The sequence below is a fragment of the Bradyrhizobium sp. Leaf396 genome, assembly GCF_001424605.1.
Lineage (GTDB): Bacteria > Pseudomonadota > Alphaproteobacteria > Rhizobiales > Xanthobacteraceae > Bradyrhizobium > Bradyrhizobium japonicum_C.
Map to the genome: position 1 here is coordinate 1 of NZ_LMQJ01000045.1, position 112,338 is coordinate 112,338.

The following is a 112,338-nucleotide window of genomic DNA, read 5'->3' on the forward strand; positions in this document are numbered from 1 at the left end:
CGACGACGACGGTGGAATGGCCGAGGGCGAAATAGAGGCCGACGCTGCGCGGCGTCTCACCCGCCTGCATCAGCTTGCGCACGACGTTGTCGATGGCGGCGATGTGATCGGCATCGACGGCGTGGCGAAGGCCGAACACCCAGGCCAGCAGCGCGGTCGCCATGATGGTCGGCCGGTCGCCGAACGCCGCGAGGGCCCAGGCCCATGCAGCGACGTTGGCGGCGATAAGCCCGCCAAGCAGCATCACCGGTCCGGGCTCAATCGCCCCCGAAGTCCGTCCCGTCGCTCGATCCATCCGCCCCGCTCCGCAGTATGACGTTTATCAAGAGGTCTCATACTGGCGAGAGCAAGAGATGGACCACTTTCGAGCTCACGGCTGAAGAGCCGACAGAACGAAAGTCAAATGGCTGCTTCACATGAAGAATCTGTGCTCAGCCGGTCGCGACGCTGGGGCGGAATGCGGCGCTTCCGTTGACAAGCGACTATCCACCTCGACGACCAAGTTGACGGTCGGCACTAGATTGCCAGCCGGAACGGCCGTTTCAATGGAACCCAGCGAACACACTTTCCGAGCAGGAGCTGCAGGACGGCTCCGTCCTGTTTGCAAAAGAGCCAGCTCGGTAGGTCGGAGCACCCGCGTTGCTGCTCCGACCTATTCGGCCGCCGCGGTTGCGGGTTGCGGCTGTCCGTCGTTCGGTCCGGTTCGCGCCTTCTGCTCGTCCAGCCAGAGGCTATGGTGCTCGCGAGCCCAGTTGACGTCGACCTCGCCCGAGCCCATGGCTTCAAAAGCACCTTCCATCCCGATGGTGCCGATATAGATATGCGCGATCATCGCGGCGACGAACAGGACCGCCACGATGGAGTGGACGATCTGGGCCATCTGCATGCCCTCGATCCCGGTGCCGTAGAACGGAAACATGAGCGCGTAGCCGCTTGCCGCGACGAGACCGCCGCCGATCACGACGATCCAGTAGATCATCTTCTGTCCGGCGTTGAAGCGGTAGGCCGGCGGATGGTCGTGCCCGATCAGGCCGCCGCCGCGCTTGGCCCACTCGACATCCACCTTGCTTGGGATATTACCGCCGATCCACATCAGGAAGATCAGGACGACGCCGAGGGTGAAGGGGAAGCTCAGATAATTGTGAGCGAACTTCGCCCATTGCGACCATTCCGAAAAGGCCTCGAAGCCGATCAGCGGTAGCAGCAACGGCCGGCCGAACGTGATGTTCAGCCCGGAAATGGCCAGCACGATGAAGCAGCTTGCCGTCAGCCAGTGCACGAACCGCTCAAACGCGTTGAAGCGCACGATGGTGCGACCTGACCGTCCGGCTTCGAGACGCACCATCCCGACGGTCAGATAGAAGATCACGATGGCGGCGATCATGCCGAGGATGGCAATGCCGCCGATCCATCGCAGCGTCACATCGCGGAATTCCCGCCATTCGCGTCCCTGCGGCTGCTCGAGAACACCGGAGCGCTGATCGGGAATGCTGACGCGTCCCTGGATCCGGTTAAGCTCCTGCAGAAGCTGCTGCTCCTTGACCGCGCTTGCGGTCGGGTTGACTTGCTGCGCACCCGCGGGCGCCGCCGTCACCAAGAGAAGCAGCGCCCAGGCTCCCACCGCCAGACGAATGAACCTTCCAAACGACGCCATCACGTCCTCCCCGGTATTGCGCGCCCGTCGGTTGCCACGTCAGGACTCGATCGTCTCGCGGTAGGCGGTCTTCCAGCCCCAAGCGCCCGAGCCGTAGCCGCGCTTCATGACGCGCTCCTTGTAGATCTGGGCGATGATCTCGCCGTCGCCCGCAAGCAAGGATTTGGTCGAACACATTTCAGCACACAGCGGCAGCTTGCCCTCGGCGAGCCGGTTCGCGCCGTATTTCTCGTATTCGGCCTTGCTGCCGTCGGCCTCCGGACCGCCAGCGCAATAGGTGCATTTGTCCATCTTGCCGCGCGATCCGAAGTTCCCAACCTTCGGATATTGCGGAGCACCGAACGGACAGGCATAGAAGCAATAGCCGCAGCCGATGCAAAGATCCTTTGAGTGCAGCACCACGGCATCCGCGGTGGTGTAGAAGCAGTTGACAGGGCACACCGCGGCGCAAGGCGCATCGGTGCAATGCATGCAGGCCATCGAGATCGAGCGCTCGCCCGGCTTGCCGTCGTTGATGGTGACGACGCGGCGCCGGTTGATGCCCCAGGGGACCTCATGCTCGTTCTTGCAGGCGGTGACGCAGGCGTTGCACTCGATGCAGCGATCAGCGTCGCAGAGAAATTTCATCCGAGCCATGTGCGTGCTCCTCTCAGGCTGCGACGATCTGACAAAGCGTGACCTTCGGCTCCTGCATGCCCGTCGCAGGATCGTAGCCGTAGCTCGTGATCGTGTTGGCGCTCTCGCCCAGCACGATCGGATCGGTGCCGGCGGGATAGTTCTTGCGCAGGTCGTTGCCGCCGAACCAGCCGCCGAAATGGAACGGCATCCAGGCGACGCCTTTGCCGACGCGTTCTGTCACCAGCGCCTTCATCCTGGCACGGGAACTGTTCTCGGCGCCGCTCACCCAGACCCAGCCGCCATCCTTGATGCCGCGATCGGCGGCATCGGCCGGGCTGATCTCGATGAACATGTCCTGCTGCAACTCGGCGAGCCACGGGTTCGTGCGCGTCTCCTCGCCGCCCCCCTCATACTCCACCAGGCGTCCCGAGGAGAGGATGAGCGGAAACTGCTTGGCGATGCCCTTCTCGATCGCCGCCTTCTGGACGGAGAAGCCGATGTTGGGCAGGCGGAACTGCTTGGCATCGGGCAGAGTCGGATACTTTTCCACCAGATCGACGCGCGGCGTATAGATCGGTTCGCGGTGCACCGGAATCGGATCGGGCAGACCGAACGCATTCATGCGGGCCTTGCCATTGCCGAAGGGCACGCAGCCGTGCTTCAGCGCAACCCGCTGGATCCCGCCTGAGAGATCGATCGCCCAGGACACCGCATCGGGATTGGCAGGATTGACCCTCTGGATGGTCGCCATCTCAGCCTCGGTGAGGTCCTTGTCCCAGCCGAGCTTCTTCAGGCTCGCTAGCGTGAACTCGGGGTAACCGTCTTCGATTTCCGAGCCCTTGGAAAACGACTTGTCGGCAAGCAGGCTGACTTTCCGCGTCGTGCCGTCCGGCAGCTTCTCCTCGCGTTCGATGCCGAACCGGGGACGGAACGCGCCGCCGCCATCCATCACATGCAGGTTGTTATTGTAGAGCAGCGGCGATCCCGGATGCTTCACCTCGGGCGAACCCCAACACGGCCACGGCAGGCCGTAATAGTCGCCGCCGACTTCCGGATCGTCCTTGGGCGCGCGCATGGTCACCAGATCGAACTTGTGCTGGTTCTTCATGTGCGCCTTGATGCGTTCCGGCGACTGGCCGCAATAGCCGGTCGACCAGCTTCCGCGGTTGATCTCGCGCAGCACGTCCTCGGCAACCGGAAGATTGTTCTCGACCTCGATGTTCTTGAACATCTTGTCGGCGAAGCCGAACTTCTTTGCCATGAGATAGATGATCTCGAGGTCGTCCTTCGATTCGAAGATCGGCTTGACGATCTGCTCGCCCCACTGCATCGAGCGATTGGAAGCGACGCGCGATCCCGTGCATTCGAACTGCGTGGCCACAGGCAGGATATACACGCCGTCCTTGCGTCCCGCCTCGACCGCCAGAGACGCCCAGGTGGTCGGGTGCGGATCGGCGATCACCAACAGCTCCAGCGCCTTCAGGCCCTTCAGCGACTCCGGAATGCGGGTGATGCTGTTGCTGGCGTGGCCCTGCACGAATACGGCCTTGACGTTGTCCTTCTGTGCGACATCTGCCTTCGGCAACAGCGCGGCATCGAACCACCGCGTCAGCGGGATGCCTGGCGTCTCCATCAGCTTCTTCTCGTCGAAGCGGGAGACGAGATAGTCGTAATCGACCTCCCAGACTCGAGACCAGTGCTTCCAGGCGCCTTCCGCAAGGCCGTAATAGAACGGCAACGTCACGATATCGAGGCCGACATCGGTTGCGCCCTGCACGTTGTCATGGCCGCGCAGGATGTTTGCGCCGGCGCCCGCCTTGCCGATGTTCCCCGTCATCAGCAGCGAGATGCAGCTTGCCCGCACGTTGGCGGTGCCCACCGTGTGCTGGGTCTGTCCCATGCACCAGATGATGGTCGCCGGCTTTTGCGTGGCGAACATCTTGGCGACGCGTTCGAGCTGGGCTGCGGGCACGCCGGTGACGCGTTCCACCTCCTGGGGATTCCACTTCTCGACTTCCTTGCGCAGATCGTCGAAGCCGTAGACGCGCTGGGCGATGAACTCCTTGTCCTCCCAGCCGTTCTTCAGGATGTGCCACATCATGCCGTAGAGCACCGGAATGTCCGTGCCGGGGCGAATACGGACATACTCGGTGGCGTGCGCCGCGGTGCGGGTCAGGCGCGGATCGAAGACGATGAAGTTCGCCTTGTTGAGCTCTTTGGATTCGAGCAGGTGCTGCATACTGACGGGATGCGCTTCCGCCGCGTTGCTGCCGATGAACAGCATCGTCTTGGAGTTGCGCATATCGTTGATGCTGTTCGTCATGGCACCGTAGCCCCACGTGTTGGCGACGCCGGTGACGGTGGTGGAGTGGCAGATTCGCGCCTGATGATCCGTGTTGTTGGTGCCCCAGAACGCACCGAGCTTGCGGAACAGATAGGCGCCCTCGTTGGTCATCTTGGCGGAGCCGAGCCAATAGACGGAATCGCTGCCCGACTTCTCTCGGACCTGGAGCAGCTTGTCGCCGATCTCGTTCACCGCCATGTCCCAGGACACGCGCGTCCACTGCCCGTTCACGAGCTTCATCGGATAGCGCAGGCGGCGATCGCTGTGCACGAGCTCGCGCACCGATGCGCCTTTGGCGCAGTGCGAGCCGCGGTTGATCGGCGAATCCCAGCTTGGCTCCTGCCCGATCCAGACCCCGTTGAGCACTTCCGCCGTGACGGTGCAGCCTACCGCACAGTGCGTGCAGATGCTCTTCTTGACGACAGCGCCAGCGGCAAGCGGGCCGGCAGCAGCCGCTTCAGCCTTCCGCACGCTGCCGACCGGCATGGCACCCAGCGCGGCGAGAGCACCGCCAGCCAGACCGGACCTGCGCAGGAATGTGCGGCGATCCAGTCCGCCGGCCTGGCCTGCGAGGGACTCGGCAACGGAGCCTCGGCGATCGGAACGCTGGTTTGTTCGCTTGATAAGCACGGCAGCCTCCCTCTCACGCCGGGTAACGATTGACGCGGTAGAACGTCTTCACGTGATCGGATTCCTTGTAGCGCGCCTTGCGCTTCTCATCGTTGTTCTCGCTATCCGCCTGGGCGGTCCCGACCAACGGGGTCGCAAGCGTCGCGCCGGCGCCGACCGTGCCGATCCCGACCTGGCGCAGGAAGTCGCGACGTCCGACCTTTGCTTTCGTCTCGTCACTCATGGCATCTCTCCCGGACCGACGCGCGTCGATCAATTGGCGAATGTGAATGCTTCCGTCTCGATCTCGATGAAGGTGCGACCGAGCGCGCCGACCGCACCGTAGAAGCGCGCATTCCCGGCGCTCTCCATGTCTGCGAATAGCCGTCCCATCCAGGGCGATACGTGTTTGTCGAAGAAGGCACGCTGCGCCTCGGGCGAAGCACCGAAGCGGCCGTCAGCAAGGCCCGACATGATCTCGCACAGGATCGCGACGTGATCCTCGGGCTCGGAATTGTTGGCAATCCGCTCGATGCCGAGCCTCGTCAGGTCTCCGCGCAGGCGGGATAATGGCCGTTCGTTCAGAAAGCCGGTGAGATAGTAGGAGGCATAGGGCAGCAATTCGCCGCGGCCGAGACCGACGAACAGGTCGAAATATTCCCGCTCCACCTTCGCGGCAACGGCGCTCGAGGCGGCGTCGGCCAGCGCTGCATGCGCACGGCCGAGCGGCGTCGCATCGCTGGTCAATGCCGCAAGCTGCTCCAGCAATCGCTTCGACGGCGGCGCTGAGAGCAACGTTGCCAGAAGCGAGTATTCCTGCGCGCGCGCAGCATCGACCGGATCGACGGGCTGCGCTGCGCCGGCTTGTTCGTTGTAGAGATCCGGCCGAAGATCGTTCCGGGAAACACCAGTGGCGGTTTCGACCGCAATCACCCGCTGTGCGGGCACGCGGGTCCAATTCGAGACAGAGGGCTGGCTGATGCCGATTTTGCGTGCAAGCTGAGCAATGCCGCCTGCGGCATCGATCGCGCGATCAAGCCCCTCATCCCGCACGTGGACCTCCCATCCGAGTCCCGTCTGCTTGATTATTGCCTTTTCTTATAAGGCACTCATGAAAGCGTAGTCCTGGCTCCGCGGACCGTCAACCGTCTGCCATAGCTTGAGCCTATAGCCTTTGGTCGCGCTGCTTAGCGCGGCAGTGCACCACCGTGCGTGCGGAGTCTGATGGGCTCGGCCGTCTCGTCCGAATGACCAACCGCCGGCGGTTGCACCGCAATAGAGATCTGCGGTTGCTCCGGCGGGGCCGAGGGCTCAACGCTATTGGAAATCATTGTCACATCGGCGCCATGCAAATCCGCTGAAACCGGCATTTCGATGGACGCATCGGGAAGAGATTGGACCGCTTCGCGCACTCCACCAACAATGCGATCGACCAGCGCGGCCAGCTCCTCCGACGAGCAATCCAGCGGGCCAAAGCCCGGCATCGCAGTGGGGTCGTTGAAGTCCCATGCATTCTCCGCAAGGCCGACGAAGTCGCGAATGGCAGGATCGGTCGCCCACGCGCGGCGAAGGGCCGCACGACTCAACTCCTGTGGAACCCTCTTGGCCAGAAACGCCGTGACGTCGGTCGCAGCATTGATGTCGTCGATCGAAGGCAGCGTCGAGAGATCGAACTCGGTCTCGCCGTCCTCGGCCTCGGACGGCGGCATGGATTGCGCTGCAGCAGGCTTCGTCGGCTCCGCCCGCGATTCGCGTTTGCGGCGGGACCAACGTGCAAGGAAGTCCTCCTCACTCATTCCTGTCGCCTTCTTGATCGCGCCGTGCCAACGCCTCCGGGTCGGCGCGGCGCCGCTTGCGCTTGACGAATTCCCGCTCCACATGGCGCTCGGCGACGAATCTTTCAATTGCTTCGCGCAGCGCCTCGGGCATCGGCACCGCCTCGACGAGATTGTCGGCGGCTTCGGTGAACCCCTCGCCCTCTGCGGGGTCGGCGGTCACCGCCGTCACGGCATAGGGCCAGGCGCCTTCCGCAGGCGACAGTACAGTCCAGATGCTCGGACTGCCGGAGACGAGATTGTCGCGATAGCGTGCCGTCTCGGACGGATAGAGATCGACGGTCGCACTGCCGGCATAAAACAGGGTCGAACCGTCCTGCTCGCGGAGCACGGTCCAGGGTTCTGTCGCCGGCTCGTCCGGAAGGACCGCGATGCCGCGCCAGACGAAATCGACCCAGGGCGAGGTAGATCTGCGCCGCTCGACCACGACACCGACGGCAATCGAGAGAGACGGCGACGCCGCGGAGCTCATGTCGCCATCTCCAGACGCTTCACCGGCAATCCTATCAACAGATTCTGCGGTTTCATCCGAAGCTTCTGATCGGGCGTCATCGACAGGATCAGGTAGACCGGTTCACCCCGGAGGTCGTCAAGCGCGCAGCTCGAATCGAGGAAGGTCAGCCGGAACAGCGCGAGCACACGATCAGTGTCGCGCTCGCCTGGTTCTTCGCCGTGCCACAGACGATCGCCAAGCCTGGTGGCATCCGCATCGAGCCCGACATACCAGGTGAACTTTGCCTCATGCAGCGCGCGCAGCGGCTCGATCACGACCTCGATGCCGAGCAGATGGGAGACCCAGCGCGTCATCGCCTGCGCCAGCGCCGCCGGTCCGCGGCCGCCGGCCGTCAGGTCGAGGGCCAGATCGAACTGGTCGCTGCGCTGCCAATAGGCCTCGGCATTCTCCTCGCTGAGCACGTCGACCACAACATCGGTGGTGGCGCCCAGCATCGACATCAGGGAGAGCACCGGGGTCGGGCTCCGGCCACCGACGATCTCCTCGTCGCCGAGCAACAAGGCGTGCTCGTGCGGCAGGATTCGCTGGGTCCGGAAGAACAATTCGGCCGCACGCAGCACGAACGGGTCATCGCAGCCATCGAGAGCGTTCCGCAGGATGACATGCGAGAGCTGGTTGACGAACAGCGGCGGCAGATCGTTCGTCCCTGATCGCACCGAGGCAAGATACGCGGCCTCGAGCGTCGGATGCCGCAGCAAAAGATCGCGAAACGCGAGTACGAACTGCCAGTTCTCCCGGGCATCCGCATCGACAATCCCGGCGATCTCGTCCTTACCGACCGCTTGTCGCGGGTGGGCGAGCAATTCGCGGTGCAGCCGGCGTTCGACCGGGCACGCGTCGTCCGGCGGCATCAGCTCGGGACGCGCAAAATAGGCCTTGAGGAATTCGTCGGTGACACGGAGCCCACCGCCCTCGTCGCGGTCGAGCAGATGATGGCCGCAGGCAATCCAGAAATCGTTCATCTGAGGATCGGCCCCCGCCCCAGTTCCGCGAGTTTGAGCTCGTGGTCAGGCTGGACATCGTCGTCCAACTCCATGAACGAGAACGCCTTGCTATGCCCCTGCCCTTCGCGCAGCTGCAGGCGACGGAATGACTCGCGGACCTCGCCGTCGCTCGATGTGCGGTGCACTGCAACAAGAGAGCTGATCGGATGGCTACACAGCGATTGTGCGAAAGCGACCTCCTCTTCGGCGGCCGTCTTCGCCGCCGACATGTCAGGCGCACCGAAGCGCTCGACCAGTTGCCGCGCAAGGAGATCGACCAGGCTGCGGTAGTCGTCTTCGGTCGCCGGAACGATCTGCGCCAGCGTCGACCAGCCCCAGGACTGCACCCCGAGGAAGCCGCCGCGAAACGCCGCGCGCGCCTTGCCTTCCAGCTTCGACCCGTCACAATCCCAAAAGCGGAAAGCACCGGAGACGGCCCATTCGCCCGGTTCTGCCGCCACTTCGAATACGAAGGTGTCGGAGGGATCGAGTGCGATCGTACGCAGGAGCTTCATGAGCGCGGTCCTCCGAGCGCCGCATCGAGCCAGGATGGCATCGCAAGCGCCTGCACGAGATCGCTCCGCTCGGTCTCGTCCGTACCGAGGCGGCGCGTGAGCAGATCGCCGCAATCATCAATGCGCTGAACTGTCTGCCTTTCACGCGGCATCCGAGCGAGATAGTCGCGCGCGACGCTGTCAAAGCCATCGACGCGCCAGCCGTCGAGCGCTAGCATCAAGTGGCGGGCAAAGCTCTCCGTGATCTGCGCCGCGCCAGCCTCGCCAAAGCCTTCCTGATCGAGTGCCGAGGCCAGCGGGTGAACGCCGGGTTCATCTTCGTTCATCGCAACAGTCCGGATCATGGCTGCGAATACCAGCCAGCGCGGCGGCGCATCCTCGTCAGCGGCAAAAGGCCACCCCATCCGTCCGCCGCCGACCAGTCCCCCGTCGATCCTGACCGCATCCGGCCAGTCGATCGTGATCGGCTTGCTCGGCGGCGCATAGGCGCGAAGCGCATCGGTCAGTGCGACCATGCCGGCGTAGAACGCGCGCCGCGCGCTGCGCAACGGCTCGAATGGCTCCAGCACCACGGCGAACTCTGCGAGGTCGAAACGACCTACATAGACGAGTGTTCCGGCGCCGCTCTCCGGCGCAATGCGGCATGCATGGGCGAAAGCGTCGCCACTCTCGCGCAGCCGCACCAATGTGAACGGCGGCGGCAGATGGACCGGTTCCGCCAGGGAAACATGACTCACTGGGGTCGACGGCAGGCCGTCCTCCGCTTTCCTTTTCTTCCCGATGGATAATGTCTATACGAGACGAAGGGTCGGCGCGAGTCCGTCGTCGGCATCCGAATGGCGGAGGGATTAACCTGGAGCAACCAGCGAAGACCGTCCTGATCTGCTCGTGCGAAGACACGATGCGTCTCGACGTGGCCGCAATGCGGCGCGGATGCCCCGGCAGCGAGGTCAAGAGCTTTCGCCATCTCTGTGGTGCCGAACTCGATCATTTCCGCAAGATTGCCGCGACAGACGGCGCGTTGACCGTCGCCTGCACGCAGCAGGCGGCGCAGTTTTCGGAAGAGGCCGGCGAACGGGCCGATGCGATCAGCTTCGTCAACATCCGCGAAACGGCCGGATGGTCGAAAGACGGCGCACGAGCAGGTGCGAAGATGGCCGCCCTGCTCGCATCCGCCTCCATCCCGTCCCCGGACTATCCGCTCGTCACCCTGTCGAGCGAGGGCGTGATCCTGATCTACGGGCGCGATGAGACCGCGATCGAGGCCGGCCGCCTGCTTGCCGACCATCTCGACGTCACGGTGATGCTGAAGCAGTTCGACGACACCGTGCGGCCGACTGCAACGGCCTTCCCCGTCGTCAAGGGCAGGATCCGCTCCGCGAAGGGACATTTCGGCGCCTTCGAGCTTGCGATCGACGACTATGCGCGTCCCCGGCCCTCCTCGCGCGAGCGCTTCGTGCTGGATCCGCCGCGAAGCGGAGTCACTTCGCGCTGCGACATCGTGCTCGACCTGTCCGGGGATATGCCGCTGTTTCCCGCTCACGACCTGCGCGACGGCTATCTGCGCGCCGACCCGGGGGATCCCGCCGCGATGCTGCGCGCCGTGCTGACCGCGCGCGATCTCGTCGGCAGCTTCGACAAGCCGAAATATGTTGACGTTGCACCGACGCTCTGCGCCCATTCGCGCTCGAAACGCACCGGCTGCCATCGCTGCCTCGATCTCTGCCCGACCGGGGCGATCACGCCCGTCGGCGATCATGTCGCAATCGATCCGAATATCTGCGCGGGCTGCGGCCAATGCGCGGCGGCCTGCCCGACCGGCGCGCTGTCCTACGCGCTGCCACCCGCCGATACGCAGCTTCAGAGACTTCGCGCCATGCTGCTCGCCTACCGCGAGGCCGGTGGCGCGGATGCAGTGCTGCTGTTTCACGACGGCCCGCACGGCACGCCTCTGATCGATGCCCTCGCACGGCATGGCGACGGCCTCCCGGCCAACGTGCTTCCCTTTGCCGTCAACGAGCTTACGCAGGTGGGACTGGAAGCGATTGTCGGTGCCTTCGCCTATGGCGTATCCGCTGTGCGCTTCCTGCTCCGTGCCAAGCCGCGCCACGACATCACCGGACTGTCACAGACGGTCGCAACGGCCGATGCGATCCTCGGCGGCCTCGGCTTTGAGGGCCGGCGCCTCGCCACCATCGAAACGGATGATCCCGATGTGCTCGGCGAGCATTTGGCTGATATCGAGATGCTCGCCGCCGTCGCGCTGCCGGCGGTTTTCAAGACTGTCGGCAAGCGGCGTGACCTCTTGCGATTTGGCCTGAGCGAACTGCATCGGCTGGCGCCGAAGCCGGTGGACGTGATTCCCCTTCCCCGGGGGGCGCCGGTCGGCGCAGTCACCATCGATGCCAACGGTTGCACACTGTGCCTGTCCTGCGTCTCCGCCTGCCCGACCGGCGCGCTACGCGAGGATCCCGAGCGGCCCGTGCTGAAGTTCATCGAGGATGCGTGCGTGCAATGCGGCCTGTGCCAGAGCACCTGTCCGGAGAAAGTCGTTGCCCTCAAGCCGCAGATTGACTTCCGCGCGTCCCGCGCGCCCGCCGTGATCCTTAAGGAGGAAGAACCGGCGCTCTGCGTCCGCTGCGGCACGCCATTCGGAGTGAAGAGCACAATCGAGCGGATCGCGGCCAAGCTCGAAGGCCGGCACTGGATGTATCCGGCTGGCGACAAGCGGCTCGAGGCGCTCAGGATGTGCGCCGACTGCCGCGTCATCGTCATGAGCGAACAGCAATTCGATCCGTTCAAGGGAGTTCCGGAACGAACGCCGCCGCGCACGACGGATGACTATCTACGTCAACGCAACGGCAAGGACTAGACAAGACGAACAGACATCGTCGCCGGGAGGCATCACCATGTCTCGTGTCAGCACAGCTCTGTCGAAGTCCGTGGTCTTCAGCGCTGTCGCCGGCTGAGTGGCCGAAGCTGCCGCTCCACCGCTGACAAAGGCACAGAAGTTGGCGGGTAACGGCGATCGTCGCTCGCAGAGCCGAGGCCACGGGCAAGAAGATGGCACGGCTGTCGACCTCTGCGTTGCCGAAGCCGCTCACCCAACCATCGATGTCATCCAAATCTTGAAGCAGCATCCGGAGATGCGGAGTCTTCATATAAAGAATTTGAACTCATATGAGGGCCGCTATCGCGACGTCGCGCGGCCCAGGAAGTCTGTGAGGGCGCGTCGGTCCTCGGGCGAGCCGATACGCTGTTCCGGCATCTTGGTGCCCGGCGTATAGGCGTTCGGTCCGATTTCGAACAGCCTTGCGACTGTCTCCGGCGTCCAGACGATGTCCATGGTCTTCAGCGCGTCGGAGAAGCGATAGCCTGGGAGTGAACCGATCCTGCGGCCATACAGTCCCGAAAGGGTCGGACCCGCCCGCTGCACCTCCTTGTCCGACAGCGTGTGACAGGCAACACACGCCCGAAAAACATCCGCACCGTGGTCGCCCGCGTAAGCGGCAAGCGGATCGGATCCCACCGGAGTCGAACCGACGGGAGTACCGGTCCGCGCATCCCAACGCCTGATCCTGCCGTCCGCACCTCCCGTGAGCAGCGTCTCGCTATCCGGGAGAAACGCAACGGACCACACCGGCAACCCGGGCCCAACCGGCGTGCGGAGCAGGTTGCGCGACTTGCGATCGACGATCGCCACCGTGCCATTGACACCGGCCGCTGCGATCAGCATGCCGTCCGCCGACACCGTCAAGGCCACCACCGGCGCGGGACCGGCCGCGACCTCGCCGCCGACCTTGCCATCCTTCGTCAGCATGCGCAGCTTGCCGTCGACCGCACCTGTGACGATCTCACCATCCGGCGCCACGGCAACGGCGTTCAGCGGCGCCGACAGCGTCACGGTGTCGGGCTGGCCGTCCGGCAAACGCCAGATGCGCAGAGCAAGATCGTAGCCGACGCTGACCAGTCTGCCGTCCGGCAGGAAAGCGACGCCGTTCACGTTCTGCGTATGCCCTTCGAGCACGCGCGACGTGCCGTCCGCCAGCGACCAGAGCCGCACCGTTCGGTCCCATGACCCCGATGCGAGAAGCGCCCCATCGGGCGACACGGCAAGCGCCATAATCGGAGCGAGATGTCCCTCCAGCACCCGGTCCGGCTCCGGCCGGCCCGGAGTCCATACCGCAATTCGCGCATCGGCCCCGGCCGTGATCATGCGACCGTCCTTCAGAAAGGCGACCGCGTTGATGCCGTCCGCATGGTACCGCAGCACTTGCCGTGCGGTCTCCGTCTCGAGCGACCAGCGAATGGCCGCCGTGTCGAAACTGCCGGAGAGAAGGCTGTTGCCATCCGGAGAAACGGCTAGAGCGCGTATGGGGCCGCCATGCCCGACCAGGTCGGCTTGCACGGATGATGCAGCAAAGATGATCAACAGCGCTACGGCCACCCTTGTACACAACGGTGATCTGTTCATTTCACACCCGGCCATGCCTGACGATCGCATCATCAAGATTGCCAGAACAGACGGCAGAACTGAATATACGAGGCCGCGTCTACTTGGCCGGTGCCGTCGTCGTTTTGGACGACCCCTGAGGAGCTGCCTGCATTCCGGGCGGACTCTGGCCCTGGGGACTTCCGGCCGGCGCACCACCCGCGCCGGTATTGATAGGCCCGGTCCAGCCTTGCGGCTGTGCCTGGCCCTTCTCTTCAGGAGGGGGTTGCGTCGCCGACGAGTTGGTTTGAGCCGGCTGGGCCGAGGCGCTTTCAATCGAGAAGGCGCTTTCAATCGAACAGAGTGCTGCGAAGCACAAGATCGCTTTCGGAAATTTCACGCAGGGTCCTCCGATGCGCTCACTAGGCCTGCAAGAAACTTTCAGACCGTCCTTCCGTTCCGAACCGTGCAGCGCAACAGCCCGATGGGTCCCGATGCCCGCGAGCGATCGACGAGCTTGCTCGCGACAAGCTGTGTCGTATACATGGCTTGATGGTCCAATCGAGGGAGGCTGAGGATGAAGGCTTTCGTACTTGGCTGCGTTGCTGCCCTGGTGATCGCCGTTGCAGGAATGGTGATCCTGAACCGCGTTCAGGAGCCGGTCGCCCAAGCGTTCACGACGAGCGCGGTACGGCTCTGACAAGAGCCCACCCGCGGCTCGGTCCGCTCGCCTTGACGACTGGAGCCAGGCGAGCGAGCTCATCCTCGACGAGACGCTGAAGCTTTTCAGCGCCCGAACCGTCCGACTTAGCTTTTCCAGCGCTAGCGCCTCAGAATTGCATACCGCGCGTCAGGGCACCGTGGACAATGAGATTCGTTCCGATGATGAAGCTGCGGCGCGACTTGCGACAAGTACCACGCGTTCGCCATCTCCTGCGGAGCGATGCCATGCGTCTCCGGGATTTAGGAGTTTGGTAACGATACGAGCATGGTTGAACGCATTAATGCAAATCGCACGCTTCCGGTGCCTGACCCGTAACAACCTTGCTATATGCCAGCTGCGGCTTATCGCCGCTCGCGAATGACCCGGATTTCCCTGATTGCTCATGAACAAGCCTGGCAACACGTTCGACATCGTCATCGAGCAGTCTTTCGACTTTCTATCTCCGGAATATGCAGAGCTGTTTGATCGCTCGGCTGCTACGGCCTTCCAGCACCCGATCTGGCTGCATTGCCTCTACACCAGGCTCGCGCCGGAAGCGGGTGCAACGCCTCTGGTCGTCGTGGTCCGCCACCGCGCGACGGGGGCCCTTGCGATGGTGCTGCCCCTGCTCAGAATCCGGCGCGGTCCAATACGAACGGTCGAGTTCGCCGACCTCCGCGTTTCCGACTATCTGGTACCGGTCTGCAGCCCGGACGTGTTTTCACAACTGCTCGACGATGCAACCGCAAGCTCGCAAATCCGGCGGCTTGTGCGCCCCTTCGATCTGCTCCGACTGACCAAGTTGCCTGACGGACGGCTTCCGATCGAAAAACTCCTCGCTGCGTCCCGCCGTGTGTCGATGGACACGAATTCCTACGCGACGATTCTCATGGCACCGTTCGAGCAATGGCGGGCCAGTGCGATGGACCGCTCCTACCAGAAGGAGCTCGCAAAGAAGTATCGTCAGCTCCAGAAGAAGGGCTCGCTGAGCTTCTCATGCTGCGGCGACAGCGCCTCCGTCCTCGAGGCACTGGACGTGATGCGCAAGTTTCGCGGCCCGCGCTTTCACGCACAGGGCGACGGGGACCTGCTCCAGCGCCCTGAATACTACGGCTTCTATTCCGACGTAGCGCTTCGCGGCCTTGGCTCCTTCGTCCGCCTCTACGCCATGAAGATGGACGGCGAAGTGATTGCCGCCGTGCTCGGGCTGTGTCATCGGGGCAGCTTCCTCATCATCATGAGCGCATTCGACATTGCTGGGTACAAGAGCCAGTCTCTCGGCGCGCTGATGTTCGAGCAGGTGGCGCGTGATTGTATCGAGCGCGGAGATCGGATGCTCGATTTCACCATCGGCGACGAGCCATACAAGAAATTGTTCGGCGGGCAGCCTTCGCCGGTGTGGGCTGTCACGAAAGCCGGCAGTCCCGTGGGCGCGGTCGCCCTCTTCGCCCTGAAGCAGGCTCCCTGGCTCAAGTTGGCGGTCAAGCGGCTTTCGGACCTGAGGCTCCAGCCCGCTCGTACCCCAGCTCCTACGCGTTGATCGACGGCACACGACCAAGTGCAAAGCTCAGGCGCGCAATGCGCCGCGGATACGCCCAATCCAACCGGGGTGCATTTGATCGACGCGGTGTGTCAGACTTCGCCGCAGGAAGTGCAACCGTCGCCGCACGTCCCAGCCGACACCATTGCGGGATGTCAGGGCTTGACGGAAGCGCGCCATCTTCAGCGACTGCTGGTCCGCTGCAATCTTCTCGCGATCGGAATAGAACTGCGAGATCTTCTCACGGCCCATGCCCGCGCTCATGAGCCATTGCGGCGCGTATTCGGTGCAGAGCCGGTCGACATCCACCAGCAGGCGGGCGACGCCCGTGCCGGCGGCGGGACAGTTGGTCTGGAACGCATCGCCGATGAGCACGACGCCGGGCAGCAGATGCCCTTCTACGACGGTCAGGTCCATCACCCAATTCTGGACCCTGTCGGTCACGCGGAAATCGCCGAGGTAGGAGCGCAATCCCGGCAGCAGGCGCAAGATTGTCGCTTCCGGTTCCCGGCGCAGTTCGCGCATGATTGGGTGGGTCGGATCGCGGAACATGAAGAGATTGGCCCGCATGCCGTCACGGACGGGAAACAAGCTCAGATAGTCGATGCCGTCCGCCGTACGTTCGCCATAGCAGGTGAGCGCTTCGAAATCGAACGGGATGCCGTCCCGGCGAGCGATCGTGAAGCCGAACGACACCGAGTGGCGCTCGGCCAGCACACGGCGCCTGATGCCGAGCTTGTAACCCAGGACTCCCGCCATGCCGGTGGCCAGAACGACGAGGCGCGCAGTCAAGCGCCGGCCGGAGGCCAGTTCGACATGCTGAACATCGTCGCCGTTGCTGATCGCTATGACCTCGTCGACGATCAGATTGGAGCAATCGGGGATCTGGCTACGCGCCGTGGCCACGAGGCTGGCATAGGAAAATCCATACGCCTGACCGACACTGACATCGACCACCTTGCCTTCGCGGATATTCAGCACCCGGTCATATCGGCAAGCGACATGCTCGAGCGCATCGATAAAGCCGAGCTTGCGAATCAAATCCAGTTGATGGCCGCCGATCTTCTCGACCCGGAACTCGTCCGGATAGACCGCGCGCTTGTCGACGAGAGCGACGCGATGCCCTGCCCGCGCCAACACGGCCGCCGCAAGCGATCCCGCAAGGCCGCCGCCGACGATCACGATCTCCGCGTTCTCGCCGCCATCGGCTGGCTCGGTTACGGGTCTATCCGTCGTCATGGCTGAGGCTCCCAAGGTTAACGGCCATTCCAGTGCAATTCTCTCGCCCGATGCCGCATCGCAGGGCCAAGTCCGGTCAATTCCGGAGATCGAGGTTAATGACTGGAAGTGCCAAATCTCGCGGCCGCCGTGCCGGCACGCGCCTTGCTCGGAATGCCCTGCAAGTCTCGCCTTCTGACAGCTTGGCGACATCCCAGCGGCCAACCCGTCCTTGACCGGCTGATCTCGCCTTGTTCGCTCGCGGATGGCGACGCCAAGCCGTCAATCGATTGAGCTGGACCTTGCACGATCTGGGACAATGAGGACGGCGATGTTCCAGACTGAAGCAGCCGGCGCCACCGCGACATCGTCGCCGCGGGCGAGTTCCTGCAAGTCGTCCATTAACACTCGCGGTTCTTCGACATGCTAGATTGTCGGCACTATCGGAACATGTCTCTCCGAGGGAGCGCTGCCCCTTAACCTTCCATGATCGAATCCATCCTCCAGTTCATGCGGCGCGACGTCACGCGCGGTGTTGTCGGAACCATCCTCCTCAAGGTTGGCAGCGGCGTGCTCGCGTTTGCATTATTCTCGCTCGCGGCACGAACGATGTCGCCCGATGGGTTCGGTATCTTCGCGACCTGGCTTTCGGTCGCCCAGATCGCAGCCGTCATGGGACTGGTCGGCCAGGAATCGCTGCTGGTCAGATTCCTGAACGAGTATCAGGTCGGCGGCCGGCCAGATCTTACCAAAGGCGTCCTGCTGTCGAGCTTCAAGATCACTTCAGCCGCAATGCTGATCGTGATCACCGGGATCGCCGTCGTCGCGGGCGCGCGAGGCGATGGGTGGCTGCTGATCATTGCAGTGTCGGCCTACACGGCCGTCAATGCCGGCGTAATGCTCGGGAGCCAGATCGCACGCTCGCTCGTCAGCATCCTCATGGGGGAAGGCAATCGCGAGTTCTTCTGGCGAGCCATCGTGGTGCTGTTTCTACTGGTCATGCTGCTCGGCCATCGGCAACTCGATCCCACTGAATTGTTCGCGGTGATGACAGTGGCCATGTCGGTAGGCCTGCTTGCGCAGATCGTTTCGATCGCGCGAGTGTTGCCGGACTTGCGCAACACGCCGGCGCGATCCGAAACGCCCCGCTGGCGATCGAGCGCCCTTCACTTCTGGCTGGCATCGATCCTCGAAGCGGCGAACCAGTATTTCGACGTCATTCTGGTCTACTGGATGCTGGATCCGGCGACGGCCGGTGTCTACTTTGCGGCCTCGCGACTGGCCAACATCTTCGCCATGCTGTCCGCAGCGCTTTACACGTTCGGCGCGCGTCGACTTCCTTCACTGTATTTCAGCAAGAACCATCGGGAGTTCGAGCGAACCTTGCGATTGATGGCGGAAGTGACAGCGCTTTGCGTTGTCGCCGGCCTCGCCATCATCTGGATTGGCGGCCCCTATCTCCTCAACCTGTTCGGACCGCACTTCACCGCACAGCATGCGGTCTTGATCGTGCTCGCGATCGGAACCGCCATCCAGGCAGCAGGCGGCCCCGCCGCTGCGATCCTGCAACTGACCGGCCATGAACGAATCTATGTTCCGGTCGTCGCCGTCAACGTCGCGTTGCGGCTCGCAGGATTCCTCGTCCTCATCCCCTGGCTCGGCGTGCTTGGCGCAGCGATTTCGGCGACCGTGTCGCTCTCGCTTGCAACCATTGCCCTGAACGTCCTCTGCCGCCGCCGGTCCGGAGTGGATCCTTCAATTCTCGTGCTCCTGCGCTTCTCTGGATGGAGGCGCGGCAACTATGCTGTCCGCGGCGCGGAGACGCGTGATTAGCTGCCATTGCGCGGCCGCTCGGTCCCCAATCACGCTTCGGCAGCGCGCAAGACAGGTTGGTTAACGTGCTCGCCGCATATGGGCCTGCAACCAGCGGAGTTGCGGCGCGAACGATGTTGTGACCACAGCCTGGCATTAACTCCGTTTGCCGCTAGTCGGTGTCCATGCGGCGCCTGCATGGTAGGTACGGAGTTAAGAAGGTGAAGATTTCGTTTCTTTGGCGGGTCAGGATCCGTGCTCCACTATCAACCGAAAAGGGAACCGGGCGAAGCGAGCGCAACGGCACTCGCCCGGAATGACGGAGACGGGCCGAAGTTGCACGTGCTTCTCGCGCAGACCCAGGCAGAGAACGCCGGTGCGCAGGAGATATCCCGGCTTCTCGGCGCCGGCCTGACCGCTCGCGGCTATCGGGTCACCAATCTGTTCTTCTTTCGCAAATCAGATTCGTTCGATGAGCCGCCCGATACACTGTATTGCGCGCCGCGCCGGCCGGGCAATCCGGTGGCATTGCTGCGGATGCTGTGGACGCTCAGGCACCATCTCAGGACCACCCGGCCCGACGCCGTCCTGACGTTCCAGCATTTCGGCAACGTCATCGGCGGCAGTGTGACGCGCCTCGTCAGCCGCGCGCCTGTCGTCGCAAATCAGGTCTCGTCCGCGCTGTCGATGAGCTGGCCCGTCCGTACCGCCGATATCGTGATGGGCAGCCTCGGCTTCTTTGACCGCATCACGCTCAATTCGAAGGACATGGAACGCGAGTACTCGCGCTATCCCGCGGCCTACCGGTCACGCATGGTGCATGTGCCGCATGGCTTCGACGACAAGGCCCTCACGCTGTCGAAGGAGGTTGCTCGACAAGAGTTCAACCTGCCGCAGGATTGCATCTTGCTGGGCTGCGCAGCACGGCTGCATCCGCACAAGCGGCTCGATATGGCGATACGTCTGCTGCCTGAGCAACCGTCCTGGCACCTTGCGCTCGCCGGCCAGGGCGCCGACGAGGCGCGGCTGAGGCAGCTTGCGCGTGACATGAAAGTATCAGACCGACTGCATCTGCTCGGGGAAATCCCTCCCGGCCGGATGGCGGACTTCCTCGCCTGTCTGGACGTCTTCGTATTTCCGACGCAGGCAGAAACCTTCGGTCTGGCCGCGGTCGAGGCTGCGAATGCCGGTGTTCCCTCCGTCGTGACTGATCTCCCCGTCCTGCGCGAAGTGTTGTGTTACGAAGGACGACCGACTGCGCTCTTCGTCGATGCCTCCGACCATGCACAGCTCTCCGCGGCCGTCTCCAGGCTGCTGACGGACAAGCAACTGAGCGTCGAGCTGCGACAAAACGCCAAAGGCCTGCGATTGCGCTATTCGGTAGATGCTATGGTGGAGGAATACGTTCGCATTCTCGAGCAGGTCACTTGACCTGAATAGGGTTGTAAGAGATTGGCTCGACATGATCATCGAGTTTCGCTGTGAGCGCGAGTACGCGCGGCAATGGATGGACCGCGAGATGCTGTCCGTCGATGGCCGAGACGTTCCGGTTCAGATCGTATGGATGCCAACGGCGGAGGCGCGGCCCGCAGGTCTCGATGCCCTGTTCGAGCTCGAACGCATGGTGTTGCGCAAGGGCAAGCGCAGCGGCGCCGACAGACTGAAGGTCATTCCGGAACGGGCATCGGCTGACGGCGACGCGGCGGACGTGATCGTCGATTTTACGAGCGCCGCGCGGGATCCCAACTGCTCTGCCCGACTGTATCTTCGTCCGCTCTTCAATGAAGCCGCAGGCGAAAACGCCGCGCTGGCCGCCATTCTCGCCGGCGACCTGCCCGTGATCGACATCATCAACGAGATCGACGGTTCAGTTCTCGACCGCGGCCATCCATCGGCGGAGATTGCCGCGGGCCTCAGCGGCGCGCTTGAAACGGTCATGGCGCGAACCCTGACCATGGTGGCGGCGATCCTGTCGGGAAGGCCGCGCATTGTCCCGCAGTTGGCCCGGCCGGCCGGAAATGGCCCACGCCGCGGACCCGCCGGCTTTGTTGCTCGCGGCCTTGCCGTATCGATCGCAAAAGAGATTTATCGTCTCTGCTGCTATGCTCCGCATTGGCATATCGGCTGGCGCTTCAATGATGGCGCGGGCGTCTGGCAGACCGGAGATCTGTCGGGCCCAAGCTGGACGGTTCTGGGAGATCCTGGAAACCACTTCTACGCAGATCCCTTTCCCATCACGTGGCAGGGACGAACTTTCGTCTTCTTTGAGGATCTCGATCACCGCGTCGGAAAGGGCATCATTTCGGCGATCGAGTTCAACGACGCGGGCCCGGTGGGAGAAGTCGTGCCTGTGCTGGAGGAGCCCTGGCACCTCTCCTATCCCTTTCTGATCGAGAGCGACGGCGCCCTGTGGATGATCCCGGAGAGCTCGCTTAACGGCGACGTCACGCTCTACAAGTGCGTTCGTTTTCCGGACAAGTGGGAGCGGCACGCGACGCTGCTGTCCGGACTTGAACTGGCGGACGCGACCATCACGCAGCATGACGGCCTGCATTATCTGTTTGGCGCTTGGCGCGACGGAACCGGCGGTTATTCGGATTCGCTCGCGATCTATTGCGCCGATCGTCTCTTGGGACCCTGGTCGCCCCACGCCAGCAATCCGGTCCTCATCGACCGCGCAAGCACGCGGCCGGCGGGGAATTTCGTCACCCTCAATGGCAAATTGTGGCGACCGGTCCAGGACTGTTCCGATGGCTACGGCGCAGCCCTTGCGCTAGCGGAGGTCGTCGAACTGTCGCCGACGACATTCAGGCAGATCGTCCGCCACTCGCTGAGGCCAGGACCGCTTTGGCCGGGCAGGAAGCTGCACACGCTGAACCGCTGCGGCCGGCTCGAGGTGATCGACGGATCGCGCGTTCAACCCAAAACTCGCGCATTCGCAAGTCAATTTCCGTCGATGGTCTCGTCTGCACGAACCAGCCCGAGTTCGACTGTTTGATCCGCATTTCGCTCGCCCATCGGCTCACGGCTATCGGAGCTCTCGCGTGTCCCGTCACTTGGCCGCGTCGATCCAGATACCCGGAGGTGAATGCTCGCGGATGTGGCTGACCAGGAAGTCCGAGAAGACCCTGATCTTCGCGGGCAGCCTGACGCGGTTTTGATAGGCGATGTTCATGGTGAGCAGAGGCAGCTCCCAGCCCATCAGGACCGGCACCAGCCGGCCCGCCGCGATGTCGCCCTGCACGATGTAGAGCGGCTGGATCAGGATGCCGAGCCCTGCACGCGCCGCACCACAGATGATCTGGCCGTCATTGCTGTCGAGTGTCGGCGCGATGCGAATGGTCTGCGTGGTGCTGCCCTGGCTGAGCCGCAGCGAATACGGATCGTTGGCAAGGTTGTAGATCAGCATGTTGTGGCGGGCGAGATCAGCAGGATGCTCCGGCCGGCCATGCTTCTCCAGGTAAGAGGGAGCTGCCGCAAGCACACGATGCATCTGGCCGATGCGGCGGACGATGATGTTGGAATCCGGCTCGTGCTCGCGCGTGCGGATCGCAACGTCAATGCCGGCTTCGATGAAGTCGGGATAGCGGTTTGCACTGATGATCTGCACGCTGAGATTGGGGTAGAGCGCGCGGAAGGCGGGCAGCATCGGCGCCAGATAGATCATCGCGAAGGAGAGCGAGCTCGTTACGCGCAGCATGCCCTTGGGTGACAGCGCGCGGTCGGAGACGGCGTCCTCGGCCTCGGCCAATTCGTTCAAGAGCGTGCTGCAGCGCTGCAGTAGCTCCTGTCCGGCTTCAGTCAGCCATTGCCGGCGGGTGTTGCGTTCGATCAGCCGGACCGCAAGCCGCTCCTCCAGCGCGCTGAGGTGACGACTGACAGCCGCGTTCGACATCCGCAGAGCTTCGGCGGCTTTGGAGAGACTGCCGAGTTCAGCGGTTTTGGAGAAGACCTCGAGCTGGAGCAGTCGGTCCATTTTTACGGAATGAGGAAAAGAGACTTACAAAGTTTGACCTTTATTTCCGATTTCTGCAAGGCAAAATGGCGCCAACAAAACACCGTCGCAGGCGAGGAAACAGGGAAATGTCGGGCCCGATCAGGCACATCGTGATGTGGCGGCTGCGCGGGGAGACCCCAGAGGAGCGCTCCGCCGCACGGCTCAAGGTCAAGACCCTGTTCGAGGGCCTGATGGGTCGGATCGACGGCCTCACCCACGTCGAGGTCGGCATGGACGTCAGCGCGGTCGATTACGCATGCGACGTGGTCCTGCTCTCCGAATTCAAGGACCAAGCCGCCCTTACCGCCTACGCCAACCACCCGGAACATCTGCGCGTGCGCGAGGCGCTGGGCGACTTGCGCATCGGGCGCTACCAGGTCGATTATCCCATCGAAGAGACCGGCGCATGATCGGTTCGTTCACCTTTGAAAACTTGCCCTCCCGCGTCGTGTTCGGCAGCGGAACGCTTGCGCAAGCCGCGGCCGAAATCGAGCGGCTCGGCGGCAAGCGCGCGCTGATCCTGACGACCCCGCAGCAGGAGAATCAAGGCAGGAACCTGGGCACGGCTCTCGGCCCGCTCTATGCCGACATCTTTCCCGGCGCCACCATGCACACGCCGGTGGAGGTCACGGAACGCGCGCTCGCCGTGATGAAAGCCTGTGCGGCCGACTGCGTCGTCGCGCTCGGCGGCGGCTCGACCACCGGCCTCGGCAAGGCGCTGGCCCTGCGCACCGGCGTCAACCAGCTCTGCATTCCCACCACCTATGCCGGCTCCGAGATGACGCCGATCGTCGGCCAGACCGAGAACGGCCTCAAGACCACGGTGCGCGATGCGGCGATCCTGCCGGAGACCGTGATCTACGATGTCGATCTCACCCTGACGCTGCCGGCGAGCCTCGCCGCCACATCCGGCATCAATGCGATCGCGCATGCTGTCGAGGCGCTCTACGCACGCGATACCAATCCAGTGACGTCGCTGATGGCGGAAGAAGGCATCCGTGCGCTGGCGCGCGCCCTGCCCGCGATCGCCACGAACAGCAACGATCGCGAGGCACGCACCGAAGCACTCTACGGCGCCTGGCTGTGCGGCGTCTGCCTCGGCACAGTCGGCATGGCGCTGCATCACAAGCTCTGCCACACGCTCGGCGGCACTTTCGACCTGCCGCACGCCGAAACACACACCATCGTGCTGCCGCATTCCCTCGCCTACAACGCACCGGCCGTGCCCGATACGATGACGCGCATCTCGCGCGCAATCGGCGCCACTGACGCATCCCAAGGACTCTTCGAACTGGCGAGGCGGCTGGGTGCCACGCTCGCGTTGCGCGATATCGGCATGCCCGAGAGCGGAATCGATAAGGCTGCCGATCTTGCGGTCACCAATGCGTACTGGAATCCGCGCCCGCTTGAACGGAACGCCATCCGCGACCTGATCGCACGGGCCTGGGCCGGCGAGCCGCCGGGCGCCATTAAAGCTGCGGCTTGAAGCGATGCGACGCACGCTGATCAGATCAGCCACCGTCATCAGCATGGATGACGCGATCGGCGACCTCCGCACCGGCGACGTGCTGGTCGAAGGCGACCGCATCGTTGACGTGCTGCCGTCCATCGACCTCGGCAGCGGCGAGGCGGAGATCTTTGATGGGACCGGCCGCATCGTCGTCCCCGGTCTCATCAACGCGCACATGCACACCTGGCAGACAGGCTTGCGCGGCTTTGCCGCGAACTGGACGCTGCTGGAATATTTCCGCCGCATGCATGCCGGGCTCGCGACCGTATTCCAGCCCGACGACATCTACATCGCCACACTCGTCGGGGCGCTGAATCAGATCAACCATGGCGCCACCACACTGGTCGACTGGTGCCACAACAACCCGACGCCCGATCATACCGACGCTGCCGTCCGCGGCCTGCTCGAGAGCGGCATCCGCGCAGCCTTCTTCCACGGCTCGCCCAAGCCCGAACCGAAGCCAGGCGAGCCGCATTTCTCGGAGGTGCCGCATCCACGCCGCGAGGTCGAGCGGCTGCTCGCAGGCGCCCTCGCCGACCGTGACGGTCTCGTCACGCTGGGACTTGCTATCCTGGGACCGCACTATTCGACCCTCGACGTCGCCATGCACGATCTCCGCCTTGCGCGTGAGCTCAACCTGATCGCATCGATGCATCAGGGCGGCGGCCCGGCCAAGACGCCCGGCGGCTGGGAGAAGCTGATCGAGGCCGGGTTCGTCGGTCCGGGCGTGAACATCGTCCATGGCAACGATCTGGCCGATGAACTCCTGGACCGGATGGTTGATCTCGGCGTGTCCTTCTCGGTGACACCTGAGAACGAGATGATCCAGGGCCACGGCTTCCCGATCACCGGACGCCTCCTGAAACGCGGCGTGCGGCCGACGATCGGCATTGATCTGGAATCCGTGCTGGCCGGCGATCTTCTCTCGGCCGCCCGCGTCGCGCTCTCCATGCAGCGCGCACTCGACAATGCGGAGTCGAGAAAGACGAGCGGCACGATACCGGTGACGACCACAATTCCGGTCCGCGAGGCACTGCGCTGGGTCACGACAGAAGGTGCCCGCATGCTCGGCCGCGAGCACCAGATCGGATCGCTGACGCCGGGCAAGCTCGCCGACCTCGTCATCATCGACGCCTCCCATCTCAACCTCGTCCCGGTGCATGATCCCGTCGCGACCGTCGTGATGCAGACGAGCCTTGCCAACATCGAGGCCGTCATGATCGGCGGCAGCTGGAAGAAGCGAAATGGCCGATTGCTGGTTGACGGGCTGGAGTCGAAGAAACAGCGGCTTGCGCAATCCGGCGAGCGGCTGGTGCAAGACATCAAACGACAGGGACGCGCTGCCTGACGGCGCAAATGGACAACAACAATGACCGACGCTTTGGGGAACGTTGCCTTCATCGGAATCGGCAAGATGGGCCTGCCCATGTCGGTCCTCGTCGCCAAGGCCGGTTTTGCCGTCACTGCGTTCGACCAGAGCGCGGTGCGGATCAACGAGGCACGCGCGCAAGGCATCGCGGTCGCCGCATCGCCGGCGGAGGCCGTGCGCGGCAAGGCGGCTGTCGTGACGTCCTTGCCAGATGACGCTGCCCTGCGTGGGGCGCTGCTCGGCCCCACCGGCCTCATCGCCGCGATGACGCCCGGTGCTGTTCTCATCGAGACCAGCACGGTGAGTGTCGAAGCCTCCGCCGAGATCGCAGCTGCCGCGCAAAGCCGCGGCATTGCCTATCTTCGCTCCCCCGTGTCCGGCAATGCCAGCATCGTGCATACGGGCGCGCTGACTTGCTTCGTATCAGGGCCGAAAGAGGCGTTCGAGGGCGCAAAGCCGCTGTTCGCCGCCTTCACCCGGGCCCAGACCTATCTCGGCCCGGCCGAGGAAGCGCGCTACGCGAAGCTCTCGGTCAATCTGATGATCGCCGTATCCGCCGCGATGATGGCGGAGAGCCTGGCGCTGGCGCGCAAGGGCGGCATTGCCTGGCAGGACATCCTGAAGGTTCTCGACGACAGCGCCGTGGCTTCGCCGATGGTGAAGTACAAGACCGCGCCGCTGCGGACCCGTGATTTCGAGTCCACCTTCTCCTGCAGGCAGATGGCCAAGGATCTCGACCTCATCCTCGGCGCCGGGCACGCCGTCGGCGTGCCACTTCAGCTGGCCGCGCAGGTGCGCGAGACCTATGGCGCGCTTGTCGCGCAGGGCGATGGCGAGACCGACTTCATTGCGACCGTCAAGCATCTCGAGCGGCTGTCCGGCCTCGACGAACCGAAGCTGTGATCCACGGAGACACTTATGCGCAACTTCAACGAGAACACGATCACGGACGCAGTGCTGGAGCGGATCGCCGGGGCAACCGACCCCCGCGTCAAGCAGGTGAGCGAAGCGCTGGTGCGTCACCTTCACGCTTTCGTTCGCGAGGTGCGGCCAACCCAGAAGGAGTGGGAATTCGGCATCGACTTCCTGACCCGCACTGGACACATGTGTAACGACAAGCGCCAGGAGTTCATCCTGCTGTCGGATACGCTCGGCGTCTCGATGCTGGTCGATGCCATCAACCACCCAGTGCCGGAGGGCGCGACCGAGACCACGGTGCTTGGCCCGTTCTTCGTTCAGGCAGCCCCGGAAAAGGATAGCGGCGCCGATATCTCCGGCCCGATGGAAGGCGATCCAATGCTCGTCACCGGCTCGGTCTCGACCGTGGACGGCAAGCCGCTCGCGGGCGCCGTGGTCGACGTCTGGCACTCCGACGATGACGGCTATTACGACGTGCAGCAACTCGACAAGATCGGCGATCTCGCGATGCGCGCCCGCTTCCACACCGACGCCAACGGCCGCTTCCATTTCTGGTCGATCAAGCCGGCGGCCTATCCTATTCCGCATGATGGCCCGGTCGGCGAGATGCTGGAGGGACAGGGCCGCCATCCCTGGCGTCCAGCCCATGTGCACTTCATGATCTCGGCGCCTGGTTTCGAGCAGCTCGTGACACACGTGTTCGTTGCGGGCGACCAGTATCTCGACAGCGACGTGGTGTTCGGCGTCAAGGACAGCCTGATCCGTGAATTCGTTCGCCATCCCGCCGGTCGTGCGCCGGATGGTCGCATGGTGGAGCGCGAGTATTTTCATCTCAACTACGATTTCGGCCTGAAGACGCTCGCGAGCAACGCGAGAGCCGCTTAAGCTGAACGACGGACCAACAAGAGTCCGCCAACAGGGAGCAGACGGGAGCTGAGGATGGGACCGCCGGTCAGCACGGGCATATTGGCCGAGCGCCTCACCGGCATGATCGGCTGGCGCGCGAGCGTCGCGCGCGGCGTGCTCGATCAACATGGCCAGAGCGAATCGCATTATCGGAGCCTGCCGCCCGACATCGTCGTCTTTCCTGAAACCACGCAGGAGGTCGCCGAGATCGTCAAGCTCTGCGCCGGTGCGGGCATGCCGATCGTTCCGTTCGGTGCTGGTACCTCGCTCGAAGGCAATGCGGCCGCGGTCGCCGGCGGCGTCTGCTTCGACTTCGCACGGATGAACAAGGTGCTGGCGGTCCACGACAGCGACATGGACGTCGTGGTGCAGCCGGGCATCACGCGCAAGCGGCTCAACGCGGAACTGCGCAATACAGGCCTGTTCTTTCCGATCGACCCTGGCGCCGACGCCTCGATCGGCGGCATGACGTCGACGCGCGCCTCCGGCACCATGGCGGTGCGCTACGGCACCATGAAGGACAACGTCATGGCACTGGAGGTGGTGCTTGCCGACGGGCGCGTGATCCGCACCGCGAAGCGAGCGCGCAAGTCGGCGGCCGGCTATGACCTGACGCGCATGTTCGTCGGCGCGGAGGGCACGCTGGGCGTCATCACCGAGATCACCTTGAAAGTCCATCCCGTGCCGCATGCGATCTCGGCGGCGGTCTGCAGTTTCGACACCCTGCACGACGCCGTGGACACCGCGATCTCGGTGATCCAGTCCGCGATCCCGGTGGCGCGCATCGAGCTGCTCGACGACGTCATGATGCGCGGCATCAACGCCTACGCCAAGCTCGGCTATCGCGAGAGCCCCACCCTGTTCTTCGAATTCCACGGCTCCGAGAGTTCTGTCGCCGAGCAGGCCGAGGCCGCGCAGGCGATCGCCGCCGACCATGGCGGCCACGGCTTCGCCTGGGCCAAGGCGCCGGAAGACCGCAGCCGGCTCTGGCACGCCCGCGACAACACACTTTATGCCGGCCTCGGCCTGCGCCCCGGCGCACGCGCGGTGATCACCGATGTCTGCGTGCCGATCTCGCGCCTCGCGGAATGCCTGACCGAGACGCGGCGCGATGCGGACGCGCACGGCTTTACCGCGCCGATCGTCGGCCATGTCGGCGACGGCAATTTCCACATGCTGATCCTGATCGATCCGGCCAAGCCGGAGGAGGTCGAAGGCGCAAAGTCGCTGCAGGCCCGGATGGTCGCCCGCGCCATCGCCATGGACGGCACCTGCACCGGCGAACATGGCATCGGTCTCGGCAAAATCGGTTATCTCGTCGACGAGCTCGGCGAGGCTGTCGACGTGATGCGGTCGATCAAGACCGCGCTCGATCCGAATGGTCTGATGAACCCCGGAAAGATCTTTGCAGGCGGAGCCAAGGCATGAGTGAAAAGTCATGAGCGACGCGCTCCGGATCGAAGTCACCTCACCCACGCCGCTGCTGGAGCTGCGCGGCATCAGCAAGGAATTTCCCGGCGTCAAGGCGCTCGACGACGTGTCCTTTGCCGTCTACCCTGGCGAAGTGCACATGCTGCTCGGCGAGAACGGCGCCGGCAAGTCGAGCCTGATGAAGGTGCTGTGCGGCGCCTACCGCGCCGACGCAGGCGAGTTCTACTACAAGGGCGAGACGGTCGCGATCGAGTCCGCTGCCGATGCGCAGAAACTCGGCATTGCCGTAATTTTCCAGGAATTCTCGCTGGTCCCCCATCTCGACATCGCCCAGAACATTTTCCTCGGGCGTGAGCCGAAGGGCCGTATTCCCGGCACCATCGATCGACGCAAGATACTGGCCGACGCCAAACGCGTACTCGACACCATCGGCTTCGACATCGATCCCTCCACCACCGTCGACAAGCTCGGCGTGGCGCAGCAACAGATGGTCGAGATCGCGAAGGCGATCAGCCAGAACGCACGTATCCTCGTGATGGACGAACCCACGGCGGCGCTGTCCGACCGCGAGACCGAGCTCTTGTTCGCCTTGATCGGGCGGCTCAAGGCCGACGGCGTGTCGATCGTCTACATCTCGCATCGCATGGCCGAGGTGTTCGCGCTCGGCGATCGCATTACTGTCCTGCGCGACGGCCGCCGCATCGACGGCGTCAAACCTGCCGACGTGACGCCTGAGCAGTTGGTGCGCATGATGGTCGGCCGCAACGTCGACATGACCTATCCGCGCAATTTCGCCGACAAGCCGGGTGAGGTGCTGCTGGAAGTCAAGGGCCTCAGCGCTTCGACCGGCATTTCCGACATCAACATCGAGGTGCGCCGGGGCGAGATCGTCGGGCTATGCGGCCTGGTCGGCTCCGGCCGCAGCGAGGTCGCCCGCGCCATCTTCGGCGCCGATCCCGTGACGTCGGGCGAGATCATCTTCGACGGCAAGGTCATTTCCGGCGAGCCCGACCTCGCCGCCCGCCGCGGCATCGCCCTGATCCCGGAGAGCCGCAAGAGCGAAGGCCTCGCGCTGCTGCGCTCGGTCAGCGACAACCTCGTGGTGTCCGCGCTCAAGAAGCTGTTTCCGAGCGGCCTGTTCGATCAACGTAGCGCGCAGCGTACCGCCGACGGCCTGATCCGCCAGTTGCGCATCGCAACCCCGAGCGCTCGCCAGACCGTCGGCCTGCTCTCGGGCGGCAACCAGCAGAAGGTCGTGATCGGCAAATGGCTGGCGGCCGGCTCGAAGCTGTTCATCTTCGACGAGCCGACGCGAGGCATCGACATCGGCGCGAAGTCCGAGATCTTCGCGCTGATCGACCGCCTCGTTGCGGAAGGCGCGGCGGCCCTGATGATCTCGTCCGAGCAGGTCGAGATCTGCCATGTCTGCGACCGCGCCTATGTGATGCGCGAGGGGCGCATCGCCGGGCATCTGACACGCAACGAACTGACCGAGGAGAACATCGTGCGATTGGGGATGCATCATGCGTGAGGCCGCTGTCGTCGCTCAGCCCAATCCGCTGCAACGCATTCCCGGCGTTGCCATGGTGCTGGCGCTTCTGATCGCCCTGTTCAGCGTGATCGCGCCCGGCTTCCTGTCGGTCGCCAACCTCTCCAACGTGCTGGTGCAGTCGACCATCCTGACCATGCTCGCACTGCCGATGACCTTGATCATCATGACTGAAGGCCTCGACCTGTCGATGGGCGCGGTGCTGACGCTGACCTCGCTCTGCGTCGCGATCGTATCGCTTGCAACGAAATCGATGCTGCTGGGCCTTGGCGCCGGCCTGCTTGTCGGCACGGTCTTCGGCGTTGCCAACGGCTGGCTGGTTGCGATCGTGGGCATCCCGCCCTTCGTGGCAACGCTCGGCACGCTCGGAATGGCGCAGGGCCTGTCGCTGATCGTCAGCGACGGCCAGAGCGTGGTCGGCATTCCCCACAGCGTGCGCGATATCTACTCGGCGACCTTTCTGGGCATCCCCGTTCCGATAGTGATGGCGCTGGTGACCTACGCCGCCTTCCACGCCCTGCTCTATCACACCCGCTTCGGCACCTACATCTTCGCGCTCGGCGGCAATCGCGAGGCGCTGCGCTATGCGGGTCTTTCGCCGAACCGCCTCCTGATCGCGGTCTATGCAATCGGCGGCGCCATGGCAGGCATTGCCGGCCTGTTGATGACCGCGCGGATGAATTCCGGCCACCCCACCGCCGGCCTCGGGCTCGAATTCGATGCCATCGCGGCCGTCGCCGTCGGCGGCACCTCGTTCGAGCGCGGCAATGGCTGGCTGCTCGGCACGCTGCTCGGCGTGCTCTCCGTCGGCGTGCTGCGCAACGGGCTGAACCTGATCTCGCTGCCGTCCTCGGTGCAGGTCGCAAGCGTCGGCGTTCTCGTCATCCTCGCCCTGTTCCTCGATGGCCTCAGGAGCCGCGCATGACCGACATCACTAAGGGCGCCATCGCGCCGCCCCGCTCCTTCCTGTCACAGGACGCGATCCAGCTGTTCTATCGCCTGCTCGCGGCGCTCCTGATCTGCGCGGTGCTCGCCGTGCTGAGCGACTCCTTCCTGAGCCTCGGCAACATCCTCAATGTGCTCAGGCAGGCGAGCCTCACCTTCTTCATCGCCTCCGGCCTCACGCTGGTCGTTCTGACGGCGGGCCTCGATCTCTCCGTTGGCGCCAATGTCGCGCTGTCGGCCTGCCTCGCCGGGACCGTGATCCATACGACGGGCTCGCCGGTGCTCGGCATCCTCACCGGGCTCGCCTCCGGCGGCATCGTCGGCCTGGTCAACGGGATCATGGTCACCGCGCTGCGCATCCCCTCCTTCATCGCGACCTACGGCATGCTCTGGGTGCTGAACGGCCTCACCTATTGGTACATGGCCGGCGAGACGCTGCACGGTTTCCCCGCCGGCTTCCGCCAGATCGGCAGCGGCTATCTGTTCGGCCTGCCGATCCCGGTCTATCTGCTGCTGGTCTTCCTCGGCATCGGAACGTTCTTCGCGCAGCGCACGGTCTGGGGCCAGGAGATCTATGCGATCGGCGCCAATCCGGTCGCGGCGCGCCTGTCGGGCATTCCGGTCGCGCGCCGCCTGCTGCTGGTCTACGCGGTCTCCGGCACCATGGCGGGATTAGCCTCGATCATCTTCCTGTCCCGGCTCAATTCGGCGGAGGCCGACATTGGCGAAAGCCTGACGCTGCCCGCGATCGCGGCCGTGCTGATCGGCGGCACCTCGCTGTTCGGCGGTGTCGGCACCGTGTTCGGCACCTTCATCGGCGCGCTGATCCTCACCCTGGTTCTGAACGGCATGAACCTGCTCGCGGTCAGCGCCAACTGGCAGCCGCTCGTCACAGGCGTCATCGTCATTCTCGCGGTCTGGCTCGACATGAAGACCCGCCGCCGCGCGCAATGAGCACTTGGAAGTCCAACAAGCAAAATGAGGGATGGAGGCAACATGAAAACGAAACTGGGACATCTGGCGCTGCCGTTGCTGATGGCGACTGCGTTCACAACAGGAGCGCGTGCCGACGGCGAGACCATCGCCGTCTTCACCAAGAACCAGACCAACCCGTTCTTCCAGACGGTGCGGGTCGGCGCCGACAACATGGCGAAGACGATGAACGCGAAGACGCTGCAATACATCCCGACCAAGCCGGACTCGATCCCGGAGCAGCTCAGCCAGATCGAGGACGTCGTGGTGAAGAAGCCGAGCGCGATCGTCTTCACGCCGGTCGACTACAAGGCGATGGTGCCGGGCGTGGAGAAGATCAACGAGGCCAAGATCCCGGTCGTCAACATCACCGACCGCTCCGCCGGCGGCAAGTTCCTCTCCTTCATCGGCGCCGACGATTACAGCCTCGGGCTCGAGACCGCGCGCTTCCTGCTCAAGACCCTCGGCGGCAAGGGCAACATCGTCATCATCGAAGGCGTCAAGGGTTCACTGACCAATGTCGACCGCGTCCGCGGCTTCAATGACGCATTGAAGGAGGCTCCGGGCGCCAAGCTCCTGGCCTCGCAGCCCGGGAACTATCAACGGCTCCAGGCGCTCCAGGTGATGGAGAACCTGATGCAGTCGAACCCGCAGATCGACGGCGTGCTCGCCGCCAACGACGCCATGGCGGTCGGCGCGATCGAGGCGCTCGATGGTGCCAACCGGAAAGCGCAGGTGATCGGCATCAACGGCACCAAGGAGGCGATCGACGCGATCAAGGCGGGCAAGCTGCTGGCGAGCGGCGACTACAACGGTTTCGCGCAAGGTTGCCTCGGCACCATGATGGCGATCCGCGCCTTGCGCAGCCAGCCTGTCATCGCCGAGATCGTGCTGAAGCCGACCGTCATCACCAAGGACAATTACAAGCCCTTCGACGTGCCGCTGGAACAGCGGACCTGCCCGACCTTCGAGGATGCCGGCAAGCTCAGCGCGAAGTAGACTGACCGGTCACCACGAACCCGGACGGCCGCTGCTGCGGCCGTCCCAAGACTGAATCAAGACACGGAGACACCATGCTGTTCGCCATTCACGCCCTCGACCGCGCCGGGGCGCTGCCGACACGGCTTGCCAATTACGACGCCCACAAGACGTTCCTGAGCGACACCTCGCGCTTCGGCGTCCAGATCGTGATGTCAGGACCGCTCGTCTCCGACGATGGCCAGACGATGATCGGCAGCCTGTTCCTGATCGAGGCACCCGGCCGCAAGGAGGTCGAAGCCTTCAACAGCGCCGATCCCTTTGCCTCGGCGGGGATCTGGGAAAAGGTGACGATCACGGGCTTCCTGCGCCGCCAGGGCTGAGGCCGGCCACGTCAAAATGCGAAAACAACCCCATGCACAGTAGAACGGGGTTGTTTCTGCTCGCGAATTGCCATCACGCCGAGCGGCCTCACATCCGAGGCCAATGCGGCCCCGGATCGGCGGTCAGTTTTGACACGTCGGGCAAAACAGGAGCATGATGCAATCATTCCGCAATTGTCGTTTCACGTCCTGCAGACCTGCCACAGGCGCTGCAACAATTGCTACGCCGCCGTCGGCGCGCCCTCTTCCAGATGACACGCCACCCACTGCTCGGCTCCCGCCACGCGCAGCGTCGGCTCCTCGGTCCGGCAGCGGTCGAAGACGAACGGGCAGCGGGTGTGGAAGCGGCATCCGCTGGGCGGATTGATCGGGCTCGGCACATCGCCCTTGAGAATGATGGGATTGCGCTGGGCCCCGGGCTCGGGCAGCGGCACCGCCGAAAGCAGCGCCTTGGTGTAGGGATGTCTTGGCGCGGCGAATATGTCGCGGCGCGGTGCCACTTCCACGATCTTGCCGAGATACATCACCGCAACGCGGTGGGTCATGTGCTCGACGATGGCAAGATCGTGGCTGATAAACAATAGCGCCAACCCGAACTCGCTTTGCAGATCCTGCAGCAGATTGACGATCTGCGCCTTGACCGAGACGTCGAGGGCGGAGACGGCCTCGTCGCAGACGATCAATTCGGGCTCGGCCGCGAGCGCCCGCGCGATGCCGATGCGCTGGCGCTGGCCGCCGGAGAACTCGTGCGGCCGGCGGTTCAGCGCCTCGCGCGGCAGGCGCACGGTGTCCATGAGCGCGGTGACCCGCACCTCGAGGTCTTCGGCGGACTTGGCGAGACCGAAATTGCGGATCGGCTCAGCCAGAATGTCGCGCACGCGCATGCGCGGATTGAGGCTCGAGAACGGATCCTGGAACACCACCTGCACGCGGCGGCGCATCTGGCGCATCGTGCCTGGTGCGGCATCGTCGATACGCTTGCCGTCCAGGATGACCTGGCCCGAGGTGATGTCGAAAAGCCTCAGGATGGCACGGCCGACCGTCGATTTGCCGCAGCCGGACTCGCCGACCAGCGACAGCGTCTCGCCGCGGGCGATCTCGAGGGACACGCCGTCCACCGCGTAGACGAACTCGGACTTCCGGCTGAACAGGCCGGTCTTGACCGGAAAATGCTTCTTGAGGTCGTTGACCTGGAGTAGCGGAGGACTCATGCCGCAACGGCTCCCTTGGCCGCGTAGTGGCATGCGGCAATATGGCGAGGGCCCTTCTCTTCAAGTCCCGGCGCATATTGCCGGCAGAGATCGGTCGCAAGCGCACAGCGGCCCGCAAAGACACAGCCAACAATGGGCTTGCGGAGATCAGGCACCTGTCCTGGAATTTCGGCAAGCCGCCTCGCGGTGCCCACCAATGACGAGCCGAGCCGCGGTACCGCGCCAAGCAAACCTTGTGTGTAGGGATGTCGCGGCGAACGGAACAGTTCCGCGACGGGCGCCTCCTCGACCTTGCGGCCGGCATACATCACCATGACCCGTTCGGCGATTTCCGCGACGACGCCGAGATCGTGGGTGATCAGGATGATGGCCGCGCCAACCCGGCGCTTCAGGTCCAGCATCAGCTTCAGGATCTGGGCCTGGATCGTCACGTCGAGCGCAGTTGTCGGCTCGTCCGCAATCAGGAGCTTCGGGTTGCAGGCCAGCGCAACCGCGATCATCACGCGCTGGCGCATGCCGCCGGAAAGCTGGTGCGGATATTCCCGCACGCGGCGCTTCGGCTCGGGAATGCCGACCAGTGTCAGCATCTCGATCGCATGCGCCTCCGCTGCCTGCTTGTCGAGGCCCTGATGGATCATCAGGGTCTCCCGGATCTGACGGCCGACGGTCAGGACCGGATTGAGGCTCGTCATCGGCTCCTGAAAGATCATCGAGATGTCGTTGCCGCGGATGGCACGCATCTCGCGATCGGACAGCTGGAGCAGGTCCCTGCCCGCAAAGCGGATGGTGCCGGCAATCCTGCCCGGCGGCTCCGGGATCAGCCGCATCAAGGACATCGAGGTCACCGACTTGCCGCAGCCGGACTCGCCGACGATGGCGAGCGTCTCGCCCTCGTTGACATGGAAGGACACCCCGTCCACCGCGCGATTGATGCCGCCCGGGGTACGGAAATGGGTCTGGAGGTTCTCGACTTCGAGCAAAGCCATGGGCGGTCAGCCTCGATCCATCAGAGGCAACATCACAGACTCTTGGCCATGCGCGGGTCGAGCGCATCGCGAAGGCCGTCGCCGAGCAGGTTCACGGCGAGCACCGTGACCGACAGGAACGCCGCGGGAAAGAACACGATATACGGCTTCACCTGCCACAGCGCGCGCCCCTCAGCCATGATGTTGCCCCAGGACGGGATGGTGGGCGGCGTGCCGGCGCCGATGAAGGACAGGATCGCCTCGGTGATCATGGCGCTGGCGCAGATATAAGTCGCCTGCACCAGCATCGGCGCCACCGTATTGGGCAGGATATGGCGCAGGATGATCATCGGCGTGCGCGTGCCGCAGGCCACGGCCGCATCCACATAGGGCTGCTCGCGCAGCGACAGCACCACGCTACGGACGAGGCGCGAAACGCGCGGGATTTCGGCGACGGTGATCGCCAGGATGACGTTGCCGACGCTGCCGCGGGTCAGCGCCATCAGCGCGATGGCCAGCAGGATGGGCGGTATCGACATCAGGCCGTCCATGAAACGCATCAGGATGCCGTCGGCCCAGCGGATGAAGCCGGAGATCATGCCGATGGCGAGGCCAACTGCGGACGCGAAGATCGCGACCGACAGCCCGACCGTGAGCGAGACCCGGGCGCCGTAGAGAACGCGCGAATAGATGTCGCGGCCGAGCACGTCGGTGCCGAACCAGAAATCGGCCGACGGCGCCCTTGTGCGCTTGGCGGGTGCAAGCGCCGTCGGGTCGACCGTGCCGAGATAGGGTGCAAAGACCGCGATCAGGACCAGCGTCAGCAGCAGCGCGCCGCCGATCGCGACCGTCGGATGGCCGCGCAAGAGGCCGACGAAGCCACGCCGGATCGCGACCGGCCGCAGGATGTCAGGCAGCTGCGGCGCGAGAACGAGACCGGCCGGTAGCGATTGCGGATTGACTGTCGTATCGGTCAATAGCGGATCCTCGGGTCAACGAGCGTGTAGACGACGTCGATCATCAGATTGACGAGGACGTAGACGAAGCTGAACAGCAGCACGATGCCCTGAATCACCGGATAGTCGCGGCGCAGGATCGCGTCGATCGTGAGGCGCCCGAGGCCGGGGATCGCGAACACGCTCTCGGTCACGACCGCGCCGCCGATCAGGAGCGCGATGCCGATCCCGATCACGGTGACGATCGGCACCGCCGCATTCTTGAGCGCGTGAATGAACAAAATGCCGCCCTGGCCGAGGCCCTTGGCCTTGGCGGTGCGGATGTAGTCCTGCTGCAAGACCTCGAGCATGGCGGCGCGGGTGATGCGCGCGACCAGCGCGATGTAGACGCAGCCGAGCGCGATCGCCGGCAGGATCAGGTTCTCCAGCCACGGCCAGAAACCTTGCGTCAGCGGCGTGTAACCCTGCACCGGCAGCCATTCCAGCTCGAGTGCGAAGATGTAAGCGAGCATGTAGCCGACCACGAACACGGGCAGCGAGAAGCCGAACACCGCAAAGCCCATGATGACGCGGTCGATCAGGCTGCCGGCCTTCCATGCCGCCACGACCCCGAGCGGCACCGCCACCACGATGGTGAGCATCAGCGTGACGATCATCAGCGACAGCGTCGGTCCGAGACGCTGGCCGATCATCGCCGAAACCGGCAGGTTGGTGAAGATGGAGGTGCCGAGATCGCCGTGCAGGATGCGCCAGACCCAGCCTCCGAACTGGACCAGGAAGGGCCGGTCGAGGCCGAGGCTCTGCCGGATGCGCTCCACATCCTCCGGGCTCGCCTGGTCGCCCGCGATCACCACGGCCGGATCTCCCGGCGCGATGTAGAGCAGGCTGAACACGAACAGCGCAACGATCGCCATCACCGGCAGGGTCGCGACGATGCGGCGGAGGATGTAGGAGAGCATCTGGCTTCAGCGCACGGTCATGCGGACTTCGACACGCCCCAGAAGAACGGCAGCGGCCCCTTGGCGATGCCGGAGACGTTCTTGCGCCACGCGGTGTAGCTCAGGAAGAAGCCCGTCGGCGCGTAGACGACGTCATCGAGCGCCGCCTTGTTGAGACGACCGATGGCAGCCTTCTCCTCGTCGAGGTTCTTGGCCTCGAACCATGATGCGACCTCCTTCTCGGTGCCGGGGCTGTTCGGCCATCCGAACCAGGCCTTGTCGCCGTTGGCGCGAATGGCGGTGTACGGCGCCGGATTGATGCAGTCGGCGCCCGCATGCCAGGTGTGGAACATGTTCCAGCCGCCCTGACCTGGCGGCGTCTTCTGCGCGCGGCGGGAGCCGACCGTGCCCCAATCGGTGGCGACGAAGTCGACGTTCATGCCGATCTTCTTGAGGAGGTCGGCGGTCACGTCGCCCTGCGCCTTGGTGATCGGCTGGTCCTGCGCCACGAGGCACGTCACCGGCTGCCCGGAATAGCCGCTCTCGGCGAGCAGCTTCTTGGCGGCATCGAAGTCGCGCTTGCCCTTCAGTATCTCGCCACCCGCTTCGCTGTACAGCGGCGTACCCGGCGTGAAAAAGCCGGGCAGCGGCTTCCAGAGCGCAGTGTCGTCGCCGACGATGGCACGCATGTAGTCTTCCTGGCTGAGCGCCATCAGAACCGCACGCCGCGCCCGCACGTCGTTGAAGGGTGCGAACAGATGGTTCATGCGGAACGAGCCGATATTGCCGAGAGGATCGCCGATATCGACGCTGATGTTCTTGTTCTTCTTCAGGACCGGCACAAGATCGGCGATCGGGCTTTCCCACCAATCGACTTCGCCGTTCTGCAAGGCGGCGGCCGCCGTGGCCGGGTCCGGCATCACGATCCATTCCACGCGATCGACCAGGATCTGCTTGCCGCCCGCGAGCCAGGATGCCTTCTCCTGCCGCGGCACATAGTCGGTGAACTTCTCGAACACCGCCTTCGCGCCCGGCACCCACTCGCCCTTGGCGAACTTCATCGGCCCGGAGCCGACATATTCGGTGATCTGCTTGAATGGATCGGTCTGCGCGATGCGCTCGGGCATGATGAACGAGCACGGCGAGTTGTTCTTCGCCAGCGCGTAAAGCATCTTCGGGAAGGGCTGCTTCAGGACCCATTTGAAAGTGCGGTCGTCGACGGCGGTGAGTTCCTGCTGCAGAGCCTTGATCATCAGCCCCATCGGATCGCGGGCCGCCCAGCGACTGAGGCTCGCGACAACATCCTTGCTCAGCACCGGCTCGCCGTCATGAAACTTGAGCCCGGGACGCAGCTTGAAGGTCCACGTCGTGCCGTCGTCCGTCACCTCCTCGGATTCCACCATCTGGCGCTGCGGCTGGAGCGAGGAATCGATGCCGTAGAGCGTGTCCCAGACCATCGCGGCCGCATTGCGCACAACATATTGCGTGCCCCAGATCGGGTCGAAATTGGCAAGATTGGCCTGCGGGACGAAGCGCAAGGTCCGGGCGGATGCGCCTTGCGCGATCGCCGGTGCCGAGAGGCCGGTCAATGCGAGACCGCCTGCGCCGGCCAGCCCCTTCAATACGGTCCTGCGATCCATGAAGTCCTCCCAGTCGTGACGTGATGCCGGCCAACTTTTGGCCAAGAGCGGGTGAAGCCAGAGCCCATTGGCTTGCAAATGGTATGCCACTAACCGACCTTCGCTCGGGGGATCTCACCCCACCCCGCTGTGGCCTTTCAGGAGACCCCGACCGACATCTTCACGTGCGACCGCGGATGACGGCAGGTCTCCCGGCTCGCGGATCATCACCGCTTCGTCGCCGTCCCGGAACGAGGACCCACCGGCTTGTGACGAAGGATTCTCCGCTCACAGTTGCGGGGCGGCCGCGGCATTGGGGACAAGGCACCGCATTCCCTTTTCATTCCCTCTCGGGAAAACCGTCGCGAGCATCTAGGATGACCATCAAGACAGAGGCAATGTATCGCATGCGACGCTATTGCCACGGCGACCAACTTCTTTGGAGATGAGCATGGAAGGCGAGACCTTCCTCTGGCTGATACGGCATGCGGTCGTCGAGGGCCTGGCCGGGACGATCCATGCTGCCGATGCGCGGGCCGATCTCGGCGACCACGCAAAGTTGGCGGCGCTGCGACACCGCTTGCCGCGGGACGGCACCAGCTATGCCAGCCCGTCGCGACGCACGGTCGAGACGGCGCGCGCACTGGGACTCGAACCGGCGCTGGTCAGCGAGTTCCGCGAGCAGGATTTCGGCGACTGGACCGGCCATCGGCATGACGAACTCGCGGCGAGCGGTGGCGAGACTTACGCGCGGTTCTGGCGCGACCCGGCGCGCGGGCGGCCGCCCAACGGCGAGAGCTTTGCGGATCAAGTCGCGCGCGTCCGGTCAGGCCTGGCAAGGATTGACGCAGGCTCCGCAACGCTGGTCGTGCATTCCGGCACGATCCGCGCGGTGCTGTGCATCGCGCTCGATCTCACACCGGACGCCGCGCTGCGCTTCGTGATCGATCCGTTGTCGCTCACCCGGATCGACCGGCTCGCACGCGGCTGGCGCGTCGTCTGCGTCAATCAGCAGGTCAGCTAGGCCTGTCAGGCACGTTGGCCTGCGCGAACGTCGCCATATCGTTGTGAAGTGCGCAGGCCGAGCGGACCAGCGGCAACGCGATGGCCGCACCCGATCCCTCGCCCAGCCTGAGATCGAGGCTGATCAGCGGCTGCACGTTCAGGGCGCGCAGCACCAGCCGATGTCCCTGCTCCGCCGATTGGTGCGACGGCAACAGGAACGGCTGGCATGACGGATTGAGGCGCGCCGCCGCCAGCGCTGCGACGGATACGATGAAGCCGTCGATCAATACAGGAATGCGGGCTTGCGCAGCCGCAATGGTCGCGCCTGCGATCGCTGCGATCTCCAGGCCGCCGACGGCGCACAGGATCTCCTCGGCCGAGCCTCCCGCGAGCCCGTGGCGTGCAATTGCTGCATCGATCACCCGCGCCTTGCGCGCGCGACCGGCCGCATCGACGCCGGTCCCGCTGCCCGCGATCTCCTCGGCGCTCACCGCAAGCAGGCTCGCCGCAATCGCCGCAGAGGTCGTGGTGTTGCCGATGCCCATCTCGCCGAAGATCAGGAGATCAGGCTGACCGGCCTCCGCCCGCACCACGGCGCGCCGGCCGGCTTCGAATGCGAATGCCAACTCCGCAGACGTGAGCGCAGCTTCGACGCTGAAATCGCGCGTGCCATGGCGCGGCTTGTCAACGACGATCCCCGCCGTCGGCTCGGTCGCCAGCGTGCCGGCGTCGACCACCTCCAGACGCGAGCCAAGCTCGCGCGCCAGCACCGAGATCGCAGCACCGCCGGAGGCGAAATTCGCCATCATCGCGATGGTCACTTCTTGCGGATAGGCCGACACGCCCTGCGCGACGATGCCGTGATCCCCGGCGAAGATGATGATCGGCGCCCGCGAAGCGCGGGGCTGCTCTGTCGCCTGCAGACCCGCAAGCTCGATTGCGAGCTGCTCCAGCCGGCCGAGCGCCCCGGTCGGCTTTGTGAGTTGCGCCTGCCGCACGATCGCCGCCTCGCGATGACGGACGGAAATCTCGGGGCACTCTCGGTAGACCCATTCGGGGAGCATGCTGCCTCGCTCAATGCCGGCGCTTGAGAATGTAGCTGTCCATGATCCAGCCATGCCGCTCGCGCGCCTCCTGCCGCAGCGCGACGATGCGCGGACCGGCCTCGGCGAGCGCACCGGAGAGAATGGTCTGATCTTGCATGCCGAGATAGGCGCCCCACCAGATGTGAAGATCCGCCGGATCGAGCGACTGGAACGCCGTGCCGCCGTCGAGCATCACCACCACGGTATCGACTCCGTGCGGCCAGCCCTCGTCACGCAAGCGCCGCCCCGTCGTGACCAGGAACGGCTCGCCGATCTCGTTGAGCGGCAGCGCATGGGCGGCGCACAGCGCCTGGATCGAGGTGATGCCGGGCACGACTTCGATCTTCGGCAACGGATCGAGCCGCCGTGCAATGCGCAGCGAGGAATCGTAGAGCGACGGATCGCCCCAGATCAGCAGCGCGATCTTGCCATCACCTTCGAGATGATCCGCGATCGTCTTCGACCAGGTCGCGGCGACCGCATCGTGCCAATCGTCCACGCCCTTGCGGTAATCAGCTTCTCCGGCGTCGCGCACGGGAAGATCGAACTCGACGATCTGCGTTCTGCCGCTGGTGAGCACGTCCGCGCAGATCGTTCGCCTGAGATCCGCGAGATCGGATTTCGCCGTGCCCTTGCGCGGGATGAGGACGAGATCGGCCGCGTTGATGGCGGCGACTGCAGCGCGCGTGAGCTGCGCGGGATCGCCGCAGCCGATGCCTATCAGGGAGAGCGTGAGCATCGCGAGCGCGACGGACGGCCGCAACGGCCGTCCAATCGCTTGTCTCTCAGGCCGCGTTGTGCAGGCGCGGGGTGACGAGGCCAGGCGCGGTGACGCCGCGCAGCGACTTCGCCAGCGCCAGCACGGCAAGATCGGCCAGCGGCTCGATCACGATGACCAGCGCGTAGGAGGCGGCAAACGTTGCGATGTTGGCGAGGTTGGTCATCGCAAAGCCAGAGCCATAGAGCGCCCAGAATGCGACCCAGGCGATCACGCCGGCCTGATAGGTCGTCGAAAGCGCCAGCGCCTGACCGTACTTCAAATCGACATAGGCGGTGTTGCGGGCAATGATCCGCGTGGCGATCGCCTGGATCGCGAACAGCGGCACCAGCAGGGTGGTGACGTTCATGCCGTATTGCGGCAGGTCGGCCGGCTCGAACAGCATGCCCTGAAGCAGCAGACCGAACGCAAGACCGAAAGCAGCAGGCGCGGCACCGAACAGCAGGAACAGCGTAGAGCCGAGGATGAAGTGCACCTCTGACACGCCGACCGGGAAGTGCGGCAGGATCTCGAAGAAGACGAACACGAGCGCCGTGGTGGCCAGCGTACGTGCCGCGAACGAGCCGATTCCCTGCTCGCGCACGGTCTCGACCGCGAGCTTCAACGCAACGCCGCCTGCGGCGATGCCGGTTGCGTAACTCAACACGAGCTTGCCGCCCGTCACGATTCCGGGTTCGATATGCATGGCTCAGTTCCTTCCTGCCGTCACACCCGACGGCCTTGGCCTCAACACGTGCACGGCCGGTCTCCTGGCTCGCGGTTCACTGGGGTTCTCCGGCCTTCCCGGACCTTGCGGCCCAGTGGCTGATCGGAGCCCCTCACCGCTTACAGTCGCGGGGGCGGCTGGGGTTTGGGGCGCCGAAACTGGGTCCGCCCACCCCCATTCCCGATTATGCTCCGGCGCTTTGCGCCGCGGTGAGCACCATGCCTCTCCTGTGTGCGCCTTTCGCGAGCCGGGCGTCAAGGGGCGAAAGGCGGCCGCCTCCGTCATCACCGATAGTCCCCCGCCAGTGCACCGAACAGGATGACGGCGGCGGTCGAGGGCGCGCCACCGCGCGCAAGCTGATCGGCGAGCTCGGCAATGGTGGTGCGGACCAGCCGCTCGTCGGCACGGCCGAGGGATTCGGCAACCAATGCCGGAGTGTCCGGGGCAAGGCCGTGTGCGATCAACTTTGCGGCCAGCGCCGGAAAGGTGCGCCGGCCCATATAGACGACGGTCGTCGCCTCGGGATCGGCCAGCGCCGCCCAGTTCAGGTCGGGCGGCAGCTCGCCGGTGACGTCGGCACCCGTGATGAACTGCACCCGGCGGGAGGTGTGGCGACGGGTCAGGGGAATGCCGGCCTGCGCAGCGGCGACGCAGGCCGATGTGACACCGGGAATGATCTCATAGCCGATGCCAGCCTCGCGCAGCGTCTCCAGCTCCTCCTCGAGCCGGCCGAAAATGCCGGCGTCGCCGGACTTGAGCCGCACCACGCGCGCGCCGGTCGCGGCATAGTCGACCAGGAGACGGTTGACGTGGTGCTGCCTGGTCGAGGGTCGCCCCGCCCGCTTCCCCACCGCGACGAGATTGGCGCCGGGTCGCGCCAGATCGAGGATCGCGCCGGAGGCGAGGTCATCATAGAGCACGACGTCCGCCTCGCGCAGCCGCGCGGCGCCTCTCACGGTGAGCAGCTCGGGGTCGCCGGGGCCGGCGGAAACGAAGGAGACGAAGCCGCTCACCGGTCCTCCGCGATCAGGTGGAAGAACGTGCCGGTGGCGTGTCCCCGCCGCGAGCCGGTCTCGGCGATGACCGCGCCGGTTGCGTCGTGCACCACCGCCAGCGGCGCATCAGGTTGCGCGAGAATGGTCGAATAGTGGAATTCGTGGCCGCGCAGGCGCGCACCGGCCTGATATCCCGGCATCGGCGATGCGAGCGTGGCGAGACGATAACCGAGATGCATCCGTCGCTTGGCAAAGCTGGTCTCGAGGCCGAGCAGGCCCGTCATCTGATGGCGGACGCCGTCGGCATCCGTCAAAGCGGTCCCCAGCACCATATAGCCTCCGCACTCGCCGTGCATCGGCCGCGTCGTGGCGAAGGCGCAAAGACCGCTGCGAAAGCGTGCATTGGCCGCCAGCTTGCCGGCGTGCAGCTCGGGATAGCCGCCGGGCAGCCAGCAGACGTCGGCGCTCGCGTCGGGCACTTCGTCGGCCAGCGGCGAGAACGGCACGATCTCGCCGCCCGCCGCGCGCCAGGCCTCCAGCATGTGCGGATAGACGAAGGAGAAGGCCGCATCGCGGGCGAGCGCGATGCGTTGACCGGGCGGGGTTATCTTCAGGCCGTTCGCCGCGGGCTGCGCCGACCAATTGCCGGCGGCTCGGAGCACTCCATCGAGATCGACATGCGCGGCAACGAAGCGCGCGGCCTCGTCGATCAGCTTGCCGATCTCGGCCTGCTCCTCGGCCTGCACCAGGCCGAGATGCCGCTTCGGCAGACTGATCTCGGCATGACGTGGCAGCGCGCCGAACACGGCGATGCCGGCCTCCTCAAGCGCGCGCCGCACGAGAGCCTCGTGACGCGGGCTGGCGACGCGGTTGAGCACGACCCCGGCAAGACGCAGGCCGGCGCGATAATCGCGCAAGCCGGCCGCAATCGCAGCCGCCGTTTGCGCTTGTCCCGAGGGGTCGATCACCAGCACCACCGGCCAGCCCAGCATCTCCGCAATGTCGGCAGTCGCGCCGGTGCCGGAGACGCCGCGCGCGGCAACGCCGTCGAACAGGCCCATCGAGCCCTCGGCAAGCACGACATCGGCGTCCACGCCGCGACTGACGAGATGCGCGATGGCGCCGCGGTCCATCGCCCAGCTATCGACATTGACCGACGCGCGTCCCGTGGCGGCGGCGTGAAAGGCGGGATCGATATAGTCGGGGCCGCTCTTGAAGCACTGCACGTTCAGGCCGCGACTGCGCCAGGCGCGCGCAAGCGCCAGCGTCAGCGTGGTCTTGCCGACGCCGGAGGCCGGAGCAGAGATGACAAGACCGGCCGCCATCACGTCGCCTCCGGAAAGCGCGGCTCGGCGCCGACCGGCCGGTAGCGCCGATCGTAGTCGGCGGCATAGAGGCGGCTTTCGTCGAAATCCGCAGCGCCCAGGGTCTTGCCGACCAGGATCAGCGCCGTGCGCTCCATTTCGCTGCCCACGGCCGCATCGAGCGTCGCAAGCGTGGCGCGAATAATGCGCTGATCCGGCCAGCTTGCACGCCAGACGATCGCGACCGGACAATCCGCGCCATAGTGCGGTGTCAGCTCCGCGATGACCTGGTCGAGCAGATGGATCGACAGATGAATCGCGAGCACGGCGCCGGTGGCTGCGAACGCCGCAAGCTTCTCGCCCTCAGGCATCGCGCTGGCGCGGCCCGGCGTGCGCGTCAGCACCACGCTCTGGGCAAGGCCAGGCAGCGTGAGCTCGGCCTCCAGCGCCGCCGAGGCCGCCGAGAAGGAGGGAACGCCCGGCGTCACCGAATAGGGAATGCGAAGCGCACGCAGACGGCGGAGCTGCTCGCCCATGGCCGACCAGACCGAGAGATCGCCGGAATGCAACCGCGCGACATCCTTGCCTGCCGCGTGCGCGGCGGCAATCTCCCCGATGATTTCGTCGAGCGACAGCGGCGCGGTGTTGACGATGCGCGCGCCGGGCGGGCAATGCGCCAGCACGCCCTCCGGCACCAGCGAGCCGGCATAGAGACAGACCGGAGAGGCTGCGATCAGATCGCGTCCCCTCAATGTCAGGAGATCTGGCGCGCCAGGTCCCGCGCCGATGAAATGGACCGTCATGCGCCATCTCCCTCGGCGATCGCCGCGGTCGCGGTGCGATCCTGAGAAACCACGCGCGTTGCAATGAGCCGCGCGCGAGAACCCGCGACTGCGAGCGCGGCGGCTTCGGCAACCGATCCGGTGCCGAACTTTTCCGCGACAAGCTTCGACCGGGTCGGCGTGTCCACCTTCGCAAGCACATCGGCTGGAACGGCCCTGATCGGCACACCGCATTCGCGCGCGAGCTGCTTCAGCACCTCCGCGTCAGCCTTGTCGCTGACGGTGGCCACGGCCGCGAGGCCCTCCGGACCGCCGGCCGCCTGCAGAGCCTCGCGCAGTGAGGCCAGCGTCACATCCTGCTTGAATCCGAGTCCGGCAACCTTCATCGGACGGCACTCCACTGCACGACCGGCCTTGCCGCCTCCCAGGAGCGGTAGCGGCCGAGCGGAGCGGCCTGCGCAATCTCCACCCGCATCAGCTCGCCGCCATGGCGCTGATGAAGTTCGCCGAGCAGCGCTTCCGTCTCCAGTGTGACCGAGTGTGCAACCAGCCGCGCCCCGATAGGGAGCCGCGGCCAGATCGCATCGAACATTGCGTTATCGAAGCCGCCGCCGACGAAGACGGCGTCCGGCGGGTCCAACGCGGTGAGAGCTTCGGGCGCCGCTCCTGTGACCACAGCGATCCGATGCGCCAGTCCGAACGCGGCCGCATTGCTGCGGATGTTGGCAACGCGATCTTCGCGCACCTCGATCGCCGTGGCCGCCCCTCCACAAAGCGCCCACTCGACCGAGATCGAACCCGAACCGGCGCCAACGTCCCACAGCCGTTCGCCGCCTCGCGGCGCCAGCGCCGACAGCGCGAGCGCGCGCACCAGTCGCTTGGTGATCTGGCCGTCATGGACAAAGAGATCGTCCGGCAGGCCCGAGCTGCAGGGAATGCCCTGTGCGCCCCTCGCCTCCACCGCGACTGCAACCAGGTTGCCAGCGAGATCATCAGCGAAGTCCATTGCGCAATACTGCCGGACAGTCTCGCGGGGCCCGCCGAGCGCGGCGAGAGTCCAGAATGCAGAAGCGCCCCAGCCGCGTTCCGTCAGCCATTTCGCAAGATCGCTGGCGGCCTTGCCATCGCGCACGAGGCAAATGATGCGCGCACCGCGCGCCAGATGCGGCACGAGACGTTCGAATGGCGCGGCGTGCAGGCCGATGCACGTGACGGCGTCCAGGCGCCAGCCCAGCCGCGCGGCGACCAGCGAGAAGGTCGACGGCGCGGGATGTGCGATCCACTCCTCGCCACCGAGCTTCTCGGCGAGACTCGCACCGGCGCCATGCCAGAACGGATCGCCGGAAGCGAGCACGACGGTCGGCCGGCCACGGCAGCTCAGCACGACGTTCGCATCGAACGGCACCGGCCATGGACGGCCGCGGCTGCCAGCGTCGGCAAGCGCAAGATGACGCTCGCCGCCGAACACCGTTTCCGCCTCGGCAAGCGCCTTTCGGCTTGCCTCGGATAGGCCAGCAAGGCCATCTTCGCCGATACCGATGATGGTCAGCCAGGGATTAGCCATGATGCGCGCGCTCATTCTGGGCGGAACGGCCGATGCGAGCCTGCTCGCCGCGGAGATCGCGCGCGCCGGCATCGAGGCGGTCTATTCCTATGGCGGCCGGACGCGCGCGCCGGCCGAGCAGCCGCTGCCGACCCGCATCGGCGGCTTCGGCGGCGTGAGCGGGCTGGCCGACTACATTCGCCGCGAAGGCATCACGCATGTCATCGACGCGACGCATCCGTTCGCGGCCGAGATGAGCCGCCATGCGATCGAGGCGTGCGCGGACGCCGATACGCCGCTGATCGCGCTGGAGCGCGCGCCCTGGACCAGGGTGTCCGGCGACAACTGGATCGATGTCGAAGACGTCGGCGCCGCGGCCGCTGCGCTGCCGGAGGCGCCCGCAAACGTGTTCCTCGCCATCGGCCGCCAGCATATCGCGCCATTCGCGAGCAAGCCGCAGCACAGCTACACGCTCCGCTTCGTCGATCCGCCGGAAGTCGACCTGCCGTTCGCCGCGGATGTGATCGTGGCGCGCGGACCGTTCACGCTTCGAAGCGAGCTTGAGATGATGCGCACACGTGGCATCGGCTGGATCGTCGCCCGCAATTCGGGCGGCGGCGGCGCGCGCGCGAAGATCGACGCGGCCCGAAGCCTCGGCCTTCCCGTCATCATGATCGCGCGACCGCAGTTGCCCGAGCGGCCACGGGTCGAGAGCGTCACTGACGTGATGCAGTGGCTCGGTCATTCTGCCCGCCTCGGCGCATAGACCCAGCGGCCGACGCGGCGTGTCTGCGAGTTGCCGACGATCACCAGCGTGCGCATATCGGCCATCCCGGGCGTCGCTTCGTTCAGCGTCACCGTCTCGATCTTTTCATCAGCGGCGCTGACCGCGCGCGCGAAGATCACGAGACGCGCGCCGGCGCCGGCCTCTCGCAGCACCGCAAGCGCGCGGCCAAATCCTTCCGGCCGGCTCGCCGAGCGCGGATTGTACAGCGCGATGGCAAAGTCTGCCTCTGCCGCAAGGCGAAGACGCTTCTCGATCACCGCCCATGGCTTCAGATTATCCGAAAGATTGATCGCGCAGAAATCGTGCCCGAGCGGCGCGCCGGCGCGTGCAGCAGCCGCCAGCATCGCCGTGATGCCGGGCAGCACGCGGATCGGCAGCGCCTGCCATTGCGGCGCCCGTTCGAGCGCCTCGAACACGGCCGAGGCCATGGCGAAGACCCCGGGATCGCCGGAGGAGACGACGACGACCTGCCCGCCTTCGGCGGCAAGCCGCAGGGCTTCGCTCGCGCGCTGCAGCTCTTCGCGATTATCCGACGGGCGCAACGTAAGCCCCGCCCGCGGTGGCACGCGCGCGACGTAGGGCGCATAGCCCAGAATGTCGGTCGCGGCTGCGAGCGCGGCGGAGACTTCCGGCGTCACCAGCGCGTCGCTGCCGGGCCCGAGGCCCGCGATGGTCAGCGTGCCCGTCATTCGGCCGCGTCCAGATTCCGGCCCTTGCCGTGCACGAGCACGATCGCGAAGTAAGGACAATCGATGGCGTCGATCTCGGCGAGCCGTACCACGCGCTCGCCCGGCATGGTGCCGCGCTCGACCAGCCAGGCGTCATCGAGCCGGCCGGCGGATGCGAGCGCGCGGCGCACCTTGGCGAGATTGCGGCCGGTCTTCATGACGACGAGTGCATCGGAATCGCGCATGCGGCGTTCGAGCTCGTCTTCGGGAAGCGTTCCCATCAGCACCGTCGTGACGTCGTCGCCGAGCGCGATGGGCTGGGCTACGCCGTTCCAGCACCCGACCATGCCGGGAATCCCCGCGATCACCTCGATCTCGGTGCGGCCCTGCAGGCGCGTGTGCAGATGCATGAACGAGCCATAGAAATAAGGATCCCCCTCGCACAGCACGACGACATCGACGGCGCGCGCAAGCCGCGCCAGGCGCTCGGCCCATTCGTCGTAGAAGCCGGCGAGCAGCTGAACATATTCCGCGCTGTCGAAGGCGATCTCGGTGGTCACAGGATATTCCATGGGATATTCGGTGACGCCGGCCACCAGCAGGCCCTCGACGATGCGGCGCGCCTGGCCCGCCCTGCCTTTCTTGCGGAAATAGGCGACGTGTTGCGCGGCGCGCACGGTCCGGTCCGCGCGCACGCTCATCAGATCAGGATCACCGGGACCGAGACCGCAGCAGATGATGCGTCCCATGACTATTCGCTCCGGCTCGCCAGTGCATTCACGGCGGCAACGGTGATCGCGGAGCCGCCAAGGCGTCCCTCGACCGTCATCGCAGGTACCGGCGGATCGGCCATCAACGCGGCCTTGGATTCGGCGGCACCGACGAAGCCGACGGGACAGCCGATGATGGCCGCAGGCCGCGGGCAGTCGCGATCCTCCAGCATGTTGAGCAGATGAAACAGCGCGGTCGGCGCATTGCCGATCGCGACGATCGCGCCACCCAAGTGCGGCCGCCACAGCTCCAGCGCCGCGGCCGAGCGCGTGTTGTGCATGGATTGCGCCAGCGCGGGAACGGACTCGTCTCCTAGCGTGCAGATGACGGCATTGGCCGCAGGAAGTCTCGCGCGCGTAATGCCTTCCGAGACCATGCGCGCGTCGCACAGGATCGGCGCGCCTCCTTGCAGAGCGGCGCGCGCGGTTGCTGCCATGCCCGGTGAAAAGCGGATATGCGCCTCGAGACCGACCATGCCGGCGGCGTGGATCATGCGAACCACCACCGGCTCCTCGTCAGGCGAAAAGCGCGCAAGATCGGCCTCGGCCCGGATGGTCGCGAATGATTGCCGGTAGATCGCCGCGCCGTCGGTCTCGTAGGTGTGAGGCATCAGTTCCCTCCGACCAGGACGGAGGGATCGCTGACGATGTCGGCGCCGTCGAGCCCGCGCAGGGCCGGCGCGTCACGGATCGAGCCATCGCGGACGAGATCGAATCCGGTGTTCGTCGCAATCAGCGTGATCGCAGCCGCACCGGAATGGGCGCAGCCCTTTCCGCAGCCGGAGACGTGAAGTCGCGTATCCGCGCTAATGCGCGGCGCGAGCGCTGCGGCGAGCGCACGCGTGTCGGCATGGGCTTCGCCGCAGCGCGGCGCTCCGCTGCAGGCAATCACGCGCAGCGCGGGATCGTGGGGCTCGGTGATGAGGCCCGCCGCGCTCGGCATCTCGCGCTTGCCTTCGCTGAGCACCATCCGCCAGGGAGTCATGCGCAGCGCATGTCCGCAACCGGCGAGTTGGTGCAGGGTCTCGTGCAGCATCTGCCCGAACGCGACGCCGACCAGCGCGCCTTGCCGATAGTGACCTGGCCGCGATGCGGCCACCACGGGCGCGGGCTCAGTCTCGCCGCGCAGCGATCGAGGCAGCGCCGCGCCGGATGCGATGTGGGCTGCCATGCGCCCTCGCCCACCCCTCGCACCGCCGGAGACGATGAACCAGCTTGCCAGCGCCAGCGCCGTGCTCACGGCTTGTCCGCGCGCGACGGAGTGGCCGAGCCTCGCGCCGTCGGCCCGAACCAGGAGACGGCCCGAGCGGTCGCGCTCGATGCGGATATCGGCGGAATCACCGGCGAGCACCCGTGACCTGCCGTCATCGACGGCGAAGCCGAACTTGGTGGGAAGCGCGAGGTCGGAATCGGCCAGCGCCTCCTCGAGCTCTGCAGCGAGCGACTGCGTCTCGTCGCCGCTGCCCCAGAACGGCGTCACCAGGATGTTGCGCCTAGCTTCGATGTCGGCGTCGGGGTCGAGCAGCTGGAGCCGCGCAAGGCCGTCGAGCAACGGCCGGTGGCCATCTGCGCTGACGCCCCTGATCTGGAGATTGGCCCGACGTGTGACGTCGATCAGACCATTGCCGAAGCGCTCGGCCAGTTCGGCCAGCCCGACGATTTGCTGGGCTTCAAGCCGCCCGCCGAACGGACGGACGCGCACGACCAGCCCATCCCCCGATTGCATCGGGCGCAGCGCGCCGGGACACCAGCCCTTGACCGAGGCCGCGCTCATGAGGCCTCCCGCAGCGCCGCGGCGATCGAATTGCGCCGGGTTCGCCAGAGCGAGGCTTCGTGCAGGCGCGTGAAGCAGGTCTCCATCGCGGCGAGCGCGGACGGATTCTCATGGGCCATGAAGGTGCGGACGTCGTCGTTGCCGAGCGTCGCATCGTAATAGAGGTCGAACAGATGCGGCGGCACGGCGCCGGCGAGATGCGCGAAGGCGGCCATGTGCTCGAGCGTCGCGGTGATCTCGGCGGCGCCGCGAAAGCCGTGGCGCATCATGCCGGCGATCCAGGCCGGATTGGCAGCGCGGGCGCGGACGACGCGCGATATTTCCTCAGTCAACGTACGTGCATGAGGCTGATCGGGGCGTGTCGTGTCGAGGTGATAAAGCGATGGTCCCGTGACGCGGAGATGCGCCGCAGCAGCGGCGACGCCGCCTTCATGCGCAGCATAGTCAGCGGCGAGCAGAAGATCGGTTTCAGGCAGGTCCTGCACATGAACGAACGCGTCTGCGGAGGCGAGCCGCTGTGCGATGCCGGCGCGGTCCGGCTGCATCGTGCCATCAGCCGAGAACGCCCAGGACGATGCCGACAGCCAGGCTTCCCCGGCAGCGCCCCGCGTCTCCGGTGTGAAGGCGTCGGGGATCGCTGACAGGCCAACGCCGTATTGGCCGGGCCGCGGCGCAAAGACGCGCGATGCGCGATTGCAATAGGGATTTTCATCGCCCTCGTCCTCGCGCGCCGCGAGCGCCTCGGAAGCGGCTTCGAACAATTGCGCAAGGCCGGCAAAGACATCGCGGAACAGGCCGGATACCCGCAGCGTCACGTCAATGCGCGGACGGCCGAGCTCGGCCGGCGCGATGATGTCGTAGCCGGTGACGCGGCCGGAGACGTGATCCCAGCGCGGGGCAAGGCCGGCCAGATGCAACGCCATGGCGAACTCCTCACCGGCGGTGCGCATGGTCGCCGAGCCCCAGAGATCGACCACGAGGCCCTTCGGCCAGTCGCCATGATCCTGCAGGTGACGGCGCAGCAGCTCTTCAGCGAGCTTTATGCCCTGGGCATGCGCCGACGGCGTCGGCACCGCGCGCGGATCGACGGCGAAGAGATTGCGCCCCGTCGGCAGCACGTCCTGGCGCCCGCGATAGGGCGAGCCTGACGGCCCAGGCGCAACGCGCTCGCCGGCGAGCGCGGCACGCAGCGCATCGCGCTCCGCTTCGCCGCATGCGCCGCGCCCGAACACGTGCAGGCCGTCGCCGAACTGGCTCTCCTTGAGATCGCACACGAAGCGATCAATCCGCGGAATGGCTTCGGCTGCTGCTGCCGATGCGTCGAGGCCGAGATCGTCTTCGAGGCCCGCGGCGCGGGCCTCCTCGCGGATTGCCGCGATCAGCCGCTGGCGCCGGGCGGGATCGAGACCATCGGCGGTCGAATATTCGTCGAGCAGGCGTTCGAGCCGGCGCAGGCCTTCCGGCACCGCGGATGTTGCGAGCGGCGGCGGCAAATGACCGATCGTGACCGCACCGATGCGCCGCTTGGCCTGCGCGGCCTCGCCGGGATCGTTGACGATGAAGGGATAGATGATGGGCAGATCGCCGATCAGCGCCTCCGGCCAGCACGCTTGCGACAGCGCTACGGATTTCCCGGGCAGCCATTCCAGCGTGCCATGCGCGCCCATGTGCACGACCGCATCAAGGGCCTGCTCGCGAAGCCAGAGATAGAACGCGACATAGCCATGGCGCGGCGTGCGGGCGAGATCGTGATAGTCGGCATCGCGCGAGGCCGCAGCTCCCCGCTCGGGCTGGACTGCGACGATCGACCGGCCGCATCGGATCGCGGCGAAACGAAACGACCCGTCGCGGCAGCTCGGATCATCCTCCGGTGCGCCCCAGGCCTGCGCGAGATCGTCCTGCAAGGCTTGGGGCAGTCGCGACAGCGCCGCGCGATAATCGGCAATGCTCCAGGTCGAACCGCGCTTGAGCAGCAATTCGCCGAGCCGATCGACCCGCGCGACGTCGAACCCGACTTCCGCAAGATCGGAGATCAAGGCCTCAACCGACGCCAGCGCATCGAGCCCCACGGCGTGCGCGATCTGGTGCGGCCGGCCGGGATAGTTCGACAGCACGATCGCCAGCCGCTTCTCGGCCGCCGGCTTCTCCGCAAGGCGCCGCCAAGCAGCTACGCGTGCGGCGATCGCGCTCACACGCTCCTCGTCCGGCCTGTGCGCCAGATGCGAGAATTGCAGCTCGGGATCGCGCATCGCAGCGGACTTGAAGCTCACAACCCCTGCGAACAGGCGGCCGTCGATTTCGGGCAACACCACATGCATGGCGAGATCGCCAGGCGACAGGCCGCGCAACGACTGCGTCCAATCCTCGCGCCGCGCCGTGGAGAGCGCAACCTGGAACACCGGACAGGTCGCGGCATCGAACGGCGTCGTGCCATCGTCGCCCATTGCCGAGAACGCCGTCGCATTGACGATCGCGGCCGGAAGATTTTGCGCAAGATGGGCGCGCAGCCAATCCGCGACGCCCGGCGCCTTCAGCGAGGTGACGAAGGCACCATGGGTGTCAAATCCCTTGTCGCGCAGCGACGCGATCAGAGCGTCGACCGAGCCGGTATCGGCGGCAGTGAGATAGGAGCGATAGAAGGTCACCAGCGCGCGCGGCTTCCCGTCGCTTGCTGGCGCCGCAATGACGCCGCGCACGGGATCGTAGAACCCCATCTCGGGCACGGTCATCTCTCCGATGACCGGCCCGGCATAGAGCCCAGAGGCCAGCGCGAGCTGCGCGATCGCAGCTTGCGCCGCGACCGGACCGCCGGTGTCGCAGAGCACCTTGAGCCGCCGCAGCGTCGAGACCGGCAAGGTCGAGTACGCATCGAGCCGTATGTCATCGCGGCCATCGGCCGGCAGCACCGCCAGCACGATGTCGCGATCCTTCGCCAATTGCTGGAGGGCCGCGAGCCCGTAGGACCAATAGGACTCACCGCCGATCAGCCGCACCAGGATGCCGCGCGCGTACGACAGCGTGCGCTCGACATAAGTGTCGATCGACAGCGGATGGCGCAGCTCCGCGAGATTGGCGAGCCGCAGCGACGGCAGGCTGTTGCGGCCACGCCGCCAGCCGGCTGCGAACGCGGCGAGGTCGGAATCCGAATACGAGAGCACCACGAGATCGGCCGGGTCCTGACCGATGTCCCTTGGCGTCGCGGTCTCCTCGAGACCGCGGCTCTCGCGGAAGACGACGTGCATCAGACTCCCAATCCCGCCTTGATCGCGGCCTCGTCGATGTCGCCGTGCTCGCCGATCACGACTAGCCTCGACTGCCTGGCTCCCGGCCCCCAGGGCTTGTCGAATTGATGGCGCACGCGCTCGCCGACAGCCTGCAACAACAGCCGCATCGGCTTGCCCGCGACCGCGATATAGCCCTTGGCACGCAGCACGTTCTGCTCGCGCGCCAGCTTCTGAACCGAGGCGACCAGCGCATCGATGTCGGCCACCTCAGGCAGATCGATCACGACAGAGGCGAAGTCGTCATGCTCGTGCTCCTCCTCGCCGTCATGATGCGAGGGACGCGCGGCGAGATCGTTCTCGGCGGCGGCGCCAAGGCCGAGGATGACGCGCGCATCGATCGCGCCGTCCGTCACGGCGAGCATCGGGACGCGGCGCGGCATCTCGGCGGTGATCGCGGCCCTGGCAGCTTCCACCCCGGCCTTCCCCGCAAGATCGGCCTTGGTCAGCAGCACGATGTCGGCGCAGGCGATCTGGTCCTCGAACACTTCGGACAGCGGCGTCTCGTGATCGAGATTGTCGTCCGCGGCGCGCTGCGCTTCGACCGCAGCCGGGTCCGGCGCGAAGCGGCCGGCCGCGACGGCCTCGGCGTCGGCGAGCGCGACGACGCCGTCGACCGTGATGCGCGAGCGGATCTCCGGCCAGTCGAACGCCTTCAAGAGCGGCTTGGGCAGCGCGAGGCCCGACGTTTCGATCAGGATATGATCGGGCCGCACCGGGCGAGCCAACAGCTGCTCCATCGTCGGAATGAAATCGTCGGCCACGGTGCAGCAGATGCAGCCATTGGCGAGCTCGACGATGTTCTCTTCCGGGCAATTGGCGTCGGCGCAGGATTTCAGGATCTCGCCATCGACGCCCTCGCTGCCGAATTCGTTGACGAGCACGGCGAGCTTCTTGCCGCCTGCATTGCTGAGCAGGTGCTGGATCAGCGTGGTCTTGCCGGAGCCGAGGAACCCCGTGACCACCGTGACGGGGACTTTTGCAAGCGAATTCATTCGGCGGCCTCCGGCACGGCGGGAATCGGGGGAATGCGCGCAAGCGACTGCTTGCGGAAGATCTCGGGGCGGCTGCGCCATGGCACGAGCCCGTCGGGAGCGGCCGCATAGGCCGCAGCGCCAGCGACCACGTCGCGCGCATTCACATCGGATAAGCGGCCATAGACATAGGACCAGCGTCCCGGTGCGCTGAGCGCGACCGAGCAGCCCTGGCTGCACGCCGAGAGGCATTCGACGGGAACCACATTGACGCCGTCGGGCACGCCGGCCTCGAGGATCGCAGCGTGCAACCGGTTGCCTGGCGTGGCCTCGCCCTCGCCGAGCGTCTGGCCGGCGCGGCAGGTGATGCAGACGTGAAGTGTGACGGTCATCGCCTCTTCCAGAATAAACAGCGGGAGGCGAAGAGGCGCACGGACCCTGACTTGAGAGGCCGTTTCCCCGTCGCGGAACACCCCGTCCGCCGGTCCAAAATCGTCCGCGCTGGCAGGTCTCCCGGCTTGCGGAGCAGGGTTTTGGCCCCTCGATCCCCGCCTTCCCGATTCCCTTTCGGGAGTCAGTGGCTTCGGGCATCTCTCCGGTCACGGTCGCGGGGGCGGCTGCATTTTGGATCCGGATCTTGCGGATTCGGACCCTATCGCATTCCCTCTTCGCCTGTCATAGGACAGGAACCAACGCCGGGCCACCATTTGCCGGTGGCAGCCACTTGTCAAGCCGAAGGACCGGGACCGATGACGCCTGAACCGGAGACCCAAACGACCGAGGAAAGCGAGGCCCGTCACGCCCAGAAAATGGCAAAGAAGAAGGCCGCCCGCGACAAGATCATGGCGACCAAGAGCGGCGAAAAGGGCCTGATCATCGTCCATACCGGCGCGGGTAAGGGAAAATCCTCCTCGGCATTCGGCATGATCGTTCGCTGCGTCGCGCATGGCCTGCCCTGCGCGGTGGTGCAGTTCATCAAGGGCGCCTGGGACACCGGCGAGCGGCGCCTGCTCACCGGGCATTTCGGCGATCTCTGCCAGTTCCATGCGATGGGCGAGGGTTTCACCTGGGAGACTCAGGACCGCGCCCGCGACATCGCCGCCGCACGCGCCGGCTGGGAGAAGGCCAAGGAACTGATCCTCGATGAGAGCCTGCGCATGGTCGTGCTCGACGAGATCAACATCGCGCTGCGCTACGATTATCTCGATATCACAGAGGTGGTCGAATTCCTGACCACGCGGAAGCCAGAGATGACGCATGTCGTGCTCACCGGGCGCAACGCCAAGGACGAGCTGATCGAGATCGCCGACCTCGTCACCGAAATGACGCTGGTCAAGCACCCGTTCCGCTCCGGCATCAAGGCGCAGGCCGGCGTCGAGTTCTGAGACAACCTCGCGATGGCACGAGCGCTGATGATCCAGGGGGCCGGCTCGGACGTGGGCAAATCGCTCATCGTCGCCGGCCTCGCGCGCGCCTTCACGCGCCGCGGCCTGCGCGTGCTCCCGTTCAAGCCGCAGAACATGTCGAACAATGCCGCCGTCACCGTCGATGGCGGCGAGATCGGCCGCGCCCAGGCGCTCCAGGCGCTCGCCGCGGGTGTCGAGCCGCATACCGACATGAACCCGGTGCTGCTCAAGCCGGAGACCGATGTCGGTGCGCAGGTGGTCGTGCATGGCAAGCGCATTGCGACGGCGCGAGCACGCGACTATGCGGCGATGAAGCCGTCACTGATGGGCGCAGTGCTGGAGAGCTTCGAGCGGCTGAAGGCCCGCGCCGATCTCGTGCTGGTCGAAGGCGCCGGCAGTCCGGCCGAGGTGAATCTGCGCAAGGCCGACATCGCCAATATGGGCTTTGCGCGCAAGGCCGGCGTGCCGGTCGTGCTGGTCGGCGACATCGATCGCGGCGGGGTCATCGCCCAGCTCGTCGGCATCAAGACGGTGATCGACTCCGATGATGCCGCGATGATCCGTGGATTTGTCATCAACAAGTTTCGCGGCGATCCCACATTGTTCGACGACGGCTACAAGCTGATCGAAGCAAGGACCACATGGCGCGGCCTTGGCGTGCTGCCCTGGTTCGCGCGCGCCGGCGAGCTGCCGGCCGAGGATGCGCTGGGCCTCACCGACGCGCGCAAGCCGGGCCGATGCAAGATCGCGTGCCTGGCGCTGTCGCGGATCGCCAATTTCGACGATCTCGATCCGCTCAAGCTCGAGGCGGGCGTCGATCTCGTCATGGTGCGGCCGGGCGAAGCGATTCCCGGCGACGTTCGTCTCGTCATCGTTCCCGGCTCGAAGTCCACGCGCGGCGACCTCGCCTTCCTGCGTGCACAGGGCTGGGACATCGATCTCCTCGCACATCATCGCAGGGGCGGCCACGTGCTCGGCCTCTGCGGCGGTTATCAGATGCTCGGGCGCAACGTCGCCGACCCCGATGGCATCGAGGGCCCTGCGGGCGAGACACCAGGCCTCGGACTTCTGGACGTGACGACGGTGATGAGCCCCGTGAAGACGCTAACGCGGGTTGCTGCCGTGCATGTCTCAACGAACCAGCCGATCGAGGCCTACGAAATCCACATCGGCCGCACCGATGGGCCTGATTGCGCCCGTCCCTTCGCGACACTGAACGGCAAGCCGGAGGGTGCGATCTCCCGCGAGGGACGCGTGCAAGGCAGTTATCTGCACGGTCTGTTCACGTCGGACGCGTTCCGCAAGGCGTATCTGGCAAAGCTCGACATTCCCGCAGGCGACGAGCCCTATCACGCCAGGGTCGAGAGCGCGCTCGATGCCCTCGCCGATCACATCGAAACGCATCTCGATGTCGACAGTTTGCTCGCGCTAGCGCGCTAGGACCTCGGAGAGGCGGATCCATTCAGCTTCATTGCCGGGAAGCCCGAGGCGCAACCGTGTCGGCGCTCCTGCAAACACGCGCGACCAGATCTGATTGCGCGCAAGCTTCTCCTGCGCGCCACGTGCGTCGGGCGTTTCGTACAGTCGAAACAGCGGCGTGCCCCCGAGAAGCTGCCAGCCTTGCGACTGCACCATGTCATCGAGGCGAGCACAGTCTCGCAAGAGGCGCGCTGTGGTCGCAATGGCCCAAGCGTCATCACGCAATGCGCGGCAGCCGATCGCGATGGCCGCGCCCGACACCGGCCACGGGCCCGACGCCGCCACGACCCTCGCGATGTCCGACGAATTGCCGATCACGAACCCGAGCCGCAGGCCGGCAAGACCGTAAAATTTTCCGAACGACCGCAGGATCAGCAGCCCGGGCTGCTCTGCGTCCGAGGCGAGCGAGAGCTCGGGAACGGCATCAACGAAACTCTCGTCGACGACGAGGCGATCGACAAGCGGCAACAGATCGAGCAGATCGTTCGGGGCATAACGGCGGCCGTCGGGATTGTTTGGATTGACGACGATGGCAAGGCTCGCTCCCACCAGCTCGCTGAGCTCCGTGACCTCCTCCACGTCCCAGCCGGCGGCCGACAGCACGCCGGCATATTCATTATAGGTCGGCGCCAGGATCCGCGCATAACCACGCGGCGCCAATTGCGGAAGCAATTGGATGGCGGCCTGCGCGCCGCCCACCGCAACGATAGGCGCGCGCGTCCGATAGGCGTGCCGCGCCGCCTGATGCAGCGCCTCGATCTCGGCGCGCGACGGCAGCGCGCTCCACGCGCGTGCGCTCACCTCGCCGACGGGATAAGGCACCCGGTTGATCCCGGTGGACAGGTCGATCCAATCTTCCGCACGCCCGCCAAATTGCTGCTGGGCCAGATCGAGATTTCCACCGTGCTCGCGCATGTCCCGTTCTTTCACGTGAAAGCCAGGATCGCAAGCATGCCTGCGAGCAGCAGCATGGCGCGGCGATAGACCGTCAGCGCCTCGATCATATCGGCGGCGCGCGGATCGCGCGCGCCTTCGTTCAGCCAGGGCTCGTTGGTGGCGCTGCCGTGGTAGATGCGGGGACCGCTGAGCCGCACACCGAGTCCGCCGGCCATCGCCGCTTCCGGCCAGCCGGCATTGGGCGAGCGATGACGGCGCGCATCCCGCGTCATGCATGACAGCGCCTCCGACCGGTGCGGCGCCAGCAGCACGAAGAGAAATCCTGTCACGCGCGCCGGAACGAAATTGGCGACATCGTCGATGCGCGCCGCAGCCCACCCGAAGGCCTCGTGCCGCTCGCTGCGATGGCCGATCATGGAATCCAGCGTGTTGATGGCCTTGTAGCCGAGGATGCCCGGCAGGCCGAACAGCGCGCCCCAGAACACCGGCGCCACGATTCCGTCGGAGGCATTTTCGGCAAGGCTCTCGATCGCCGCGCGAGCGATGCCGGCTTCGTCGAGCGCCGTGGGATCGCGCCCGACGATGCGGGACACCGCGTCTCGCGCGGCGGCGATGTCGCCGTCCTGCAAGGGGGTGGCGACAGCCGCCACATGGTCATGCAGGGAGCGGAGCGCGACCAAGGGCCAGGCCAGAACACCGACCAGCGCGGTCTCGATCCAACCGGAGGGAAGCGCCGACTGAACGAGCCAGCCGAGCGCAACGGAAATCGCGATCACGACGAGTGCGCCGGCGGCCCCGGCAACTCGGCGCAACGCCGGCGGATCGGAGGCGCGATTCCAGCTGCGATCGATGGCCGCGATCAGCCGGCCAAGCCAGGTCACGGGATGGCCGATCCGCGTGAACAGCCACGACGGCCAGCCCAGCAGGGCATCCACCGCCATCGCCACCATCATCGCGCCCGCAAAGCCCACATCGGTCTCCTGATCCGCACCCTGTTGCGCAAAGCGTAGGCGGTGCGCAAGCCCCTGCCCGGCTGATTTCGGCTTTGTCTTTGGCCGTGATTGGTGATTAGTGCTGCCCGACAGGAGACTTTGATGGCCGTCATCTTGATCACGGGCGGAGCGCGATCGGGCAAGAGCACGCGCGCGGAAGCACGCGCGAAGGCTTTTCCCGGCCGGCCGGTCTACGTCGCGACGGCCGAGGCGCTCGACAGCGAGATGGGGGCCCGGATCGCCAGGCATCGTGCGCGCCGCGGAACCGACTGGCTCGAACGCGAGGTGCCGCTCGATCTCGTCCCCGCGCTGGTCGCGACCGATGGCGGCGGCGCAAGGCTGGTGGACTGCCTGACACTGTGGCTCTCCAACCTGATGCATGCCAATCGCGACTGGGAGAGCGATGTGAATGCGCTTGTCGATGCCCTGCGCCGACTGCAAAGCCCCGTTGTGCTCGTCAGCAACGAGGTCGGGCTGGGTATCGTGCCCGATAACGCGCTGGCGCGCAGCTTTCGCGATGCCGCCGGGATCATGAATCAGGCCATTGCGGCTGCTGCCGACGAGGTCGAGTTCGTCATCGCCGGCTTGCCGATGAAATTGAAATGATATCGCGTGCCGAACTTCTGGAAGATGTGGTCGCCGATCTCAGGATGGCGACGTCCTTCGTCACGATTCTTCCCGTCGCATCGTCGAAGCCTGCAGGTGACGGCGCGGTCGCGCGCGCGACCTGGGCGCTGCCGGTCGCCGGACTGCTGGTCGGCCTCTTCGGAGCGCTGGTCTACAAGATCGCCATTGGCTTCGGACTGACGCCGAGCCTTGCGGCCCTGCTCGCGCTGGCCACGACCGCGCTCATCACCGGTGCGCTGCACGAGGACGGGCTGGCCGACACCGCCGACGGACTTGGCGGCGGTCGCACGCGCGAGCGCAAGCTCGAGATCATGCGCGACAGCCGCATCGGGACTTATGGCGTCTGCACACTGATCCTGTCGTTCGGCCTGCGCTGGAGCGCGCTCGCGACCATCGCCGATCCCTGGGCGGTGATGCTGGCACTGTGCGCGGCACATGCTGCGGCCCGCGCGGGTGTGCCGGCCTTCATGTCACTGGTCCCGCCGGCGCGGGCCGATGGTCTGTCGGCCAGTGCAGGATCGCCGCCGGGCCGCAGCGTCGCCATTGCCAGCGTGCTTGGAACGCTCGCGCTTGCTCTGGCGTTGGGGCCAGCCAAGGCGCTCGTCGGCCTGGTCCTGCTGTCTCTCGCCGGCCTGCTGCTGGCGCGGCTCGCCGTCCGTCAGATCGGTGGACAGACCGGCGATATCCTCGGCGCGTTCGAGCAGATGGGGGAGATCCTGATCCTGCTGGTCGCCGCGTCCTTCCAGATGGTGCGATGACCTCATGGTCGAGTTCGACGACACCTTCCGCCAGCATCTGCGCGAACTGTTCGTGTGGCGCCGAGACGTGCGCCGTTTTCGAACTGACCCATTGCCGGCCGGCGCCATCGATCGCCTGATCGAGACTGCCTGTCTTTCTCCGTCAGTCGGCCTCAGCCAGCCCTGGCGCTTTGTCGTCGTCGAGGACGAGGCACGCCGCCACGCCGTGATCGACGATTTCAAATCGTGCAACGCCGACGCGCTGAAGGCCTATTCCGGCGAACGCGCGGCGCGCTATGCCACGCTGAAACTGTCGGGCCTCGAACGGGCTCCGGGCCACCTCGCCGTGTTCGCCGACAAGGCCAGCGACATCGGCCACGGCCTCGGCCGCGCGACGATGCCCGAAACGACGGAATATTCCGTGGTCGCCGCGATCACCGCGATGTGGCTCGCTGCACGCGCGGAAGGTATCGGCATCGGCTGGGTGTCGATCCTCAATCCGGACCGCATCCACGCCGTTCTCGAAGTGCCGCCATCCTGGAAATTGATCGCCTATCTCTGCATGGGCTACCCGGAAGTGGAATGCGACCGGCCGGAGCTGGAGCAGGCGAACTGGGAGCATCGGCGCAGCGCCGACGACTTCACGCTGCGGCGGTAGGCGCAGCGACGAGCCTCAACATTGCGGCCGCGATCGCTGAGGTCGCGCGCCGGGTACGGTCAACCCACCGCTTTTCCCTTGGCGTGATGCGTCGCCGACATGAGGTAGTCGACGTCGGCGGCAACGCGCTTTTCGAGGAAGCCCATCACCGCCTTGATGCGGGCGATGTGCAACAGATCCTCGTGGACGGATAGCCAGATGTCGCGCACGGAGAAATAGCTTGGCAGGACCGGGCACAGGTCATTGTTGTGGGCAGCCACGTAGGACGGCAGCATGGCGATTCCGAGCCCGTTCGACGCGGCCACGTATTGGGAGACCAGGCTGGTGCTGCGGAACACGACATGGGCCGGTCGCAGGATATCCGACAGCCAGCGGTTCTCCTTGAGCTGGATGTGCTCGTCGATGAAATCGATGAAATCGTGATTGTCGAGGTCTTTCAGGTCCGACGGCCGTCCCGCGCGTTGCAGGTAGGCGCTGGACGCGTAGAGAAAGATCCTGAACTCGCCGATCTTCTTGATCGAAAGCCTCCTTCCCTTTGGCCTGAAAAAGCTGATGAAGACGTCGGCCTCGCGCCGCGTCATGTCGAGCAGGCGCGTATCTGTGATCAGTTCAACCTGGATCGAGGGCCATGCCTTGCTGAAGGCGGCCATGCAGGTCGTCAGGTACATGCTGCCGATGCCTTCCATGGCGGCAATTCGCACCGCGCCGGCGGCATCCGCCTTCTCGGAACCGACCACGGTCTCGATGATGGCATTGGCATTGTTCTCCATGCCTTCGGCAAACTGGAGCAGCCGCAGCCCCGCCTCCGTCAGGGCGAAACCTGACTTGCTGCGCTTGAACAGCGTCGTGTTGAGACTGCGTTCGAGCTCCCTCACCCGACGGCTGACCGTTGTGTGGTCGACCTTCAGCTTCTGGCCGGCGCGAACGAGATTACGGGTACGCGCGACCTCCAGGAAGAAGATGACGTCGTCCCAATTGTAGCGCAGCGTTCGCGCAGCCTTCGCCATCTCGGCCGTCCTGACATGCCCGTTCGCGAGCTTCGGCATCTAACACTCGCTACTTTCGGGCATATCGGCAGGCACGGCAACCGTCAGGCGGCGATGATGGGGGCGTAAGTCTCGACCAGCCGATTGGCGAACATGTCGACCTTCGGGATCATCAGCTTCTGACGGCAGACCGCGAGATCGATGTGCTTGGGCATCACGGCGCCAAGCTTGAACACGCGCGGCGCCACGACGTTGATGTCCCAGAGCGGAAAGCCGGTCGGCGGAATCACGAGGCTGCCGCCCGGATAGGGCGAATCGACGCGGTTCGCCAGCACCACCGCCACACGATTGTCCTCGGCTCTTGGGACTGCCAGCAGCTCCCGTTCGAACGGCTCGCGCAACGAGGCGGGCCACAGGATGATGTCGGCCGCCGCGATGCCGAGGCAACGCGAGACCTCAGGGAATACCGCATCATAGCCGGACATGATGCCGATGCGCCCGAACGGCGTTTCGAACACGGGATACTCGTCGCCCGCCTTCGCCCATTTCCGCTCCTCGGCCGTGAGATGCGTCTTGCGATATCTTCCAACCTCCTTCCCGTCGGGCCCGATCAGGAACGTCGTGACGTACAGCCCGGCCGCGGCCCGCTCCACCGTGGGAAACGCAATCAGGCATTGATAGCGGGACGCGATCGCGGCCGTCTTGGCCAGCAGAGACGCCGTCTGGTCGGCCAGTGCCGCGGCCTCTGCAGCGTTCGGAATGGCCGATGGGCAGAACGCATATTCCGGCAGGGTGAGAACCTTGATCCCGAGCTTGGCCGCATGATCGACCATCTCGAGCACCTCGTCGGCCGGGCAGTCCTTGGTGACGTGCATCTGCACGGCCGCGACCTTGGCGACGGATTTCGCCGGGATCAGCGGCTGCTCCGCGATCCGGTAAACCGACGTCTTCTCATACGGCACCGCCATCAGGCCGTAAGTCTCGGGACGACGGTCGGCAATCTTGTCGTTGGCCGAGTAGATCGACTTGTCATGCGCGGCCTCGAGATCGACGTCGGCAATCGCCATACCGTGCGTATCGTACGGCACTTTCGAGAGCACTCGTCCCTTCGGATCGACGATCATGCTGCCGCCGGGATAATAGATCGAGCGCTCGTAGCCGGCCTTGGTGGCAGCCACTAGCCACAAACCGTTCTCGTAGCTGCGAGCCGGCCCCCACATGTCCGCCTGATCCATGGCGAAGAAGTTCGCCATGTCGACGATTACCTCCGCGCCCTGCATCGCCATGGCGCGGAAGATTTCTGGAATGCGGCCGTCGAAGCAGATCAGAAGACCGATCTTTCCTAGGTCGGTTTCCACCACCGGACAGCCGCGCTCGCCGAACGCGAACCAGTTCTGGTCGTGAGTGGCGAGAAACTGCTTGTGATAGTGGCAAACGGTCTCGCCATTTCGACCGAACATGATGCCGGTATTGAATATCTTCTCCTTGTCCGGATCCCATTCCGTGACGCCGCTGGCGATGTAAATGCGGTGCTTCTTGGCGAGCGCGGACAATGCCGTCACGAACGGGCCGTCCTTCATGGTCTCGGCAAGTTCGCGACAATGGTCGGCGGAGTCGAAGAGATAGCCGGTGTCCATGCATTCTGGGAACACCACCAGCTCGGCTCCCTGCCGAACCGCATCCTCGACATACTGTGTGGCCAGCGCGATGTTGTGGTCAAAGTCCCCCAGACGGGCAAGCGTCTGGACGGCGGCAGCGCGGAAACGGCGCTTCGTCATGTTGGTCTCCATCATTCGAAAGTTGATTGGATCAGTCGCGCTTGACCTCGCGCCAGAAGCGGTCGAGGCAATGGCGTTTCAGGTTGATGAACCCCTCGCCGGTCGTGACGTCGAGATCGCGCGGCCAGGGCAGATCCACCGGAACGATCTCCGCGACCCGCGTCGGCCGGCGCGTCAGCAGCACGACCTGGTCGGCGAGCTGGATGGCCTCCTCGAGATCGTGCGACACCAGCAGCATCGTGGTCTTAAGCTTCATGAAGATGTGCTGAAGCCGCTCGCGCATGAACAGCGTCATCTCGTAGTCGAGCGCGGAGAAGGGCTCGTCGAGAAACAGCACCTCCGGTTCGGTCACGAGCGCGCGCAGGATCGAAACCGTCTGCTGCTGGCCTCCGGACAGCGTGTAGGGGTAGGCGTTGAGATCGAACGGCACGTCGAAATCCGCGAGCAGTTTTTCGACGCGCCGGCGCCGCTCCTTGCGCTCTATCCCGATCACCCTCAGGGGATAATGGATGTTGTCGATCGCGCGCATCCAGGGGAACAGCGCCTCCCTGTAGTTCTGGAAGACATACGATATCCTGGTATCGCGGATGGTCTGGCCGTCGTAGAGCACCTCCCCCGCATCCATCGGCATCAGGCCGGAGATCATGTTGATGAACGTGCTCTTGCCGCAACCGTTCGGGCCGAACACCGAGATGAACTTCCCCATCGGCAGATCGATCGAGAAGTCGTCGTAGATCGTCGTGCCGTGGAAGCTCTTGCTCAGGCCACGCACGGTGACGTAGGCCTGCCGCGACTTCGGGGACGCAGCAGGCGACGGGCTTTCGGCGGCTGGCCGGTCTACGCTGCGGATCGCTGTCACCTTCCCCATCGGAATATCCACTCAGTTTCCGAGATCGGACTTGGCGAGGAGCTTGTCCTTGACGTTGATCGGCCCCGCCACCACGCCTTCCTTGATGAAGACGTCGACCAGCGCCTGGTACGACTTCATGTCGGTGTCGTTGAGATCCTTGAACCCGCGCAGATAAGGCTGCGCCAGGAGTTCGAGCTGATCTTCCTTGATCGGCGTGTACTTGGTGAGGATCGGCTTGTACTTCTTGAAGTCGGAGTTCACGAGGTCGGTCGCCTCGTCGATCACGGCAACGACCTTGCGCGCAACCTCGGGCCGCTCCTTCAGGAACTTCGTCGTCATCAGCGAGGCCCCGGAGTAGAAGGGGTCGGCGATCACATGCGCGACCGGATTGGTCATGGCGCGGGCTGCCTTGCCCGAAGCGACGGCGATCGATCCGACCGGCTCCAGCGACAGCGTCGCATCGACCGTCCCGCCGACCACGGCCGGCACCTGCATGGCGACGGCGAGGTCGACCAGCTTGACGTCCGCATCGGGATCGAGGCCTGCCGAGCGAACCATGTGGCGCGAGATGGTGCGCCACTGGATGCCCGGGACGTGACCGAGCGACTTGCCCTTCAGATCGGCGAAGCCCTTGATCGGGCTGTCCGGCTTGACGATCAAGCCGTCATTGATGCGGTCGACCGCGATGCCCCCGCCCTGCAGGCCGAACACCTTCAGCTTGCCGGGGAACTTGGCTTCCGCGATCATCGCGATGCCGGCGGCCGCGCCCGGAGGACCGAAGTCGGCGCGCTCCGCGATCAGAGCGTCGATGATCTGGTTCGGCGCCTCCATCTTGGTGGAAACGATCTCGATGCACGCCTTTTCGAATAGCTTCTCTTCCAGTGCGACATAATAGGCCGTGGTCTGCATGATCGGCAGCCAGACTGCCGTCACCTTCTCGGTCTTGTCGCAGGCAGCATCCGCGCCGGTCGCGCCGAGCAGGAACGTGGAAGCTGCGAACGCCGCGAGGAATCTCTTCATGTGCATGATGGCCTCTTCGTTTAGATGGCTGACTATCTGCCGGACCAGTGAATGAACGAGCGCTCGATCACCAGGAGCATGAGATTGAGCCCGTATCCCATCGCGCCCGCGATCAGGATGGAGCCGTACATGTCGGTGAGCGAGTACGAGATCTGTGCATCGATGATGCGGTGACCGATGCCGTCGGTCGCGCCGATGAACATCTCGGCGACGATGATCACGACCAGCGCAAGCGACACCGCGGTACGCAGGCCGACGAAGGTCTGCGGCAGGGTTTCGTAGAAGATGACGTCCTTGAAGATGCGGAGCGACGAGGCGCCCATCGAGCGTGCGGCAAGGATGCGGGTCTGGCGGGCATTCATCACGCCGTAGGCGACGTTGAAGACGATGACGAGCCAGGCGGCGAAAGCGGCAACCGCGATCTTGGCGAAATCGCCGAGGCCGAACAGCAGCAGGAACAGCGGAAACAATGCGGTCGCGGGCGTCGAGCGGAAGAAGTCCACCAGGAATTCGACCGAGCGATAAATCGCGGCCTTGGCGCCGAGCACGATCCCGATCGGAACGCCTGCGACCACTGCGATCAAGGTGGAGTAGCCGACGCGCGCGATGGTGTGGACGAAATCGCCGGTCATCTTGCCGGCCGCGATGCTGGCCCCGGTGTCGCGCAGTGTGTCGATCGGCGACGGCAGCAGATCCTTGTTGACCAGTTGCCCCTTGAAGGCGAGCCACCACAGGGCAAACAGCAGCAGCGGCCCTGTCGCCAGCTCGATGGCGCGCTTCACTTTCGGGCTCGAGATCGCATCAGTGATCTGTTGCATCAGCATCCTCGTGGTCTCTGCGGTTCGCTGCGCACTTTCCGCCGTGAGCACGCGAAGTGTTGGCCCCAGCGCCCCGAAAGAAAATGGCGAGATGTGCAATCGTTCGTGCAAGAATGCATATTGAAAGCAATCATCCGAGTGATGGATTTGCAGGCTTGCAGAGCCTAAGAATCAGGCAGACCGCGTGTTTTCGCCCATGCGAACGGCACTGGCGGTGTGGAGGGCAGCAAGCTGGTCGCCGGCCGAACTGCTGCAGCGGCGGCCAGCCTCTCTCCTGTGGTGTTGGATCCTCAGCGCGCTTGCGCGCTCGCCCCGTCTTCCCGCCCGAACCGCTCGACGAGAAAGTCGATGAACAGCCGCACCTTCAACGACAGATGCCGGGTCGGCGGATAGACCGCATAGAGCGCGAGGGGCGGCGCGGCATAGTCTTGCAAGACGGCGCGCAGTTCGCCTTTGCGCAAGGCATCGGCGGCAATGAACTCGGGCAGCAGCGCGAGCCCCCTGCCCTTGATCGCGACGTCGCGCAGCACCTCGGCGTTGTTGACGCAGAGCGACCAGGCCGGCTGGATCCAATGGTCGCCATCTGCGCCGGTGAGCTTCCACTGGTTGCCTGTCAGCAGGAAGCCGTAGGTCAGCGCGGCGTGCTCGCGCAGATCCTGCGGATGTCTTGGCGTCTCGTGGCGCGCGAGATAATCGGGCGAAGCACAGATCATGCGCGCCACCGGCATGATCTTGCGCGCGATCAGGCTGGAAGATTCCAGTTCCGCGATCCGCAGCGTGACGTCAAAACCGTCCTGCACGGGATCAAGCAGATCGTCGCTGAGCACGAGCTGAAGCTGAAGCTCCGGATGTCGCGCCATGAAATCGGCGAGCACCGGTCCGAGCCGGATGGTGCCGAACGACATCGGCGCGTTGACGCGCAACAATCCGCGCGGCGACGACTGGGCTTGCGTGACCGCCTGGTCGGCAGCCTCGATCTCCGACAGGATCACGACCGCGCGCTCGAAATAGCGCTGACCGTTCTCGGTCGGGCTGGCGTGACGCGTGGTCCGGTTCAGGAGCTGGACGCCAAGGCTCTCCTCGAGGTCGGCGATGTACTTGCTGATCGCCGAGCGTGACAGCCGCAGCTGTCGGCCGGCCTCGGCAAAGCTGCCGCTCTCGACCACTTTGACGAAAGCCCGCAGGCTGCCGAGCTTATCCAAGGGCAGGCACCGAAAGATTGTTTCCAAATCATAGACACAGCCGTCATATTTGCATGGATTGTCTCCAATCCAAAGCGGAACGATATTTCCGGCCAGAGCAAGACCGCTCCCCACCTTTGGAGGACGACAATGTCTGGACTGCATCATGTCACCGCGATTGCCGGCGACCCCATCCGCAATTTCGGCTTTTACACGCGGGATCTCGGCCTGCGCTTCGTCAAGAAGACCGTCAATTTCGACGATCCCGGCACCTATCACTTCTATTACGGCGACGAGACCGGCCGCCCCGGCACCATCCTGACCTTCTTCCCCTGGGCCGGCGTGCCCTCGGGGCGCCGCGGCGTGGGAGAGACGCATCAGACCGCCTTCCGCGTGCCGCAGCGCTCGCTCGGCTATTGGACGCAACGCTTCATCGAGAAGGGCATCGCTCACGAGGCGCTCGAAAAGCGCTTCGGCGAATCCGTGCTGCCGTTCACTGATCCTGACGGCATGGCGCTCGCGCTGGTCGGCGTCCCCGGGGCCGAGAACGAGCCCGGTTGGAGCAATGGCGACGTGCCGGCCGAGCATGCGATCCGCGGCTTCCATGGCGTAACGCTGCTGCTCGACAGCGCAGCAAGGACGGCTTCCATCCTCACCGACGTGTTCGGCTTCGCCGAGACTGGACGCGAGGGCTCCGTGATCCGTTTCAAGGCGTCGGGCGACGCCGAAGGCAGCGTTGTCGACATCTACGAGGCCAAGGGCTTCCTGCGCGGGCATCAGGGCGGCGGATCGGTGCACCACATCGCCTTCCGTGCGGCTGACGATGCCGAGCAGGCCCAGATGGCGCAGAAGCTCGTGAGCAATCACGGCCTGCACCCGACCGAGCAGAGGGACCGCAATTACTTCCGCTCGATCTATTTCCGCGAACCCGGCGGCGTGCTGTTCGAGATCGCGACCGACATCCCCGGCTTCGCCGTCGACGAGCCCGTCGCGACCTTGGGACGCGACCTCAAGCTGCCTGTTTTCCTCGAGCAGCATCGCAAGCAGATCGAGGACGTGCTGCCGAGCCTCGAAGAGACCGTGTCATGACCGATACTGCATTCATCCATCGTTTCGAGCCCGCGACCAGCGCGGGCTCTCCTCCTCTGCTGCTGCTGCACGGCACCGGCGGCGACGAGAACGACCTGCTCGGGCTCGGCAGGATGATCGCGCCCGGCGCCGCCCTGCTCTCGCCGCGCGGCCGCGTGCTCGAGCGCGGCATGCCGCGCTTCTTCCGCCGCCTCGCCGAGGGCGTGTTCGACGAGGATGACGTGCGCCGCCGCGCGCGCGAGCTCGGCGACTTCGTCGCGGAGGCGCGGCAGCGCTATGGCATCGCCGCGCCGATCGCGGTCGGGTTCTCCAACGGGGCCAACATCGCGGCGGCCCTGTTGTTGCTGAAGCCGGAGCTGCTCGCAGGCGCGATCCTGCTGCGCGCGATGGTGCCGCTGTCGGATCCGCCCAAGGCCGATCTCGGCAGCAAGCCGATCCTGCTGCTGTCCGGACACGGTGACCCGATCGTGCCGGCGACCAATTCGGCGCGACTCGCGGCACTTTTCACGGAAGCAGGCGCGCGTGTGACCCACAAGGTCCTGCCGGCAGGCCACCAACTGTCGCAAGCCGATGTGACGCTCGCCCGCGACTGGATCGGCAACGCCGAGTCGAGGGCGGCCTGACTCAGGAGCATCCCATGCCGCCGCGGGAGCTTCCGCGGCAGCACTGGCGAGCCCTCACATCTCTCAAGGAACCTCGCGGCCATCGGGACATTGCACAGCGGACGTCGCCTGCGGAGCTGACCATGCTTGAGGATCTGCGCGTGCTTGCCCAGCCCGGCGCCATCGTTGCGGTTGCCGCGGTCCTGCTGCTGATGGCTGCCGGAGGCGTTTCCATCCTGGTCGCCGCCAAGGGCTGGCCGTTCTAGTCGCAGGTCGCATTCGCAGGCGGCGAAATTATCGTAAGTCAATTGCAGAGCGTCGGATCAAGCCTCCACTCGGGCCACATTGCAGGAACCGGGCTCCAGACGCTGCGACTGCCCCGCCGCTAGGAACCTTTGTACAATTCGCCGGTTCCGCCTGTTCAAGGGGAGCACGGCAAGCGTTCATGCCAGTCTGGGTACGAAGAGTTCTGGTGCTGTGCACGTGCTTGCCGCTGAGCGCATGCGCCGGACGTCAGTCGGCGCTCGATCCACAAGGGCTGCAATCCGAGCAGATCCGCTCGACATTGTTCATCTTCCTCGCCGTCTCGGCTGTCGTGTGGATCGGGGTCGTCGTGGTTCTCGCGGCCGGAATGCTGCGTACCAAGCGCGCGGCCGACCGGCCGCTGGATCTCCACCAGGGGTACGAAGACCGCGCCGGACGCGTCGTGCTCTGGCTCGGGACGGCCACCGCACTCATCGTGCTCGGACTTTCCTTCGTCAGCTATGCCGGACAGCGCACCATCTTCGCCAAGGACGAGAAGGCCCTCACGCTGAAGGTCATCGGTCACCAATGGTGGTGGGAGGTCCGCTACGAGGCCGACAGCCCGCATAAGAGCTTCGTCACCGCCAATGAAATCCGCATCCCAACCGGCAAGCCCGTCAGGGTCGAGCTGGAATCCGCCGATGTGATCCACAGCTTCTGGGTGCCGAGCCTGACCGGCAAGATGGACCTCGTCACCGGGCAGAAGAACGAGCTGCAGTTCACGGCGAAAAACGCCGGCGTCTATCGTGGACAATGCGCCGAATTCTGCGGGCTCCAGCACGCCCACATGGCCTTTGCCGTGATTGCGCTGCCGCCCGACGAGTTCGAGCGCTGGCGCGAGCATGAAAACCGGAGCGCCCACAGCCCCAGCGATCCGCTCGGCAAGCAGGGCGAGGCCCTGTTCCGGGCACGCGGGTGTGCTCTGTGCCACAACATCAGCGGCACGCTGGCCGGAGGCCAGCTTGGCCCAGACCTCACGCATATAGCAAGCCGCACGACCATCGCCGCGGGAACGCTGCCGAACACGCCTGCGACGCTCGGCGCCTGGATCTCCGATCCCCAGCACATCAAGCCCGGCAACCTGATGCCGAAAATGCCGCTGCAATCGGGCGAACTGATCGCGATCATCCATTATCTGGAGCAGCTCAAGTGAGCACGGCCGCGGAAGAGCGCAACTTGCGGGACGACGTCCTGAACGGATTTCAGCTGACGAGACAGCTCGAACGTGTTTGGCGCACCCCGTCCGGCTTCCTCGGTGCCTTGATGTCGGTCGACCATAAGGTCGTGGGCCGCCGCTACATCCTCACCGCTTTTGTCTTTCTGCTTCTCGGCGGCATCCTTGCGGCCCTGATGCGCATTCAGCTTGCCGGGCCGGAGAAGACGTTTCTCTCCGCAGACAAGTACAACCAGATCTTCACGATGCACGGCTCGACGATGATGTTCCTGTTCGCCGTGCCTGTCATGGAAGCATTCGCCGTCTATCTCGTTCCACTGATGGTCGGCACGCGGAACATCGCCTTTCCCCGCCTGAACGCCTTCAGCTATTGGATGTTTCTGTTCGGCGGTGCTTTCCTCTGGCTTTCGTTCCTGCTCAACGTCGGCCCCGACGTCGGCTGGTTCTCATACGTTCCGCTCTCCAACCTGCAATTCTCGCCGAGCAAGCGCACCGACGTCTGGGCGCAGATGATCACCTTCACCGAGGTCGCAGCGCTCGCCGTCGCGGTCGAGATCGTCGTCACCGTGTTCAAGCAGCGCGCGCCGGGCATGACGCTCGATCGCATCCCGCTGTTCGTTTGGGCAATGCTGGTGACCGCCTTCCTGGTGATGTTCGCGATGCCCTCGGTGATGGTCGCCTCGACGTCGCTGATCCTCGACCGCCTCGTCAACACCCGCTTCTACGATTCTTCCTCGGGCGGGCATCCCCTGCTCTGGCAGCACCTGTTCTGGTTCTTCGGGCATCCCGAGGTCTACATCATCTTCATTCCCGGCACCGGCATGGTCTCGGCGATCCTGGCAACCTTCGCGCGCCGGCCGGTGGTCGGCTATCCGATCGTCATTCTGTCGCTCATCGCCACCGGATTGCTGTCGTTCGGCCTCTGGGTTCACCACATGTTCGTCACGGGCCTGCCCCAACTCGGGGCCGGGCTGTTCACGGCCTCCAGCATGCTGATCGCGGTGCCTAGCGGGCTGCAGATCTTCTGCTGGCTCGCGACGCTGTGGGACGGGCGTCCCATTTACCGGACCCCGTTGCTGTTCGTGATCGGCTTCATCGTGATCTTCGTGCTCGGCGGTCTCTCCGGCGTCATGGTGGCCTCGGTGCCGATCGACACCCAGGTGCACGACACCTATTTCGTGGTCGCTCACTTCCATTACGTGCTGATCGGCGGTGCGGTATTTCCGCTGGTGGGCGCCGTCTATTACTGGTTTCCCAAGATCGCCGGCCGCATGTTGAGCGAGAGGCTCGGGCAATGGAATTTCTGGCTCGCCTTCATCAGCTTCAACGTCGCGTTCTTTCCGATGCACTTCCTCGGGCTGATCGGCATGCCGCGGCGGGTCTATACCTATACCGCCGACATGGATTGGGCTCATCTGAACCTGGTGTCCAGCGTCGGCTCCTTCCTGTTCGCGCTCAGCTTCGCGCTGCTTCTGGTCAACGTGATCTACAGTCTGCGACGGGGTGAGCTCGCAGGCGACAATCCCTGGAACGCCTCGACGCTGGAATGGGCCACGTCATCGCCGCCGCCCCCGCAGAACTTCGATCGCATTCCCGTGGTCAAGCATCGCGATCCGCTATGGGCCGACAGCGAAATCCTGCCAGTGGCCGCCGGCCTCAGCGCGGACCGGCGCGAGGTGCTCGTGACCTCGCTCGCGGAGGCTGAGCCGCAAATCCGAGAAGCCTCGCCGGAGCCCAGCATCTGGCCGCTGCTCACGGCAATCGCGACGGCGATCTTCTTCATCGGGTCGATCTTCACTCCCTGGGCGGTGCTCTGGGGCACGCCGCCGATCGCCGTGGCCCTGATCGGCTGGTTCTGGCCCACCGGCAGCAAGGAGGACGAGTCGTGAGGCAGACCATCGTACGCAACGTCTCGGACCTGCCGACCTACGGCTTCGGTCCGCGCAGCGGCCCCTGGTGGGGAGCCATGGGCTTCATGGCGCTGGAAGGCATGGGCTTCGCCGTCGCGATCGGCGCCTATCTCTATCTCTACGCCGTCAACCCGACTTGGCCGATCGGCGCGCCGCCGCCCGATCTCTGGCCCGGCACCGCCGCGACCGTGCTCTATCTGCTCAGCATCATCCCGAACCAATATACCAATCGCGTCGCGCACCGGCAGGATCTGGCGAAGACCCGCATTTGCCTGATCATGATGGCGCTGATCGGCATCGCCCTTCTGGTGCTGCGCGGCTTCGAGTTCGCGCATCTCAACACGCGTTGGGACAATTCCGCCTACGGCTCCATCGTTTGGCTGATTCTGGGACTGCATACGGCCCATCTCGCCACCGACCTCGGCGACACCGTCGTCCTTGCGGTGCTGATGTTCACCCGTCACGCCAAGCCGCGCCGCTTCAGCGACGTGACCGACAACGTGTTCTACTGGAACTTCGTCGTGCTCGCCTGGCTGCCGCTTTACGTCCTGCTCGATTGGGTGCCGCGCCTATGACCGAAGCCGATCGAAATGGCAAACTGCTCTATTGGGCCGGCGTGGCGCTCGGACCCGTCTCCTGGGGGCTCAACCTGCAAGGCATCTACGTGCTCGCACATTTCTCGTGCGAGACGACGCGCGTGAGCGGCACGATCGTCAGCGTCGTGCTGGCCATCGTCGCCCTGGCGGGAACGGCGATATCGGCCCGCGCGATGCGCCGCGGCGCTGGCGCGGAATGGGTTGACGCCCAAGGCGGCGGACCCAGGTCATTCATGGCCTGGGTCGGCGTCGGCATGGGCGCGCTGTTTGCGCTGGTCATCGCCAATCAGTTGGCCGCCTCGCTCCTGATCAGCCCATGCCTGCGCTGAGACTCGCGGCACTGCTGCTTGCGCTGCTCGCGCAGCCGGCATCCGCCCATGGACTCTCGGATGTCGATTCGGGATCGCTCTGGAGCTTCGATCCCTGGCTCATGGCCCCGCTCTATATCGTTGGCATCGGCTTTTATGTTGGTACGCAGCGGTTGTGGGCACATGCGGGAGCCGGTCGGGGCGCGAGTTTCTTCCAGGTCGGCGCGTTCTGGAGCGGCTGGCTGGTCGCGGCGCTCGCGGTGACATCGCCACTGCACTGGCTCGGCGAGCGCCTGTTCACTGCGCATATGGCCGAACATGAGCTCCTCATGGTGGTCGCCGCGCCGCTGATGGCCTACGCGCGTCTCAACGGTCCGCTGCTGTGGAGCCTGCCGGCATCGTTCCGCCCCACAGCCGGGCGTATGCTGAATGCCCCACCCGTGGCACTCGCTTGGGGCTTCATCGGTCATCCCGTGAGCGCGACGGCGGTGCATGGCCTGGCGCTCTGGGCCTGGCACGCACCGCCACTCTATGCATGGGCGCTCGCGAACCCGGCGGTACATCGGCTCCAGCACGTCAGCTTCTTTGCAACCTCGCTGTTGTTCTGGTGGGTGCTGCTGCATGGCCGCGGCGCGGGCCGCAGCACCCGCATGCGCGACGGCATCGCCGTGGCCTGCCTGTTCATCACGATCCTGCACTCGGGCGTGCTCGGCGCTCTCCTCACCGTCTCGCCACGTGTCTGGATCCCCGGTCAGGGCGCGCTCGCCGGCGAATTCGGTCTGTCACCGCTCGAAGACCAGCAACTCGCCGGCATCCTGATGTGGGTGCCGATGGGAATCCTCTACACCGGCGCTGCGTTGTTCTTTGCTCACCGCTGGTTGACGGTGAACGATAGCCGGGCGCCGCTCGCTCCCACGCAATATCCAGGGTGAGCGCCCGCTCCCGATAGGAACTGCAGCTTCCGTTTGAACGTTCGCCTGCTGACCGAGATATCGAAGGGATCGCACATGGGCCAACGATGCGTCACGGGGACGGCTGCCGTCCTGGCGGCGGCATTATCGATGCCGGTGGCCGTGAAAGCACAAGACCAGCCCCGGCCCGCCTTGTCGTGCCCGGTCGACCACGATCAGCTCGTCGACATCCTCAAGAAGAGCGTGAAGCCTGGCGGCGGCCCCAGTAACGGCGGCCTGGACAACAACGAGTGGGCTGCGGTCGTCAACCGGCAGGGCATCGTCTGCGCGATCGCCTACAGTGGCAGCAAGGTTGACGATCAATGGCCCGGCAGCCGGGCGCTCGCAGCCGAGAAGGCCAACACGGCGAATGCGTTCAGCCTCAAGGACAAGGCGATGGCGACGGCAAATCTCTACGCGGGCGCGCAGCCGGGCGGCATCCTGTTCGGCGCGACCCTGAGCAACCCGCCGTCGCCGGAGGTCCTGTACGGCGGCGCTCCGGAGGAGTTCGGGACGGCGCATGATCCGATGGTGGGCAAGCCCGTCGGCGGCGTGATCGTATTCGGCGGCGGACTGGCGCTCTACGATGGCAACGGCATCGCCGGCGCGCTCGGCGTCAGCGGCGATAGCTCCTGCGCCGACCACAATGTGGCCTGGCGTGTGCGCCACCTGCTCGGGCTCGACCGTGTCCCGGCCGGCGTCAGTCCGAACATGAAAGACGCGATCATCTATGACATTGGCCCGGATGGCAAAAGCGCGTCGGGCTTCGGCCACCCCAAATGCAACGGCAAGGAGGACCAGATCGCCGTCGATCTCGGCGCAGGCGTATCCGGGAATGTGGTGAGGTAGCCCGGCAATCACACTTTGGAACCAAGCGGAAGCGCATGGTTTGTACCTTCACAAACCGGCCTGCAAAGCCGCACGGCCTCGTCATCGCCGTGGAGATCTTCACATATGCTAGTGCGTGTTCTCGCGCGATTGCTGAGCGTGCCTTGCGCCCTCGTTGCGTTGCTGTCCTCCGCTTTGGCACAGAGCGATCTGGCGAGCCGCATGAAGGACCCCAGCCAATGGCCGATGGCGGCACGCGACTACGCGAACACCCGGTACAGTGAACTCGACCAGATCAACACGACCAACGTGGCGCGCTTGCAGCTGGCTTGGACTTTCTCGCTCGGCGCCGATCGCGGCCAGGAGGCGGCACCGCTCGTGGTGGACGGCACGATGTATGTGGTCGGTCCCTATGCAGGCCCCTATCCCAACCGCGTGTTTGCGCTGGATGCGACAACAGGCGAACTCAAATGGTCCTATGCGCCGAAGCCGGAGCCCGCCGCTGCCGGCGTTGCCTGCTGCGACGTAGTCAATAGAGGGCTCGCCTTCGACGACGGCAAAGTCTTCCTCAATACGCTCGATAACCACACCGTGGCGATCGATGCCAAGACCGGCAAGGAGCTTTGGCACACCAAGCTCGGCGAAATCAACAAGGGCGAGACGATCACGATGGCGCCCGTCGTCGTGAAAGGGAAGGTTCTGGTCGGCAACAGCGGCGGCGAGCTGGGCGTGCGCGGCTGGATCACCGCGCTCGACGAGAACACCGGTGCCATCGTCTGGCGCGCCTACTCCACCGGGCCCGACAAGGACGTGCTGATCGGAGACGACTTCAAGCCATTCTATGAGCATCTCAAGGGCGCCGATCTCGGGGTAAAGACCTGGCCTGCCGATCGCTGGCAGGTCGGTGGCGGCACGGTCTGGGGATGGATCTCCTATGATCCTGACCTGAACCTGATCTATTACGGCACCGCCAATCCGAGCCCATGGAATGCCAACCAGCGCAGCGGGGACAATCTCTGGAGCGCATCCATCTTCGCCAGGGACCCCGACACCGGTCGTGCGAAGTGGGGCTATCAGTTCATCCCGCACGATCTGTTCGACCATGATGAGGTCAACGAGAACGTGCTGGTTGACCTCGAGCTCAATGGCCAGCCGCGCAAGGTGCTGATTCATCCCGGTCGCAACGGCTACATGTACGTCATGGACCGCGCCACCGGCGAAGTCATCTCGGCTGACGCCTATGAGTTCGTCAACGTCTACAACGGTGTCGATCTCAAGACCGGCAAGATCATCCCGAACGAGGAAAAGACGCCGCTGGTCGGCAAGACAGTCGAGAACATCTGCCCTGCCGCCCCGGGTGCGAAGGACTGGCAGCCGAGCGCATGGTCGCCGCGCACGAAACTGCTCTACGTGCCGCATCAGCATCTCTGCATGAACTTCAAGGCCTCGCAGGTCGGCTACATCGCGGGCACGCCCTATATCGGCGCGGACGTCGACATGTATGCCGGACCCGGCGGCCATCGCGGCGAGTTCATGGCGTGGGACCCTGTCGCGCGCAAGAAGGTCTGGGAGATCAAGGAGAAACTGCCGGTCTGGAGCGGAGCGCTGGTGACCGCCGGCGACGTCGCGTTCTATGGCACCATGGATCGCCTGTTCAAGGCGGTGGATGCCAAGGATGGGCGTGTGCTCTGGCAATTCCGCGCCGGCTCCGGCTTCGTAGGCCAGCCGGTTTCCTACCGCGGCTCCGATGGACAACAGTATATCGCGATCCTGTCGGGCGTCGGCGGCTGGCCCGGCGTCGTCGCCAACGCCGAGGTGGATCAACGTGTGCGCAACGGCGCACTCGGCTTCACCGGCGCGACGCAGGACTTGCCGTTCTATACCGCCGGCGGCAGCGAACTGCTCGTGTTCAGGCTGGGCGGCGCAACTGGCGAGGATCCAAGTCGTGCGCCCGCGAAATAGCGCTATCGCCCTTGCATTCCTGCTCGCCCTCACGGCCACGCCAGCGGCCGCATCGGATGGCGACCTTCGCGTCTGCGCCGATCCGAACAATCTGCCGTTCTCGAACAGCGCGGGGGCGGGCTTCGAGAACAGGCTCGCCGCGATGATCGCCGAGCATCTCGGCCAGAAGGTCGCCTACACCTGGTGGGCTCAGCGTCGCGGCTTCATCCGCAACACACTGAAGGCCGGGAGGTGCGACGTCGTGATGGGTGTGCCTGCGGGTTATGATCTGGTGGAAACGACGAGGCCCTATTACCGCTCGACCTACGTCTTCGTCACCCGGCAAGACCGACAGCTCGATCTGTCGTCGCTGCTCGACCCGCGGCTGCATGATCTGGCAATCGGCGTGCATCTGATCGGAGACGACGGCAGCAATCCGCCGCCGGCGCAGGCGCTCGGCGAGCAGGGCATCGTCGACAATGTCCACGGCTATTCGATCTACGGCGACTACAGGGAAGCTAATCCGCCGGCGCGCCTGATCGAGGCAGTCGAGAGCGGCAAGATCGATGTCGCCGCCGCCTGGGGGCCGATGGGCGGCTATTTCGCGAAAAGCTCGCCCGTGCCGCTCACGGTCGCGCCGATTCAGGACTACGAGGGCTTCGCACCCCAGCAATTCCAGTTCGCCATCGCCATGGGCGTTCGCAAGGGCGACCACGCCTTGCGCGACCGGCTGAACGCGTTCATCGACGCGCATCGATCCGAAATTGCGTCACTGCTGCGAAGTTTTGGCGTGCCGCTTGTCGAGCAGCCGGTCACCGCATCCGGAGGACATAAGTGATGTCAGCTCAAGCGCTGCGCGCGAGCGCCATATCCCTGCTGCTGGCGGTCGCGCTGCATGGTCCCGCACTTGCCCAGCAGACCCTGCCGCAATCGCAGGAGGCACAAATGCCGACGCTGGCGCCACGGCCGAACTTCGGCGGCAGCGTCGGTAACGGCAGTCCCGGCGTCTTCATGCAGGTTCCGGTCAGTCACCTGCATCCGGGCGCGCGGCCCGATCCGCCTCAGATCAAGAACCCCATGCAGGGCGATCCCAACGCGGAGCAACGCGGGATGACCTACTACATCAATTTCAACTGCGTCGGCTGCCACGCACCCAATGGCGGTGGCGGCATGGGACCCGCGTTGAGCAACAACACCTTCATCTACGGCTCGCAGCCCGAGAACATCTTTCTCTCGATCTACCAGGGCCGGCCAAACGGAATGCCGGCCTGGGGCGGCGTGCTGCCAGACAGCGTGATCTGGGATCTCGTCACCTATATCGGCAGGATCAGCAACGAGCCGAACCGTCAATGGGGCCGCACGTTCTCGGCGAACCCGTTGTCACCTGAAGTCGAACAGGTGCCGACCGAGCAGGTCTCGACCACCGATCCCTGGTCCGCCACCAAGGCTTTCAACTTCGGCAAGAAACCCTGATCGGAGGCCGAATGGGAGACAGATGTGCGGCGCGCTTGCTGATCTCGGTGCTGGGACTGGCGGTCATCGGCGCTGGCGAAGCAGCGGCGGCGGGCCCTGACAATTTCAGCGGCGACGCACGCCGCGGTGCCGATCTGGTCAAGACCTACCGTTGCGGCGGCTGCCATGACATCCCCGGCGTCGCGGGCGCCAATGGTAACGTCGGCCCGCCGCTGCATCGGATCGGCACGCGGACCTACATTGCCGGCTACATCCAGAACTCGCCGGACAATATGGCGGCCTGGATCGAAGATCCGCAGAAGGCGCTGCCGGGCAATGCGATGCCGAAAATGGGCATTCCGCAAAAGGACGCGCGCGACATCGCGGCGTTTCTCTATACGCTGAAATGACCGTCCTGCCCCAATGTAAGCCATTGAAATGATTGCGCCTGGCTACTGTGCATGGGGTTGTTTTCAGATGTGGGCTGACCTCTCCCGCCAGCGGAGGGGGCAGAGTCGCATCAGAGGCGCGGCCTTCTAGAGCGTCCAGCCGAGCTCGTGCAGCCAGGGCGGATCGGCGCCCGCACGCGTGCAGGTCAGGCCGGCGCATTGGGCGGCAAAAGAGAGCGCGCGGTGCAGCTCGTCCGCACCGATGTCCTTCATTCGCAGCCGGGTGAGATGCCCCTGCTTGTAGAGAGCAAAGAGCAAGGCAGCTTGAAAGCTGTCGCCCGCGCCGATGGTGTCGGCCACCTCGACCTTCGGCGCGGAGACTTCGATCTGCCCCACCTTTGCGTGCCACGCGACGGCGCCGGTCTCGCCGCGGGTGATCACGACAAGGCTTGCGCCCTGCCCGAGCAGCACGTTCGCCCGCAGCTCATACGACTCCTCACCGAAGAGATAGGCGAAGTCGGCGTCCGACATCTTGATGAGATCGGCGCGTGCCGCGAACTCGGACATACGCGCGCGATAGGCCGGCTCGTCCTTGACGAGGTTCGGTCGGCAGTTCGGATCGAAGGCGATCGTCGAGGACGCACGCGCATCCTCGATCAGCGCTGTCGTCTCCGCCGCGCCTTGGTCATTGACCAGGGTCGTGGAGCCGACATGGACGGCTTCGACCTTGCTGAACGCGATCGAGCCGCGCCGATAGGTCCAGTTCCGCGTCGCGGTTCCGGCATCGTAAAAGGCGTACTGCGAGTCGCCCGCGACGGTGCGGACGAAAGCGAGCGTGGTCTGGTCGTCGCTGCGGGTGACGAGACCGAGATCGACGTTGGAGGCGGCGGCGTGATCTGCGATCATCCGTCCGAACAGGTCGGTCGAGATGCCGCCGACGAAGCCCGTCGGCGCGCCGAGCCGCGCCAAGCCGATCGCGACGTTGAGGCAGGAGCCGCCGACTGCCGGCAGCGCCGCCTCACATCCGTCCGGGGTCCGCGTCGGCAGAAAATCGATCAACGCATCGCCGCAGGCAATCAGCATCCCATTCAAGGTCCGGCTCTCATTCTCGCTTGCGGTTGCTCCACCACCGTCGAGGCGAACCTATCAGCAAGTATCGTCGCCATCCACCAGCACGACGATGCCTCATTCGCACTGGCTCAGCTTCGCATCAATGCGCCACCTGCCGGTAGATCGCCGGCAGCGCCGCGGGCAATCGCTTTATGTTGCCGACGATGGCGTAACCGCTGCGGCCAAACAGCGTCGGAAAGTAGGATTGTGCCGCCGCGTCGATCGTCACACCGAACACCGCGATCCCGAGCCGGCGCGCCTCCTGCACCGACTTGCGGGTGTCTTCGAGTGCAAACCGGCCTTCGTAATGATCGACATCGTTCGGCTTGCCGTCGGTGAGGACGAGCAGCAGCCTCTTGCGTTGCGGCTGGTGCGCGAGCTCGGCCGCGGCGTGGCGCACCGCGGCCCCGATCCGTGTATAGTAGCCGGGCTTGAGTGCGCCGATGCGGCGCTCCACCGTTCCGCCCATCGGCTCGCCGAAGGCCTTGACCGTTACGACCCGCACCCAGGAGCGCCGGCGCGAGGTGAAGGTCAGGATGCTGTGGTGATCGCCGCAGGCCGAGAGCCCGTGGGCGAGCACCAGCAGCGCCTCCTTCTCGACGTCGAGCACGCGGTAGCCGTCGACCCAGGCGTCTGTCGACAACGAGACATCGACAAGGAGCGTGACAGCGAGATCGTGCCCTTGCGGGCGCATGGCAACATGGATGCGATCGAGACCGCTGCCGCCGCTGCCGGCACGGAGGTCGCACCGCGCACGTACCAGCGCATCGAGATCGAGGTCGTGTCCGTCGGCCTGCGCCCGCATCAGTTCGTGACGGGGCCGCAACATCTCGAAGCGGCGGCGCACCTGGCGGACGTGCCGGCGCATGGAATCGTCGGGGACCCAGCTCTCTCCGGTTTCGGAGGCCGCGCCGGCGAGCACGCGGCAATGATCCGGCAGATAGGAGCCGCTGCGGTAGTCCCATTCGGGATAGGTGAAGTCCGCACTCAGCGGTGAGGCATCAAGGGCCTCGGGGGGCAGGTCGAGATCGAATTTGAACCGGCTCGCCGGCTTGCCGGTACGTCGGCTGAGCGTGATCTCCTCGAGATCGTCGGCCGCTTTCTGCGCATCCTCATCCTCGCTGTCGTCAGCGGGACGATCGACATTGACCATCTCCGCCATTGCGAGGATCTTCTCGAAGCGGTTGAGCACGAACGGATCGCGGCGGTTGGCATTGTCCTCGCGCTCGCGAGTCGCGAAGCGCTTGCGATCGTCCTGGCCGGCGGGCTCCGCACCATCGGCACATTCATCCTCGCCCGCATGGGTAGGCGATAGTTCACGCGTCCAGCAATCGCCCCAGAGCGGGCACGGCAGGATCGAGCGATAGCCCGGCGGCGCCTTGTCCGGCAACGGCTCCATCCCCATCATGGCCGGCCACAACTTGCCCGCTGGCCCCTTGCTCGCACCGAGCAGGGCCAGGACGACCAGCTCGATGTCCTGCTCGGTGCGCGGCAGAGGTCGGCGAGGCCGGGCCTCGGCGGTGGCGGCGGCGAGCCGCGCGTAGTCGGCGGCGAGCCCTGGAAATTGCGTGAGCACGAAGACCGTCGTCGCGCTCGCCCGGCGCAAAACCAGAAGATCCCGCCGCAGCGGATCGGTTTCCATGATGGTCTCGATTGGAGCCACCGCGAACCAGGCCGCAAGCCAGCGATAGAGCGCTGCGTTCAAGGCCCGGTCCGGAAAGAGCGCGATGCGATCGGGCAGGAAGATGGTCGCGGCGTCGCGGCCCGGCTGCTCTAGTCGCTCGTCCCCGAGGCCGATGCGCTGTCGCCAGCCGAGACGATGGCCTGCCCTGCGTGCGCCGGCGCTCGCGATCTGCACGCCCGTCTCGCCGCCGAGCGCGCGGAACATCACCGCGAGCCGGCTCTTCATCCCCGCGAGCGCGACGGCGTGATCGTCGTGAACCGGATAGCTCCCGGTGCCGCCGACCATCCGGTGCCAGGCGCGGCCGACCGTCTCCTCCAGTTCGAGGAAGTCGAGCATGGGCCTCACCCGATCATGGCGCGCGCGACGTCGAGCAGCGCCGCCTTCACGTCGGCATCGTCGGTCAGGGGCTCGATCATGCCGGCGAGCACGGCGTCGGCGATCGGCGTACCGGCGGCAATCAGCGTCGCGCAATAGACGACCAGCCGGGTGGAGACGCCCTCCTCCAGATCGTGGCCCTTCAGCGCGCGCAGCCGGCCAGCCAACCCGACCAGCGGCCGCACGCGCTCTGGCGCCAGTCCGCTTTCGGACGACACGACGGCGATCTCCTGATCGGCCGGCAGGAAACCGAATTCGATGGCGACGAAGCGCTGCCGTGTGGACGGCTTCAGCGCCTTCAGCAGCGTCTGGTAACCGGGATTGTAGGATACGACAAGCATGAAGCTGTTGGGAGCCACCAGCTCCTCGCCGGTGCGCTCGAGCGGCAGGATGCGGCGATCGTCGGTCAAGGGATGCAGCACGACGGTCACGTCCTTGCGCGCTTCCACGACCTCATCGAGATAACAGATGCCGCCCCCACGCACTGCGCGCGTCAGCGGACCATCCGTCCATACCGTGTCACCGCCCCGCAGCAGATAGCGGCCGGTGAGATCGGCCGCGGTGAGATCGTCGTGGCAGGCGACGGTGTGCAGCGGCAATCCGAGCCGCGCCGCCATATGGGCGACGAAGCGCGTCTTGCCGCAGCCGGTCGGGCCCTTCAAGAGGACCGGCAGCTGATTTCGCCAGGCGTGCTCGAACAACGCGCATTCGTTGCCGGTTGCGACATAGGCCGGCAGCTCGGGTTCGGACGCCGCCACGGCGAGGAGTGCTGCGTTCATGATCTTTCTCCGGAGTTCACTTTGAGAAGGCGGTCGCGACAAACCGCGACCGCCATTTTTGCTTACTCAGCCGGCTGCAACGCGCCGGTAATGACCGGCTGCTTGACGCGACCCGGGACCAGCACGGCCCAGACGAACATCAGAGCCGAGATCGCCACGAACACGCCTGAGCCGAGCCGGACCCAGTAGAACATCGCGAGCTGATCCTGCACGTCCATGTAGCCCTGCCCGAGCACGCGCTGGAGATGGACCTGGACCACGCCGGCGAAGGTCAATGCGAAGGTCATCACCATCATGGCCGTGCACATGATCCAGAAGCTCGCCATGGAGAGCCATTGATTGTAGGGCGCGCGTCCTTTGATCTGCGGGATCGCGTAAGCCATCACCGCCAGGTTCAGCATTACATAGGCGCCGAAGAAGGCGAGATGACCGTGCGCGGCGGTGACCTGAGTGCCGTGGGTGTAATAGTTCACGGAAGACAGCGTATGCAGGAAACCCCAGACGCCGGCGCCCAGGAACGCCATCACCGAGCAGCCGACCGACCACAACAGAGCTGCGCGGTTCGGATGCTTGCGGCCGGCCTTCCAGGTCATCTGCACCGTGAAGATCACCATGGTGAAGAACGGCGCTACCTCGAGCGTGGAGAACAGCGATCCGATCCACTGCCAGTAGCCGGGCGCGCCGATCCAGTAGAAGTGGTGACCGGTACCGAGAATGCCCGAGAACAGCGCAAGGCCGATGATGACGTAGAGCCACTTCTCGACCACTTCGCGGTCTATGCCGTTGAGCTTGATCATGAGGTACGCCAGCACGGAGGCCATGATCAGCTCCCAGACGCCTTCGACCCAGAGATGGACAACGTACCACCAGTACATCTTGTCGACCGCCAGATTGATCGGATTGTAGAAGGCGAAGAGGAAGAAGATCGCAACGCCCCACAGGCCGAACAAGAGGATGTTCGTGACTGTGGTCTTCCGACCCTTGAGTGCCGTCATCGTCACGTTGAAAAGGAACATCAGGCAGACGACCACGATGCCGACCTTGATGATGAATGGCTGTTCGAGGAACTCGCGGCCCTCATGATAGTGGAAGAGATAGCCGACCACGGCGACGCCGGCTGCGCCGAAGAACATCCAGAACTGAACCTTCGCCAGCAGCGGACTGTACAGCTCGGTCTCGGTCTCCTCGGGAAGCAGGAAGTAGGTGGCGCCCATGAAGCCGATCAACGACCAGACGATCAGCGCATTGGTATGGATCATCCTGACGACGTTGAAAGGCAGGAGGGTCGATAGCGTGTTGGGCAGGACGTAGATCGTTCCGGCGACGAGGCCGAACAGGACCTGCGCGAGGAACAGGGTCAGCGCGCCGTAGAAGTACAGCATCGCGACTTTCTGGGTCTGGTATTTCATCTCAGGCTCTCTGTCTTGAGGGATTCGGGAGGCGATGCTCTCAACCGGCCTTGTTCGGCGGCCACTCCTGGCGCTTGATCGTAGAGGTCCATTGCAGGAAGTCGGCGAGATCGTTGAGTTCCTGGTCGGTGAGGTTGAACTGCGGCATCTGCCGCCGGCCGGGCGCACCCGAAGGCTGCGACTGCATCCAGGCCTTCAGCGTCTCGCGCGCGGCGGCCGGATCCTCGTTGCCGCCCCAGCGGTCCCAGACGTTACCGACTTCAGGCGCAAAGTAGGCACCTTCGCCGAGCAGGGTGTGGCAGTTGATGCAGGAGTTCTTCTCCCAGACGTGCTTGCCGCGGGCGACCGACGATGTCAGCGTGGCGGCGTCGGTGGAGGTCGTGGTCATGTAGTAGTGGCTGTGCGCCGTCAGCCCTATGAAAATGGCGAAGAAGAAGGCCGATCCGCCGTAGAAGACGTTTCGAGCGGCCGACTTGGTCAGGCGTTCAGCCATTGCCAATCCTTTCCGTTGATTCAAGCGAGATGCGATGCTGCGATTTATTGCCGACGGGGGCCGTTCGTTCTTTGTCAGGGCGCAATGAGCGCGTCAGATCAGGGCAACGACGGCGGATGCGAGCCAGGCAAACAGCACCACGATGACGACCCAGGCGCTGACGAGGCCTCGCCAAAGCGCCGGCGCGGCGCGAAGATCGAGAAAATCGAGCACGACGCGGCGGCCCTTGAGGGCCGCGAGCGTCAGCAACAGGGCATTGCCGAGCAATGGACGTGCGGCAAGTGACGAGAGCAGAATGGTCGCGAGGGCAAAGCCAATAAGCGCGATCCATGCGATGTCGAGACGATCCGGAATCACTGATGCACCAGATAGATGATCGGGAACATCACGATCCAGAGCAGATCGACCATGTGCCAAAAAGCGGTTCCGGTCTCAACGCCCGCAGCACCGGCGCTCCGGGAAACTACGGCGAGAATCACGATGCCGAGGCCGACATGCAGGAGATGGAATCCGGTGAGGAGGAAGTACAGCGTGAAAAACGGGCTCGTCTCCAAGCCGTTACCCAACGCGATCTCGCCGGAATATTCGAACAGCTTGATGGCTATGAAGAGCGCGCCGAGCGCCATGGCGACGAACATCCAGCCCCGCGCGGCTGGCCGGCGCCGCGCACGCGCGGCGGCCGTACCGCGGGCAGCGGCCCAGCCACTTGTCACCAGAACGACAGTGTTGATTCCGGCAAGATGCGTATCGAGAGTGGCCTGTCCGGCCGCGAAGACAGCCGGATGAAGCGCGCGAGCCACGACGAAAGCGCCAAGAAACAGGCCGAAAGCGGCGAGCTCGCTGAAGATCAGCACCCAGATCATGGGATCGCCAGGAAGATCTCCGAGGATTCCCCAGCCGGTTTCTTGCTGTTCGCAATCCGTCGCCGACATCTGCATTCCGCATCAAGGACGCCGAACGGATATCTCACCGGCGCGGTTCCAACTTTGTCGCCGCACAAATAGTGCAACCGGCCGGAGAAGCATTTGCGCCAGCGCAACGTCTCGTTTGCCGCACTTCCATAGGGTGGCGCATCCGGCGGTTCCGCAGAACAGGGAACGATAAGATGAGCGATGCACAAATCGGGCTGATGACCGCGACACCGATCATCATCGCGTTTGCCATCGCACTCCGGCGAATGGGCGTGCTTTCGACGGTGGCGACCGTTTCCGCAGTGAGCCTCTCCGTCGCGATCGCGGCGGTGCTGTTCACGACGCAGTAGCAGGTGCCGTTAGGTCAGCAGGGCCAAAGCGCGCCCACCGCTTCTCGCGAGACTACGTAGCGTCAGCGCCGCTGGTTATACACGTCGATACAGACCGCCCCCAGCAGCACCAGCCCCTTGATCACCTGCTGATAGTCGATGCCGATGCCGAGGATGGACATGCCGTTGTTCATCACGCCCATGATCATGGCGCCGACCACGGCACCGCCGACCCGTCCCACGCCGCCATAGGCCGAGGCGCCGCCGATGAAACAGGCGGCGATCACGTCGAGCTCGAAGCCGAGCCCCGCTTTGGGCGTCGCGGTATTGAGCCGCGCGGCGAAGACGAGCCCGGCGAGCGCGGCGAGCACGCCCATGTTGACGAAGGTCAGGAAGGTCAGCCGCTCGGTCTTGATGCCCGACAGGCTTGCCGCCTTGGCGTTGCCGCCGACCGCATAGATCTGCCGCCCAATGACCGTGCGGCGGGTGACGAAGCCGTAGAGCGCGATCAGTGCGGTCATGATCACCAGCACGTTGGGCAGGCCGCGGTGGGAGGCGATCAGATAGGTGAAATAGAGCACGGCACAGGCCAGCAGGATGCTTTTGCCGAGAAAGAATGCGTAGGGCTCGACCTCGATACCGTGCGACTGTTCGCGCGATCTGCCCTTCGCGCCGGCGTAGACGAGGCCGAGCGCGAGCACGGTGCCGATCAGCATGGAGGTCGGATGCAGCGTGCCGGCTTCGGGCAGCAGCTCCGGAATGAAGCCGGACGATAGTTTCTGAAAGGTCGGCGGAAACGGCCCCAGCGACTGCCCCTGCAGCACGGCAAGTGCAAGACCCTTGAACACCAGCATGCCCGCAAGCGTCACGATGAAGGACGGGATCTTGAAGTAGGCCACCCAATAGCCCTGCGCGGCGCCGATGGCGGCGCCAACTAGAAGGCAGGCGATGAAGGCGAGCGTGTAGTCGACCTTGTAGGTCACCATCAGCACCGCGGCCACCGCGCCGATGAAGCCCGCGACCGAGCCGACCGAGAGGTCGATATGGCCGGTGACGATGACCAGCAGCATACCGAGCGCCATGATGACGATGTAACTGTTCTGGAGCACCAGGTTGGTCAGATTGAGCGGCTGCAGCAGCGTGCCGCCGGTCACGACCTGGAAGAACAGCATGATCGCGATCAGCGACATCAGCATGCCGTAATTGCGCAGATTGTTCTTGATGAAGCTGCCGTGCCGGCGCTCCTCGGGCAGCGACACCGTCTTGTCGGTCATGGCTGCGATCCTCCCATCTCCGCGGCCGCGGGCGCGGCGTTCCCAGTACTTCGTTCGTTGCGCATGATGGCGCGCATGATCTTCTCCTGCGTCGCCTCGGCTCCCCTGAATTCTCCGACGAACGCGCCGTCGTTCATCACGCATATCCGGTCGCAGATGCCGAGCAGCTCGGGCATCTCCGAGGAGATCACGACGACGCCGCGGCCGGCTTCAGCCAGTTCATTGATGATACAATAGATCTCGTACTTGGCACCGACGTCGATGCCCCTCGTCGGCTCGTCCAGGATCAGGACCTTGGGATCGGTCATCAGCCATTTCGACAGCACCACCTTCTGCTGGTTCCCGCCGGAGAGCTGGCCGGTCTCCTGATAGACATCGGAGCAGCGGATCCGCATGCGGTTGCGGTAGTCGCTGGCGACCTTCAGCTCGGCAATGTCGTCGATCACCCGCCGCGGCGCGACCTGGTCGAGGCTCGCAAGCGTGATGTTCTTGCGCACGTCGTCGGCGAGGATCAAGCCGAGCTGCTTGCGGTCTTCGGTGACATAGGCGAGGCCGGCATCGATCGCGGCGGCGACGTTCGGCAACACCACCTCCCTGCCCTCAAGTCGCAGGCTTCCGCCGATACCGGTGCCCCAGGATCCGCCGAACAGGCTCATGGCGAACTCGGTGCGTCCTGCCCCCATCAAGCCGGCGAGGCCGACGACTTCGCCGCGCTTGACGTTGAAACTGACGTTCTTGATCACCTGCCGCTCGGGATGGATGGGGTGATAGACCGACCAGTTCGCGATCTCGAGCACGGCTTCGCCAATCTTCGCGCTGCGCTCCGGGAAGCGGTGCGCAAGATCGCGGTTGACCATGCTACGGATGATGCGGTCTTCCTGAATCGGTTCGACATGGCAATCGATGCTGTCGACGGTGCGGCCGTCACGCAGCACCGTGATGTGGTCGGCGACCTTGGCGACCTCATTGAGCTTGTGCGAGATCAGGATCGACCCGATGCCTTGCTCGCGGAAGGCCATCAGGCGCTCGAGCAGCGCGGCGCTGTCGGCTTCGTTGAGGCTGGCGGTCGGCTCGTCCAGGATGAGCAAGCGCACCCGCTTGGAGAGGGCCTTTGCGATCTCGACCAATTGCTGCTTGCCGACGCCAAGATCGGTGATCAGGGTATTCGGCGATTCCTTCAGGCCGACCTGCGCCAGCAGCTCCCGCGTGCGTCGATACACCTCGTCGCGATCGATCACGCCGAGCCTGGACGGCGGATGCGACAGGAAGATGTTCTCCGCGATCGACATCAGCGGGATCAGCGCCAACTCCTGGTGGATGATGATGATTCCGAGCGCCTCGGAATCGTTGATGTCGCGGAAGCGTCGCTCCTCGCCCTCGAAAACGATGGTGCCCTCGTAGCTGCCGTGCGGATAAACCCCGCTCAGCACCTTCATGAGCGTCGACTTGCCGGCGCCGTTCTCGCCGACGAGGGCGTGAATCTGCCCGGCGCGGACCGAGAAGTTGACGTCGCGCAGCGCCTGCACGCCGGCAAAGCTCTTGCTGACGTTGCGCATCTCCAGCATGGCGGTCATTGGATCATGTTCCTGGAAACCTTCGTCATTCGCTCCGGCGTCATTCCGGGGCAATGCGGAGCATCGAACCCGGAATCTCGAGGTTCTCAGGTGCGCAAGAGCGCACCATGGTTCACGCCTCGCGTGCCCTGAACGACGGCACCAGAGGTCTACTGGAATTGCGACTTCTTGTAGTAGCCGCTGTCGACCAGCACTTGCTCCCAATTGTCCTTGTAGACCACGACCGGCTTGAGCAGATACGACGGCACGGTCTTGACGCCGTTCTCGTAGGTCTTGGTGTCGTTGACGGTGACCTCCTTGCCGCCGAGTGCAGCGTCGACCATGTCGGCGGTCACCTTGGCGAGGTCGCGGGTATCCTTGAAGATGGTGGAATACTGATCGCCCCGCAGCATCGCCTTGATCGAGGGCACCTCGGCGTCCTGGCCCGAGATGATCGGCATCGGCTGGTCGGCGCTGCCATAGCCGACACCCTTCAGCGACGAGATGATGCCGATCGAGATGCCGTCATAGGGCGACAGCACGGCATTGATCTTCTTGTTGCCGTAGTAGGCGCTGAGCAGATTGTCCATGCGGGCCTGCGCCGTGGCGCCGTCCCAGCGCAACGTCGCAACCTTGTCCATGCCCATCTGGCCGGAGACGACGACGAGCTTGCCGCTGTCGATATAGGGCTTCAGCACGCTCATCGCGCCGTTGTAGAAGAAGTACGCGTTGTTGTCGTCGGGAGAACCGCCGAACAGCTCGATGTTGAACGGACCCTTGCCTTCCTTGAGACCAAGGCCCTTCTCGATCGACTGCGCCTGGAGCACGCCGACCTGGAAATTGTCGAACGTCGCGTAATAGTCGACGCTCGGCGTGCCGCGGATCAGGCGGTCATAGGCGATCACCGTGATGCCTTTCGCCTTCGCCTGCTTGAGCACGTCGGACAACGTGGTGCCGTCGATCGCGGCGATGACCAGCGCCTTGGCACCCTTGGTCACCATGTTCTCGACTTGCGAGAGCTGGTTCGGAATGTCGTCCTCGGCATATTGCAGGTCAGTATTGTAGCCGCGCTCCTTCAGCACCTTGACCATGTTGTTGCCGTCGTCGATCCAGCGCGCCGAAGATTTTGTCGGCATGGCGATCCCGACGGTCGCCTTCTGGGCGGAGGCGGAGACGCCCGCGACCATTGTCGCAGCGCCGGCCAGCGCCAACGCGAGGAACGTGGTCTTCATTGTCAGCATGTTTCACTCCCTTGGGTATCAGACTGCTTCTTTGTTTCGTCGAGAACGTGGTCGCGCGCTGCCTCTGGTCTCCTATGCGAGCTTGACGTCGGGCTCGGCGCGGCCACGCGCGGATGCCTCCAACAGAAACGTGCAGCCGGCTTGCGGATCGGCGGCGCGGGCGGCCGCGTCCATATCCTGCCAGGCCGACGTGACGAGGAGGCGCGACAGATCGGCGCCGACGAAGGCGGGACAGCTCGCCTGCCTTGCCGGCACGCTCAACGAGCGCAGACGCTCGCCTTGCGGAGAATAGACATCGATCCGGCTCGCGCCCCAGCAGGCGTTCCATATCTGCCCGTCGGCATCGCACACCGAGCCGTCGAGCCCGCCGACGCCGCTGTGGCGCAACAGCACTTCCGGCTCGCCGCGCGGAAGGCCGGTCGCGGGATTGAGCGGCACGGCATAGAGCACCGCGCGCGGGGTGTCGGTGAAATAGCCGGTGGCGCCGTCCGGCGAGAAGCAGATGGAGTTGGGAATGCTGATGCCGTCGAACAGCGTCGAGATCTTGCCGCGATGGAGCGCGTAGATCGCGCCCGCCTTCGGCTCGGCATTCTTGCCCATGGTGCCGATCCAAAACGTGCCGGATTGGTGCACGCGGCAATCGTTCGAGCGCGTCGCCGGATTGTCCGCTTCGAGCGGGAGAAACAGCGTCATCGCACCATCGACGGGCTTGCGAATGTAAAGACCATCCTCGGCGACGATCAATTGCCGCTCGGCATCGATGCGTCCGAGCGCGCTCGCCATCCGGCCGAGTTCGTGAACGCGGATACTGCCGCCGAGCCGCGCCTCGAACAGCAGCCCTTCACGAATATCGAACCACCAGGCGGTGTCGGTGGAGGCGTCGTAGGTCGGGCCTTCGCCGAGGTGGCAGGGATGGTCCGAGAGGACAGTCGTGGGCACCTGCTCAGTCATGGCGACCTCGCTGAAAAACGATAGACCGTGTGATGGCGATAGACTTCGCCGGGATCGAGCCGCGGGCTCGGGAAGTCCGGCCGGTTCGGCGCGTCCGGCCAGATGTGAGGCTCCAGGCAGATGGCGTCCGATTGACGGATGAGCTTGCCGCCCTTCCCTGAAATCGTACCGTCGAGATAATTGCCGGAATAGACCTGAAGCCCGGGCTGATTGGTGAGCAGCTCCATGATCCGTCCCGAGCGCGGCGCCTCGAGCCGGGCCGCAAGCGCGAGCTCGCCGTTGCGCTTCAAGCAGTAGGTGTGGTCGTAGCCCCTGCCGCTTCGCAGCTGCTGATCGCTCTCGCGGATACGCTCGCCAACCGGCCGCGGCTCGCGGAAGTCGAAAGGCGTGCCGGCTACCGGGCGTGGCGGCTCCGGCAACGGAATGGCGGTGGGATCGATGGCGAGGAAATGCCCGGCAGCAACCGTCAAACTATGATCGAGGACGGATGTACCTGACGTCGCGCCCTCAAGGTTGAAGAAGCTGTGGTTGGTCAGGTTGACGATGGTGGGCCGGTCGGTTCGCGCCTCCATGATCAGCGACAGCTCGGCCGGGCCCGTGACCCGATAGGTCAGGCGCACATCGAGCTGGCCGGGATAGTTCTCCTCGCCATGGGGGCTGACATGGGAGAGCGTTATCGCGGGTCGTGGGCCCTCGTCGATGTCCGCGATCTCCCAGAGCTTGCGGTCGAAGCCATCGAGGCCGCCGTGCAGCGCATTGGGGCCGTTGTTGACCGCAAGCTGAATCGTCTCGCCGTCCAAGCAAAACTCCCCCTTGGCAATGCGGTTGGCGTAACGACCGACGGTGGCACCGAGGAACTTGCGTTCGGCGAGATAGCCGGCAAACGCGTCATGGCCGAGTACGACGTCGTCGTATCCGCCTTTGGCGTCCGGCGCGATCAGCGCCTGTAGCACGGCGCCATAGGTAATGATCCGCGCCTCGAAGCCGCCTGCCCCGCGCAACACGATGCGCCGGACCTTGCGGCCATCCGGCAGCGTCCCGAATACGTCGTTCGTGACTCTCGACGCGGCCATGCTCAATCCACAAACGGTTCGACGATCGTGCGCCTGCCCAGCATGAATGCGTCGGCGACGAGACGCAGCGGGATCAGATCGACGTCACTGGCGCCGGACGCCGCGAGTTCGACGAAGCGCCGGTAAAGTCCGCGATATTCCTCGTCCGGCGCTTCGGCGAGCACCTCGCCGTCAACGGCCATGCGCGCGCCACCGCTGGACAGAGTCATCCGGCCCTGATCGGTTTCGACGACAATATCCCAGCTCTGCGGCCCGGTCTGGCGGAAATCGAACTCGGCGGTCACAGGCAGACCACTGATATCCGCCAGGGTCAGGTTCGCCGCGATCGGCGCCTGGCAATTGGCTGGAAAGGCCAGCTCGGCTGCGGTGACGAACACAGGCTTCGGCAGAATCCTGGTCAGGACCGACAGGGCGTTGATGCCGGGATCGAATACGCCGAGGCCGCCGGGTTCCCAGATCCAGCGCTGCCCGGGATGCCAGACCCGCACGTCTTCCTTCCAGCTGATGTGCACGGATTTGATCCGGCGCGCCTTCAGCCATTGCCGCGCCGGCTCGACAGCCGGGGCATGGCGCGAATGCCAAGTCGCAAACAGCGTGCACTTCGCCTCCGCCGCCATCGCGATCAGCGGATCGAGTTCGACAAGGGTCGCCCCGGGGGGTTTCTCCAACATGAGATGCTTGCCGGCGGCGAGTGCGGCTGCGGCCTGGGTCCGCCGCACCTGCGGCGGCGTGCAGAGCGAGATCGCATCGATCGGCGGCCCCTGCTCCAGCAATTCCTCGATCGTTGCGAAATGCGGCAATTCCGGCAGCGAAGCGTTGCGGCTGGCGACCGCGGTCAGCGTCGCGCCGGAAACCGCGGCGATGGCGTCGACATGCTGATCGCGCGCGATCTTGCCGAACCCGACAATGGCGATGCGAAGCTCGGTCACGATCGTCCTCCAGGTTCCCCCGATGGCAGCACCTCGGCCGGCACCGTCTCGGTCGCGGCACCGTCGTGGCGATGCATGCCGTTGTGAATGACGAAAACCATCGCTTCGGAGGCCGCGTCCGCGTCGCCCGCGGCAATGGCGTCGACGATCTTCTGATGCCAGAGCAGCACGGTGTCGCGATCCTTCGGCTCGACCGGGGCACTGAGCAGAAACGAGGCGCGAAGCGCGGCTTCAATGACATGCCCGATCGAGCGCATGAAGAGATTGCCGGAGGCGCGGGCCACGGCCACATGAAGTGCGAGATCGGCATCGGCAAAGCCCGCTGAATCGGAGGCTTCACGCCGCATGCGCTCCATGCTGCGCCGGAGCTCGGTCATATCGTCCTCCGACCGCCGCGCCGCCGCGAGCATGGCCGCGCGCGGCTCGACGGCGAGGCGGATCTCCGCGAGGTCGTTGAGGAAGCGCTTGTCGATGCCGGCGTCGAGGTGCCAGGCCAGCACGTCGGCATCGAACATGTTCCAGGCGCCGCGCTCGCGCACGACGGTGCCAACCCGCGCCTTGGTGGTGAGCAGCCCCTTGGCGACCAGCGTCTTCACGCTCTCCCGCAGGACCGGCCGCGACACACCGAACATCGCGATCATCTCGGCATCGCCGGGCAGGCGGGTCCCCTCCGCGTAGCGGCCGGCGATGATGTCGACGCCGATCGAGCGAGCCACCTCGGCATGGTTGGAGTGAGCCCGTCGCGTCGGGATGACGACGATGCGCGAGGTCATGAAGCGCCTTCTCCCCGAATCTTGGCCAGCGCCCATTTTGGTAACAAAGCACCGACGGTCGCCCATTCCGGGCGCTCGGATCGCACTATTCCATAGGAATTGCGGCCTTACTAGTCATATTATTTGACTATACCGTTGGCATGCCGGCTGGGCCGCAGGCTGACGACACCCTCTGCGTGAATTGTACACCAAAACAACTTGAGCGTGAAAACCAAGCCGCGCTCTCTCGTCGGACCTCGGACGGCCAGCACAAAGAGCTATATGAGCTTTCGCTGCGCCAGGTTCTTCATCAGCGCGCCGATGCCGAACGTCCAGGGCTCACACTCGTCGCTCGTGCGCATGCGGTTGACGAGCTTGCCAAGTTGGGGCGCCGAGATCGTGACGATGTCGTCGCGCTTATGGGTGAACCCCTGCCCCGGCGCATCGCGATCCTTCACCGGCGCGAACATCGTGCCGAGGAACAACACGAAGCCATCAGGATATTGGTGCACCTTTCCGATCGTCTGCTCCACGAGATCGGTCGGATCGCGGCTGATCTTGCTGATCGACGAGTGGCCGTCGAGGACGAAGCCGTCGGTGCCCTTCACATTCAGGCTGATGTCCAGCTTGCGCGCATCGTCGAGTGAAAAGCTGTCGTCGAACAGGCGCAGCAACGGGCCGATCGAGCAGGACGCGTTGTTGTCCTTGGCCTTCGACAGCAGCAGCGCCGAACGGCCCTCGAAGTCGCGCAGGTTCACGTCATTGCCCAGCGCGCCGCCGACGATCTTGCCCCGGCTCGAGACGAACAGAACGAGCTCGGGTTCAGGATTGTTCCAAGTCGATTTCGGATGCAGGCCGGCATCCATTCCGGTGCCGACCGACGACATGGTCGGCGCCTTCGTGAAGACCTCGGCATCGGGGCCGATGCCGACTTCGAGATATTGGCTCCAGGCGTTCTGATCGATCAGTACCTGCTTCAGGTGCATCGCCTGGTCCGACCCCGGCTTGAGCTTGGAGAGATCGTCGCCGATCAGCCGGGTGACTTCTTTGCGGATCGCCTCGGCCGACGCCGGGTTGCCCTTGGCGCGCTCCTCGATGACGCGCTCCAGCATCGAGATGGCGAAAGTGACGCCGGCGGCTTTCAGCGTCTGGAGGTCGACTGGCGCGAGCAGCCACGGCTTGCTGGAGTCGCGGCCGTCGGGAGGGGTATTGGCAACGATGGCTTCAAGATCGCCGATACGTTCGCCCTTGACTGCCGCCAGCGCCTTGGCCGGATTGTCTTCCTCGCAGAGCGCGCTGACCGTCGGAAACTTCGCCGTGACGTCGAACACGCCATCTCCGCGCACGGCGACGACGGCGGGACCGTTGACCTGCGGCAGCCAGACGCGGCCAACCAGCGTCCCCTTCGTTCCGTCCTCGGGGAGTAGGTCTTTCACCATCAAAGTCGTCATGGCCGCGTCCTCGCTGTTCTCAGATCGGCCATTTTTCGGCGGTCGATCCCGTTGGCGAAGACAAATAAACGTCTGGCAGGGGAAGTCCAGACCAGCCGCGAAGAACCGCTATGCCCCTGCCCGCGCCTTGCGGGCCGCGGTCTGCTGCAGCGCCCAACGTGCATTCTTGCGCACATCAGGATCCGGATCATCGGCAATGACGGCCAGGAACGCTTCCCCATCGGGATGGGCTATCTCGCCGAGTGCGGCGGCCGCCTCCTTGCGCAGGTTCGCCTGTTCGTGGTTGACGGAATTGCCGATCGGGCGCACCGCACGCTCGACCTTCATCTTGCCGAGACTGCGGATCGCCTTCAATCGTACCTGCCAGAACTCGTCGCCGAGCGAGCCGATGAGTTGATCCGCGGCCAGCGAGCCGTTGGCGTTGAGGCCCAGCGTCTCCGCGGCCATTTCGCGCACCATCCAGTCCGAGTCCTTCAGCGCGCGCGTGATCGTCTCCGCCGCGGGCTTCATGTGCGAGAACGCCAACGCGCTGACCGCCGCGCGGCGGACATGGGCATCGGGATCGTTGATCAGCGCGGTCAGCGCCGGGATCGATTCTTCGAGCTTGAGGAACCCGATCACGCCGATCGCCTGCACGCGCACGGCGGCATCGGAATCCTGGAGTGCTTCCAGCGCCGGCTTCAATGTGTCCTTGCAGCGCAATTCCTTCAAAGCACGCAGCGCGCCCATGCGAACGAAGGCGTGGGCGTGCTTGACCAGGGGCAGGATGATCTCGGCGCAGGCAGGATCCTTGAACTCGGCCATGCTGTCAGCCGCAGCCGCTGCGACGATCCTCTCAGGATCGACCAGCAACTTCACCAGCGCCGCCGCAGCCTCCGGTCCATCGAACTCGCCGAGCGCCATCGCGACCTGCTGGCGCACGCCGGCATCGGGGTCAGACACCATGTTGGCGAGATGCGCGACGGCCGCAGGATCGCCGGAATGGCCGAGCGCGATGATGGCGACGCGGCGCTCGGCGGGATCGGCGGCCTGCAGCCGCTCGTCGGCGTCTTCGAGATCGTCATAGGATTCGAACGGGCTCGACATCATCACCTCAACAGATAGGGAATGTTGACGGTAACGGCGCCGGTCGGGCAGTCTGCTTCGCAGGGCATGCAGTACCAGCATTCGTCATAGGCCATGTAGGCCTTCTTGGTCATGTCGCTGATGCGCAGCACGTCGAGCGGACAGACATCGACGCACACGGTGCAGCCCTTGTCGGCGATGCATTTCGCGTCGTCGACGACCACCGGGACAGATGTCTGATAGGACGCGAGAGGCATTTCGATGTCTCCTGTTTCTGTGTTCTGGCGGATCAGGCGGAGGCGCGGATGCGCTGCTTGTCGTAGAGGTCTTTCTCGTCGTCCGCGATAGGGACGACATAAGGCTCGACGGCACGTTTCTCGCTGGTCATCTTGCCGTCACGCTTGCTCAGCAGCGTGTGGCAGAACCAGTTCTCGTTGTCCTTCTCCGGAAAATCCGTGCGCCAGTGATAGAGGCCCCAGCGGCTCTCCTCGCGGTAAAGCGAGGCGTGCGCGGCCATGTCGGCGCAGTCCATGATCGACTGAACTTCGAGGGCGCGGAGCAGTTCGTGCGCGTTGCGCGCGATCATGCGCTCCTGCATGTCCTCGCGTGCTTCGGCCAGACGCCGCATGCCGAGCTCGTATTTGCGCGTGACCTTCGGCGGCTGCAGATAGTCGTTGACGAGGCGCCGGGTCTTGTACTCGATCTGATTGGGCGGAATGCCGTCCTCGCGCCTGGTCGGCGCCATCACGCGGTCGCGCTCCATCGCGACATCGGTCGCGTCGAACTCCGCGAAATCGTGGCTATCGGCGAACTCCATGGCATCGACGCCGGCGACCGCCCCGTTGGTGAAGGCGCCCAGCATGTAGTTGTGCGGCACGCTGGCCATGTCGCCGGCGGCATATAAACCCGGCACGGTGGTGCGCGCATTATCGTCGACGAACACGCCCGAGGCGCTGTGGCCGGAGCAGAAGCCGATCTCGGAGATGTGCATCTCGATCGATTCGCTGCGGTAATCGACTCCGCGCCCCTGCTGGAACAGCCCGCGCGTCGGACGCTCCACCTTGTGCAGCGTGGATTCGATCTCGGAGATGGTGTCGGGGTGGAGGTGCTTGAGCTGGAGGAACACGGGGCCCTTGCCGGACAGGAGCTCGTTGTAGAACTCGAGCATCATCTGACCGGACCAATAGTCGCACTCGATGAAGCGCGATCCCTCGTTGTTCGCCGTGTAGGCGCCGAACGGGCCGGCGACATAGGCGCAGGCCGGACCGTTATAGTCCTTGATCAGCGGATTGATCTGAAAGCATTCGAGATTCGCGAGCGCGGCGCCGGCATGATAGGCCATGGCGTAGCCATCGCCGGAATTGGCCGCGTTCTCATAGGTGCCGAACATGTAGCCGGAGGTCGGCAGGCCCAGGCGGCCGGCGGCGCCCATGCAGAGGATCACGGCCTTGGCCTTGATGACGAGCATCTCGGCAGTGCGGGTATTGACACTGACCGCCCCTGCGATGCGGCCATCGGCAGACTTCAGGAGCCGCGTCGCCATGTAGCGGTTGGAGATCAGGATGCGGGCGCGGCGGAGCTGGCGATACAACGCCTTCTTCACGGTTTCGCCGTTCGGCATCGGCAGCACGTAGGTCCCGATGTGGTGCACCTTTTTGACGGCATAGTCGCCGTTCTCGTTCTTCAGGAAGCGAATGCCGAAGCTATCGAGCTCCTCGATGATCTTGTAGCAATTCTGCGCGTATTTGTAGACCGCCTTCTGATCGACGATACCGTCGTTGGCGATGGTGATTTCCTTGGTGTACTGCTCCGGCGTCGCATAGCCGGGAATGACGGCGTTGTTCAGCCCGTCCATCCCCATCGAGATCGCGCCGGAGCGCTTGACGTTGGCTTTTTCGAGCAGGACGACATTGGCCTTCGGGTTCTTCAGCTTCGCCTTCAGCGCCGCCATCGGGCCGGCCGTGCCGCCGCCGATGACCAGCACGTCGCAGGAAACCTCGGAAAGTCCGTCGACGATCTCATCTAGTGCCATCACTTGCTCCTGGTTCGCCGATAGCCGGCGCCTTTGCGTCAGATTTGTTCAGGGAGCTTCCCGGCGATAGCAATTAGTTGTCGCCGGAACGCGATTTGCGCCTCAGCGTTCGACGAAAGCCTTCTCGATCACGAAATGGCCGGGCTGGCTGTGGTTGCCCTCGACGAAGCCGCGTGCGGAGAACATCGCGTGGAGTTCCTCGAGCATTGCGGGGCTGCCGCAAAGCATGATGCGGTCGGCCTCAATATCGAGGCCGGACTGCCCGATGTCGTCAAAAACCTGATTCGAGGCGATCAGATCGGTGATCCGGCCGCGGTTCCGGAACGGCTCGCGGGTGACGGTCGGGTAATAGACCAGCTTGTCGCGGATCAGGGGGCCGAAGAATTCGTGGTTGCGCAAGCCGTCGACGACGTGCTCGCCATAGGCGAGCTCGGAGACCTGGCGGCAACCATGTGCAAGCACGATGGTCTCGTAGTTCTCGTAGACGTCGGGGTCCTTGATCAGGCTGGCGAAGGGCGCAAGCCCCGTGCCGGTCGAGAGCAGCAGCAGGCGTTTTCCCGGAATGAGATTGCCGGTGATCAACGTGCCGGTCGCCTTGCGGCCGACCAGGATGATGTCGCCTTCCCTGATCTTCTGCAGGCGCGAGGTCAGCGGGCCGTTCTGCACCTTGATCGAGAAGAACTCGAGCGCCTCCTCATGGTTGGCGCTGGCCATGCTGTAAGCCCGCATCAACGGCTTGCCCTCGATCTCGAGCCCGATCATGGCGAATTGACCGTTCTGGAACCGGAAGCCGGGATCTCGCGTCGCGGTGAAGCTGAATAAGGAGCCGGTCCAGTGTCTGACAGACAGAACCGTTTCCTTCTGAAATGCGCTCATGATCTCTCCTTGCCATCGATGGCGCAGAAGGTTTCGGAGAGATGAGAGTCCGGCAACGCGGAAGTGGAGTTCCCGGTCGATTAGTTTCACATTTCGTGAGCGCTCATCGGAGAGAAGGCACGCGATCACGCCCGCCGGCAATTAGTTGCTGTTCGTACATGCCGCGACCGCCTAGAGAGAAGTCAGAGGTCCGTCATGACAACGACATTGGTCGCGCCGACCGTAGCCGGCTATGAAGCCAGCACCGATCTCGCTTCGCTGCTCGTCCGCACCACGCAGGACGTTGCGCTGAGCATCGGCGCCGAAACACTCCGCATCTCCTGCAAATGCGCCCACTGCACCCGTGCACGCTTCGATGGCCGCTTCCCTGAAGCATTTCCCGGCATTGCCATCACCGAGATCGGCGACCTCGGCTACGGGCTGAACATCTCGTTCTCGGATGGGCACAACCGGGGCATTTACCCGAAGCCGTATTTGCTGAGCTTGGCCGGGACTGCCGCATAACCGGCATCGTTCTCACCGGGCACCGAACGGCGCGCTCAGAATGACGCAGGGGGTCGGCAGGCCATCTGGCACGGACATTGCTCCTCTTTAGAACGATTTGAACGTTCCGGAGGCAGACGATGTTGCAGGCGGCGAATGCGGTTCGCGGGACCGTTCCCGGAGCGGTGCGGCCCACCGGCAGTTCGTCGCTGCTGCTGACCGAGAACCAGCAATGGATCGGCGGCCCGCCGCCGCTCATGGACAAGCTCTCTCCGCGTGAGCGCGAGCTGGTGCTGAAGCAGGGCCGTCGCAAGGTGCTCAATCGCGGCCAGACTCTGTTCAGCCAGGGCGGCAAGCATGACGGCATCTGGCTGATCGAGAGCGGCCGCATCCGGGTGTTCTACACGTCCCCGCTTGGGCGCGAGATCACGCTGGCTTACTGGCACGCCGGCAATTTCGTCGGCGGGCCCGAAGTGTTCGAAGGCACCATGCATCAATGGTCCGGCGTGGCATCCAGCAATTGCAGCGTTGTGCACCTACCGGGAAAGGAGCTGAGGTCCCTTGCCGCGGAGATCCCGAATCTCGCGATCGGCCTCATCGAAGGCCTCACTTTCAAGGGCAAGTGCTATTCTGCGCTGGCACAAATGCTGGGAACGCGCTCGATCACGCAGCGTCTTGCGCACCTCCTGCTGCATCTCGTCGAGCTCTACGGTGTCGAGGATGCCGACGGCACCGTGATCGCTGCAGCCTTTACTCATGCCGATATTGCCCACATGGTCGGCGCCACCCGGCAGTGGGTCACGATCAGCCTGAAGCGCATGCAGGAGAAGGGAATCGTGCTGACCAAGCGGTCGCAGATCGTGATCTGCCGGACCGACGTGCTGGAAGAGATGCGCGGTCACGCAGCTGACTAGACGAATTTGCAGCCAGGGCCGGTGCACAGGCAAGCGGCTTTATAGTGCAGGACTGCCCAAGGAGTATGCAATCAGAGTTTCCCGGCAACTAATCGACTGCAACGGCCACTCCGGATTTGCCCTGCCCGCGCCCTCACCCAATCATGGCAACCACAGCACATCCAACCGAATGAGGATGAGAATGGTCCGCCGTCTTCCCACGCTCTCGATCGCGATGTCGGTGACGTCGCTGGCGCTAATCGTCACACAGCCGGTGTCGGCGGAAACGATCACACTCGGCATCGGAACGCAGGACACCACGACAAACACGGTCACCGCCGGCGTCGTCATCCGCCAGTTGCGTCTCCTCGAGAAATATCTGCCGAAAGATGGCAGGTATGCCAACATCAAGTTCGAGCTGGAGTGGCAGAATTTCACCTCAGGCCCGCCCGTCACCAATGCGATGATGGCGAACAAGCTGCAGATCGGCATGATGGGCGACTATCCGCTGATCGTGAACGGCTTCACCTTCGAGAGCAACCCCGAGAGCAAGAGCCGGCTGGTCGGCATCGCCGCCTACAGCCTCTCCGGCTCCGGCAACGGTCTCGTCGTTCACAAGGACTCGCCCTACTACGATCTCGCCGATCTCAAAGGCAAGCTCGTCAGCGTCCCCTTCGGCTCCGCCGCGCATGGCATGGTCCTCAAAGCGATGCAGGACCGGGGCTATCCCGCTGACTTCTTCCAGCTGGTCAGCCAGAGTCCCGAGGTCGGATCCACAAATCTCCAGGAGAAGAAGATCGACGGGCATGCCGACTTCGTCCCCTTCGCCGAGCTGCTGCCGTTCCGCGGCTTCGCGCGAAAGATCTTCGACGGAGTCGAGACGAACTTGCCGACCTTCCACGGCATCGTCGTCCGCACCGATTTCGCCGAGAAGTATCCTGAGGTCGTCGTCGCCTACTTCAAGGCGCTGATCGCCGCCAATCAGTGGCTGCGCGACAATCCCAAGCTCGCCGCCGAGAAGATTCAGGAATGGACCGGCATCAATAAGGAAGTCGTCTACATCTTCCTCGGTCCCAGCGGCAACATGACCACCGATCCCACGGTCAAGCCAGCGTTGATCGATGCCGCGACGACCGACGTCAAGGTTCTGCAGAATCTCGGCCGCATGAAGGAGTTCGATCCGAAGAAGTGGGTCGACGACAGCTACATCCGCAAGGCCTATGCCGAGATGAAGCTCGACTACGACGCGCAGCTCGCGAGCACGAAGAACTATGAAATCTCGGGCGAAGACGCCTTCTGCAAGAAGCCCATCGCCGATCCGCGCAAGGCCGGCGAAGTCTGGGTCGATGACGCCGGCATCATGCCCTTCTCGTCCGCCACCTGCACACTCGGCGCCTATGCCGACTACAAGGCCAAGGGCAAGAAGATCAACGTGGCCTACGTGTTCGATACCACCCGCGGGATCAAGCTGTTCGCCGATCAGGCCTTCTTCGCCGTGGGCAGCGGCGAAGTCGCACCATTCCTGCTGAAGAAGGATGCCGAGGCCTACGCGGCGAAGATCAGCGGCAAGGTGCTCGGCTTCGACGATGCGGTGAAAGCGTCGGTCGGCGGAGGCAAGACGTGAGCAGCCCCGCCCTCGTCAGACATCCCGAGGACGGCATGCCGGCAACGTCCATTGCAGAGGCGGGCCCTGTGCCCGCCGTCTCGCCAGCCGCAGCACCGCCCTCCTTCGGCACGCTCGTCCTACGCTGGTACCGCCTGAACCAGGGCCGGTTGCGCGCGACCGCGATCGGCGTCATCTCGCTGCTCGCGTTCCTCCTGGTCTGGCACCTGCTCACGACCTATCGCGTCGTATTCTTCGTGCGCTTCACCAATGTGCCCTCGCCGCTCGCGGTTTATGCGAGCTTCACCAAGGCGATCCACGACCCCAAATTCCTGATGCATGTGCTGCTCAGCTGCCGCCGCATCTTCATCGGCTTCTCGCTCGCCGCCATCGTCGGGGTGCCGCTCGGCCTGATCATGGGACGCTTCAAGCTGGTGCACGAGCTGGTCTTCCCGGTGGCGGAGGTGCTGCGGCCGATCCCGGCGATCGCCTGGGTGCCGATGGCGATCATGCTGTGGCCGACCAACGAGCAGAGCATCGTCTACATCACGTTCCTCGGCTCGTTCTTTCCGATCCTGGTCAACACGCTCCACGGCATGTCGCTGGTCGATCCGGTGCTGGTGCGTGCCGCGCAGTGTCTCGGCGCGCGCGAGCGCTCGATCTTCCGCGAAGTGTACTTTCCGGCCTCGCTGCCGCACATCTTCACCGGCCTCACTGTCGGCATGGGCGTCGCATGGGTGTCGCTGATCGCGGCCGAGATGATCTCGGGCCAGTACGGCATCGGCTATTTCACCTGGGAAGCATATTCGCTGGTTCAATATGCCGATATCGCGCTCGGCATGATCGCAATCGGGGTGCTCGGCCTTGGATCGAGCCTGCTGATCCGCGGCGCGGGACAATTGGTGATGCCATGGAGATCGACATGAGCGAAGTCCTTGCGGCCAAGGCAAAGGGCCACATCGAGGTCAAGAACTTCTCCCTCGCCTACGAGACCATCGAGGGAGCGGTGCAGGCCGTCACCGACACCCAGATCCATGTGCGGCCCGGCGAGTTCGTGTCGATCGTCGGCCCGTCCGGTTGCGGAAAGTCGACGCTGCTCAATGCCGTCGCAGGCTTCCTCAAACCGACGACAGGGATCGTCACCGTCGATGGCGAACGCGTCAACGGCCCGAGCGCCGAACGCGGCATGGTGTTCCAGCAATATTCGCTGTTCCCCTGGAAAACCGTGCGCGAGAACGTTGAGTTCGGCCTCAAGATGCGCGGCATGCCCCGCTCGCAACGCGAGCGTGCCGCGCGCACGCTGCTCGGGCTTGCCGGGCTCGAGGCGTTCGAGAAACATTATCCGGAAAGGCTCTCCGGCGGCATGAAGCAGCGCGTCGGCATCGTACGCGCGCTCGCGACGGGGCCGAAAGTGCTGCTGCTCGACGAGCCGTTCGGCGCGCTCGACGCGCAAACGCGCGTCATCATGCAGCAGATCCTCACCAATATGTGGCAACGGCTGAAGATCTCGGTGCTGTTCGTCACCCACGACATCGACGAGGCGATTTTCCTGTCGGACCGCGTCTACTGCATGACCGCCCGGCCCGGCTCGATCAAGGCGGAAATCCCGATCCCGCTGGAGCGACCGCGGCAGCAATCCATGATGATGTCGTCGGAATTCCTGGCCCTGCGCCGCGGGCTGATGTCGCTGATCCGCGAGGAGAGCCTGAAGGCTATGGGCGGCGAGATCAACGACCTGGGCATGCAGGGACTCAACATCGAACTCCACGGCCATTCGCTGGCCGACGTGATCTAGGCGTTCAGCCGACGCTTGCTGACTGCCCTTCCGTGGGACTGCACCAGACTCACGCGGGGAGATACCCTCATCCGTCTCGCCGCTATGCGGCGAGCCACCCTCGCCTGCAAAGCGGACGGGGCAAGTGCTGCGATCGCAGCAAGATCACTTGAACCAGTGCACCAGTGCGATGCTGATGCCGAGCAGCAGCATCAGCGACAGCGTCACGGCGGCGGTCACCCTGCCCCCGACGTTCGCCAGCACGCGGACGTCCACACCCAAGCCCAAGGCGGCCATCGAGACCACCGTGAGAAAGCCGGTGATCTTGGTCACGGGGCCGACCACAGTCGCCGGCACCATCTCGAGCGACCGCAGCGTCGCGAGGGCGAGGAAGCCGAGGATGAACCACGGCACAAGGCGGAAGAAGCCGACATTGGTCTTCTTGGCATCGGTTTGCCAGCGCGAGGCAATCAGAGAAAAGCCCACCACGACTGGCCCCAGCATCAACACTCGCATCAGCTTCACCAGCGTGCCAATCTGCGTCGAGACCAGTCCGGCCGGCACCGTCGCCGCGAGCACCTGGGGCACGGCATAGACGGTGAGGCCTGCGAGGATGCCGTATTGCGTCGCAGACAACTGCAACAGCGGAATTAACAGCGGGAGGCCCAGCACCATCATCACGCCGAGGATGGCGGTGAAGGAGATCGAAGATGCGATCTCGTCGTTGTTGGCGCCGATGATCGGCGCGACGGCGGCGATCGCCGAATTGCCGCAGATCGAGTTGCCACAGGCGATCAGGATCGACAGACGTGTCGACAGCCCGAGCATACGGCTGAGGCCGAAAGAGACACCGAGGGTAATCACGACGACGGCCGCGATCGACGCCAGCAGCGCGATGCCTGAGGCCGCTATCGCCGCGAAGCTGATCGAGGCGCCCAGCAACATCACCGCGACTTCGAGCAGTTGTTTGGCGCTGAAGGCGATGCCGGCTTGCCAGCGCGGCGCGGGCTTCCAGAAGCTGCGCAACGCCATCCCGAGCAGGATCGCCATCACCAGCGCCTCGACATAGGGATGCTCGAACATGCCCAACTCGGCGTGCTCCAGCAGGGCCGAGACACCGGCGAGCAAAACGCAGAGAAGGATGCCGGGAATCAGCGCCGCAATGCGGCTCGCGGCGGATGCCGGCTTCGTATCGGCCGGGCTGGATGCTTGATTCTGCGACACAAATCTCTCCCAGAGGAGAAGGATTTATACGCAGCGCGCTTCCGTTGGGAAATAAGTTTTCGACATATCAGGGCCGAGCGAAGTTCTGTCCTCGAACCTGGAATAAACAGCTGGGGCGCGCCTCAGAAGATCAGGCTCTTGGCGAGCGAGGCAACCCGGCTGAAGCCGTCATAGACGCCCGGCTCGAAGAAGGCCGCACGCGCGAGCACGATGCCGGCGACCAGCGACCAGAACAGCGTCGTGCCAGTTCGCAGCAGGAGCTTCGAGGCACTCAACTTCGGCTGGCTGTCCGTTGCGGACACCAATTGCTCGCCGAAGGGCTCAAATCCAGTGCGTTCCATGGCTGCCGATCCACCAATTTCTGGCAGAAATGTCGTCGTTTCGGCTCCAAACAGCAATGGAAGCGATTGGCTTTTTTGCCCCGCGGCAGGAAAACTCCTTCCGTCGCGGAGACCTGAGACGACAATTTTCTTCTTCGGGCCTGCTCGGAGGCCGCCCGTGCCGGCTACAGGGCCAGATAACGCCGCCGGATGGCCTCGTTGGCCTTCAGTTCGTCGATCCCGGCTGCATAGACGATCTGGCCCTTGTCGATGATCGTCGCATGGCTCGCCAGCCCCAGGCAGAAATGCATGTTCTGCTCGGCAATCAGCACGGTCGAACCGAGTTGGCGAAGCTGCCGCAACAATTCGCCGATCCGCTGCACGATGATCGGCGCGAGGCCCTCACTTGGCTCGTCCAGCAGCAGCAGCGCGGGATTGCCCATCAGAGTACGTGCGATAGCCAGCATCTGCTGCTCGCCGCCGGAAAGGCGCCCGGCGATGCGATGGCGCAGCGGTTCGAGGAGCGGAAAGACCTCGTAGATCCGCTTGATCGGCCATTCGTCCTGACCTTCCGGCCCCTTCTTCCTGCCGATGACGAGATTGTCCTCGACCGTGTGCTCCGGAAACACCTGGCGATCCTCCGGCACGAAGCCGAGGCCGGCACGCGCGATACGATGCGGCTTCTGGCCGGAAATCACCGTCCCGCGCAGGCTGACCCTGCCCCGCCGCGGCGGCGCAAGTCCCATGATCGCCTTCATCGTCGTCGACTTGCCGGCGCCGTTGCGGCCGAGCAGCGCCATGGTCTCGCCCTGCCGCACCGAGAGACCGACGCCGAACAGGATCTGGCTGGTGCCGTAATAGACGTCGAGATCGGCGACTTCGATGACGGCGCTCATGCAGCAGCTCCCGCATGTTCGGTGCCGAGATAGGCATCGATCACGGCGCTGTTCTTGCGGATCTCATCGGGCGTACCGGTCGCGAGAATACGGCCATAGCAGAGCACGACGATCTTCGGGGCGATCTTGAATACGATGTCCATGTCGTGCTCGATGAAGACGACGGTGATCTTCTGGGTCTCCCAGAGCTCGCGCACCTTGTCGATCATGCGCCAGCGCTCTTCCGGCCCCATGCCGGCGGTGGGTTCGTCGAGCAACAGCACCTTTGGATCGAGCACCAAAGCCAGCGCGATATCGAGCAGTTTCTGATCGCCATGGGACAGCGTTGCGGCGGTGCGATGTCGTTTGCCGGCGAGGCCCAAGAGTTCCATCACATGCTCTGCGCGGTCGCGCGTCTCCGGCAGCGGAAAGCGCTTGTGCAGCACCGCGGACGTGCGCTGGTCGGCGCTGACGGCAGCGAGCATCGTCTCCTGCACCGTCAGCGATTTGAAGATGCTCGCGACCTGAAAGGCGCGCCCGATGCCGTAGCGTACGATCTCCGGCGGCGAGCGGCCGGCAAGGTCGACGCCGTCCAGCAGGACCTGCCCGGAATCCGGCTTCAAGGCCCCGGTGATCAGGTTGAAGAACGTGCTCTTGCCGGCGCCATTGGGGCCGATCACGGCAGTGAGCGAGCCGTCCGGGAAGGCGAGCGAGACATCGTTGGTCGCCTTCACGCCGCCGAAGGACTTTGCGAGGTCGCGGATCTCGAGCATGGCTAACGCCCCTCGCCTGCATCACGCCGCTGCGCAAGCCAATCGGCGACGAAATCGAGCAGGCCCTTGCGCAGGCCCAGCGCGAAGAACAGGATGACCACGCCAAGCACGATGCCGTGATATTCGGTGAAGCGCGTCACGGTGTCATTGAGCAGCAGCAGCAGCACGGTGCCGACCATCGGCCCCAGGAAAGTCGAGACGCCGCCGAGCATGTTGATGAAGATGCCCTCCCCCGAGATCGTCCAATAGGCGAATTCCGGGTAAGCGCCCGAGACGAACAACGCCATCACCATTCCGCCCATCGAGGCAAACAGCGCTGCCAGCACGAACACGGTGAGCTTGGCGCGCCAGACGTCAATGCCGAGGAAGCTCGCGCGCGCTGCGTTGTCGCGGATCATGCGCAGCGTATAGCCGAACGGCGACTGCGCGATCTGGTGCATCGCGAGCAGGCCAAGGATGAGCAGCGCGCAGCTCGTGACATAGAGATGGACGTGATCGGACAGATCGATGCCGAGAAAGACCGGCCGCGGAATGCCGCCGCGCAGACCCTGGTCGCCGCCGGTGAACGAGGCCCAGGACAGGATCGTGGAATGAATCAGCATCTGGAACGCGAGCGTGACGAAGGCAAAATAGATCTCCTTCAGCCGCACGCAGATCGCGCCGATGATCGCCGCAACGACCGCCGTGATGGCCAATGTCGCGACGAAAGCCACCGGAATTGGAACGCCCAGCTTCTGCATGATCAGGCCGAAGCTATAGGCGCCGAGGCCGAAGAACATGCCATGACCAAAAGAGGTCAGGCCGGTGTAGCCGACCAGCAGATTGAGCGAGGTCGCGAACAGGCCATAGGCCGAGCAGCGGATGACGAAATCGAGCAGCGCCTTGCTGCCCGTGAACAGCGGCAAGCTCGCAAGCACCGCGAAGGCAATCAGCGCAATCAACACGTCGCGGTAGCGCTGAAGCGCCGCGCCGCTGCGCGCCGGCACCAGCGTCTGCGCGCGTCCGGCCTCGAGTTCGGTCATGCCGCCTCCTTGCCGAACAGGCCGGTGGGCTTGGAGACCAGCACGATCACCATGAACAAATACATCAGCCCTTCCACGAACAGGGGAAAGCCTTGCGAGCCAAACGACCTGATGAGGCCGAGCAGCAACGCGCCGATCAGCGCGCCCAGGATCGAGCCCATGCCTCCGATGACAGTGACGATGAAGGATTCGATCAGCACGGAGAATCCCATCCCCGGGGTGAGCGACCGCACCGGCGCAGCCAGCGCGCCGGCAAGCCCCGCCAGCATGCCGCCGAGCGCGAAGACGCCGCCATAGATCAAACCGGTGTTGATGCCGAGCGCGGAGACCATGCCTGGATTGTGCGCGGCGGCACGGATCACCTTGCCGATGCGGCTGCGCGACAGCCCAAGGCCGAGCACGATCGCCGCGACAAGCGCAACCCCGATCAGCAGCAAGTAATACGGCGGCACGACGCCGCCGGCGATGAACAGCGGCATCACCTGGAATGCCGCCGGCATGCCCATGGCCTTGAACTCGGGTCCCCAGATGATGCGCACGACATCGTCGAAGATCAGCACGAAGGCATAGCAGACGAGGAGCTGCATCAGTACGTCAGCGCCGTAGACGCGGCTCATGAAGACGCGCTCGAAGACCAGGCCAAGAATGGCGGTGCCAGCGGCGCCCGCGAGCATCGCCAGCGCGAAGCTCTCCGTGAGCTGATAGGTCGTCATGGCGAAATAGGCGCCGAACATATAGAAGGCGCCGTGGCTGAAATTGACCACCTTGAGCACCCCGAAGATCAGGGTCAGCCCGACAGCGACCAGGAAAAGGAGCATGCCGATGATGAGGCCGCTGGTGGTCTGCGTCACCAGGCAAGCAGAACTGGAGAGGCAGCCGGCAAGCGCGTCAAGATCCACGGGAGTACTTTCATTGCAGCGCGCCGGATACGACGCGGAAAACAAGCGAAGGCGGAGACGGTCGCCCGTCTCCGCCGTACATCAGATCAGGTATAGCCCTTGCTCTTCTTCCACTCGGCTTCGAGCTCGAAGATGGTCTTCCAGTCTCCGGCCTTCACCTCGGGCACATAGGGCTCCTGCGGGATCGTGGTGCCCCAGCCGATGGCGTAGCCGACCAGGGTGTGATCGTCGCCACGCATCGTGACGGTGCCGTCGGCGCCGAACGGACACTTGATGGTGAGGCCCTTCAACACCTCGGCGATCTTCTTGCCGTCGGCGGAGTTCGCCTTCTTGGCGGCTTCGGCCAGGAACATCACCGCGGTCGCGTTCTGCCACGACCAATTGGTCGGGTATTCGTTGTACTTGGCCTTGTAGGCATCGCCCCACGCCGCGTTCTCCGGCGTGGTCGGAAACGTCTTGATGTAGCGGTTGCCGGAGTGGATGCCCTTCGGCAGGTTCTTCACCACGGTGAGCGCGGTGTAGTCGGCCATGTTGACGGCGAACACCTCCATCTGGCTGAACATCGCGTAGATGTTCGCCTGGTCGATATAGGAAGTGAGATCGCCGCCCCACAGGCAGGAATACAGCGCCTGCGGCTTGGCCTGCAGGATCTTCGTCACCACTTCGGTGTAGTCGGCCTGGAACAGCTTCGGCCACGACTCGCTGATGATCTCGATGTCGGGCGCGAAGCGCTTGAGGTAGAGCGTGAACTCGCCGGTAGTGTCGCGGCCATAAGCGTAGTCGGGCGAGCAGGTCGCCCATTTCTTCAAGCCCTTCGCCTTGGCGATCGAAGCGGCGTAGCTGCCGCCGACGATGGAATCGTGGATACCTTGACGCACGCAGCGGAACGCATTCGGGATGCGCTGCTTCGGGTCGGCCGTCAGCGAGGAAGCTTCCGAGCAGGTGTGGATGCAGAGCACGCCGAGATCGCGCGCCACCTCATGCACGGCGAACGATCCGGACGACGCTTCGCCATCGAGCAGCAATTCGCAGCCATCGGTGTTGACGAGTTCGCGCGCGACCCGCGCGGCTTCCTGCGGTTGGCCCTTGGAGTCGCGGATCACCATCTCGATCTGCCGGCCAGCAAGACCGCCGGCCCCGTTGACCTTCTCGACCTCGAGCATCACCGCATTGCGCGAGGACGTGCCGAGCTGCGCCACGCGTCCCGACAAAATCGTCGGCATTCCGATCTTGATGGTCTTGGCTTGCGCTCGCGCCACCCAGGGCGCGGCAACACTCATCGCACCGGCGCCCATCAGCGCCAGTGTTGAACGGCGGCTGATGCCCGGCCTGCGGGTT

The 112,338-nt window shown here is 64.8% G+C and carries 111 protein-coding genes and 3 riboswitches (1 of these 114 only partly in view); of the genes, 43 read left to right on the forward strand and 68 right to left on the reverse strand.

The window, feature by feature from the left end; genetic code table 11:
* The 11 genes from ASG57_RS27470 to ASG57_RS27520 all read right to left on the reverse strand — a co-directional run.
* Positions 1-295 (reverse strand): HoxN/HupN/NixA family nickel/cobalt transporter (locus tag ASG57_RS27470; RefSeq protein ID WP_502690818.1); only part of this gene is annotated, 295 nt, incomplete at its 3' end.
* Positions 296-652: 357 nt separating this feature from the next.
* Complete coding sequence (locus ASG57_RS27475; protein WP_024340006.1) at positions 653-1,654, reverse strand: formate dehydrogenase subunit gamma; 1,002 nt, start codon at positions 1,652-1,654, stop codon at positions 653-655.
* A 39-nt stretch (positions 1,655-1,693) separates the two neighbouring features.
* Positions 1,694-2,290: a formate dehydrogenase FDH3 subunit beta gene (fdh3B, locus tag ASG57_RS27480; protein ID WP_024340005.1), complete on the reverse strand. Its 597-nt coding sequence runs from the start codon at positions 2,288-2,290 to the stop codon at positions 1,694-1,696.
* Positions 2,291-2,303: 13 nt separating this feature from the next.
* Positions 2,304-5,246 carry a formate dehydrogenase subunit alpha gene (locus tag ASG57_RS27485; RefSeq protein WP_024340004.1) on the reverse strand — a complete coding sequence of 981 codons (2,943 nt, stop codon included), beginning with the start codon at positions 5,244-5,246 and terminating at the stop codon, positions 2,304-2,306.
* A 13-nt stretch (positions 5,247-5,259) separates the two neighbouring features.
* A complete protein-coding gene (locus tag ASG57_RS27490; protein WP_024340003.1) occupies positions 5,260-5,469 on the reverse strand; it encodes a twin-arginine translocation signal domain-containing protein in 210 nt (69 codons plus the stop codon).
* Positions 5,470-5,498: 29 nt separating this feature from the next.
* Entirely contained in the window at positions 5,499-6,278 is a 780-nt protein-coding gene (locus ASG57_RS27495; protein WP_024340002.1) for a molecular chaperone TorD family protein, read from the reverse strand.
* A gap of 134 nt (positions 6,279-6,412) precedes the next feature.
* Complete coding sequence (locus ASG57_RS27500; RefSeq protein ID WP_024340001.1) at positions 6,413-7,021, reverse strand: DUF3306 domain-containing protein; 609 nt, start codon at positions 7,019-7,021, stop codon at positions 6,413-6,415.
* Positions 7,014-7,532: a DUF3305 domain-containing protein gene (locus ASG57_RS27505; RefSeq protein ID WP_024340000.1), complete on the reverse strand. Its 519-nt coding sequence runs from the start codon at positions 7,530-7,532 to the stop codon at positions 7,014-7,016. The genes ASG57_RS27500 and ASG57_RS27505 overlap by 8 nt, the downstream gene beginning before the upstream one ends.
* The gene (locus tag ASG57_RS27510) at positions 7,529-8,536 is read right to left on the reverse strand and encodes a DUF6352 family protein (RefSeq protein ID WP_024339999.1); all 1,008 of its coding nucleotides are present in this window, start codon (positions 8,534-8,536) and stop codon (positions 7,529-7,531) included. The genes ASG57_RS27505 and ASG57_RS27510 overlap by 4 nt, the downstream gene beginning before the upstream one ends.
* Positions 8,533-9,072 (reverse strand): DUF6505 family protein, encoded by a 540-nt coding sequence (locus ASG57_RS27515; protein ID WP_024339998.1) that lies wholly within the window; start codon positions 9,070-9,072, stop codon positions 8,533-8,535. Before ASG57_RS27515 ends, ASG57_RS27510 begins: the two co-directional genes overlap by 4 nt.
* Positions 9,069-9,809, reverse strand: coding sequence for a biotin/lipoate--protein ligase family protein (locus tag ASG57_RS27520; RefSeq protein WP_024339997.1), 741 nt, complete (start codon positions 9,807-9,809; stop codon positions 9,069-9,071). The genes ASG57_RS27515 and ASG57_RS27520 overlap by 4 nt, the downstream gene beginning before the upstream one ends.
* A gap of 164 nt (positions 9,810-9,973) precedes the next feature.
* Here ASG57_RS27520 and ASG57_RS27525 point away from each other — a divergent pair, with 164 nt between their 5' ends.
* The gene (locus ASG57_RS27525) at positions 9,974-11,944 is read left to right on the forward strand and encodes a 4Fe-4S binding protein (protein WP_024339996.1); all 1,971 of its coding nucleotides are present in this window, start codon (positions 9,974-9,976) and stop codon (positions 11,942-11,944) included.
* Positions 11,945-12,262: 318 nt separating this feature from the next.
* Here the strand turns inward: ASG57_RS27525 and ASG57_RS27530 are convergent, their stop codons facing one another.
* On the reverse strand, positions 12,263-13,546 hold the full coding sequence (locus ASG57_RS27530) for a c-type cytochrome (protein ID WP_024339995.1): 1,284 nt from the start codon (positions 13,544-13,546) through the stop codon (positions 12,263-12,265).
* A gap of 535 nt (positions 13,547-14,081) precedes the next feature.
* On the opposite strand from ASG57_RS27530, the gene ASG57_RS39740 reads away from it, so the two are divergent.
* Together ASG57_RS39740 and ASG57_RS27535 are read left to right on the forward strand one after the other, a co-directional pair.
* On the forward strand, positions 14,082-14,204 hold the full coding sequence (locus ASG57_RS39740) for a hypothetical protein (RefSeq protein ID WP_283805277.1): 123 nt from the start codon (positions 14,082-14,084) through the stop codon (positions 14,202-14,204).
* A gap of 406 nt (positions 14,205-14,610) precedes the next feature.
* Complete coding sequence (locus ASG57_RS27535) at positions 14,611-15,747, forward strand: GNAT family N-acetyltransferase (RefSeq protein ID WP_024339994.1); 1,137 nt, start codon at positions 14,611-14,613, stop codon at positions 15,745-15,747.
* A gap of 27 nt (positions 15,748-15,774) precedes the next feature.
* On the opposite strand, the gene ASG57_RS27540 is transcribed toward ASG57_RS27535, so the two are convergent.
* On the reverse strand, positions 15,775-16,986 hold the full coding sequence (locus tag ASG57_RS27540) for an FAD-dependent oxidoreductase (protein WP_024339993.1): 1,212 nt from the start codon (positions 16,984-16,986) through the stop codon (positions 15,775-15,777).
* 465 nt (positions 16,987-17,451) lie between these two features.
* On the opposite strand from ASG57_RS27540, the gene ASG57_RS27545 reads away from it, so the two are divergent.
* The 3 genes from ASG57_RS27545 to ASG57_RS27555 all read left to right on the forward strand — a co-directional run bounded on the left by ASG57_RS27545 (position 17,452) and on the right by ASG57_RS27555 (position 21,775).
* Positions 17,452-18,798 (forward strand): lipopolysaccharide biosynthesis protein, encoded by a 1,347-nt coding sequence (locus ASG57_RS27545; protein WP_024339992.1) that lies wholly within the window; start codon positions 17,452-17,454, stop codon positions 18,796-18,798.
* A gap of 234 nt (positions 18,799-19,032) precedes the next feature.
* Positions 19,033-20,208 (forward strand): glycosyltransferase family 4 protein, encoded by a 1,176-nt coding sequence (locus ASG57_RS27550; protein ID WP_024339991.1) that lies wholly within the window; start codon positions 19,033-19,035, stop codon positions 20,206-20,208.
* Positions 20,209-20,239: 31 nt separating this feature from the next.
* Complete coding sequence (locus ASG57_RS27555; RefSeq protein ID WP_024339990.1) at positions 20,240-21,775, forward strand: glucosamine inositolphosphorylceramide transferase family protein; 1,536 nt, start codon at positions 20,240-20,242, stop codon at positions 21,773-21,775.
* Positions 21,776-21,829: 54 nt separating this feature from the next.
* Here ASG57_RS27555 and ASG57_RS27560 read toward each other — a convergent pair whose 3' ends face one another.
* Entirely contained in the window at positions 21,830-22,753 is a 924-nt protein-coding gene (locus ASG57_RS27560; RefSeq protein ID WP_024339989.1) for a LysR family transcriptional regulator, read from the reverse strand.
* Positions 22,754-22,860: 107 nt separating this feature from the next.
* On the opposite strand from ASG57_RS27560, the gene ASG57_RS27565 reads away from it, so the two are divergent.
* The 11 genes from ASG57_RS27565 to ASG57_RS27615 all read left to right on the forward strand — a co-directional run bounded on the left by ASG57_RS27565 (position 22,861) and on the right by ASG57_RS27615 (position 33,735).
* Positions 22,861-23,184, forward strand: a complete 324-nt coding sequence (locus ASG57_RS27565) for a Dabb family protein (RefSeq protein WP_024339988.1) — start codon at positions 22,861-22,863, stop codon at positions 23,182-23,184.
* Entirely contained in the window at positions 23,181-24,260 is a 1,080-nt protein-coding gene (locus ASG57_RS27570; protein ID WP_024339987.1) for a maleylacetate reductase, read from the forward strand. Before ASG57_RS27565 ends, ASG57_RS27570 begins: the two co-directional genes overlap by 4 nt.
* A gap of 4 nt (positions 24,261-24,264) precedes the next feature.
* Positions 24,265-25,632 carry an amidohydrolase family protein gene (locus ASG57_RS27575; RefSeq protein ID WP_024339986.1) on the forward strand — a complete coding sequence of 456 codons (1,368 nt, stop codon included), beginning with the start codon at positions 24,265-24,267 and terminating at the stop codon, positions 25,630-25,632.
* Positions 25,633-25,653: 21 nt separating this feature from the next.
* Complete coding sequence (locus ASG57_RS27580; RefSeq protein WP_057198505.1) at positions 25,654-26,556, forward strand: NAD(P)-dependent oxidoreductase; 903 nt, start codon at positions 25,654-25,656, stop codon at positions 26,554-26,556.
* A gap of 15 nt (positions 26,557-26,571) precedes the next feature.
* The gene (locus ASG57_RS27585; protein ID WP_024339984.1) at positions 26,572-27,456 is read left to right on the forward strand and encodes an intradiol ring-cleavage dioxygenase; all 885 of its coding nucleotides are present in this window, start codon (positions 26,572-26,574) and stop codon (positions 27,454-27,456) included.
* 54 nt (positions 27,457-27,510) lie between these two features.
* Positions 27,511-28,905 (forward strand): FAD-linked oxidase C-terminal domain-containing protein, encoded by a 1,395-nt coding sequence (locus ASG57_RS27590; protein WP_057198507.1) that lies wholly within the window; start codon positions 27,511-27,513, stop codon positions 28,903-28,905.
* A 10-nt stretch (positions 28,906-28,915) separates the two neighbouring features.
* Positions 28,916-30,439 carry a sugar ABC transporter ATP-binding protein gene (locus ASG57_RS27595; RefSeq protein WP_024339982.1) on the forward strand — a complete coding sequence of 508 codons (1,524 nt, stop codon included), beginning with the start codon at positions 28,916-28,918 and terminating at the stop codon, positions 30,437-30,439.
* Positions 30,432-31,382, forward strand: a complete 951-nt coding sequence (locus ASG57_RS27600) for an ABC transporter permease (RefSeq protein ID WP_024339981.1) — start codon at positions 30,432-30,434, stop codon at positions 31,380-31,382. The genes ASG57_RS27595 and ASG57_RS27600 overlap by 8 nt, the downstream gene beginning before the upstream one ends.
* A complete protein-coding gene (locus tag ASG57_RS27605) occupies positions 31,379-32,356 on the forward strand; it encodes an ABC transporter permease (protein ID WP_024339980.1) in 978 nt (325 codons plus the stop codon). Before ASG57_RS27600 ends, ASG57_RS27605 begins: the two co-directional genes overlap by 4 nt.
* A gap of 42 nt (positions 32,357-32,398) precedes the next feature.
* A complete protein-coding gene (locus tag ASG57_RS27610) occupies positions 32,399-33,373 on the forward strand; it encodes a sugar ABC transporter substrate-binding protein (protein ID WP_024339979.1) in 975 nt (324 codons plus the stop codon).
* A gap of 74 nt (positions 33,374-33,447) precedes the next feature.
* Positions 33,448-33,735 (forward strand): YciI family protein, encoded by a 288-nt coding sequence (locus ASG57_RS27615; protein ID WP_024339978.1) that lies wholly within the window; start codon positions 33,448-33,450, stop codon positions 33,733-33,735.
* Between the two features lie 221 nt (positions 33,736-33,956).
* Here ASG57_RS27615 and ASG57_RS27620 read toward each other — a convergent pair whose 3' ends face one another.
* From ASG57_RS27620 to ASG57_RS27640, 5 genes are read right to left on the reverse strand one after another with little or no spacing between them, the layout of a single operon-like run.
* Positions 33,957-34,946 (reverse strand): ABC transporter ATP-binding protein, encoded by a 990-nt coding sequence (locus tag ASG57_RS27620; RefSeq protein WP_024339977.1) that lies wholly within the window; start codon positions 34,944-34,946, stop codon positions 33,957-33,959.
* Positions 34,943-35,932, reverse strand: a complete 990-nt coding sequence (locus ASG57_RS27625) for an ABC transporter ATP-binding protein (protein WP_024339976.1) — start codon at positions 35,930-35,932, stop codon at positions 34,943-34,945. The genes ASG57_RS27620 and ASG57_RS27625 overlap by 4 nt, the downstream gene beginning before the upstream one ends.
* Before the next feature lie 32 nt (positions 35,933-35,964).
* Positions 35,965-36,888: an ABC transporter permease gene (locus ASG57_RS27630; RefSeq protein WP_024339975.1), complete on the reverse strand. Its 924-nt coding sequence runs from the start codon at positions 36,886-36,888 to the stop codon at positions 35,965-35,967.
* Entirely contained in the window at positions 36,885-37,826 is a 942-nt protein-coding gene (locus ASG57_RS27635; RefSeq protein ID WP_024339974.1) for an ABC transporter permease, read from the reverse strand. Before ASG57_RS27635 ends, ASG57_RS27630 begins: the two co-directional genes overlap by 4 nt.
* A gap of 17 nt (positions 37,827-37,843) precedes the next feature.
* Positions 37,844-39,445 carry an ABC transporter substrate-binding protein gene (locus ASG57_RS27640; RefSeq protein WP_024339973.1) on the reverse strand — a complete coding sequence of 534 codons (1,602 nt, stop codon included), beginning with the start codon at positions 39,443-39,445 and terminating at the stop codon, positions 37,844-37,846.
* Positions 39,446-39,609: 164 nt separating this feature from the next.
* Positions 39,610-39,803: riboswitch (cobalamin riboswitch) on the reverse strand.
* A gap of 72 nt (positions 39,804-39,875) precedes the next feature.
* Here ASG57_RS27640 and ASG57_RS27645 point away from each other — a divergent pair.
* Positions 39,876-40,448 carry a histidine phosphatase family protein gene (locus ASG57_RS27645; RefSeq protein ID WP_024339972.1) on the forward strand — a complete coding sequence of 191 codons (573 nt, stop codon included), beginning with the start codon at positions 39,876-39,878 and terminating at the stop codon, positions 40,446-40,448.
* Here ASG57_RS27645 and cobT read toward each other — a convergent pair.
* The 8 genes from cobT to ASG57_RS27685 form a co-directional block, all read right to left on the reverse strand.
* Complete coding sequence (cobT, locus tag ASG57_RS27650; RefSeq protein ID WP_024339971.1) at positions 40,441-41,493, reverse strand: nicotinate-nucleotide--dimethylbenzimidazole phosphoribosyltransferase; 1,053 nt, start codon at positions 41,491-41,493, stop codon at positions 40,441-40,443. The genes ASG57_RS27645 and cobT overlap by 8 nt on opposite strands.
* 10 nt (positions 41,494-41,503) lie before the next feature.
* The gene (gene cobF, locus ASG57_RS27655; protein WP_024339970.1) at positions 41,504-42,253 is read right to left on the reverse strand and encodes a precorrin-6A synthase (deacetylating); all 750 of its coding nucleotides are present in this window, start codon (positions 42,251-42,253) and stop codon (positions 41,504-41,506) included.
* Between the two features lie 46 nt (positions 42,254-42,299).
* The gene (locus ASG57_RS27660; RefSeq protein ID WP_024339969.1) at positions 42,300-42,977 is read right to left on the reverse strand and encodes an energy-coupling factor ABC transporter permease; all 678 of its coding nucleotides are present in this window, start codon (positions 42,975-42,977) and stop codon (positions 42,300-42,302) included.
* Positions 42,978-43,014: 37 nt separating this feature from the next.
* Positions 43,015-43,234: riboswitch (cobalamin riboswitch) on the reverse strand.
* 48 nt (positions 43,235-43,282) lie between these two features.
* Positions 43,283-44,011, reverse strand: a complete 729-nt coding sequence (gene cobA, locus ASG57_RS27665) for a uroporphyrinogen-III C-methyltransferase (RefSeq protein WP_024339968.1) — start codon at positions 44,009-44,011, stop codon at positions 43,283-43,285.
* A complete protein-coding gene (locus tag ASG57_RS27670) occupies positions 44,008-45,318 on the reverse strand; it encodes a cobyrinic acid a,c-diamide synthase CobB (protein WP_024339967.1) in 1,311 nt (436 codons plus the stop codon). Before ASG57_RS27670 ends, cobA begins: the two co-directional genes overlap by 4 nt.
* Positions 45,318-46,100 (reverse strand): precorrin-4 C(11)-methyltransferase, encoded by a 783-nt coding sequence (gene cobM, locus ASG57_RS27675; protein WP_024339966.1) that lies wholly within the window; start codon positions 46,098-46,100, stop codon positions 45,318-45,320. The genes ASG57_RS27670 and cobM overlap by 1 nt, the downstream gene beginning before the upstream one ends.
* Entirely contained in the window at positions 46,097-46,465 is a 369-nt protein-coding gene (locus ASG57_RS27680) for a cobalamin biosynthesis protein (RefSeq protein ID WP_024339965.1), read from the reverse strand. Before ASG57_RS27680 ends, cobM begins: the two co-directional genes overlap by 4 nt.
* Positions 46,462-47,643: a bifunctional cobalt-precorrin-7 (C(5))-methyltransferase/cobalt-precorrin-6B (C(15))-methyltransferase gene (locus tag ASG57_RS27685; protein ID WP_024339964.1), complete on the reverse strand. Its 1,182-nt coding sequence runs from the start codon at positions 47,641-47,643 to the stop codon at positions 46,462-46,464. Before ASG57_RS27685 ends, ASG57_RS27680 begins: the two co-directional genes overlap by 4 nt.
* On the opposite strand from ASG57_RS27685, the gene ASG57_RS27690 reads away from it, so the two are divergent.
* The gene (locus tag ASG57_RS27690; protein ID WP_024339963.1) at positions 47,642-48,388 is read left to right on the forward strand and encodes a cobalt-precorrin-6A reductase; all 747 of its coding nucleotides are present in this window, start codon (positions 47,642-47,644) and stop codon (positions 48,386-48,388) included. The two genes, ASG57_RS27685 and ASG57_RS27690, sit on opposite strands and share 2 nt — an antisense overlap.
* Here ASG57_RS27690 and cobJ read toward each other — a convergent pair.
* Genes cobJ through ASG57_RS27725 form a run of 7 tightly spaced genes read right to left on the reverse strand, consistent with a single transcriptional unit; the run spans position 48,364 to position 56,268 of the window.
* Positions 48,364-49,098: a precorrin-3B C(17)-methyltransferase gene (gene cobJ / locus ASG57_RS27695; RefSeq protein WP_024339962.1), complete on the reverse strand. Its 735-nt coding sequence runs from the start codon at positions 49,096-49,098 to the stop codon at positions 48,364-48,366. The genes ASG57_RS27690 and cobJ overlap by 25 nt on opposite strands.
* Positions 49,095-49,826: a precorrin-2 C(20)-methyltransferase gene (locus ASG57_RS27700; RefSeq protein ID WP_024339961.1), complete on the reverse strand. Its 732-nt coding sequence runs from the start codon at positions 49,824-49,826 to the stop codon at positions 49,095-49,097. Before ASG57_RS27700 ends, cobJ begins: the two co-directional genes overlap by 4 nt.
* 2 nt (positions 49,827-49,828) lie before the next feature.
* Entirely contained in the window at positions 49,829-50,458 is a 630-nt protein-coding gene (locus ASG57_RS27705) for a precorrin-8X methylmutase (RefSeq protein ID WP_024339960.1), read from the reverse strand.
* Positions 50,458-51,621, reverse strand: a complete 1,164-nt coding sequence (cobG, locus tag ASG57_RS27710) for a precorrin-3B synthase (protein ID WP_024339959.1) — start codon at positions 51,619-51,621, stop codon at positions 50,458-50,460. The genes ASG57_RS27705 and cobG overlap by 1 nt, the downstream gene beginning before the upstream one ends.
* The gene (gene cobN, locus ASG57_RS27715) at positions 51,618-54,863 is read right to left on the reverse strand and encodes a cobaltochelatase subunit CobN (protein ID WP_024339958.1); all 3,246 of its coding nucleotides are present in this window, start codon (positions 54,861-54,863) and stop codon (positions 51,618-51,620) included. The genes cobG and cobN overlap by 4 nt, the downstream gene beginning before the upstream one ends.
* Positions 54,863-55,897: a cobalamin biosynthesis protein CobW gene (cobW, locus tag ASG57_RS27720; RefSeq protein ID WP_024339957.1), complete on the reverse strand. Its 1,035-nt coding sequence runs from the start codon at positions 55,895-55,897 to the stop codon at positions 54,863-54,865. The genes cobN and cobW overlap by 1 nt, the downstream gene beginning before the upstream one ends.
* Entirely contained in the window at positions 55,894-56,268 is a 375-nt protein-coding gene (locus ASG57_RS27725) for a DUF1636 family protein (protein ID WP_024339956.1), read from the reverse strand. Before ASG57_RS27725 ends, cobW begins: the two co-directional genes overlap by 4 nt.
* Positions 56,269-56,362: 94 nt before the next feature.
* A riboswitch (cobalamin riboswitch) is annotated at positions 56,363-56,585 on the reverse strand.
* Positions 56,586-56,625: 40 nt separating this feature from the next.
* On the opposite strand from ASG57_RS27725, the gene cobO reads away from it, so the two are divergent.
* A complete protein-coding gene (cobO, locus tag ASG57_RS27730) occupies positions 56,626-57,261 on the forward strand; it encodes a cob(I)yrinic acid a,c-diamide adenosyltransferase (protein WP_024339955.1) in 636 nt (211 codons plus the stop codon).
* Between the two features lie 12 nt (positions 57,262-57,273).
* Positions 57,274-58,722 (forward strand): cobyric acid synthase, encoded by a 1,449-nt coding sequence (locus ASG57_RS27735; protein WP_024339954.1) that lies wholly within the window; start codon positions 57,274-57,276, stop codon positions 58,720-58,722.
* On the opposite strand, the gene cobD is transcribed toward ASG57_RS27735, so the two are convergent.
* Both cobD and cbiB read right to left on the reverse strand, forming a co-directional pair.
* Entirely contained in the window at positions 58,711-59,676 is a 966-nt protein-coding gene (gene cobD / locus ASG57_RS27740; protein WP_024339953.1) for a threonine-phosphate decarboxylase CobD, read from the reverse strand. The two genes, ASG57_RS27735 and cobD, sit on opposite strands and share 12 nt — an antisense overlap.
* Positions 59,677-59,687: 11 nt before the next feature.
* Positions 59,688-60,629, reverse strand: coding sequence for an adenosylcobinamide-phosphate synthase CbiB (gene cbiB, locus ASG57_RS27745; protein ID WP_024339952.1), 942 nt, complete (start codon positions 60,627-60,629; stop codon positions 59,688-59,690).
* 123 nt (positions 60,630-60,752) lie between these two features.
* Between cbiB and cobU the strand changes: the two genes are divergently transcribed.
* From cobU to bluB, 3 genes are read left to right on the forward strand one after another with little or no spacing between them, the layout of a single operon-like run.
* Positions 60,753-61,256: a bifunctional adenosylcobinamide kinase/adenosylcobinamide-phosphate guanylyltransferase gene (gene cobU, locus ASG57_RS27750; protein ID WP_024339951.1), complete on the forward strand. Its 504-nt coding sequence runs from the start codon at positions 60,753-60,755 to the stop codon at positions 61,254-61,256.
* Positions 61,253-62,035, forward strand: a complete 783-nt coding sequence (gene cobS, locus ASG57_RS27755) for an adenosylcobinamide-GDP ribazoletransferase (protein WP_024339950.1) — start codon at positions 61,253-61,255, stop codon at positions 62,033-62,035. Before cobU ends, cobS begins: the two co-directional genes overlap by 4 nt.
* Before the next feature lie 4 nt (positions 62,036-62,039).
* Complete coding sequence (gene bluB, locus ASG57_RS27760; RefSeq protein ID WP_024339949.1) at positions 62,040-62,672, forward strand: 5,6-dimethylbenzimidazole synthase; 633 nt, start codon at positions 62,040-62,042, stop codon at positions 62,670-62,672.
* Between the two features lie 59 nt (positions 62,673-62,731).
* On the opposite strand, the gene ASG57_RS27765 is transcribed toward bluB, so the two are convergent.
* The 6 genes from ASG57_RS27765 to ASG57_RS27790 all read right to left on the reverse strand — a co-directional run bounded on the left by ASG57_RS27765 (position 62,732) and on the right by ASG57_RS27790 (position 69,326).
* A complete protein-coding gene (locus tag ASG57_RS27765; RefSeq protein ID WP_230646495.1) occupies positions 62,732-63,718 on the reverse strand; it encodes a LysR family transcriptional regulator in 987 nt (328 codons plus the stop codon).
* 44 nt (positions 63,719-63,762) lie between these two features.
* Positions 63,763-65,436 carry a carbon-nitrogen hydrolase family protein gene (locus ASG57_RS27770; protein ID WP_024339947.1) on the reverse strand — a complete coding sequence of 558 codons (1,674 nt, stop codon included), beginning with the start codon at positions 65,434-65,436 and terminating at the stop codon, positions 63,763-63,765.
* 31 nt (positions 65,437-65,467) lie between these two features.
* Positions 65,468-66,304 carry an ABC transporter ATP-binding protein gene (locus ASG57_RS27775; RefSeq protein WP_051160677.1) on the reverse strand — a complete coding sequence of 279 codons (837 nt, stop codon included), beginning with the start codon at positions 66,302-66,304 and terminating at the stop codon, positions 65,468-65,470.
* A gap of 12 nt (positions 66,305-66,316) precedes the next feature.
* Positions 66,317-67,312 (reverse strand): ABC transporter substrate-binding protein, encoded by a 996-nt coding sequence (locus tag ASG57_RS27780; RefSeq protein ID WP_230646494.1) that lies wholly within the window; start codon positions 67,310-67,312, stop codon positions 66,317-66,319.
* Between the two features lie 26 nt (positions 67,313-67,338).
* Positions 67,339-68,124 carry an ABC transporter permease gene (locus tag ASG57_RS27785; protein WP_024339944.1) on the reverse strand — a complete coding sequence of 262 codons (786 nt, stop codon included), beginning with the start codon at positions 68,122-68,124 and terminating at the stop codon, positions 67,339-67,341.
* 290 nt (positions 68,125-68,414) lie between these two features.
* Positions 68,415-69,326 carry a LysR family transcriptional regulator gene (locus ASG57_RS27790; protein ID WP_024339943.1) on the reverse strand — a complete coding sequence of 304 codons (912 nt, stop codon included), beginning with the start codon at positions 69,324-69,326 and terminating at the stop codon, positions 68,415-68,417.
* Between the two features lie 129 nt (positions 69,327-69,455).
* Between ASG57_RS27790 and ASG57_RS27795 the strand changes: the two genes are divergently transcribed.
* From ASG57_RS27795 to ASG57_RS27855, 13 genes are all read left to right on the forward strand, one after another.
* On the forward strand, positions 69,456-70,394 hold the full coding sequence (locus tag ASG57_RS27795) for a ring-cleaving dioxygenase (protein WP_024339942.1): 939 nt from the start codon (positions 69,456-69,458) through the stop codon (positions 70,392-70,394).
* Positions 70,391-71,017, forward strand: a complete 627-nt coding sequence (locus tag ASG57_RS27800) for an alpha/beta hydrolase (RefSeq protein WP_024339941.1) — start codon at positions 70,391-70,393, stop codon at positions 71,015-71,017. Before ASG57_RS27795 ends, ASG57_RS27800 begins: the two co-directional genes overlap by 4 nt.
* 122 nt (positions 71,018-71,139) lie before the next feature.
* Entirely contained in the window at positions 71,140-71,262 is a 123-nt protein-coding gene (locus tag ASG57_RS39745) for a hypothetical protein (protein WP_283805276.1), read from the forward strand.
* Positions 71,263-71,441: 179 nt separating this feature from the next.
* Positions 71,442-72,452: a cytochrome c oxidase subunit II gene (gene coxB, locus ASG57_RS27810; RefSeq protein ID WP_024339940.1), complete on the forward strand. Its 1,011-nt coding sequence runs from the start codon at positions 71,442-71,444 to the stop codon at positions 72,450-72,452.
* Positions 72,449-74,362 (forward strand): cytochrome c oxidase subunit I, encoded by a 1,914-nt coding sequence (gene ctaD, locus ASG57_RS27815; RefSeq protein ID WP_024339939.1) that lies wholly within the window; start codon positions 72,449-72,451, stop codon positions 74,360-74,362. Before coxB ends, ctaD begins: the two co-directional genes overlap by 4 nt.
* Complete coding sequence (locus ASG57_RS27820; RefSeq protein ID WP_024339938.1) at positions 74,359-74,958, forward strand: cytochrome c oxidase subunit 3; 600 nt, start codon at positions 74,359-74,361, stop codon at positions 74,956-74,958. Before ctaD ends, ASG57_RS27820 begins: the two co-directional genes overlap by 4 nt.
* Positions 74,955-75,308, forward strand: coding sequence for a hypothetical protein (locus ASG57_RS27825; RefSeq protein WP_024339937.1), 354 nt, complete (start codon positions 74,955-74,957; stop codon positions 75,306-75,308). The genes ASG57_RS27820 and ASG57_RS27825 overlap by 4 nt, the downstream gene beginning before the upstream one ends.
* Positions 75,296-76,219: a cytochrome c oxidase assembly protein gene (locus ASG57_RS27830; RefSeq protein WP_024339936.1), complete on the forward strand. Its 924-nt coding sequence runs from the start codon at positions 75,296-75,298 to the stop codon at positions 76,217-76,219. The genes ASG57_RS27825 and ASG57_RS27830 overlap by 13 nt, the downstream gene beginning before the upstream one ends.
* 129 nt (positions 76,220-76,348) lie before the next feature.
* Complete coding sequence (locus ASG57_RS27835) at positions 76,349-77,086, forward strand: heme-binding protein (RefSeq protein ID WP_155248488.1); 738 nt, start codon at positions 76,349-76,351, stop codon at positions 77,084-77,086.
* Positions 77,087-77,191: 105 nt separating this feature from the next.
* On the forward strand, positions 77,192-79,027 hold the full coding sequence (locus ASG57_RS27840) for a PQQ-dependent dehydrogenase, methanol/ethanol family (RefSeq protein ID WP_024339934.1): 1,836 nt from the start codon (positions 77,192-77,194) through the stop codon (positions 79,025-79,027).
* Positions 79,011-79,844 carry a substrate-binding domain-containing protein gene (locus ASG57_RS27845; protein WP_024339933.1) on the forward strand — a complete coding sequence of 278 codons (834 nt, stop codon included), beginning with the start codon at positions 79,011-79,013 and terminating at the stop codon, positions 79,842-79,844. The genes ASG57_RS27840 and ASG57_RS27845 overlap by 17 nt, the downstream gene beginning before the upstream one ends.
* A complete protein-coding gene (locus ASG57_RS27850) occupies positions 79,844-80,479 on the forward strand; it encodes a c-type cytochrome (RefSeq protein ID WP_024339932.1) in 636 nt (211 codons plus the stop codon). Before ASG57_RS27845 ends, ASG57_RS27850 begins: the two co-directional genes overlap by 1 nt.
* 35 nt (positions 80,480-80,514) lie before the next feature.
* Positions 80,515-80,868, forward strand: a complete 354-nt coding sequence (locus ASG57_RS27855) for a c-type cytochrome (protein WP_230646491.1) — start codon at positions 80,515-80,517, stop codon at positions 80,866-80,868.
* A 126-nt stretch (positions 80,869-80,994) separates the two neighbouring features.
* On the opposite strand, the gene ASG57_RS27860 is transcribed toward ASG57_RS27855, so the two are convergent.
* From ASG57_RS27860 to ASG57_RS27890, 7 genes are all read right to left on the reverse strand, one after another.
* Positions 80,995-81,930 (reverse strand): carbohydrate kinase family protein, encoded by a 936-nt coding sequence (locus tag ASG57_RS27860; RefSeq protein ID WP_024339930.1) that lies wholly within the window; start codon positions 81,928-81,930, stop codon positions 80,995-80,997.
* A gap of 127 nt (positions 81,931-82,057) precedes the next feature.
* Positions 82,058-83,977, reverse strand: a complete 1,920-nt coding sequence (locus ASG57_RS27865; protein WP_024339929.1) for a nitric oxide reductase activation protein NorD — start codon at positions 83,975-83,977, stop codon at positions 82,058-82,060.
* 5 nt (positions 83,978-83,982) lie between these two features.
* Positions 83,983-84,795 carry a CbbQ/NirQ/NorQ/GpvN family protein gene (locus ASG57_RS27870; RefSeq protein WP_024339928.1) on the reverse strand — a complete coding sequence of 271 codons (813 nt, stop codon included), beginning with the start codon at positions 84,793-84,795 and terminating at the stop codon, positions 83,983-83,985.
* Positions 84,796-84,857: 62 nt separating this feature from the next.
* Positions 84,858-86,204, reverse strand: coding sequence for a cbb3-type cytochrome c oxidase subunit I (locus tag ASG57_RS27875; protein WP_024339927.1), 1,347 nt, complete (start codon positions 86,202-86,204; stop codon positions 84,858-84,860).
* A 40-nt stretch (positions 86,205-86,244) separates the two neighbouring features.
* The gene (locus ASG57_RS27880; RefSeq protein WP_024339926.1) at positions 86,245-86,697 is read right to left on the reverse strand and encodes a c-type cytochrome; all 453 of its coding nucleotides are present in this window, start codon (positions 86,695-86,697) and stop codon (positions 86,245-86,247) included.
* Between the two features lie 93 nt (positions 86,698-86,790).
* Complete coding sequence (locus ASG57_RS27885; protein WP_024339925.1) at positions 86,791-87,051, reverse strand: cytochrome C oxidase subunit IV family protein; 261 nt, start codon at positions 87,049-87,051, stop codon at positions 86,791-86,793.
* Positions 87,051-87,629, reverse strand: coding sequence for a cytochrome c oxidase subunit 3 family protein (locus ASG57_RS27890; RefSeq protein WP_024339924.1), 579 nt, complete (start codon positions 87,627-87,629; stop codon positions 87,051-87,053). The genes ASG57_RS27885 and ASG57_RS27890 overlap by 1 nt, the downstream gene beginning before the upstream one ends.
* 173 nt (positions 87,630-87,802) lie before the next feature.
* Here ASG57_RS27890 and ASG57_RS38855 point away from each other — a divergent pair, with 173 nt between their 5' ends.
* Positions 87,803-87,958 (forward strand): hypothetical protein, encoded by a 156-nt coding sequence (locus ASG57_RS38855; RefSeq protein ID WP_091892367.1) that lies wholly within the window; start codon positions 87,803-87,805, stop codon positions 87,956-87,958.
* A 62-nt stretch (positions 87,959-88,020) separates the two neighbouring features.
* On the opposite strand, the gene mmsB is transcribed toward ASG57_RS38855, so the two are convergent.
* The 12 genes from mmsB to ASG57_RS27950 all read right to left on the reverse strand — a co-directional run bounded on the left by mmsB (position 88,021) and on the right by ASG57_RS27950 (position 101,134).
* Positions 88,021-89,211 (reverse strand): multiple monosaccharide ABC transporter permease, encoded by a 1,191-nt coding sequence (gene mmsB, locus ASG57_RS27895; protein WP_024339923.1) that lies wholly within the window; start codon positions 89,209-89,211, stop codon positions 88,021-88,023.
* Entirely contained in the window at positions 89,208-90,785 is a 1,578-nt protein-coding gene (mmsA, locus tag ASG57_RS27900; protein WP_024339922.1) for a multiple monosaccharide ABC transporter ATP-binding protein, read from the reverse strand. Before mmsA ends, mmsB begins: the two co-directional genes overlap by 4 nt.
* Before the next feature lie 149 nt (positions 90,786-90,934).
* The gene (gene chvE, locus ASG57_RS27905) at positions 90,935-92,005 is read right to left on the reverse strand and encodes a multiple monosaccharide ABC transporter substrate-binding protein (protein ID WP_024339921.1); all 1,071 of its coding nucleotides are present in this window, start codon (positions 92,003-92,005) and stop codon (positions 90,935-90,937) included.
* 72 nt (positions 92,006-92,077) lie between these two features.
* Complete coding sequence (locus ASG57_RS27910) at positions 92,078-92,956, reverse strand: SMP-30/gluconolactonase/LRE family protein (RefSeq protein WP_024339920.1); 879 nt, start codon at positions 92,954-92,956, stop codon at positions 92,078-92,080.
* Positions 92,953-94,029: an aldose epimerase family protein gene (locus ASG57_RS27915; RefSeq protein ID WP_024339919.1), complete on the reverse strand. Its 1,077-nt coding sequence runs from the start codon at positions 94,027-94,029 to the stop codon at positions 92,953-92,955. Before ASG57_RS27915 ends, ASG57_RS27910 begins: the two co-directional genes overlap by 4 nt.
* Before the next feature lie 2 nt (positions 94,030-94,031).
* Entirely contained in the window at positions 94,032-94,958 is a 927-nt protein-coding gene (locus tag ASG57_RS27920) for a Gfo/Idh/MocA family protein (RefSeq protein ID WP_024339918.1), read from the reverse strand.
* Positions 94,955-95,731, reverse strand: a complete 777-nt coding sequence (locus tag ASG57_RS27925) for a FadR/GntR family transcriptional regulator (protein WP_024339917.1) — start codon at positions 95,729-95,731, stop codon at positions 94,955-94,957. Before ASG57_RS27925 ends, ASG57_RS27920 begins: the two co-directional genes overlap by 4 nt.
* A gap of 257 nt (positions 95,732-95,988) precedes the next feature.
* Positions 95,989-97,161, reverse strand: a complete 1,173-nt coding sequence (locus ASG57_RS27930; RefSeq protein WP_024339916.1) for a fumarylacetoacetate hydrolase family protein — start codon at positions 97,159-97,161, stop codon at positions 95,989-95,991.
* Positions 97,162-97,269: 108 nt separating this feature from the next.
* The gene (locus ASG57_RS27935) at positions 97,270-98,247 is read right to left on the reverse strand and encodes a HEAT repeat domain-containing protein (protein ID WP_024339915.1); all 978 of its coding nucleotides are present in this window, start codon (positions 98,245-98,247) and stop codon (positions 97,270-97,272) included.
* A gap of 2 nt (positions 98,248-98,249) precedes the next feature.
* Positions 98,250-98,483 (reverse strand): 4Fe-4S dicluster domain-containing protein, encoded by a 234-nt coding sequence (locus tag ASG57_RS27940; protein ID WP_024339914.1) that lies wholly within the window; start codon positions 98,481-98,483, stop codon positions 98,250-98,252.
* A gap of 32 nt (positions 98,484-98,515) precedes the next feature.
* A complete protein-coding gene (locus tag ASG57_RS27945; protein WP_024339913.1) occupies positions 98,516-100,258 on the reverse strand; it encodes a fumarate reductase/succinate dehydrogenase flavoprotein subunit in 1,743 nt (580 codons plus the stop codon).
* Positions 100,259-100,360: 102 nt separating this feature from the next.
* Positions 100,361-101,134 carry a ferredoxin--NADP reductase gene (locus ASG57_RS27950; protein WP_024339912.1) on the reverse strand — a complete coding sequence of 258 codons (774 nt, stop codon included), beginning with the start codon at positions 101,132-101,134 and terminating at the stop codon, positions 100,361-100,363.
* 195 nt (positions 101,135-101,329) lie between these two features.
* Between ASG57_RS27950 and ASG57_RS27955 the strand changes: the two genes are divergently transcribed.
* From ASG57_RS27955 to ASG57_RS27975, 5 genes are all read left to right on the forward strand, one after another.
* Positions 101,330-101,638 (forward strand): gamma-butyrobetaine hydroxylase-like domain-containing protein, encoded by a 309-nt coding sequence (locus ASG57_RS27955; protein WP_028145910.1) that lies wholly within the window; start codon positions 101,330-101,332, stop codon positions 101,636-101,638.
* Between the two features lie 119 nt (positions 101,639-101,757).
* Entirely contained in the window at positions 101,758-102,531 is a 774-nt protein-coding gene (locus ASG57_RS27960) for a Crp/Fnr family transcriptional regulator (protein WP_024339910.1), read from the forward strand.
* 181 nt (positions 102,532-102,712) lie between these two features.
* Positions 102,713-104,134, forward strand: coding sequence for an ABC transporter substrate-binding protein (locus tag ASG57_RS27965; protein WP_024339909.1), 1,422 nt, complete (start codon positions 102,713-102,715; stop codon positions 104,132-104,134).
* Positions 104,131-105,039, forward strand: coding sequence for an ABC transporter permease (locus ASG57_RS27970; protein WP_024339908.1), 909 nt, complete (start codon positions 104,131-104,133; stop codon positions 105,037-105,039). The genes ASG57_RS27965 and ASG57_RS27970 overlap by 4 nt, the downstream gene beginning before the upstream one ends.
* A complete protein-coding gene (locus ASG57_RS27975) occupies positions 105,024-105,908 on the forward strand; it encodes an ABC transporter ATP-binding protein (protein ID WP_155248484.1) in 885 nt (294 codons plus the stop codon). Before ASG57_RS27970 ends, ASG57_RS27975 begins: the two co-directional genes overlap by 16 nt.
* Positions 105,909-106,052: 144 nt before the next feature.
* Here the strand turns inward: ASG57_RS27975 and ASG57_RS27980 are convergent, their stop codons facing one another.
* The 7 genes from ASG57_RS27980 to ASG57_RS28010 all read right to left on the reverse strand — a co-directional run.
* Positions 106,053-107,111 (reverse strand): YeiH family protein, encoded by a 1,059-nt coding sequence (locus ASG57_RS27980; RefSeq protein ID WP_024339906.1) that lies wholly within the window; start codon positions 107,109-107,111, stop codon positions 106,053-106,055.
* Positions 107,112-107,233: 122 nt separating this feature from the next.
* Entirely contained in the window at positions 107,234-107,452 is a 219-nt protein-coding gene (locus tag ASG57_RS27985) for a hypothetical protein (RefSeq protein ID WP_024339905.1), read from the reverse strand.
* A gap of 164 nt (positions 107,453-107,616) precedes the next feature.
* Positions 107,617-108,327 (reverse strand): ABC transporter ATP-binding protein, encoded by a 711-nt coding sequence (locus tag ASG57_RS27990; RefSeq protein ID WP_024339904.1) that lies wholly within the window; start codon positions 108,325-108,327, stop codon positions 107,617-107,619.
* A complete protein-coding gene (locus tag ASG57_RS27995; RefSeq protein ID WP_024339903.1) occupies positions 108,324-109,079 on the reverse strand; it encodes an ABC transporter ATP-binding protein in 756 nt (251 codons plus the stop codon). Before ASG57_RS27995 ends, ASG57_RS27990 begins: the two co-directional genes overlap by 4 nt.
* A gap of 2 nt (positions 109,080-109,081) precedes the next feature.
* Positions 109,082-110,101, reverse strand: a complete 1,020-nt coding sequence (locus ASG57_RS28000; protein WP_024339902.1) for a branched-chain amino acid ABC transporter permease — start codon at positions 110,099-110,101, stop codon at positions 109,082-109,084.
* Positions 110,098-111,000: a branched-chain amino acid ABC transporter permease gene (locus tag ASG57_RS28005; protein WP_024339901.1), complete on the reverse strand. Its 903-nt coding sequence runs from the start codon at positions 110,998-111,000 to the stop codon at positions 110,098-110,100. The genes ASG57_RS28000 and ASG57_RS28005 overlap by 4 nt, the downstream gene beginning before the upstream one ends.
* Positions 111,001-111,086: 86 nt before the next feature.
* Positions 111,087-112,338, reverse strand: the 3' portion of a protein-coding gene (locus ASG57_RS28010) for an ABC transporter substrate-binding protein (protein WP_024339900.1). 8 nt of this gene lie beyond the right edge of the window; the window shows 1,252 of its 1,260 coding nt (coding positions 9-1,260); its start codon lies beyond the right edge, outside the window; it ends in the stop codon at positions 111,087-111,089.

Bases quoted from the DNA above. Each gene is read 5' to 3' on its own strand.
- ASG57_RS27475 (WP_024340006.1), bottom strand. From the start codon at position 1,654: ATGGCGTCGTTTGGAAGGTTCATTCGTCTGGCGGTGGGAGCCTGGGCG.
- fdh3B (WP_024340005.1), bottom strand. From the start codon at position 2,290: ATGGCTCGGATGAAATTTCTCTGCGACGCTGATCGCTGCATCGAGTGC.
- ASG57_RS27490 (WP_024340003.1), bottom strand. From the start codon at position 5,469: ATGAGTGACGAGACGAAAGCAAAGGTCGGACGTCGCGACTTCCTGCGC.
- ASG57_RS27500 (WP_024340001.1), bottom strand. From the start codon at position 7,021: ATGAGTGAGGAGGACTTCCTTGCACGTTGGTCCCGCCGCAAACGCGAA.
- ASG57_RS27505 (WP_024340000.1), bottom strand. From the start codon at position 7,532: ATGAGCTCCGCGGCGTCGCCGTCTCTCTCGATTGCCGTCGGTGTCGTG.
- ASG57_RS27510 (WP_024339999.1), bottom strand. From the start codon at position 8,536: ATGAACGATTTCTGGATTGCCTGCGGCCATCATCTGCTCGACCGCGAC.
- ASG57_RS27515 (WP_024339998.1), bottom strand. From the start codon at position 9,072: ATGAAGCTCCTGCGTACGATCGCACTCGATCCCTCCGACACCTTCGTA.
- ASG57_RS27525 (WP_024339996.1), top strand. From the start codon at position 9,974: ATGCGTCTCGACGTGGCCGCAATGCGGCGCGGATGCCCCGGCAGCGAG.
- ASG57_RS27530 (WP_024339995.1), bottom strand. From the start codon at position 13,546: ATGAACAGATCACCGTTGTGTACAAGGGTGGCCGTAGCGCTGTTGATC.
- ASG57_RS39740 (WP_283805277.1), top strand. From the start codon at position 14,082: ATGAAGGCTTTCGTACTTGGCTGCGTTGCTGCCCTGGTGATCGCCGTT.
- ASG57_RS27535 (WP_024339994.1), top strand. From the start codon at position 14,611: ATGAACAAGCCTGGCAACACGTTCGACATCGTCATCGAGCAGTCTTTC.
- ASG57_RS27540 (WP_024339993.1), bottom strand. From the start codon at position 16,986: ATGACGACGGATAGACCCGTAACCGAGCCAGCCGATGGCGGCGAGAAC.
- ASG57_RS27545 (WP_024339992.1), top strand. From the start codon at position 17,452: ATGATCGAATCCATCCTCCAGTTCATGCGGCGCGACGTCACGCGCGGT.
- ASG57_RS27555 (WP_024339990.1), top strand. From the start codon at position 20,240: ATGATCATCGAGTTTCGCTGTGAGCGCGAGTACGCGCGGCAATGGATG.
- ASG57_RS27560 (WP_024339989.1), bottom strand. From the start codon at position 22,753: ATGGACCGACTGCTCCAGCTCGAGGTCTTCTCCAAAACCGCTGAACTC.
- ASG57_RS27565 (WP_024339988.1), top strand. From the start codon at position 22,861: ATGTCGGGCCCGATCAGGCACATCGTGATGTGGCGGCTGCGCGGGGAG.
- ASG57_RS27570 (WP_024339987.1), top strand. From the start codon at position 23,181: ATGATCGGTTCGTTCACCTTTGAAAACTTGCCCTCCCGCGTCGTGTTC.
- ASG57_RS27575 (WP_024339986.1), top strand. From the start codon at position 24,265: ATGCGACGCACGCTGATCAGATCAGCCACCGTCATCAGCATGGATGAC.
- ASG57_RS27580 (WP_057198505.1), top strand. From the start codon at position 25,654: ATGACCGACGCTTTGGGGAACGTTGCCTTCATCGGAATCGGCAAGATG.
- ASG57_RS27585 (WP_024339984.1), top strand. From the start codon at position 26,572: ATGCGCAACTTCAACGAGAACACGATCACGGACGCAGTGCTGGAGCGG.
- ASG57_RS27590 (WP_057198507.1), top strand. From the start codon at position 27,511: ATGGGACCGCCGGTCAGCACGGGCATATTGGCCGAGCGCCTCACCGGC.
- ASG57_RS27595 (WP_024339982.1), top strand. From the start codon at position 28,916: ATGAGCGACGCGCTCCGGATCGAAGTCACCTCACCCACGCCGCTGCTG.
- ASG57_RS27600 (WP_024339981.1), top strand. From the start codon at position 30,432: ATGCGTGAGGCCGCTGTCGTCGCTCAGCCCAATCCGCTGCAACGCATT.
- ASG57_RS27605 (WP_024339980.1), top strand. From the start codon at position 31,379: ATGACCGACATCACTAAGGGCGCCATCGCGCCGCCCCGCTCCTTCCTG.
- ASG57_RS27610 (WP_024339979.1), top strand. From the start codon at position 32,399: ATGAAAACGAAACTGGGACATCTGGCGCTGCCGTTGCTGATGGCGACT.
- ASG57_RS27615 (WP_024339978.1), top strand. From the start codon at position 33,448: ATGCTGTTCGCCATTCACGCCCTCGACCGCGCCGGGGCGCTGCCGACA.
- ASG57_RS27620 (WP_024339977.1), bottom strand. From the start codon at position 34,946: ATGAGTCCTCCGCTACTCCAGGTCAACGACCTCAAGAAGCATTTTCCG.
- ASG57_RS27625 (WP_024339976.1), bottom strand. From the start codon at position 35,932: ATGGCTTTGCTCGAAGTCGAGAACCTCCAGACCCATTTCCGTACCCCG.
- ASG57_RS27635 (WP_024339974.1), bottom strand. From the start codon at position 37,826: ATGCTCTCCTACATCCTCCGCCGCATCGTCGCGACCCTGCCGGTGATG.
- ASG57_RS27640 (WP_024339973.1), bottom strand. From the start codon at position 39,445: ATGGATCGCAGGACCGTATTGAAGGGGCTGGCCGGCGCAGGCGGTCTC.
- ASG57_RS27645 (WP_024339972.1), top strand. From the start codon at position 39,876: ATGGAAGGCGAGACCTTCCTCTGGCTGATACGGCATGCGGTCGTCGAG.
- cobT (WP_024339971.1), bottom strand. From the start codon at position 41,493: ATGCTCCCCGAATGGGTCTACCGAGAGTGCCCCGAGATTTCCGTCCGT.
- cobF (WP_024339970.1), bottom strand. From the start codon at position 42,253: ATGCTCACGCTCTCCCTGATAGGCATCGGCTGCGGCGATCCCGCGCAG.
- ASG57_RS27660 (WP_024339969.1), bottom strand. From the start codon at position 42,977: ATGCATATCGAACCCGGAATCGTGACGGGCGGCAAGCTCGTGTTGAGT.
- ASG57_RS27670 (WP_024339967.1), bottom strand. From the start codon at position 45,318: ATGGCGGCCGGTCTTGTCATCTCTGCTCCGGCCTCCGGCGTCGGCAAG.
- cobM (WP_024339966.1), bottom strand. From the start codon at position 46,100: ATGACGGTCCATTTCATCGGCGCGGGACCTGGCGCGCCAGATCTCCTG.
- ASG57_RS27680 (WP_024339965.1), bottom strand. From the start codon at position 46,465: ATGAAGGTTGCCGGACTCGGATTCAAGCAGGATGTGACGCTGGCCTCA.
- ASG57_RS27690 (WP_024339963.1), top strand. From the start codon at position 47,642: ATGATGCGCGCGCTCATTCTGGGCGGAACGGCCGATGCGAGCCTGCTC.
- ASG57_RS27685 (WP_024339964.1), bottom strand. From the start codon at position 47,643: ATGGCTAATCCCTGGCTGACCATCATCGGTATCGGCGAAGATGGCCTT.
- cobJ (WP_024339962.1), bottom strand. From the start codon at position 49,098: ATGACGGGCACGCTGACCATCGCGGGCCTCGGGCCCGGCAGCGACGCG.
- ASG57_RS27700 (WP_024339961.1), bottom strand. From the start codon at position 49,826: ATGGGACGCATCATCTGCTGCGGTCTCGGTCCCGGTGATCCTGATCTG.
- ASG57_RS27705 (WP_024339960.1), bottom strand. From the start codon at position 50,458: ATGCCTCACACCTACGAGACCGACGGCGCGGCGATCTACCGGCAATCA.
- cobG (WP_024339959.1), bottom strand. From the start codon at position 51,621: ATGAGCGCGGCCTCGGTCAAGGGCTGGTGTCCCGGCGCGCTGCGCCCG.
- cobN (WP_024339958.1), bottom strand. From the start codon at position 54,863: ATGCACGTCGTCTTCCGCGAGAGCCGCGGTCTCGAGGAGACCGCGACG.
- cobW (WP_024339957.1), bottom strand. From the start codon at position 55,897: ATGAATTCGCTTGCAAAAGTCCCCGTCACGGTGGTCACGGGGTTCCTC.
- ASG57_RS27725 (WP_024339956.1), bottom strand. From the start codon at position 56,268: ATGACCGTCACACTTCACGTCTGCATCACCTGCCGCGCCGGCCAGACG.
- cobO (WP_024339955.1), top strand. From the start codon at position 56,626: ATGACGCCTGAACCGGAGACCCAAACGACCGAGGAAAGCGAGGCCCGT.
- ASG57_RS27735 (WP_024339954.1), top strand. From the start codon at position 57,274: ATGGCACGAGCGCTGATGATCCAGGGGGCCGGCTCGGACGTGGGCAAA.
- cobD (WP_024339953.1), bottom strand. From the start codon at position 59,676: ATGCGCGAGCACGGTGGAAATCTCGATCTGGCCCAGCAGCAATTTGGC.
- cobU (WP_024339951.1), top strand. From the start codon at position 60,753: ATGGCCGTCATCTTGATCACGGGCGGAGCGCGATCGGGCAAGAGCACG.
- cobS (WP_024339950.1), top strand. From the start codon at position 61,253: ATGATATCGCGTGCCGAACTTCTGGAAGATGTGGTCGCCGATCTCAGG.
- bluB (WP_024339949.1), top strand. From the start codon at position 62,040: ATGGTCGAGTTCGACGACACCTTCCGCCAGCATCTGCGCGAACTGTTC.
- ASG57_RS27765 (WP_230646495.1), bottom strand. From the start codon at position 63,718: ATGCCGAAGCTCGCGAACGGGCATGTCAGGACGGCCGAGATGGCGAAG.
- ASG57_RS27770 (WP_024339947.1), bottom strand. From the start codon at position 65,436: ATGACGAAGCGCCGTTTCCGCGCTGCCGCCGTCCAGACGCTTGCCCGT.
- ASG57_RS27775 (WP_051160677.1), bottom strand. From the start codon at position 66,304: ATGGGGAAGGTGACAGCGATCCGCAGCGTAGACCGGCCAGCCGCCGAA.
- ASG57_RS27780 (WP_230646494.1), bottom strand. From the start codon at position 67,312: ATGCACATGAAGAGATTCCTCGCGGCGTTCGCAGCTTCCACGTTCCTG.
- ASG57_RS27785 (WP_024339944.1), bottom strand. From the start codon at position 68,124: ATGCAACAGATCACTGATGCGATCTCGAGCCCGAAAGTGAAGCGCGCC.
- ASG57_RS27795 (WP_024339942.1), top strand. From the start codon at position 69,456: ATGTCTGGACTGCATCATGTCACCGCGATTGCCGGCGACCCCATCCGC.
- ASG57_RS27800 (WP_024339941.1), top strand. From the start codon at position 70,391: ATGACCGATACTGCATTCATCCATCGTTTCGAGCCCGCGACCAGCGCG.
- ASG57_RS39745 (WP_283805276.1), top strand. From the start codon at position 71,140: ATGCTTGAGGATCTGCGCGTGCTTGCCCAGCCCGGCGCCATCGTTGCG.
- coxB (WP_024339940.1), top strand. From the start codon at position 71,442: ATGCCAGTCTGGGTACGAAGAGTTCTGGTGCTGTGCACGTGCTTGCCG.
- ASG57_RS27825 (WP_024339937.1), top strand. From the start codon at position 74,955: ATGACCGAAGCCGATCGAAATGGCAAACTGCTCTATTGGGCCGGCGTG.
- ASG57_RS27830 (WP_024339936.1), top strand. From the start codon at position 75,296: ATGCCTGCGCTGAGACTCGCGGCACTGCTGCTTGCGCTGCTCGCGCAG.
- ASG57_RS27835 (WP_155248488.1), top strand. From the start codon at position 76,349: ATGCCGGTGGCCGTGAAAGCACAAGACCAGCCCCGGCCCGCCTTGTCG.
- ASG57_RS27840 (WP_024339934.1), top strand. From the start codon at position 77,192: ATGCTAGTGCGTGTTCTCGCGCGATTGCTGAGCGTGCCTTGCGCCCTC.
- ASG57_RS27850 (WP_024339932.1), top strand. From the start codon at position 79,844: ATGTCAGCTCAAGCGCTGCGCGCGAGCGCCATATCCCTGCTGCTGGCG.
- ASG57_RS27860 (WP_024339930.1), bottom strand. From the start codon at position 81,930: ATGCTGATTGCCTGCGGCGATGCGTTGATCGATTTTCTGCCGACGCGG.
- ASG57_RS27865 (WP_024339929.1), bottom strand. From the start codon at position 83,977: ATGCTCGACTTCCTCGAACTGGAGGAGACGGTCGGCCGCGCCTGGCAC.
- ASG57_RS27870 (WP_024339928.1), bottom strand. From the start codon at position 84,795: ATGAACGCAGCACTCCTCGCCGTGGCGGCGTCCGAACCCGAGCTGCCG.
- ASG57_RS27875 (WP_024339927.1), bottom strand. From the start codon at position 86,204: ATGAAATACCAGACCCAGAAAGTCGCGATGCTGTACTTCTACGGCGCG.
- ASG57_RS27880 (WP_024339926.1), bottom strand. From the start codon at position 86,697: ATGGCTGAACGCCTGACCAAGTCGGCCGCTCGAAACGTCTTCTACGGC.
- ASG57_RS27890 (WP_024339924.1), bottom strand. From the start codon at position 87,629: ATGTCGGCGACGGATTGCGAACAGCAAGAAACCGGCTGGGGAATCCTC.
- ASG57_RS38855 (WP_091892367.1), top strand. From the start codon at position 87,803: ATGAGCGATGCACAAATCGGGCTGATGACCGCGACACCGATCATCATC.
- mmsB (WP_024339923.1), bottom strand. From the start codon at position 89,211: ATGACCGACAAGACGGTGTCGCTGCCCGAGGAGCGCCGGCACGGCAGC.
- mmsA (WP_024339922.1), bottom strand. From the start codon at position 90,785: ATGACCGCCATGCTGGAGATGCGCAACGTCAGCAAGAGCTTTGCCGGC.
- chvE (WP_024339921.1), bottom strand. From the start codon at position 92,005: ATGCTGACAATGAAGACCACGTTCCTCGCGTTGGCGCTGGCCGGCGCT.
- ASG57_RS27910 (WP_024339920.1), bottom strand. From the start codon at position 92,956: ATGACTGAGCAGGTGCCCACGACTGTCCTCTCGGACCATCCCTGCCAC.
- ASG57_RS27915 (WP_024339919.1), bottom strand. From the start codon at position 94,029: ATGGCCGCGTCGAGAGTCACGAACGACGTATTCGGGACGCTGCCGGAT.
- ASG57_RS27925 (WP_024339917.1), bottom strand. From the start codon at position 95,731: ATGACCTCGCGCATCGTCGTCATCCCGACGCGACGGGCTCACTCCAAC.
- ASG57_RS27930 (WP_024339916.1), bottom strand. From the start codon at position 97,161: ATGACGACTTTGATGGTGAAAGACCTACTCCCCGAGGACGGAACGAAG.
- ASG57_RS27935 (WP_024339915.1), bottom strand. From the start codon at position 98,247: ATGTCGAGCCCGTTCGAATCCTATGACGATCTCGAAGACGCCGACGAG.
- ASG57_RS27940 (WP_024339914.1), bottom strand. From the start codon at position 98,483: ATGCCTCTCGCGTCCTATCAGACATCTGTCCCGGTGGTCGTCGACGAC.
- ASG57_RS27945 (WP_024339913.1), bottom strand. From the start codon at position 100,258: ATGGCACTAGATGAGATCGTCGACGGACTTTCCGAGGTTTCCTGCGAC.
- ASG57_RS27950 (WP_024339912.1), bottom strand. From the start codon at position 101,134: ATGAGCGCATTTCAGAAGGAAACGGTTCTGTCTGTCAGACACTGGACC.
- ASG57_RS27955 (WP_028145910.1), top strand. From the start codon at position 101,330: ATGACAACGACATTGGTCGCGCCGACCGTAGCCGGCTATGAAGCCAGC.
- ASG57_RS27960 (WP_024339910.1), top strand. From the start codon at position 101,758: ATGTTGCAGGCGGCGAATGCGGTTCGCGGGACCGTTCCCGGAGCGGTG.
- ASG57_RS27965 (WP_024339909.1), top strand. From the start codon at position 102,713: ATGGTCCGCCGTCTTCCCACGCTCTCGATCGCGATGTCGGTGACGTCG.
- ASG57_RS27975 (WP_155248484.1), top strand. From the start codon at position 105,024: ATGGAGATCGACATGAGCGAAGTCCTTGCGGCCAAGGCAAAGGGCCAC.
- ASG57_RS27985 (WP_024339905.1), bottom strand. From the start codon at position 107,452: ATGGAACGCACTGGATTTGAGCCCTTCGGCGAGCAATTGGTGTCCGCA.
- ASG57_RS27990 (WP_024339904.1), bottom strand. From the start codon at position 108,327: ATGAGCGCCGTCATCGAAGTCGCCGATCTCGACGTCTATTACGGCACC.
- ASG57_RS27995 (WP_024339903.1), bottom strand. From the start codon at position 109,079: ATGCTCGAGATCCGCGACCTCGCAAAGTCCTTCGGCGGCGTGAAGGCG.
- ASG57_RS28000 (WP_024339902.1), bottom strand. From the start codon at position 110,101: ATGACCGAACTCGAGGCCGGACGCGCGCAGACGCTGGTGCCGGCGCGC.